We start from the raw sequence: 115343 nt of genomic DNA, 5'->3' as shown, positions 1-115343 counted from the left end.
AAACCCTACCCACTCTAATGCACAGCTTACTGCAAAAGCTATCGAAGGACTTTTTGACGAAAACTTCAAAAAGGAAGATATGAAATTATTATCTGTAGGAACCACTTCACCGGATCAGATCCAGCCTTCTCACGCATCCATGGTACATGGCGAACTGAACATCGGAAAATCTATTGAAATTAATACTTCAACAGGTCTTTGCAACTCAGGAATGAATGCCCTGAATTATGGATTCCTTTCTGTAAAAGCCGGTGTACAGGACAACGCAGTATGCGCAGGTTCTGAAAGAATGTCTGCATGGATGACTGCTGACAAGTTCAATCATGAGGCTGAAAATTTAAAACTACTGGAAGAAAGACCTATCATTGCTTTCAAAAGAGAATTCCTGAGATGGATGCTTTCTGATGGAGCAGGCGCTTTCCTTTTAGAAAATAAACCGAGAGAAAACAGCACTTCCCTAAAAATAGAATTCATTGATTTCTATTCTTATGCCCACGAAATTGAAGCTTGTATGTATGCAGGATGTGATAAGCTGGAAGACGGAAGCCTGAAATCATGGGCAGACTACCCTTCTGACGAATGGTTGAAACAATCTATTTTTGCGATTAAACAGGATACTAAAATCCTTGATAAATACATCCTTGTAAAAGGAGCAGAAAGTTTAAGATCATCTTTTGACAAACATAACCTGGATCCGGAAAAAATTGACCACGTACTGGCTCATATTTCTTCCGGATACTTTAAAGACGGACTTAAAGAAGAATTTGCCAAAAAAGGAATGGATTTCCCCGCAGAAAAATGGTTCTATAATCTTTCTGAAGTTGGAAACATCGGAGCAGGATCTATATTTATCGCCCTTGAAGAACTGATGAATTCCGGAACATTGAAAAAAGGAGAAAAAGTACTTCTTTGTGTTCCTGAAAGTGGAAGATTTGCTTATTCTTGTGCTTTATTAACGGTTTGCTAATGGAAAACAGACTGCCAACATCCGATAAAGATTTTGTAGAAAGTCTTATTCCCCAAAGGTTTCCTTTTGTGATGGTGCATGAATTGTCAGAATATTCGGAAAGCCATCTTTTATCCGGTTTTGAGATAAAGGAAGACAATCTTTTTATCCAGGACGGATTATTCCAGGCTTCAGGACTGATTGAGCATCAGGCGCAGAGCGTTGCCCTTCATACCGGATATAAATATTATCTGCTGGGAAAAGATGCTCCAACCGGATATATCGGAGCCATCAAATCTTTTGAAGCTGAAATACTGCCTAAAGTGGGAGATCAGCTGAAATCTGAAGTAACCATCCTTAATGAAGTAATGGGAGTAACCCTGGTAGATATCATTACGAAACTGAACGGTGAAGTGATTGCAAAATCTCAAATGAAAACCGCTGTAAAATAAACTGGAAATGGAAATAAAGGAAGAAAACATCATCAATATACACAACTTTTTACCGCATCGTGAACCGATGCTCATGGCAGACTATATCCTGGAACTGACCAAAGAAAAAGTAGTGACTTCCTTTGAAATCAAAGAAGATAATATATTTGTTCACAACAATGAGTTTGCGGAAGCCGGCTTGATCGAAAATCTGGCTCAGACCTGCTCTTCTATCCTTGGGCAAAGCTTCTTTGAAAATCCTGAAGCAGATACAAAAGTGATCGGGTTCATTACCAATATCAAGAAGATTGAGGTTTTCGGTCTTCCGAAGGTGAATGACAAAATTATCTCCAGGGCATCACTTATATCACAGTTTGAGAATATCTGCCACATATTTTGTGAAACATTTCATAATGATGAATTGTTAATCAGAGCGGAAATCAACCTGTTTATTCAGGAAGTAAAGTCGTAAAGTCAATTCAACATAGACATAGAAAAGCTGTACGTTTTTGTACAGCTTTTCTCTTTTAAATCAATTTTATATTCTCTAATAGATTGGTGAACATTTGTGCATTCATTTGTTTTATTCGTGTTTAAAATATAGGTTTTGGCTACAGTCAATTAATTTTTCTCTTTTTTTAAGCGAGCTAAAGCCCACTCCTATTGAATTGATTATAAAAACCCTAGATAAAAACTCCATTTTTGTTTATTTACACATTCACTACTTCTTTATAAATCAACTGATAATCAGCTTGATACAACCATTAAGATCTCATCATCAGATGAATTATTTCACGTGAAACATTCACAAAATCCGTGAAACTCTGATCCTTAGAGAGAAACAGTTTTTAACCACAAAAATTTAGTCTATATTTTTTTAATACGGCCTCAGTTTTGAAGTAGTAACTCCTCAAATTTAATATGATTTACATATAATGTATTTTCACTATTTTAGCCACCTGATTAAAAGAATCAAAAAACAGGTGAGCCTTATGTCATCTGGAATCTAAAAATATAAACATTATTTAGATGAAAAAACAAGACCTGCCTCAAGACGAAAGTAACCTGAAATCCGCCAATATGACTGAAGTATTGTATGTGACGGATGAGAACGACAACTACACGACAGCAAACAGCACCGGCTGGGATGCCAAAAAAGCTGCTCTGGATGAATCGATGGAACTTATTTATGAAAGAATTGAGGAAGCAAAACAAAATGTGGCCAATAATACAGCAAGTCCCATTGTTTATTTTATGGAACTGAACAAAATGGATATTGGCGTTCTTGCTTCATATGTAGGAATGTGGCAATGGAGGGTAAAAAGGCATTTTAAACCCAAAGTATTTAAAACACTAAGCGAAAATGCACTGAAAAAATATGCCGATGCGTTCGGAATTTCAGTGGATGAATTAAAAAACTTCAACGGGAAATAAATGAAACAAGGCTAAATATAATGCCTGGTATCATTTGACCAATGAAAAGATACAATCAGCAAATGAAATTAAACTTTGAACACCATCAGACTGCGCATTGCGAAAACGGTGTTGCTTCTAATCTACTGCTTAACAAAGGACTGAAACTAAGCGAACCTATGATCTTCGGGATCGGTTCAGGACTTTTTTTTGTCTATCTCCCTTTTCTGAAGGTGAATTTTGCTCCGGGCTTCAGCTATCGGCCGATGCCGGGTGCTATTTTCAGTAAAGCAGCCAAAAGATTAGGAATTAAAATCAAAAGAGAAAAATTCTCAAATCCTCAGGATGCCCAAAAAGCGCTTGAAAGAAATCTGGAACAAAATATCCCTACCGGACTTCAGGTAGGTGTTTTCAACCTTACTTATTTTCCTGAAGAATACAAATTCCACTTCAATGCCCACAACCTTGTGGTGTACGGAAAAGAAGACGGAAAATTCCTGATCAGTGATCCTGTAATGGATTATACCACTTCCCTTTCTGAAGCAGAATTGGAAAAAGTAAGATACGCAAAAGGGGCACTTCCTCCTAAAGGACACATGTACTACCCTGTTTATGTTCCGGAAAATGTGAATCTTGAAGAGGCCATCAAAAAAGGAATCAAAGATACCTGTAAAAATATGCTGGCGCCTGTACCACTTATTGGGGTAAAAGCCATGAGATGGGTAGCCAGAAGCATCCCGAAATGGGCAGAAAAGAAAGGTACAAAAGTGACCAACCATTATTTGGGACAGCTGATCAGAATGCAGGAAGAAATTGGAACCGGAGGCGGAGGCTTCAGGTTTATCTATGGTGCATTTCTTCAGGAAGCGGCTGTTATTCTTAAAAATGACGAGCTAAAGGAATTATCAAAAGAAATAACCTCTATCGGTGACCTTTGGAGAGATTTTGCCGTTGATATTGCCAGAGTGTATAAAAACAGAAACTCGAAAAGCAATATTTACAATGAACTTTCAAAAACAATGCTGCATATTGCAGACCTGGAAGAAGCTTTCTATAAAAAACTGAGAAAAGCGATCTGATATGGCGGAAAATATGATTGAAATTAAAAACTTATACAAAAAATACAAAAATTCTGATGAGTTTTCTGTAAATGATATTTCTTTGAGCATCAGTAAAAATGAAATCTATGGAATTCTCGGGCCCAACGGAGCCGGGAAAACAACGCTGATTTCCATGCTTTCAGGATTAATCAAACCTACTTCAGGACATTTCACCATTAACGGTTTATCTCCCCAGAAGGATGGGTTCAAAATAAGACAGATTATCGGAATTGTTCCCCAGGAATATGCTTTATATCCTACACTTACCGCCAAAGAAAACCTTATGTTTTTCGGAAGTCTTTATGGTTTAAAGCACAACCAGCTTAAAAAAGCCATTGATGAATCCCTTGAAATCATGGGACTTTCAAAATTTGCCAACAAGCAGGTAGGCCAATTTTCAGGAGGAATGAAACGACGCTGTAACCTCATCGCCGGAACACTTCACAATCCTAAAGTTCTGTTTCTGGATGAACCGACTGTAGGTGTGGATGTTCAGTCCAAAAAAGCAATTATTGATTATCTTTTAGATTTAAATAAACAGGGAACGTGCATTATTTATACTTCCCATCACCTTTCTGAGGCTGAAGAATTCTGTACAAAAATTGCCATCATCGATCATGGAAAAATTCATGCTGTAGGAACCCCTGAAGAACTTGTTTCACAGATTGCCAATGCCGAAAACCTTGAAGACGTTTTCATTTCATTAACCGGAAAAGAATTAAGAGATGTTGTTGTATAAACTGTGGAGAAGTTTTATTAAGGAAATTCTTCTGCTGAAAAGAGACATCGGAGGAATTGTCATCATCTTTGTGATGCCTTTGCTTTTGATTGTCACCATTACCCTTATTCAGGATTCTACCTTTAAAAACCTTGAAGGATCAAAGATTCCTATTATCTTTATTGATCAGGACAAATCTGAAGTTTCAAAAAATATAAAAGCAGAACTGGAAAACAGCAAAACATTCCAGCTGCTGACCAACTTCAATGAAAAATCTGCTCAGGAGGCTGTTTTTTCCGGAGATTATCAGATGGCGATTGTCATTCCTGAAAATTTAACGAAAGATTTAAATTCCAATATTGATTCGAAAGTTCAGACCATTGTAAGTTCATTCGGGCTGGAAGGAGATTCTGCAAAAGTAAAAACAGCAGTTCCCAAAGCCAAAGAAATTCATTTGTACTTTGACCCTGCTACCAATGTGGGCTTCAAAAATTCGGTGATGAATTCTGTCAACAAAATGGTTTTTGAAATTGAAAATAAAAAGATTTACAAAGCCTTCCAGGATCAGCTGGGAACAACGGAAAATCTTGACGAAAATAAAAACCTGATCAGCTTTAAAGAAATCACTCCCAAAAAAGGAGCAATGGATGTCATGCCAAATTCCGTTCAACACAACGTTCCTGCATGGACACTTTTTGCGATCTTCTTTATTGTTGTCCCTTTATCCATCAATCTGGTAAAAGAAAAAAGCCAGGGAACAAGTGTAAGAGCAAGAATAAGCCCTACTCCTTATTTTGTCCATATTTTAGGAAAAACATTTACCTATCTTATCATCTGCCTTATTCAGTTTTTACTGATGATTGCCGTAGGAATTTACCTTTTCCCTTATATGGATCTTCCGGCTTTTGATGTATCCGGAAAAATGTTCCAGCTTCTGACAGTAACACTGTTTGCAGGACTGGCAGCTATTGGATTTGGAGTTTTATTGGGAACTATAGCCGATACACAGGAACAATCTGCTCCATTTGGGGCGACTTCTGTAGTGGTTCTGGCAGCCATTGGCGGAATCTGGGTACCTGTATTTCTGATGCCGGAATTCATGCAGACCGTAGCGAAATTCTCTCCTATGAACTGGGGACTGAATGCTTATTATGATATTATTTTAAGGAACAGCGGAATTGGTGGGATTGCCAAAGAACTGGTTTTCCTCTTCTTATTCTATATTGCCACCGTAGCTATTTCTATTTTTTACGAAAAAAAACAAAATGCAGTCTAAAGAAAATATATTAACCTGTACCGAAGAAGTAAGAGTACGCTTCAATGAAACAGATCCGCTGGGCATTGTCTGGCATGGGCATTATATCGTGTATTTTGAAGACGGAAGAGAAGCTTTCGGTCGTCTGCATGGTCTTACCTATCTTGATATTCAGAATGCAGGATTTGTAACACCGATCGTAAAAAGTACCTGTGAGCATTTTCTTCCTTTAAAGTATGGAGAAACATTCAGAATTGTGACCACTTTTATTAATTCTGTATCTGCCAAACTTATTTACAGATATGAGCTTTTCAATCAGGAAGATCAACTGGTATGCAGCGGAGAAACCATTCAGGTATTCCTCGACAGCAATGGAAGCTTATGCCTGTATAATCCGGAATTTTTTCAAAACTGGAAAGATAAAATGGGATTATCATGAAGAAGGAAATTTATATCACAGATTACAATTGTGTAACTCCGCTGGGCTTCAATGTTGAGTCCAACTGGAACGCTCTTTTGGAAGGAAAATCGGGAGTCGCTTCACATACAATCATAAACAATCAGGAGGCTTTTTATGCTTCTATGATTGATTCTGAAAAACTGAATGAAGAATTCAACAGATTCTTCGCTCAGCATACAACTGATTTCACAAGACTGGAGAAGATGCTTCTTTTAAGCTTACAACCTCTTGTTGAAAAACATACCGTTTCGGAAAATACGGCTTTCATCCTTTCCACAACAAAAGGAAATATCAGTCTGTTAAAAAACCAGCCGGAATTACCGGAAGGTGTTTATTTATCAAAATTAGCAGAAAAAATTGCTTATTTCTTTGGATTTAAAACCAAACCGATCATCGTTTCTAACGCCTGTGTTTCAGGAGTAATGGCAATGTCTGTGGCTAAAAATATGATTCAGGCAGGAAAATATAAAGATGCCTTTGTGATTGCAGGTGATGAGCTTTCTGAATTTGTTATCTCAGGATTCAATTCATTTCAGGCAATAGGATCAGGGCCTTGCCAACCTTATGATAAAAACAGAGACGGAATTAATATTGGTGAAGCAGCCGCCGCAGTTTATATCACTTCAGGTCTTTGCGAGGAACAAAGTGACGAAGCAATCTCACAAAACGAAAAATTCAGGTTTAAAGTCCTTGGAGATTCAGCAGTGAATGATGCCAATCACATTTCCGGACCTTCAAGAACAGGTGACGGTTTATATGCCAGTATCAAAAATGCTATGACTGAAGCGAATATTTCTGCTGAACAGATCGATTTTATTTCTGCCCACGGAACAGCCACTTTATATAACGATGAAATGGAGGCTATTGCCTTCAACAGAATGGATCTCCAACATATTCCGCTCAACAGTATGAAAGGATATTACGGGCACTGCCTGGGAGCGTCAGGGCTTTTGGAAAGTATTATCTCTATGGAAAGTGCTCTTCACAGCATTTTGATTCCTTCAAAGAATTTTAAAGAAACAGGAGTAACTCACCCTTTAAATATCATCAGAGAAAACCAAACTGCAGACATTAAATATATTCTGAAGACCGCTTCTGGTTTTGGAGGATGTAATGCAGCTGTTGTACTGGAAAAATGTTAAACTGAAAGTGATGAAGAAAATAAATACCTGTACCATAGAACATTCAAAAATAACCGTTGACGGAAATCTTATTTTTGAAAGCCCAAGCGAAACCTTTCAGGAATTTGCCAAAGAAGCCTATAAAAGTTTAGACCTCAGCTATCCAAAGTTTCATAAAATGGATCATTTGAGTAAATTGGCCTTTCTTTCCGCTGAAACCATTTTGAAAGATGAAGACCACAGCAGAACAGCCATTGTTTTTGCCAACAGATCGTCCAGTCTGGATACGGATTTCAAATATCAGGAAAGCATCAACGATCAGGATAATTTCTATCCGAGTCCTGCCGTTTTTGTGTATACTTTACCCAACATCTGTGTAGGTGAAATCAGCATTAAACACAAAATGCAGACAGAAAATGCTTTTTTCGTACTGGATGATTTTGATGAAGAATTTTTGAATGATTATTCTGAACAGATTCTTCTATCCGGAAAAGCCGACAAAGTATTGTGCGGCTGGGTGGAATTGTATCAGGAAAATTACAAAGCTTTTGTATATTTGCTCACATTATAATTTAACAATGTACCAATCTGATAATGTACCAATGCTAAAGGCAATAACAACCATTGGTCAACTGGTACATTGATATATTGTTACATTAAAATACTATTTATGGAAAACTTAAAAACAGAATTGAAACACAAAATTATCGAAGTTCTTAACCTTGAAGATGTATCTGTAGAAGAAATCAAAGATACTGACCCACTGTTCGGAGGTGGATTAGGATTAGATTCTATCGACGCTTTGGAACTGATCGTTCTTCTTGATAAAGACTATGGAATAAAATTAGCAGATCCTAAAAAAGGAAAGGAAATTTTCCAATCTATCGATACGATGGCAAAATTCATCGAGGACAACAGAACAAAATAAATTAATATAACAATCTAACAGTGTAACAATGTAGCAATTATTGGTAAATTATTCGATTGATACATTGTTACATTATTGAATACCATGAGTCAAAAAATTGCCATAACGGGAATGGGCATCATTTCCTCCATCGGAAACAATGTGGAGGAAAATTTTATTTCATTGCAAACCGGAAAACATGGAATTTCAGATATTGAAATGTTTGAAACCCGCCACGCCGGAGCCATTAAAACGGGTGAAATAAAATTATCCAATGAAGAGCTTGTACAGAAACTTCATCTTGATGAAGACAACAATGTCACAAGAACTTCCCTATTGGGAATGATTGCTGCTAAAGAAGCTGTAGAAAGTGCAGGAATTTCAGATATCAATGGTTACAGAACCGGACTGATCTCTTCTACCAGTGTAGGAGGAATGGATATCACTGAAAAATACTTCTACTCTTACGAAGACTTCCCTGAAAAGCAAAAGTATATTGACGCACACGATGCCGGAAATTCCTCATTGGCGATTGCCGGTTATCTGGGATTAAAAGGAATGGTTTCTACCATTAGTACAGCCTGCTCATCAGCAGCCAATGCGATTATAATGGGCGCAAAGCTCATCAAAAACGGAGTTTTGGACCGTGTTATTGTAGGGGGAACAGATTCTCTTTCAAAATTTACTTTGAACGGATTCAATACGCTGATGATTCTTACGGATTCCTACAACACTCCTTTTGACAACAACAGAAAAGGGCTGAATCTTGGGGAAGCTGCGGCTTTCTTAGTCCTTGAATCTGAAGAAATGGTCAAAAAAGAAAACAAAAAGGTTCTCGCTTATCTTTCCGGATATGGAAATGCTAATGATGCCCACCATCAGACTGCCTCTTCAGAAAATGGGCAGGGTGCATTTTTAGCGATGCAGCAGGCTCTGAAAATTTCCGGCGTGGAAAAAGAGCATATAGATTATATCAACGTTCACGGAACGGCTACTCCTAATAACGATCTATCTGAGGGAATTGCCATGATAAGAATCTTCGGAGAAAACCAGGTGCCTGAATTCAGCTCCACAAAAGCATTTACAGGACATACTTTGGCCGCAGCAGCAGGAATTGAAGCCGTATTTTCAATTCTAACCATGCAAAACAGTGTGATTTTCCCGAACCTGAATTTTAAAACAAAAATGGAAGAGTTTGACCTTACTCCTGTTACCGAATTGAAAGAGAAAAACATCAATCATGTGCTTTCCAATTCATTTGGATTTGGAGGAAACTGTTCCACCTTAATTTTCTCAAAATCATGAGTGCAGTATACATCAACAGTGCATCCTGTATCTCGGTTCAGGACACTTTAAACGACAATATTCTTCAAAACCTTACTGTTAAAAATTCTTCAAACATCATTAAAGCGATAGAACCCAATTACAAAGAGTTCATTCCGCCTGCGATGATCAGAAGAATGTCTAAAACAGTAAAAATGAGTTCTGTAGCATCTCATCACGCATTAAAGGAAGCTGGAATTGAAAAACCGGATGCCATCATTGTAGGAACCGGAATGGGCTGCTCACAGGATTCTGAAAAGTTCCTGAAAAACGTGATTGACAATCATGAAGAGTTCCTTACGCCTACCTTTTTCATCCAGTCTACCCATAATACGGTAGCAGGACAGATTGCCCTGGGATTACAGTGTCATGCTTACAACTTCACGTATGTAAATACTTCTTCTTCACTGGAGTTTTCGTTACTGGACGCTCAGCTTCAGATCAATGACGGAGAAGCAGAAAATGTTCTGGTAGGTTCTACAGACGAACAGACGGACAGAACCATGGAACTTTACTGCTTAAATAATACGATCAAAAAAGAAACAGATCTTCCTGCAGATTATTTACATACCACTACCAATGGAGTGATCTGGGGTGAAGGTGCCAGCTTTTTTGTAATTGGAAAAGATAAGACCGAAAACTCTTACGCTAAGCTTAAGAATATCCAGATCAGCAACAAGGTTGAATTGAATGAAGTAAAGGATTTTATCCAGAATTTCCTGGTTCAAAACAATCTTTCCACTCATGATATTGATGCGGTTATTTTAGGATTCAGTGGAGATGCACAATCAGATATGTATTATACAAAAGCAATGGAACTGTTTCCTGATTCAGCACAGCTGTATTATAAACATTTGAGTGGAGAATTCAATACAGCAAGTGGTTTTTCAACCTTTATGGCCTGTCATATCCTGAAGGAACAGCAGATTCCGGAAGTAATGATGATCAATTCAGAAAAAAAGGAAAATATAAAGAATATACTTCTTTACAACCATCTGGGAGGTGATGATCACAGTTTGGTATTACTGGAGAAGGCATAATTGTTGAAATTGAAAATTATACAGTCTATTTGTCATTCAGAGCGAAACGCAGTGAAGCGTGGAATCTAAACAAATTAAGTTAAATTAATTGTATTTATCTAGACTCCTATGGAGTGACAATGGCATACAATAAATATTATGCCCATAAAACTCATAATGACCAGTTCAAAATTAAAAAGCAATCAGCAATGAAACATTATCCCTTCATCCTGTTCTATCTTTTCTGTAACGTTTTTATTTATGCGTTCCACGGAAGTATCTGGGTGTATCTGTTTTGTTTTTTTGCTTTTTCTGCAGTAGTTGTCTGGGGTTCTTTTGACATTGAGCTGGGATATTTTGTGAACAGTATTACCCACAAACGTACCAGAATGAAAGAAGTAGCTCTTACTTTTGATGACGGACCTACTGAATTTACCCCAAAGTTTTTAGACCTGCTTAAAGAGCATCAGATAAAAGCAACTTTCTTCTGTATCGGAAAACAGATTGAAAAATACCCTGAAACGTTTCAGAGAATCATTGCAGAGGGACATACCATAGGAAATCATACCTTATCACATTCCAATTCTACAGGATTTTTATCGACTTCAAAAATGATTGAAGAGATTGAAAAGTGTGATGAGATCATGAAAAATGTAGGAAATATCAGCACCAGCCTCTACAGACCACCGTTCGGGGTGACGAATCCCAATATTGCGAAAGCGATCAAAAAAACAAATAAGGTAAGTATCGGTTGGAATGTCCGGTCATTGGACACCATCATTGATGACGAAAAAAAGATCTACAGCAGAGTAACCAAAAGCTTGAAAAAAGGCAGTATTATTCTGCTTCATGACACTTCGGAAAAGACATTTCGCGTGCTGGCCAATTTATTAGTATTTTTGAAGGATAAAAAATATTCAACCTTTACTGTTGATACAGTGATAAATTCAAATAGAAATGATTAAAAATATAGCTTTCGGAGTATTCTTACTGGTTTCAGGATTCTTTTTTGCTCAAAACACGGCAATGTCCGGGGCTGAAGCCAAAGCATTTGTATCGAAAGTTTCTTCTGATACAAAAGGAATTAAAACGTTGCAGAGTGATTTTACCCAGACCAAAAAAATGGATTTTCTGGATAAAAGCATTGTTACTTATGGGAAAATGTCTTTGCAAACACCCAATATGCTGAGCTGGAAATATACAAAACCTTATCAGTACAGCATTGTTTTTAAAAGCAATAAAATCTTCATCAACGATCAGGGGAAAAAATCTTCTGTGGATGCGAAGAGCAAAACCTTTGAAAAAATCAATAAACTTATTGTAGGAAGTTCGAACGGAACCATGTTCAATGATCCTGAGTTCACCGTTACCTACTTTAAGAACGGAAATTACAATGTGGCGAAGTTTATCCCAAAGACTTCTCAGTTGCTGAAATATATTAAACAGATCGAATTGTTTTTCCCTAAAAACCAGTCGACAGTTTCACAGGTCAATATGACGGAGGCTTCCGGAGATACTACGAATATTGTTTTCAAAAATACCAAGATCAATGCTTCAATTCCTGCGTCAGAGTTTACTTTATAGCCTGATTCTGATCCTGGCTGTTTCCTGTAAAACCTATAAGTTAACAGAAGCAAAACCTGCCTCATCTTCTGAAAAGATGGTGGAAAACTTATATTTCTCTTCCGGTGAAGATTATGTTTACAAATGCCAGATGGATATTTATAAAAACCATGTAAGCGGCATTCTGATCATCAAAAGACTGAATGAAACAACACATCGTGTTGCCTTAACTTCTGATTTCGGGAATAAACTGATAGATTTTGAAGTCTCTGATAATGATTTCAAGCTGAATTATGTACTTCCTGACCTGGATAAAAAAATAGTCATCAATTTCCTGAAAAACGACTTTCAACAGCTTCTGAAAAGAAAATATCCGGTCAATGAAAGTTTTGAAAATGAAAATGCTAAAATCTATCTTTCAAAAATCGAAAATAAAAGCTATTATCTGTTTTTCAACAAAGAAAGTAACTTGCTGAGGCAGATTATCTATACGAAAAACAACAAGGAGAAAATCGATTTTACTTTTGATGCAAAAAAACCTATCTTCGCGGACAGCTTAAACCTGCAGCACAAGGACTTTAAGATTAATATAAAGCTATTTCAAATAACCGAGACGGAATAAATTTCACATGAAAAAAATATATTTCTTGCTTTTTGCACTTTTCTCCGCCTTATCTTTTGCCCAGGTCACTTTCAATCCGGGAATCAGAGTAGGTGCCAATATTTCACATATATCTGACGGACCTGCTTATGAGTCCTTTTATTATAATGACAATCAGGGATATCACTATGGTACCAATGCTTATGATATCAAATCAAAAGTGGATTTCTACATAGGTTTCCAGGCCAATATCCGGTTTGCAAAATTCTATGCTCTTCAGCCGGAAATTTATTATACCCGCCAGGGCGCAAGATTTGAAAGCCAGAATCCTGCTGTTTCTTCAAAAACAGCAACACTTTCTTATGTAGGAGGAGCAGTAGTGAATAAATTCTATTTTGAAAAGTTTAATATTCATTTTGGTCCGACCTTGGAACTTCTGACAGATCATAAAAATATCGATTCGCCTATTGAGGCAGATTTGGGACTGTTATTTGGAGCCGGTTATGATATTACAAAAAATATAGGCGTTGAGGCCCGAATTAAAAAAGGTTTTGTGCATATTAACAATGACAATACCAACGTAACATTCCAGGTGGGAATGTATTATACATTTAATCTTAAAAAATAAGATCATGCAAACGATTCTTACAGACTTTTATACTTTAACATCATACGATAAGGCAGAAGACGGAAAGTTTACTGCTCATATTCATCTTAATAAACACCATGATATTTTCAAAGGCCATTTTCCTGGAAATCCGGTAACTCCCGGTGTTTGTATGATGCAAATTATTAAGGAACTGACTGAGGAATTTACAGGTTCAAAGTTATTTCTGAAAACAGCTTCCAATGTAAAGTTCATGGCGATTATCAATCCTTTTGAAACCCCTGATCTGGTACTTCAGCTGGATATTACTGAAAATGAAGAAGATGTTAAAGTAAAAAACACAACTTCTTTTGGCGAGACTATTGCATTGAAATTATCTGTAAGCTATAAAAAAATATCATCATGAAACTAATCTTATCATTCATAGCAGCATTTGTTTTTTTCTTTCAATCTGACCTTGAAACGCTGAGAAACAGCTATGCTAAGGCGAACGAATCCACTACCAATACTGCGAGCTTTATTGAAACTGCGGAAAAACAATCCGGCTCTGATGCTGTAACTGTAGGATACAGGGCCGCAGCAAAGATTATGGAGGCGAAAATTGCCAAAAGCAACAGAAAAGCTCTGGTAAAGACAGGCGCTACAAGTCTTGAAAGCATTATTAAGAGTAATCCTAACAATGCAGAACTTCGTCTGATCAGAATGAGTGTTCAGGAAAATATTCCGAAGATCGTAGGATACCGCGGGAGCCTGAAGGATGATAAAGCTTTCCTGCTGAATAATTACAGCAAACAGAATACAGCTCTGAAGGGCTATATCAAAAGGTTTGCAATGCAATCTAAAACCATGACAGAGGCGGAAAGAGCCACTTTAAAATAAAAAAATGTTGCTTGCTGAAGTACAAAATGCTATTTCTGAAAAGAAGATATGCGTTTTAATCCCTACCTACAATAATGAAAAAACTCTGAAGAGGGTTATTGACGGCGTTCTGGACTACACCGAAAGTATTATTGTGGTTGATGATGGTTCTACAGATTCCACGCCTCAGATTCTTGCTCAATATCCTCAGATCACTATAATTTCCTTACCGGAGAATAAAGGGAAAGGAAACGGCCTAAAAACAGGTTTCAGAGCAGCAAAGAAATCAGGATATGATTACGCCATCACAATAGATTCGGATGGTCAGCATTATCCGGATGATATTCCGGTATTTGTAGAAGCTCTTCTTCAGGAAAAAGAGGAAGTTCTTCTGATCGGAAACAGAAATATGTCTCAGGATGGGATTCCTAAGAAAAGCAGTTTCGGAAACCGTTTTTCCAATTTTTGGTTCTGGTTTGAAACCGGTATTAAGCTGGAAGATACACAGTCCGGCTACAGACTTTATCCTTTGCATAAAATTCCAAAGAAATATTTTACTCCTAAGTTTGAATTTGAAATTGAAATCATTGTAAGAACCGCCTGGCGACATGTTCCGATAAAAAATGTTCCGATCAAAGTTTTGTATGATCCGGCAGAGCGGGTTTCGCATTTCAGACCTTTCAAAGATTTTACAAGAATCAGTATTCTGAATACAATTCTGGTAACGATTACTCTACTTTATATTATTCCGAGAAATTTCGTGAATAATTTCAAAAAAAAAAGCTTTAAAAGATTCATCCAGGAAGATGTCTTAGAAAGTGACGGAAGTAACCGAACAAAAGCATTTTCTATAGCACTGGGCGTTTTTATAGGACTTTCTCCTTTCTGGGGATTCCAGACTCTTCTGGTGATCAGTTTATCTGTACTTTTTAAGCTTAATAAAGTCCTTGCATTTGTAGCTTCCAATGTGAGCCTTCCTCCTTTTATCCCTTTCATTATTGCCGCTTCTCTGTTTCTGGGAGCTCCCTTTGTAAGTGGAAACAGCGATATTCTAAGTCAGGATTTAAATTTCGAACTGATCAAGAACAATCTTCTGCAATATGTGATTGGCAGCTTCATCTTAAGCACAACACTTTCGGCCATTGCAGGAATAACCTCTTTTCTGTTTCTGAATAAGGTAAGCCCGGAAAACAATTAAAAAAGCCCGGAACAAAGTTCCAGGCTCATTATAGCAATAATCTTATTGTATTTATTTCAGAATAAAATCTGTAATGTCTTTCAAAAACTGTTCATCCACTTTTCCTTTTATTTCATAATCTTTTGGAGATGGTTTTCCGGAACCTTCAATAAATAAGTGACTTAATGCAGGATAAAACTTAAATACAACAGTCTTATCATTTTTCAATGTTTCTTTCCAAAGGTTGAAATCTTTCTCGGTTACCTGATAATCTCTTTCCCCTTGCGCAAAAAACATCGGAGCTTTGATTTTTTTAACTTCGTTAAGCTGATTGTAATCCTTCAAATACTTCCAATATGCGGCAGACTGTCCCAAAGGAAGCTCTGATGAAGGAGAATGTAAGTTAAATTGGGATGAGTTTAAAAAAGCAACCTGCTTTTTAATTTCCTGAACAGCTTCAGCTGTAACTTTAGCCGGATCCATCGCATGAAGATATTCATATTGCTCAACAAGAAGATCCTGCAGCGCTCTTGCATTCCCAGCCATAAAAACATATTTTGAAACCTGTGCCTTTTCTGCAATTTTTGGAATCATATACGCTCCCTGGCTATGACCCAGGATAACAATCTCATATCCTTTATAATCAGAACTGTTTTTAAAATAAAGAGCTGCGTTTACAGCATCATTGATGGTTTCTTCTTCTACAGTAGACTTTTCCGTGAATGCTTCAGGGTGGGAATAGGTTCTTTTATCATATCGATAGGAAGCAATTCCGTTGTTTAAAAGATATTCTGCAATGTCTTTAAACGGCTTGTTTTCTCCAATAGTTTCATCTCTGTCATGAGGTCCGGAGCCGTGAACGAAAATAACCAACCTCTTTTTATTGTTGGAAGGTGGAATTAATAATGTTCCGTTCAGCTCAATAGCATCACTTTTTATTTTCAGTGTGGTTTTCTCATCTCTTTTTTCAAATGTTTTGTGAGGAACCAGGAAGAAACCCAGCAATTTATTATTCTCACTGAAAGTAAGCTGAATATCCAGTTTTTCCTTTTCAAATTCAGAATAGTAATAATAGGTGTTTCCTTCGTTATTTACTTCAAGGATCTTTTTCAATCCTCCAATCTGGCCCAGGAGCGGAATCGCTTTGAGCTGTTCCACCGGAATTTGTCCCGCTACGGAAGAATCAAAATAAGAATGTGCTTTTTCTATATTTTGATCAACCAGCAGAGCTTTAATGAAAATATTTCCAATCTCTTTTCTATCCTGAGAAAAAGCTGGCAGAAAATATACGATAAAGAATAAGGTTAAAAGTTTTTTCATAATTAATTATTTAAAAACCACATCAGAAAATGAAAGTGGCGTCATCATGATGGTAACAAATATCGAAATAATAACCAAAGCGAGCTGGGTGATATGATATGTTTTTTCCCTTTCCTCTTCCTTCATTTCAAAGGTAAATTTTATTTTATCAGGTCTTCTGATAATCAACCAGATAAACACAAGAACAGCCAGATTCATCAGTATGGGAAACACAAGAAATATTTTACTCCCATAGCTGTCTTTCATACTTCCGTAACCGTGAATAATGATGGTTTCAGGTATTGAGCTGTACACGGTGCACAAATACACAGAATAACAGATGATAATAACAAAAGGAATACAGAACAGCAGTTTTATATATTTGGGGATCATTTCAGTTTCTTTAAAGTTTTCTTCAGGTATTTTTCTACATTCTTTCTATCCGGAACCGTCGTAATTACTTTAGTCAGCGCTTTTTCAAACTCCATTTTTGCCTTTGAATATTCTTTTTTGCTAAAATAGTATTTTCCGGATTGATAATAGATCAGCCAGAAATCGGGGTTCATAGCCTGATAGGAATGAATAACATCATCCGTCAGCAGTGTATTTTTATTGCCAGCAGCCTCACTGATTTCTTTCCCGTACATTTTAGACAACTCATAGTTTTGAAATTCTTCAGAATCCGCAAATGGATCTCTTGGAATATTTAAACCTGATTTTGAAAGGTCATCAGGCTGCAATCCTTTGTCTGAAAAGATTTTGTTCAGATCATAGCAAACAAATTCTCCCAGCTGATACGGATTGGAAGAAACCCAAACCAGTTTTTTCTGTGGCGAAAATATAACAGCATGGTGAGCTAGCAGCTGATTGAGTGCTTTTTCATTACCGTAACCGATGCTTTCATCTTTTAAACCGGATCTGTTCCTTAAAATGGAAGCCATCTTTTCCGGTGTTATTTTCTTTTCTTCCTGCAAAAGCTCCTGAAGCCTTTCATAACGGTATTCAGAATGGCTTTCCTCAATATGTTTCTGATTTCTTTTGTCATCTTTATAAGCTTCCGACTGAAAATGATTGGTACAAAGAACTCTGCTGGTATTCTGCACGCTATATACACCGAAATTCTTAGGCGAAACTTCAATGATTACCGCATTTTTGTCTGCAGCGCTTCCCACCAGAATAGATTCCGAAACAAATACTTTTCTTTTTTTAGCAATCGCAATGGCTTCTTCTATATTTTTAGCATACTGCAGAATTTCTCTTGTAACAAGGGAAATCGGGGTTTTGGCTGTTAAAGGAATTTTTGATTTCCCCGCATTAATGGTTACTGTAATTCCTTCCTTATTCATTCCTGAAACTACTCCAATCATTCCCGGCCAGCTTACTGACATGTAAGGAATTCCTTCATCTGGCTGAACAAATTCTACCAGCTTGTTTTTTGAAAAATCATCGCCTACATAAAAATCAAAATTTCTTCCGATCAGCAAATCCCCATCTTCGGTGTTTTCGTTCCATACAGCAAGAGAAGTACAACCCACCATGGCCAGATCCTGCATCGCATGTCCTATATCGTGAGCTCCATGCAGATAAAGGCTTCTTAAATATTTGGGAGCAATAAAATCATACTGATCCGAGGAATATTGTGACAAACCATATAATTCTGCCTGATAATCTTCTCTTACATTGAGGTACATTTTTCTGTTATACCATTTTAAAAAGCCCCTTAATATCCTTTGTCTGAATTTTGAAGGGACAAAACTTTCCACTTTTGAAAAGAAAATGCTTTCCTGCTTCTGCATTAGGCTTTGTGTCAATGCTCCATTATTATATCCTAATTGTAAAGGATTTCCTTTAATATAAAGTTCCCAGAGCTGTTGTTTATTTTTGGTAAGATAATTCTGATTATAGCTGAAAGTGCTGTCGTTGATTCTGGTAATTTTTGGAATCTCCAGAGCATATTGTTTTACCTCGGGAATATGCCGGATAGATTTTGATATTCCACAGGATATGAGGAAAAAACAAAGAGTGAGATAAAGAAAGGTTCTTTGAACGGATGTATAAATGGTTTTAGTTTTTTTCACTTTAGTTTTTATTAATCATTTGTGTCAACCGCATGTCTATCGTTTCTTTTCCAATAATCTCGGCACAGGTATTAAAAGCTCCGATCGTAACACCTAAGATGCCATGCATATTCACGGATTGTCCCGTCAGAAAAAGATTGTCAATTTTCGTACGTGGGGAAACCATTGTTTTAAGAGGGTTCTCTGAACTTTTCATGTATCCGTACATATTTCCTTCGAAATTACCAATATAGTCCCTGTAAGACAAGGGAGAAGAAGTATAGAGTGTTTTAATAGCGTGTCTTATGTTAGGAATTTTCTTTTCCAGAGCATCAAGCATTTTTTCAGTCTTTTCAAGCTTAAACCTTTCATAAGCTTCTCCTCTTTCATGCTCATCCGCAACTGTATTGAATGTATTTTCCCATTCTTTAACCTCATCAAAATCCATATAAGAAATCGCGGTAAGACTTTCCGCAAATTCAGGATGATATTTTGAAGGCGTAGATGAAAGCATATAAGTTTCCGGCCACGACTCTTTTTGGTATTGGGATGCATTCCAGACCTGATCTTCCGATGAATAGTGGTATCTGTTGTAATTGAAATTCGGAAGACTGTGAGGTTTTAAAACCAGATAAATACTAAAACACGAAGAAACAGGCTTCCAGCTTAAAACCCTGTTCAGAAAGGATTTTTTCAGTCTTTCCTCGCCTATCAGTTTGATGGTGGAGCGTATTTCTATATTTGATATAAATTGTTTTGCCTCGTATTCTTTTCCTGCTTTCGTTTTTACAGAAGTCAGTGTATTATTTTCATTAAAAACAAATTCTGAAACTTCCGAGTGCTTGTGTACTTCGGCTCCATATTCCCGGAGTTTTCTGATTAAAAGTTTAGAAATCTGACTTCCTCCTTTCACACATTTGTAAGCACTTTGAATGTAAGAATTTACCGTCAGAGCATGTACATAAAAGGGAACATTCTCCGAGTCTCCGGCATATAAAAAGTTGGAACCCAGTAAAACTGACTGCAATTTTTTATTCTGGGTAACAGACTCAATGAATCTTTTAGTATTGAGGTGCAGGATTTCTTCGTTGTAACTGTCCTTTCCTACTACATGATATCTTGGAAACTGGTTGCATACATATTGAATTTCTTCACAGTAGTTTTCAAGGTTTTCTTTTTCTTCGGGGAAATATTTTGAAAGCTGTTCAACAAAATTCTGATAGCCCTGTGCATGAGGATATTCTATTTCATCATCACCGAAACTGATTCTGTCATAGCCATCTTCATCCATCAACTGAAGTTCAAGGTCATCCATGATTTCCAGATAGGAAAAAAACTGATTCAGGTTTTGCCCTTTGGATAAACCTCCCAGATAGTGGACTCCTGTATCGAAAATAAGCTTATTCCTTGAAAAAGTCTGAAGATTTCCGCCATATTGGTTATTTTTCTCGAGAACACATACTTTCAGACCTTCTTTCGCCAAAATAAGAGCCGAAACAAGACCTCCCAATCCACTGCCGATTACAAGTATGTCGTATGCTTTCTTCAAAAGAGAATGTGCTTTTAATAATTAAGAAACAGGGAATTTAAGATATTTAAAGTTTACTTTGGTAAAGTAAGCATAGAAATTTTATGGGTTCTCTTAAATCTCGGTAAATCTTAATGGTTTTTTAGTTTTTATTCGTTTTTCGGGATAAAAATAGAAAAATTAATCAACATCATCCCAAAAATCAAAATAATTAAACCATTGAAGCGGGTATTTTTTCACCATGGTTTCAAGATTCTGAACATAAGACTGTAAAAGTCCCTGTGAATCACGGTTTTTGATATTCTGTGCCACTCTTGCGTACAGATGGTAATGAAGATTATTCTCCTTCATCACATAGACATATACTACGGGAACGCCTAACCTTGAGGCGATCAAAAACGGGCCGGCCGGAAATTTTGCACTTTTACCCAGCAGTTCTGTTTCCAGATATTTGGAACCTTCAAAATAACGGTCTCCGGTAAAGCAGATGAGTTCATTATTAGACAAAGCCTGATTGATCTCAAAGATATGAGACATGTCCTCCTTCACGTAAATAAACTTAATATTACTCTTTTTTACCGCAACACTTTCCAGATATTCCTTGATCACGGTCACTTCCTGATCTGTGGTTACCAGATTGATCTGGCAGTCGAAGTCGATATCTGCAAAAAAGTGTTCTGCAATTTCAAAATTACCGATATGGGCACTGATGAGCACACCTCCTTTTTTAGCAGCTAAAAGATTTCTGAGGTTTTCAATACCGTCAAATTCATAGGTATATTTTTCTCTGAGTCCTGCTGAAATAGCTGTTTTATCAATCAGAACTTTTCCGAAGGTAAAATAGCTTTTAAAGATGGAAGCTTTGGATTTCCAGTATCCATAGTTCAATCTTTTCTGAAAATAATAAAGAATGTATTGATTGCTTTTCTTCTGAAACAGGGAATAATAAGCGGCTACAAAATACAGCACCCCATATGAACTTCTGATCCCGATATTTCTAATACACCAGACAAATATTCTGTATCCGAGTACTGTTCCTTTAGATTTACCTTTCCACTTGTTCATATCTAAAATTTAATATAACAGAGAGCCAATGTAATAATACCTTTTTGAAGTGTCCGTTACCGGATCACTGTGATATTGTTACATTGGCACATTTTATAGAATAAAGATTGACTCAATAACTACACGTTTTTTTCAGCAATCTTATGTTCAATCGTTGTATAGAAATCATCAAATGTCACCATTTTTTTGAAATCTGCTTCTCCTAATTTCACGCCGAAATTGGATTCGATCACGACTACCATGTCGATATAATCTAAGCTGTCTAAGCCCAGTGTATTTTTAAGGTTGGCATCGTTACTGATTTCGTCTCCGTCTACCTCGAATTCGTTTACCAGAAAATCATTAACAATAGCAACAATTTTTTCCCTTTCCATGTTTTTAATCAAATTTTTTAACTATTAGTGCAGAATTGGTTCCCCCAAACCCAAAAGAATTCGACAAAAATACATCAATTTTTTGATTTTTTGTTTTTGCGACTAAATTTATCTTTTGTGCTTCATTATCAGGGTTTTCCAGATTGATATTGGGAGCAACAAAATCGTTCTGCATCATCAGAATGGAGTAGATAACTTCACTTGCACCTGCCATCCAGCACTCGTGTCCGGTCATAGATTTGGTAGAACTTACCGGAACTTCACTGCCGAAAATCTCATAAATGGCTTTCGCTTCGTTCGCATCACCAATTGGAGTAGAAGTTGCGTGAGCATTGATATAATCGATGTCTGAAGCTTTTAATCCTGACTGTTTTAAGGCTCTGTCCATTGCCAAAGCCGGCCCATCTACATTAGGAGTTGAAATATGACCTCCGTTGGAAGAAAAACCATATCCGATAATTTCAGCAATAATCGGAGCGCCTCTTCTTTGGGCAGATTCCAAACTTTCAACAATCAGACTGGCTGCTCCGCCACTTGGAATCAATCCGTCTCTTTCTGCATCGAAAGGTCTTGATGCTTTTGCAGGCTCATCTTCTCTGGCTGAGAACACTCCCAATCCGTCAAAGCTCGCCATGGAATATTTGTTGGTTTCCTGAGCTCCGCCGCAGATAATCATATCCTGGAAACCATTTTTAATCATCATATAAGCCAGCCCTAAAGAATGAGAACCGCTTGCACATGCTGCACTGATGGTAAGATTAATCCCTTTCAGCTTAAAAATCGTTGAAAGGTTCATCGTTACTGTTGAGTTCATTGATTTGAAAATCGCTCCCGATCCCATCAATGTTGTATCTTTCTTTTCCCTTGCAATATCGATAGATTCTACGACTGCCTGGGAAACACTGTCATTTCCGTACAAGATCCCCACTTCATGAGCCTCTAAGAATTCTTCATCCAGATTCGCCTGTTTTAAAGCATCCAGGGTAGCAAGATAAGCATATTCGCTTTCTTCTCCCATACTGATACGCTGGCGTCTGTTTAAAAGATTTTTAAGATCAGGCTTCGGAACTACTCCTGTGAGGCCAGACCTGAAACCAAATTCTTTTCTGTCCTGATCTAAAACAATACCGGATTTTCCTTGATATAGGGATTCCCTGACCTCTTCTAAAGACGTCCCGATGCAGGAATAAATTCCCATTCCGGTAATTACAACCCTATTTTCCATTTGTTTATATTGAATTTAACAATGTATCAGTCTAGTAATGTAACAATCTTTTCATTGATATCAATCAACATTGGTACACCGGTACATTGGTATATTGTTAGATTATTTATGAGTAAATTCCTCCGTTAATATTAATCACTTCACCTGTTATGTAGGAAGATTTTTTAGATGCTAAAAATGCGACAAGATCTGCCACTTCTTCTGCTTCTCCGAATCTGTTGGCAGGAATCATTGCTTTAAGCTCATCTTCATTAAACTCCTGGGTCATATCCGTTTTGATGAAACCCGGCGCAACGGCATTTACCGTAACATTTCTTTTGGCAACTTCCTGAGCAAGAGCCTTTGTAGCTCCTACCAAAGCTCCTTTCGCAGCGGAATAATTCGTCTGGCCGGCTGTTCCTTTTACTCCGGATACAGAAACCATATTGATGATTCTTCCGTATTTGTTACGAAGAAGCTTTTGAATAAAGAAATTGGTCACATTGAAGAAACCATCAAGACTTGTATTGATCACATTATTCCAGTCTTCTTTCTGCATCCACATAAAAAGGCCGTCTCTTGTGATTCCGGCATTATTGACAATCACTTCCACCACTGCATCAGGGTTTTTCTCCTGCCACTCCGTTAAAACAGCTTGTGTTTCTTCGGTGTTTCCTACATCAAATTTAAGAATTTCTCCGGTAGAACCCAATTCTTCCACTTTAGCCAATGTTTCTTTGGCTGCCGTTTCATTTGAAGCGTAGTTGATAAGGATGTGATAGTTTTTCTCTTCTGCCAGTTTTATACAGATTGCCCTCCCGATTCCTCTGGAGCCACCTGTTACAATTGCACATTTCATGCGTTAGTGTTTATATCGTTTTTAGTTTTTTAAGTTGATGCTGGAAGCCTTTTTTAAAAGACAATTGATGGCAACCAGTAGTTACATTCCTTTCAGGTATTTCTTTACTTCCTCCAGATACGGATACATGACCATATCGTCTGAGAAAGCAGGAATAATTTTTCTGATATCATCATACAGTTCTTTTGTAGAGGATGAAACCTTATCCTGGAATCCAAGATATTCCACAGCCTGAATAATGGTAATCGCTTCAATCGCCAATACTTCAAAAGCATTTTCAATGACTTTTCTGCAAATTACCGCAGCGTTTGTTCCCATACTAACGATATCCTGATTATCGTTATTGTTTGGAATACTGTGAACATACATAGAATTTGACAGCATCTGGCTTTCTGCCGTAGTAGAAGTTGCCGTAAACTGTACTCCCTGCATCCCGAAATTGAAACCTAATTTACCTAAATTGACAAAAGGAGGCAAAATTTCATTGATTTTCGCATTCAGAAGGTAGTTTAACTGTCTTTCTGCAAGCATGGTCAGTTTTGTCACCACGATTTTAAGCTTGTCCATTTCCAGAGAAATATAATCTCCATGGAAGTTTCCTCCATGGTAAACATGCTGGTCTTCAACATTGATAATCGGATTATCATTCGCTGAATTAATCTCATTTTCAAGAACTTTCTCTGTATATTCCAATGTATCCAATACCGGACCTAAAATCTGAGGAACACATCGTAAAGAATAATATTCCTGAACTTTTTCCTTGAATACTTTTTCCTGCTCTTCAAAATGAGTATAAAGATGCTCTTCTCTTTTTCTGATCAACTTACTGTCTGCCAGGTGAGCACGCATTCTTTCTGCCACTTTCTGTTGACCGTAGTGTTTCTTAGTTCCATTCAAGGCTTCTGACAAATGATCATCATAAGCCTGTACAATCTCATTGATCGCACAGGAAAGCCTAAGGGAAATATCAGTAAGCTGATTCGCTTTATAAGCATTCACAATACCAATTCCTGACATTACGGAAGTTCCGTTCATTAAAGCAAGTCCTTCACGGATCTCTACTTTGATCGGTTCTAAGCCTTCTGTTTCAAAAACTTCTTTGGTAGATTTTCTTTCTCCATTGTAAAAAACTTCTCCTTCTCCAATCAATACCAAAGCCAGGTGAGCCAGCTGAACAAGGTCTCCGCTTGCTCCTACGCCTCCATGTTCAAAGATCAATGGGGTAATATCTCTGTTGATCAATTCCTGAAGAAGATAAATAACAGACTGGTGCACTCCTGAATTCCCTAAAGATAAGGTATTCAGTCTTGCCAGCATACATGCTTTTACTTCTTCCGCAGGCAAAGGGTTTCCAATTCCTGAAGAATGGCTTCTGATCAAGTTATACTGAAGCTGGTGGGTGTCTTCATCACTGATTTTAAACTGAGCCATGGGCCCAAAACCGGTGTTCACACCATATATTACTTTATTTTTTGAAAACTCTTTTAAAAACTGAAAACTTTTATCCACTCTTGATAAAAGTGATTCATCCAGTTCTATTTTTTCATTCTCAATGATAATTTTTTGAAAGTCTTTCAGTTCTAAAAAGTTATTTATTTTCATCAATTAAAAGTAATAGTTGATAATTTTGTAAAATATTAATTATTTGTCACTAATTTTGCGGCAAAGATAAAAGTTATTATTAAAATAAAAAATCAAAGATGAGCAAAGAATTTGTTGACGTTCTTGTAATCGGAGCCGGACCATCCGGATGCGTGTCTTCTTCATACCTGAAGAACAATAACGTCAGCGTAAAAGTAGTTGAAAAGACAAAATTCCCCAGACTCGTAGTTGGAGAAAGCTTAATTCCAAGGGTAATGGACCACTTTGAGGAGGCCGGACTTTTCCCTGCATTAGACAAAATGGGCTTTGAAAAAAAGCTTGGGGCTCGTTTCCTTCGTGGTGAAGAAGTCTGCATTTTTGATTTCAGCAACAAATTCGGGGAAGGCTGGGACTGGACCTGGCAGGTTCCAAGAGCTGATTTTGATAATACACTTGCTCAGGAAGTCATTAACAAAGGAATTGATCTTGAGTTTGAAACTGAAGTGATAGATATCAAATTTGACGGGACAGATTCTATAACTACGGTAAGAAACAAGGATGGGGAAATAAAAGAGATCCATGCTAAGTTTGTTATCGATTCCAGCGGATACGGAAGAGTACTGCCTCGCCTGCTTGATCTTGAAAAACCTTCAAAACTTTCCCCTCACTCTGCGATTTTCTCTCATGTAAACGATATCAACAGGGAACCGGGAGAAGAAGGAACTTTAATTTCTTTTGACATCATTGAAACTGAAGTATGGCTTTGGGTAATTCCTTTTTCCAACGGAAACACAAGTTTAGGAATTGTAGGGCCTACTGAATATATCGACAAATTGTCTGAAAACGGAGATACAACGGAAGCTTTAAGAAAAGCGATTTCTCTTTCTGAATATTATGTAAAACGTTTTGGAAACGTAGATTTCCTTTTTGAACCTAAACATCTGAAAGATTATTCCTGTTCAGTAAAAAGTTTATTCGGAGACGGATTTGCCTTAACAGGAAATGCCTCTGAATTCCTTGATCCGGTATTTTCTTCCGGAATGGCTTTTGCCACAGAATCCGGAATGCTGGCCGCAAAACTGGCGCTAAGACAATTAAACGGAGAAAAAATCGACTGGCAAAGGGAATACACAGACTACATTTTATACGGAGTGGATGTTTTCACCACCTATGTAAAAGAATGGTATACCGGAAATCTGCAGGAGCTATTCTTCCATCAGCCAGAAAATCCGGATGTAAAGAAAAAGATCTGTGCTGTTTTAGCAGGCTATGTCTGGAATAAAGACAATCCTTTTGTGAGAAAGCACGATACGGTAATTAAAAACCTTGCGAACCTGATCAAGCTGGAGAAACAGGAGCAGCAAAATCAAGCATAACAAAAACGGTCTGAATTTTTTCAGACCGTTTTTGTTTATTTTATAACTTCTTTGATTTCCTTTCCCAATTTTTTTCCGGTAACTTCATAGGCCGCAGCTATTCTTCCGTATTCCCATGCAAATTCTTTATTCATTTGCTTGCCTCCTATTTTATCTGCTTGTAATCTCATCACTACTTTCGAAGGATCATCAGTTTCCACAAACTTCATATCTGCTGTTAATTTTGCTTCCTGAGAACCTATCATTCCGCCATACCAGCCGGCATAAATCCATTTTGCATCAATAATCAGCGTGTATTTTGTCTTTGCATCCTTTTTGAAAACTACTTTTTTGGATTTCCCATTTATGCCTTTAAGGAAATAGTCCAAATATTCAGAATTTTTAAACTGTCCCCACTGATAAATCCAGTTTTTCCATACAGCTTCGCTTTTTTTGGCTGTAATATCCGCTTTCCTGTTTTCCAGATATTGAGCTTCCGTCATGTTCTTCTCCTGATAGACTGCATTATCAAACACCAACTGAACATTCACTTCGTTTTGATCTTTTAAAAAATCAAAATTTCCGGATTCAACATTAATTTGATTTGAGCAAAGGCTACTACTCCAATTGCCATGAACAGCAATAACAATAATTTTCTCATATTTTTAAATTAGTTTTTATTTAAGCGTCCAAAGATATTTACTTTTATTGATAAGTAACCGTAAAAAAACAGCCTGAAAGTTCAGACCGTTTTTGTACAAAATTATTTCAAATTATCTTCTTTTTTTATCTTAGCATCTTCTGCCATCATTTTTGTATGATCTTCTGTCATTTTTGTATGCTCCCTTATCAGTTCTTCATCCTCTTTCATCATTTGATCATGATCAGCTTTCAATTGATTGATGTCAAAATTTTCAGTTGCATGCTTTCTCTCCAATTCATCATGCTTTTTTATAATTTCAGAATGCCTGGAAAGCAGGTCTGCATGCTGCTGCAGAATATTCTTATGCAAAGCTTCAATTTTGTTATGCTCACTGGTAGCAGGTTCATTCTGCAGGTGATGAATACTGGTAAAAGCAGCATGTTCTTTTTCCATTACCGAATGAGCTGTTTCTAATTTGTTATGATCAGATTTCAATTTAGCATGTGCTGCCGAGAGTTCTTTTTCAAGTTCAGTACCTGTTTTTTTACATGATACTAATACAAGGCCTACTGTTAAGCCGACCATCAGAATTAAATTCTTTTTCATTTTTTTATGTTTAATTCTGATAAAATTACTAATTAAGACTCTAAATAACAGATTTTTGTAAAAAAACCATTTTATTTACATCGTAAGAAAAAATCCCGGTAATTTAAACCAGAATAAGTGTAAAATAAAAAGAATAAAATTAATTTTAAAGAAAAGCAAATCAGCGTAAATCAATAAAATTAATCGGTTTTCTGCTGTTTGGATTAAAAACTGCTTTAGAAAGAATATCAAAATCGATAATTTCAATTTTAGGACTTACTCTCAGTTTTGCACGGAAGTGGTCTCTTACTTCATTGACAAACCCTTCATGATCTGCTTCTGTACTCAGTTTAATGATAATCTCATCAAGTCCGATTTCGTTGGCCTGAATCACAATCTGGTAGCATAAGATATTATTAAAATCATTCAAAATATCATTCATGGCAGGAGGATACAATGTTGTTCCCTTATATTTGATCATCTGCTGCTTTCTTCCTACAACAGGTCCTAATCTCATCGTATTTCTTCCGCACTGACATGGTTCATAATGGGCTTTTACAAGATCTCCGGTTTTAAACCTCAACAAAGGAATGGCTTCCACTCCCAAAGTCGTAATGGTAAGTTCTCCGCTTTCTCCTTCTTTCACAGGATTGCCATCGTCATCCAGAATTTCTGTAATAATCAGTTCCGGATGGTGATGTCCTCCGATCTGGAATTCACATTCTGTAAAGGCAGTGCTCATTTCCGTAGAGGCATAGGTGGAAAAGAGTTTGATGTCCCATTTTTCTTTGATTTTCTGTGAAAGAATATTATCTGTAAAATCCTGATTTTTGATACTTTCTCCAATACAAACAGCACCGTAAACACCGGAATTTTTATAATCCAATCCATGTTTTTCCGCATAATCAATCATTTTCAACAGAAAAGAAGGAACAGTGATCAGATATCTGGGTTTGTATCTGAAGATAGAATCCCATTGCAGTTCAGGAATTCCCGGTCCCATTCTTACTACGCTGGCACCCATTTTCCGTAAGCCCAAAAAGTAGGCAAGTCCAGCCATAAATCTTTTATCTATGGTGGTGATCATCTGCACAACATCTCCTTTCTGAATTCCTGCACATGCGAAAGATATCGCTTCATTGTATGCAAGCCTTTCCAGATCACTGTCGGACAATCCGAAAGTCACCGGATCTCCCAATGTTCCGGAAGTGGTGCTGTAATCCACAATTTTATCCGGTGTTATGCAGAAAAAATCATGATTATACTGCTGGAGATCATTCTTTGTGGTGGTAGGAATCTTCTGAAGATCTTCCAAAGTACGAATATCCTCTATAGTAATATTATTTTCTTTGAACAGTTTCTGATAAAACGGCGAATGAGCTTCAAGATAAGCCAAAAGCTCATGAAGTTTTTCTTCCTGAAATATTTTGATTTCCTGAATCCCTGCTTTCTCGATTAACGGATGAAATTCCAATGATTTTAATTTTTTAAAAGGCAAATTTATCTAATTAAAATTAAAAGATTTAAAGATTCAAGTATTAAAAGATGAATTATCTCCTAAACGTAAAAGTTTGTGTATTGGTATTCCCGGCAGTATTGATGGTTGTTACTTTTAAAGTGTGAGAACCCGATCCTTTCGGGCATTTTTCATCAAAAGTGTAGACAAAATTATCTTTTACACGGGTAAACCTCAACCATTTGCCATCCAGTTCGGCACGGAATGAAATAATATCACCCACTTTCGTTGTTCCTTTTAAGAGTAATGAACTGCTATTAACCAATGCTCCTTCTGCCCAGCCTGATGAAACGGATGGAAGATTATTGGCAATCAACAATTTTGCGGTACCCAATCTGTTGAATTTCCCTTCTGCCCAGTCACCATTCCATTTTGCTTTTACAAAATCTTTATCATTTCCGTAATCAAGAACAATAACTGTCTTATCTTTTTCTGTATTGGTTAATTTTCTATCCGGTTTTATTTTCAAAGTATATTCATCCTGAACAGGAATGTATGGACTATGCAAAACAATGGTATTTGAAACAGCATCCGGATCTGTATCCGGTTTTTCATAGGCATTGAAATTTATGGCATCATACATGGCATTTTTACTGAAAGCAATCTCTGTATTTTCTGTGGTAATGGTTTTCGCTTCATTAGCCATTATTGTTTTTCCCGTAGAAGATATTTTATCTGAAGTTTTACTTAACTGAACTTTTGTTGTTAAGCGGCTTGTATTTCCTTTGACGTCTTTCAGAACAATCTCAATGGTATGAACATTTTCATCCTGAAGTTTGATAATCCCACTTAAGTTTGGAAGACTATAATTCTGAAGATGCATTCCTGGTAAATCGGACAGGTGCTGAATTCCCATTTTATCCCTGATGAATTTGGTATAGTCTATACAGCCGTTGATATACTGGGTATCATCATAATGAATTTTATCAATTTTAAAACTATAAATCAGCTTACCGTCCATCAAGAATTCTGTCTGATAAATACCAAGATTAAATCCTTTATTGGCTTTATCTACAGCTTTAATGGCAAAACTTATCTCCGGAGAACTCACCTGAACAAGATTAGCCGTATAAGCATTTCCAGCTTTTTTTACGGCAATACTATTTGCACCGGGTTCATAAGTACTGAAACGTCTGTCATACCAATACAATCCGCTAATAATTGGGGCAATATTATCAGGAATGGCAAAGCCAAAAAGTAACGGATTTAAGCATTCCTCTGTTTTGGTATCTCTTATTTCAAAGTGCAGATGCGGACCCGCCGAACCTCCGGTATTTCCACTCAAAGCAATCTGTTGTCCTTTCTCCACGGGAAACTGTCCGGGCTGAAAAGTAATATCCTGTTCCCACTTTTCGTCTTTATATTGTTTTTCCTTTACGTATTCATCCAGTTTACTGAAGTATTTATTCAGGTGGGCATATACCGTGGTATAGCCGTTGGGATGAGTGATGTACACTGCATTTCCAAATCCGTACCGCTCTACTTTTATTCTGCTCACATAACCTTCTGCGGCTGCAAGAACCGGAAGATTTTCCTGGCTGTTGGTTCTCAGATCCAATCCCATGTGAAAGTGATTGGTCCGCACAGCACCAAAATTGGCAGCAAGCTGCATGGGAATATTTAGTGGGTTTCTGAAATAATTTTGTGGATAATTATTTTGAGCTTGTACAATGCCTGTGTTGATAAAACAAACCAAAAGCATCAGGTAATAAAAGATTTTCATACAGCATTTGGGTTTATACGTCTAATTAAATATACGAATTTTTAAGTTATGCTTATTTTTTTGACCGCAGATTTCACAGATTTTCACAGATGATTATGTTGTAGGTGTTGGCTAGAGCCGGTGGATTTGTTTTTATTATTTAAGGGGGGTTCCTTCGACTATGCTCAGGATAATTGTCCGCTCCTATTGAATAAATTGCATTAAATTTCACATCAAATACAACCCGAAAAATTCACTTATTGACCATTCACCATTCACTTTTTCTCACTTTCTCCATTTATATTTCTGAAATTGAACTTTTTAATAGAAATTACCTAAATAAAACATATATTATAAACCGACAAATTTTAGTAAATTTGCAGACTTAATTAATCAACGATATTGAGATATTTACAATGAGCCAATTTAAAGAATACAAAAACCTCAACCTTATTGACGTAGCAGAGAATGTAGCGGAATTTTGGAAACAAAATAAAACCTTCAATAAGAGTGTTGAGATCCGTCAGGGAAATCCTGAGTTTGTTTTTTACGAAGGTCCGCCTTCAGCAAACGGTATGCCTGGAATTCACCACGTAATGGCAAGAGCATTGAAAGATATTTTCTGCCGTTACCAGACTCAGAACGGAAAGCAGGTTTTCCGTAAAGCAGGCTGGGATACGCATGGTCTTCCTGTAGAACTGGGTGTAGAAAAAGAGTTAGGAATCACGAAAGAAGATATTGGCAAAAAAATCTCTATTGAAGACTATAACAAAGCATGTCGTGAAGCAGTAATGCGTTATACCGATGTATGGAATAACCTTACGGAGAAAATCGGATATTGGGTAGACCTTGATGATCCGTACATCACGTACAAGTCAAAATATATGGAAACCGTTTGGTGGTTGTTGAAGCAGTTGTATAGCAAAGATTTGTTGTACAAAGGCTACACCATCCAGCCTTACTCTCCAAAAGCAGGAACAGGACTTTCTTCTCACGAGCTGAATCAGCCCGGAACCTATCGTGATGTTTCGGACACAACGGTTGTGGCTCAGTTTAAAGTGAAAAAAGACTCTTCAGCATTATTCAATGATGTTGACGGAGATGTTCATATCCTTGCATGGACGACCACGCCATGGACACTTCCATCCAATACAGCTCTTACCGTAGGGAGAGATATTGAATATGTTTTAGTTAAAACTTTCAATCAATATACATTTGAACCTGTAACAGTAGTTTTATCCAGCGTTCTTTTACCTAAAGTTTTCGGTAAAAAATACGCAGAAGGTACAGATGAAGATTTTGCCAACTATACTCCGGAAACGAAAGTAATCCCTTTTAGAATACTAAGAGAATTTACAGGAGAAAAGCTTGTTGATACAAGATATGAGCAATTAGTTCCGTGGTTTACACCTAATGACAACCCTGAGAATGCATTCAGAGTAATCCTGGGAGATTTCGTAACAACTGAGGATGGTACAGGTATCGTTCACACAGCACCTACTTTTGGTGCCGATGATGCGAGAGTTGCTAAAATGGCTCAGCCTGAGGTTCCACCGATGTTGGTAAAAGATGAAAATGATAATCTTGTACCATTGGTAGATTTACAAGGGAAATTCATCAAAGGAGAAAATGTTCCTGAGGTATTCTCCGGAACTTATATCAAAAACGAATATTACGACGAAGGAACTGCTCCTGAGAAATCATGGGATGTAGAACTTGCCATCTTATTGAAAACGGAGAACAAGGCTTTCAAAGTAGAGAAATATGTTCACTCCTATCCACACTGCTGGAGAACAGATAAACCGGTATTGTATTACCCGTTGGATTCATGGTTTGTGAAAATGACTGCTGTAAAAGACAGACTGGTTAATTTAAACAAAGACATCAACTGGAAGCCAAAAGCTACGGGTGAAGGACGTTTTGCCAACTGGCTGGAAAATGTAAACGACTGGAACTTATCCCGTTCAAGATATTGGGGTATTCCATTGCCGATCTGGAGAACAGATGATCTGAAAGAAGAAAAAATCATAGGTTCTGTAGAAGAACTTTATAACGAAATCGAGAAATCAATTGCAGCAGGGCTGATGACTGAAAACCCGTTCAAAGGTTTCATCATCGGAAATATGTCAGAGTCTAACTATGAACTTGTGGATCTTCACAAAAACGTGGTTGACAAAGTGGTATTGGTTTCTGATTCAGGAAAAGCAATGAAGCGTGAAAGCGACCTGATCGACGTTTGGTTCGATTCAGGCTCTATGCCTTATGCCCAGTTGCATTATCCTTTTGAGAATAAAGAATTAATCGACAATAATAAAGCATTCCCGGCTGATTTTATCGCAGAAGGTGTTGACCAGACGCGTGGATGGTTCTATACGCTTCACGCAATCGGAACGGCTGTATTTGATTCAGTTGCTTATAAAAATGTAATGAGTAACGGTCTTGTTCTGGACAAGAACGGACAGAAGATGTCAAAACGTTTAGGAAATGCAGTAGATCCGTTTGAAACACTTGCTGTATACGGACCGGATGCTACGCGTTGGTATATGATCTCCAATGCCAACCCATGGGAAAACCTGAAGTTTGACATTGAAGGAATCGACGAAGTAAGAAGAAAGTTCTTCGGAACCCTTTACAATACCTATTCATTCTTCGCTTTGTATGCGAATGTGGATGGCTTCAACTATTCAGAAAAAGAAGTGGAAAACCGTCCGGAAATCGACAGATGGATCCTTTCTGAGCTTAATCTTCTGATCAAGGAGGTGAAAGCATTCTACGAAGATTATGAGCCGACAAGAGTAGCAAGAGCGATCAGTACTTTTGTGAACGATAACCTGAGTAACTGGTATGTAAGATTATGCAGAAGACGTTTCTGGAAAGGAGACTATTCTGATGACAAAATCTCCGCTTACCAGACTCTATACACCTGTCTTGAAGTAGTAGCAAAATTATCCGCTCCTATTGCTCCGTTCTTTATGGATCAGTTGTATCAGGATTTAAATAAAGTAACAGGTAAGGAAAATTGTGAATCTGTACATCTTACAGACTTCCCGGTGGCTGATGAAAGTTTAATCGATCAGGATCTGGTTGAAAAGACTCATTTGGCACAGAACATTACAAGTATGGTTTTCTCATTGAGAAAGAAAGAAAATGTAAAAGTTCGTCAGCCTTTACAAAAAGTATTGGTTCCTGTACTGGATGCTAAAACAGAAGAGCAGATTCTTGCGGTTGCAGATCTGATCAAGCAGGAGGTGAACGTGAAAGAATTACAGTTAATTAATGCTGAAGAAGCATCCCATTTAATTGTAAAACAGATAAAACCGAACTTCAAAGCACTTGGTCCTAAATTAGGAAAAGATATGAAGATGGTAGGTGCAGAGATTGCTAATCTTAGTGCAGAACAGATTGCCGGTCTTGAAAAAGAAGGAAGAATAGACGTTCAGGGATATGAGATCACTCTTGATGATGTGGAAATCTCTACAAAAGATATCCCGGGATGGACAGTTACTTCTGATGGAAAAACAACTGTGGCATTAGATTTGACGTTAACCGATGAGTTAAAATCTGAAGGGATCGCAAGAGAGTTCATCAACAGAATTCAGAACCTGCGAAAAGATAAAGACTTTGAACTGACAGACAGAATTTCAATCACATTGGAAGAAAGTTCTCCTTTCCTGAATGAGATTAAGAAAAATGAAGAATATATTTCTTCCGAAGTCTTGTCAAATAAAATAGAAATTGTATCTTCACTTTTAAATTTTAACGAAATCGAAATAGATGAGGTTAATTTTAAGATAAATGTTGAAAAAAATTAACATGTAGTTATTATATTTCAAATTCCATTTCATAATTTTATTAAAAAAGAGAAAGAATATGTCAGACGAAAGAGTTAGATACAGCGATGCTGATTTACAGGAATTTAAAGCGATCATTAAAGAAAAAATAGAAAAAGCAGAAAAGGATCTTCAGCTTATCAGAGAAAGTTTTATCAATGACCAGAATAATGGTACTGATGATACGTCTCCTACTTTCAAAGCTTTTGAGGAAGGAGCAGAAACGTTGAGCAAAGAACAGAATTCTATTTTGGCAGGAAGACAGGAAAAATTCGTGCGTGATCTTAAAAATGCTTTGATCAGAATCGAAAATAAAACGTATGGTGTTTGCAGAGTAACAGGAAAGCTGATTCCTAAGGAAAGACTTTTAGCCGTTCCTCACGCTACGCTGAGCATCGAAGCGAAAAACATGCAAAAATAACCGTAAGGTTTGTAAAATAACATTGGGTTTATAACGTATTTACGGATACTTTATAAACCTAATTTTTAATGTATACCCATGAACGAATTATTAATTTTGGGAGTGATCATCGCCGTAGTTGTCATATTTTTCAACAGAGAATGGATTAAAAACAGATTCTTCCCTGATCAGCAGAAGAATTACACTATTGATGACCGGTTCAATTCTGATAAACGCGAACGGGAGAAAGAAATCGACAGACTTTTGAGTAAGATGGGCAAAAACGGAGTGAATGATTTGTCTGAGAAAGACAGAAAAAGGCTGGATGAATTGTCCAAAATGTAAAAAAAATAAGTATAAGAAATGGAATCTATCATAGTACATCCTAAAAATTCTATGGAGCTGAGTGCACTGAAAAGTGTTCTGAAGGAAATGGGGATTAAATTTGAAAAAGCTCATGTTAAGAGCTCATTCAATGGACAGAAAGTAGTCAGGAAAGCAAGCGATAATAAAAATGTAAAGCCGGCATCAAAGCCTTCAAAACCTAAAGGACAGTAATGAAAAAGATCTTAGCAATAACATTTTTAGTGTTGTTCATTGACCAAGCTTCAAAAATTTATATCAAAACTCATTTTGAACTGAATGAGAGTATTCCTGTCATCAATGGTTTCTTTAACAAAACTTTTGTTGAAAATCCTGGAATGGCGTACGGATTTCATTTCGGAGGAATTATCGGAAAATATTTTCTGGTTATCTTAAGAGTATTCCTGATCGGAGGGATGATCTATATGTTCAGAAAATGGCTGAAAGAAGGAGCATCCAATTATCTTTTAGTTCCAATGGCGATTATTTTTGCAGGAGCTATCGGAAATCTTATTGATGGAATGTTCTACGGAATGATCTTCGACAGCGGAACTGTTTATGATGCCAGCACTGACCGATGGATTGGCTATGGCGGCATTTCTAAAATCGTTCCTTTCGGGCACGGATATTCCACCTTTATGAAAGGATGTGTGGTGGATATGCTTCATTTTCCTGTAGTAGACTGGTACGTTCCTGACAGCTGGCCTTTGATCGGAGGAAAACATATTGAGTTCTTCAAATATATTTTCAATGTTGCCGATTCTGCTATTACGGTAGGGGCTGCGTTCTTATTAATATTCAGAAAAAAAGCTTTTCCAAACGGTTTGGAATTTTAAAAGATCTATTTTCAGATGAATAAAATAATCAAAAATATTATTAAATTTTTCCTGCTTCTTATGGTTGCAGGAATTATTTTTGTTGCCTGGGCAAATTACAGTATCAAAAAAGACAGTGCACCATTTTTTTCCAACAATATTGCTGATGTACCGGAATCAAAAACCGGCTTATTACTGGGAACCGGAAAACTTCTGAACAACGGAACCCCAAATGCTTATTTCTACAACAGAATTAAGGCTGCTGCCGATTTATACAAAAGCGGAAAAATACAATACATCATCGTTAGTGGTGACAATAGCACCAAAGATTATAATGAGCCCGAAGATATGCAGCTGGCATTGATGCAGCAAGGAGTTCATCATGATAAAATTATTTTAGACCATGCCGGATTCAGAACACTGGATTCTGTAATAAGAGCAAAAGACATTTTCGGTCAAACGAAACTGGTCATTATCTCCCAGAAATTCCATAATGAAAGAGCTGTTTTTCTGGCCAGAAAAAATGGAATGGATGCCTTTGGATATAACGCAGAGGATGTGAATAAGTATGCGGGCTTAAAAACCAATTTGAGAGAGTATCTGGCAAAAGCTAAAGCCTATTGGGATCTTCTTTTTGGAGTAGAACCGAAATTTGGAGGGGAAAAAATTGTTATTCCTTAATATTTTTCCACGGATTGCGAAGAGCTTTCAGATGATTGGGGAAAGATAGATAGATTATCCGGATTGGTAGATCTTGGCAAAGCCAATGGATATTGTATTTTAAGATGGCTGGGCTTTCTTCGGCTCCGCTCAGAGTTATCCCCCCTATTGAATTTTAAATGACAAGATCTTTTATCTTTTATCTTTTATCTTTTATCTTTTATCTTTTATCTTTTATCTTTTATCTTTTATCTTTTATCTTTTATCTTTTATCTTTTATCTTTCATTATTCCCGGCAAACCTCGTAAATTTGCTGTTCATTAATTTTTAATATAAATTGTAAACAAATGTCAAGAATTCTTACCGGCATTCAAGCCACCGGAACACCTCATCTTGGAAATTTATTAGGGGCCATTATTCCTGCTATCGAACTATCCAAGCAGGAAGGAAATGAATCATTTTTATTTATTGCGAATCTTCACACACTTACCCAGATAAAAGATGCGCAGACTTTAAGACAAAATACCTACGAGATTGCTGCGGCTTGGCTTGCTTGTGGATTAGATACTGAAAAAACATATTTCTACAGACAAAGTGATATCGCTGAAACCTGTGAACTTTCTTGGCATTTATCATGTTTTTTTCCTTATCAAAGATTAACATTAGCTCATTCATTTAAGGATAAAGCAGACAGGCTTCAGGATGTAAATGCAGGTTTGTTTACTTACCCTATTCTGATGGCTGCAGATATTTTATTGTATGATGCTGAAATTGTACCTGTAGGAAAAGATCAGCTTCAGCACCTGGAATTTGCAAGAGATGTAGCTTCAAGATTCAACAACCAGATGGGTGAAATTCTTGTTCTTCCACAATCTGAACTTCAGGAGGACACTAAATATGTTCCCGGGACAGACGGACAGAAAATGTCAAAATCAAGAGGAAATATCATCAACATTTTCTTACCTGAAAAGGAGCTGAAAAAACAGGTGATGAGCATTGAATCAGATTCTAAGTCTTTAGAAGAACCTAAGGATCCTGATACGGACAAAACATTCCAGATTTATCAGCTGATTGCTACGCCTGAACAGACTGAAGAATTAAGAGCAAAATATCTTGCCGGAAACTTCGGATACGGACATGCTAAGAAAGAACTTCTGGATCTTATTCTGGTACGTTTTGAGAAGGAAAGAGAAACGTTCACTTATTATATGAACAATCTCGATGAGCTCGAAGCAAAACTTCAACAGGGAGCAGAGAAAACCAGACCTATAGCGCTGGAAACGCTGAAAAGAGTAAGAACAAGCTTAGGATTTTAATCTGAGTTTTAAACATAAGAAAGCCTTTCGTTTGAAAGGCTTTTTCTATTGATATAAAGTATTATTAATGGACATTATTCTTTGTCAGAATAAAGTAATGCATCTGATCTCCATATTCATAATTAATATCCCAGCCTGGATATTGTTTAATAATGGTTTTGATGATAGACAGCCCTAATCCTGTAGAAGTATGATCTGAACCCTGTTTATAGAAACGGTTAAAGATTCTGGATTTATCTAAAGGTTCAGCACTTCCGCTGTTTTGAAATGTTATCCGGTTATTTTCTACGATAATGTTTAAAATTCCTTCCTGATGGTTATATTTAACTGCATTTTTAAGAAGGTTGGATAAAAGAATATCTGCCAGATCCTGATTAAAATCAGCAACAAATTTTCCTTTCTCAATAATGCTGACCTCTACTTTTTTGAAGGCAATAAAGTCTTCATAATTCTGAACAAGCTGGGTGATCCTTCTGTTAAAATCAACGTCTGAAGTTTTATTAAACTGGCTGTTTTCAATCCTGGAAAGCATGAGTAAGGATTTATTAAGTCCAACCATTCTTCTCAGGTCGTTTTTCACTTCAGTAAGAAAATTGAGATTCTTTTTATCTAAATCATCATTCTGAATCATAAGATCAATTTTATTGATCACGATAGCCAAAGGGGTCTGAAGTTCATGGGAAGCGTTTTCAATAAACTGTTTCTGCTGATAGAAAACCAGTTCATTACGTTCAATCATTTCATTGATTTCTACATTTAATTCTTCAAACTCGGTGATCTTATAGCTCTGTTTTTCCTGGGAAAAAGGAATTCCAAACTGATATTTTTTAAGTTTATCCAATATCTGATAGAACGGTCTCATCGCCTTATTAAGAAGATATCCGTTAACAGCTACGATACTTATCACCAAAAGAATGTAAAGTACTATTAAGGCTGTTGTGAGATCGTATATCAATTCGTCTTCTTCTACCGTTGAAGTCCTGATAACAAGCCGCTGATGCCCTTTGAACTGATCAATAAAGTCGGCTTCCAGAACCCTGTAAGGCTGATCTTTATCATCATATTCCATATAATACATCTTATTGTACAACCTGCTTTTATTCTGATAATCTCCGGCTTTGATCGGATTGATTTTAAATTCATTGAATCCAAATTCATTATTCTTCAAAAGCTGAGGATTAAGATAAACAGCTTTAATAATCTGTATTTTTCTATCTCTTAAGCCATCATCTACATTATCGTGTACTTCATCCAGAATGTAGGCATAAAAAAGACCTGCCCACACTGCTATAATCAGCAGCAGGATCATGATCAGGTACTTTATCGTGTAATATTTTAATGAAGTTTTCATCAGATCAATTTATATCCTATTCCGTACACCGCCTGGAAATCGGCCTCTGCATGTAGGGTTTTCAGCTTTTTACGAAGATTTTTAATCTGGGAATAAATGAAATCCAGACTGTCTGCCTGATCGATATAATCTCCCCAGATGGCTTCCGCCAGTGTTGTTTTCTGTAAGGTCTTCTCCGGATGAATAACAAAATAATACAAAAGGTCATATTCTTTACGGTTAAGAACAAGCTCTTCATCACCTACTTTCACCGTTCTGTTCTCCGGGTCAATGCTGATATTTTTGTAGCGGATGATATTTTCTCCATCCTGATTTTTCCTTCTGATCACAGACCTGATTCTGGCCATGAGCTCCGCAAGGTGGAAAGGTTTTGCAAGATAGTCATCCGCTCCTATTTCCAGCCCGGCCACCTTATCATCTACTGAGTCTTTGGCAGAAAGGATGATCACAGGATCTTTCTTGTGCATTTTTTTGATCTCTTTCAGCAGATCGATTCCGTTTCCATCAGGCAGCATGATATCCAGTAAAATACAGTCGTATTCGTAAGAAATAATTTTCTCCAGTCCGCCACTGTAATTTTCTGCATACTCTACAATGAAGTGTTCTGCCTCCAGAAATTTCTGTACGGTATCTTTCAGTTCGGGTTCATCTTCTACTATTAAAATCTTCATATTCCGGATCTATATGCTCTGCTGCATGGTTTACTTATATCAAATATAGGAAATTATAAGGAGGAAGCCTTAGATAGAGATACACATCTGAAAGTCTACGATAATATCATCAATATAAGGGTGATATGGTAAATTACCGATAAGAAATCTACAAAATGGAAATTCTCTCTGCCTCCTTCCTTCAGGTTCTTTTTCATGAATCATCTAATTTGATTTCACATGCCGGCCGTCTGCATCAAAAACAAGACACAGACCATTCATTAAATGAATTTTATAGGCACTGTATTTTTTTTCAATAGAGTCAATGATGCTGCAAGGATGATTCCTTGTCATAAATGAAACCATATTCTTTCTAATCTGAGCAGAAGAAATCTTTCTTCCGTTGCTGTTTATTACATTCCAGTTGACCATAGTAATTAATATTGAGTGTTTGTATTCGGTTAAATGTTAATCATCGATTTTTTTAAAATTCCCGTTTCGGTCGAATTCAAGCTCCAGTCCATTGGAAAGTTCTGCCTTATAAGACCATCTTTTCTTTTCGATCTTGATGATGTAGGTATTGGGAAAATTCTTTGTGCTGTAATTTCTGATCGATGCAGGGATGAAACCATATGGGATTTTCTGGTGTTTACCATCCACTTCTTTCCAGTTTCCGCTGCTGTCGAACTCCATTTTCATTCCATTAGTCAGATATACTTTGTATTCATCTACTCCATAAATTTCTCTGTCTTCTATTGCAGAGTTTACAGGGATGCCTTTAAAATGAATTGCAAGAAAGTTTTTAGCTGTTTTGGGTAACTGGTTTGCTGTGATTGCTCTGTCTTGTGCGGAAACTAAGCCTCCGATTAATAAAAAAACAATCATTAATACTCCGGTGATTTTCTTTACATTTTTCATACGATTTAATTTTTTCTGTTAGTATTATGGAGCAAATTTCCTAATCAATTTGGGAAAGAATTGGGAAAATGATTTCGGTAAAAAATAAATACGGTAAAGTTTAAATTTGACCACAGATGATTACAGATGTCTGCATTAATTTTTAGAAAATATTTAAAAAGCAAAAAAAAAACCACTAAGATGATCTTAATGGCTTTTACAGTATAGACTTTAATGTCTTTCATTTTTTATAAGTATTCCTTAATCTGCTGAAGATGGGTAATGGCTTTTAAACCTTCCTTCTGTTTATCTTCTTTATAGACATCAAAGAAAATAGCATCCATTCCGAAGTCTGTTGCTCCCATGGCATCTGCAATCCAGTCGTCACCAATCAGGATACTTTCTTCTTTTCTGGCTTCAGAAAGTCCCAGCGAGTATTCAAAAATCCATGGATTAGGCTTTCTCACTCCCACGGCATCTGCACTGGTAATTGTTGTAAAATAAGGAGCGATTCCGGAAAGCGTACATTTTCTTTCCGTCACTTCCTGAAACCCATTGGAAATAATGTGTAATGTATAGTTTTTAGCTTTCAAATATTCCAGAACATCCTCTGCTCCTTCTACCAGTTCGTTATGGCTCACAATATTATCCAGGAAATGTTCTTCAAAATAAAGGGCAAGCTCTTTATTATCTATTCCGAAATGTTTGAATGAATCATAAAAACGGTGTTCTCTCAGATACTCTTTGCCAATAATCCCGTCCCTGATCTTTTCCCACAACTCTTCGTTGATGTCGTGATACACAGAATGAAACTCTTCAAAGTTAATATGATACTTTAAAGTAATTTCCTGTTTTTCAAAAAGATCTTTGATGGTGAGATAGGCATTTCTGCGATGATCCCAGAGTGTATTATCCAGGTCAAAAAAAACGTGCTGCATTTTCATACAGCACAAAGTTAATAATTTTAATTTTTTGTAATAGGATAATTTTTGCTCTTGCTTTTCACAATCTCAAGGCTTTTAGAAAAATTCAGCAAAAAATCAATTGTTTGTTTCTTAGGTTTCAAAGTTTTCACTTTTAAAGAATCATTTTTTTTCATAGGCGAAGTATGTTTTCTTTAAAACGTGAAATTTTCTGAAATATTATTTATCTCGTTAATATTATATTATTTTCGTCCATGATTTTTCTCAGGTTGATCAATGCATATCGTACTCTTCCTAAAGTTGTATTAATACTCATCTCTGTATGATCTGCAATTTCTTTGAAGCTTAAACCATCGAAAAACCTCAGTTTGATTACTTCCTGTTGATTTTGCGGCAAAAACTGCAGCATCCTCAGAAGATCCTCCTGAATCTGATTGGTTACCAGCTGATCTTCAATATTTTCTGACGGTTCTCTGATTAAATCAAAAATAGAATATTCATCAGTTTCAAAAGTAGTTTCCGAAACTTTGATATTCTTTGCTTTTGATCTGAAATGATCGATGATTAAATTGTGAGAAATTCTTTTCGCCCAAAGAATAAATTTACCTTCTTCATTATAGCGTCCTTCTTTTAGCATCACAATGATTTTCATGAATGTATCCTGAAAGATATCATTGGCCAAATCTTCATCATTAATTTTGTAAAAAATGAATGTAAAAAGCTCTCTCTGATGTCGGTGTATGAGGGTTGACAAGGCCGCCTCATCACCTTTCTGGTAAAGGGAAATTAGTAAACTATCCGATTTTGATTTCATAACTCTTCTCAATATAAATATTTGCAGACAGGTATTCCTCCAGATATTTCTTCTGGCCTTTGCTGTATAAACAAAACAGTTCTAGAGTAGAGTCTCTTCTATAGGCGGTACAAATTATTATGATGTAAATATAATAATTTTTTAATAACTGTTAACCTATTATTAAATTTTATAGAGAAAAATCTAAAAAAAATCATTTAAACATATCATGAATGAATACGGTAGGAATATTTAATGTAAAATTAATATTAAGCCCTTTCATCTCTTTTCCGTTCAGACGGGTATCTCCAACAGGAAAAGCATATCCTCCGGTGAGATCCAGCATCCCGAATAAGGTAACTCCTATTTTAGGAGCAATGTATTTATTGGTTCCTTCAACGCCTGCTAAAAAATAATAAGAGTGATAGAAGTCTACATTCTTTTCAAAATTAAGAAGTACATCTGCCTGCAGTTTCGGCATAATAGCAAATTTGGAATCCACAGATCCCATCATGGCAGAACCTCCCAATCTGTAAATTACATCATCATTTTTAAGAAAAAGTAATTTCCCTCCTACTTCACCAAAACTTTGATTCTGGTAAGTATACCCGACACTGATCATTTTATGCATGGTATATTGAGCTTTTACTAATGTACTTAGCAAAAACAGAGACAGGGCGGCAACTACAGTTCTAAAATTCATCATCTTTCTATATTATTAAGGTGTAAAATTAAAAAAAACTGCCTTATCCAAAGATAAAGCAGTTCATTATTATTCTTTAAAGAGAAATTAAATTCCAAAAGCGGCTTTAATTTCCTCTACTTTGTCAAGTTTCTCCCAGGTAAAGAACTCAAGATCTTTTAACGTAATCTCATTCTTATGACCTTTATTAAAAGTTTTATCAGCTACATAATGCTCTTTACCCATGTGCCCGTAAGAAGCTGTTTCCTGATAAATAGGGTTCCTTAATTTTAAGTTCTGCTCAATAGCATAAGGTCTTAAATCGAAAATAGCAGAAACTTTTTTCGCGATTTCCCCATCATGAAGGTCCACTTTTGCAGTTCCGTAAGTATTGATATATAAACCACAAGGCTCAGCTACTCCAATGGCATAAGAAACCTGTACCAGAACTTCATCCGCTACTCCTGCCGCCACCAGGTTTTTAGCAATATGCCTTGTTGCATACGCAGCACTTCTGTCTACTTTAGAAGGATCTTTTCCAGAGAAAGCACCACCACCGTGAGCTCCTTTACCACCGTAAGTATCTACGATGATTTTTCTCCCTGTAAGGCCGGTATCTCCGTGAGGTCCTCCGATTACAAATTTCCCTGTAGGATTGATGTGATATTTGATCTGATCGTTGAATAAAGCTTTGATTTCTTCAGTTTGCTGTGCAACAACTCTTGGAACCAGAATATTTTTAATATCCTCACGAATCTTGTTCAACATTTCTTCTTCCGTACCAAAATCATCGTGCTGAGTAGAAACTACAATAGAATCAATTCTGATAGGCTTATGATCATCAGAATACTCAATCGTTACCTGGCTTTTTGCATCCGGACGAAGATAAGTGATCTCCTTATTTTCTCTTCTGATAGCAGAAAGTTCTCTAAGGATCGTGTGGGCAAGATCCAGTGCAAGCGGCATATAATTAGCCGTTTCATTAGTGGCATACCCGAACATCATTCCCTGGTCTCCGGCGCCCTGTGCATTTGCTTTAGCTTCAAAAGACTCATCATTTACGGCTCTGTCAACACCCTGGTTGATATCTGGCGACTGTTCATGGATTGCAGAAATAACTCCACACGAGTCTCCATTGAACATATATTCTCCTTTTGTATATCCGATACCGTTGATTACTTCTCTGGCAATAGTCTGTACATCAAGGTAAGCATCTGATTTTACTTCTCCTGCCAATACCACCTGTCCGGTAGTTACAAGAGTTTCACATGCTACTTTTGAATCTTTATCATATGCTAAGAAATGGTCGATTAATGCATCGGAAATTTGGTCGGCAATTTTATCCGGATGTCCTTCTGAAACTGATTCAGATGTAAATAAATAAGACATATAATTCTTTTGTTTTTAAAGATTTAAAATAGTGTTTGCGAAAAATATGAATGAAATTGCCCAGAAAAAAGAATACTGTTTTAGCATTTTTTTATAGAGGTTGCAATCAGGTCAAATTTTTCCTCGTAATAAACGTCAGCAAATTTAAGTACTATTTTCCTAATACTCAAAAATTTTGTTTACTAATTACAATTTTATTTAAATTGATGATTTCTATCACTTTAAAGCATTTCGATTACTGAGGCTTAATGCTTACAAATTCTTTCGGACTTTCGTGGTAATTCAGCTTAAGCTCTAAAGAAGTTTTGATAGAATGTGACAATTCATCAATAATCTTTTGCTTAAATGTAGGCTTATAATAAATAATACTGATTTCTCTGTAAGGGAAAGGCTTTTTGAATCTGAAGACATTTTTCTTCTGCTCTTCTGAAAGCTGGCTCAATGCCAGTTCCGGAAGAATACTTATTCCTCCTACTTTATCAACCATGTGTACCAGAGTCTGGATATTGGAAGCCAGGAAATCCAAATTTTTAGGCTTCAGGGTATTTTCTTTCAGGTGGCAGATATTTTCAAACTGATTTCTCAGGCAGTTTCCTTCTTCAAGCAGCCATACTTTCTCCACATTCAGATCTTCCGGAATGATGTAAGAATTCTTTTTATTAGCCTCTGTATTGGAGCTGTAAATCATGAGCTCCTCGTTGAACAGGAAATCCTGATAAAACTCATCAGCCGTATCGTAAGGAGTAGAGATAATTCCCGCATCCAGTTCTCCTGCTTTCAGAGCTTTAATAATATTATCAGTTGTCATTTCTTTTACATTCATCTGAATTTTCGGATTATCTTCAAGGAATTTGAAAATTTCCGTTGGCAGGATGAAAGAAGAAACGGTAGGAATGATTCCCAGATTGATGGTACCTCCTAAAATATTGTTCAAAAGGTTGGCTTTGTTTTTCAGCTCATTGACAGACTCGATAATTACCTTTGCCTGATCAATAATCTGAAGACCTACATCCGTGGTACGGATCGGGTGGGTAGTTCTGTCGAAAACCTTTACATCCAGTTCATCCTCAAATTTCTGTATCATGGCACTTAACGTAGGTTGGGTAATAAAACACGCCTGAGCGGCCTTACCAAAATGTTTATACTTATCTACAGCGATAAGATACTCCAGTTGCTGAATGTTCATTTGATTAATATTATCTATTACAAAGATATAACGTTTTTGCTATTAGCAATTAAAAATTCAAGTAAATTTGATATTCATTACCTTTACACTGGATTTAGGAAAAAGAAACAATTATTCAAATCATCAATTATATGGATTCTAAAAAATTAACCTTAAGTAACGGCGCACCTTATTTTGAACATCAGGATTCACAGACGGTAGGACCAAGAGGCCCGGTATTGCTGCAGGACTTTATTCTTCAGGAGAATCTTGCGCATTTCGTTAGGGAAAGAATTCCTGAAAGGATTGTGCATGCCAAAGGAAGCGGAGCGTACGGAACTTTCACCGTAACGCATGATATCAGCCAGTACACGAAAGCAAAACTGTTTTCAAAAGTAGGAAACTCGTGCAGAATGTTCGCAAGATTTTCCACGGTGGGAGGTGAAAAAGGAAGTGCAGACACCGCAAGGGATCCAAGAGGTTTCGCCTTAAAATTTTATACTGAAGACGGGAACTGGGATCTTGTAGGAAACAATACACCGGTATTCTTTATTAAGGATGCAAAAAAATTCCCGGATTTTATTCATACTCAGAAAAGAGTTCCGAAAACCAATTTAAAAAGCGCCACAATGATGTGGGATTTCTGGAGCTTAAATCCGGAATCGCTTCATCAGGTTCTGATCTTAATGTCAGACAGAGGAACTCCATATGGTTACAGACATATGCATGGTTTCGGATCTCATACGTTTTCCATGATCAATGATAAAAATGAAAGGGTGTGGGTGAAATTTCATTTTAAAACAAAACAGGGTGTCAAAAATTTCACAGATGAAGAAGCTGTAAAAATGGCCGGAGAAAACCCTGATTTTGCTCAGGAAGATCTTTGCAATGCTATTGAAAACGGGGATTTCCCTAAATGGACGATGTACATTCAGGTAATGACAGAAGAACAGGCAAAAGATTTCAGATGGAATCCGTTTGATGTAACCAAAGTATGGTTCCACGATGATTTCCCTCTGATTGAAGTAGGCGAAATGGAGCTTAACGAAATACCTGTTAATTATTTCGCCCATGTGGAACAGTCTACTTTTTCACCTAGCAGCTTAATTAACGGAATTAGCTTCTCACCAGACAAAATGCTGCAGGGAAGATTATTCTCCTATCCTGATGCTCACCGTTACAGAGTGGGAGTTAACGCTCATCAGCTGGAAGTGAACAGATGTCCTTTTGCTGTCAACAATTACCAAAGAGACGGTTTTATGGCAGATTCAAGCCACTATCAGGATAAACCGAATTATCACCCGAACAGTTTTGATGACATCAAGCCGGATTCATCATATAAAAACTACGAATACGAGCTGGACAGTGCCCATGTTGCCAGCTACAACAGAAATGACAATGACAGTGATCACTATACCCAACCGGGGCTTTTGTATTCAAAAGCAATGAATGCTGAGGACAGAGATCATTTGATCAAAAATATTGTAGGCAGCATGAGTGGTATCACAGGGCCGAAAAGAGATGAGATTATCAACCGGCAGTTATGTCACTTTTTCCGCGCCAACATTGAGCTTGGCATGAAAGTGGCTTCTCAACTAAATGTCAATATTGATGCAAATATGATGAATCATTCCAAATAATCATATTGAATGATAAATTAAAAAAAAGGAAAAAAAAATAATATTTTTTCCTTTTTTTTGTAAAAAATTCATAATTTGCAAAGGATGATATTTTAAAGTGGAAAAATGAGTTACGAGAACATATTATTAAAAAAAGAAGATAAATTATCTATCATTACCATAAACAGACCTGAGAGTTTAAATGCTTTAAATGCAAAAACAATTCAGGAAATCAGCACTGCACTGGATGAGCTTAACACTGACACTTCATGCAGAGTCATTATCCTTACCGGAAGTGGAGAAAAATCTTTTGTAGCAGGCGCTGATATCAAGGAATTCAGTGAATTCGGACAGGAAAAAGCTGAAGAACTTGCAAGAAACGGACAAAATACATTGTTCAACAAAATTGAAAACATGTCTAAACCTGTCATTGCAGCCGTAAACGGTTTTGCATTAGGAGGAGGTTTGGAGCTTGCTATGGCATGCCACATCAGATATGCATCGGAAAACGCCAGATTAGGACTTCCTGAAGTAACACTTGGATTGATTCCGGGATATGGAGGAACTCAGAGGCTTCCCAAGCTTGTAGGAAAAGGTATTGCCAACGAAATGATCTTCTCTGCCAAAATGATCCCTGCTCAAAAAGCAAAAGAGATCGGACTGGTGAACGAAGTTTACCCTATTGAAGAATTATTAACCAAAACGAGAGAATTAGCAAACACGATTGCCTACAATTCACCAATGGCAATATCGAAGGCTATAAACGCCGTGAATTTATCTGATACGGAGAAAGGTTTTGAAACTGAAATTAAATATTTCGGAGAACTTTTTGAAATGGAAGATAAGAAAGAAGGAGTTACTGCGTTTCTAGAGAAGAGAAAACCTAACTTCTAAATCTTTCTAAAAGATTTTAATCCAAATTATTTCGAAAAAAAACAATGCTGCGGTATGAATAAGTTTGATAAAGCTTATCTAAAAATGGCTCAGGAATGGGCAAAACTCTCCTACTGTAAGAGAAAACAGGTGGGAGCTCTTATCGTAAAAGATAGGATGATTATTTCAGATGGTTACAACGGGACTCCTTCGGGATTCGAAAACTGCTGTGAAGATGAAGACGGGAAAACACACTGGTACGTATTGCATGCGGAAGCCAACGCTATATTAAAGCTGGCGGCCTCTACCCAATCTGCAAAAGGAGCAACGTTATATTTAACGCTGTCTCCCTGCAAAGAATGCAGCAAGCTGATTCTGCAGGCGGGGATTACGAGACTGGTGTATATTAATGAGTATTCGGATGACGATGGAATATCGTTCCTGAGAAACCATAACATTGAAATAGAACAAATATCGGACTGTGAACTAAAAAAATAAGCACAAATGACTTGGGATGAAAAGATCAAAGATTTTGAAATATTTCTTCGTTTCGAAAGAAATTTTTCAGAAAACACGCTCGACGCCTATGTTCGGGACATTAAAAAATTAAAAGATTACGCAGAAGAGGATCTGGAAAACGTCGGTCCAGACTCCATCGGTTACGAAAACCTGCAGGAATACATTTTCAATCTTTCCAAACAGAAATTCAGTGAGAGATCACAGGCAAGATGGATATCTTCCATCAAAGCTTTCTTCAAATTTCTGCTGGAGGATGAATATCGTGAAGACAATCCTGCGGCGTTACTTGAAGGCCCTAAACTGGGATTATATCTACCTGATACTTTAAGCCTGCCTGATATCAACAAAATTATTGCTGCTATTGAGGTCAATACAGATCTTGGAAAAAGAAACCAATGCATCATAGAGGTACTATATGGATGCGGACTTCGTGTTTCCGAACTGATCGATCTGAAGATATCCAATATCAACTTCAAAGAGCAATATATCAAGGTACACGGAAAAGGAAACAAAACCCGTTTTGTTCCTTTAGCTGATTATACGGCTGATCTGCTTGAAAGTTATATCAAAGAGGTTCGTTCTAAAGGTAAAATCAATAAGAAATATGAAGATACTCTGTTTTTAAACAGCCGCGGGACTTCCATGTCCAGGGTAATTGTATTTCTTATTATTAAAGAACTTACAGATAAAGCAGGGGTTAACAAAAAAATATCTCCACACACATTCAGACACTCATTTGCAACCCATTTATTACAGAATGGAGCAGATTTACGTTATATTCAGGAAATGCTGGGACATTCCAGTATTACAACAACGGAGATCTACACGCACCTGAAAACAGAAGAATTAAGGGATGTTATTTTGAGTTATCACCCGAGAAATATTAATATTGCTCAATGAAACTATTGAAATATTGCCCAAGCTGCGGCAAAGAGTCCTTACACTGGGATGGTGAAAAGAAATGGAGCTGCCCGGAATGTGGTTTTACTTTGTATAATAATGTGGCAGGTGCTGTAGCAGTTGTCATCAGATGTGGAGACCAAATTTATCTTACCAGAAGAAACAGAGATCCTAAAAAAGGAAAACTTGACCTGGCCGGAGGATTTGTTGATCCAAAAGAAAGTGCAGAGGAAACCTGTAAAAGAGAACTTTTTGAAGAACTTCAGCTTGATATCAATATTTCTAACCTGAAATACATTACCAGCCTTCCCAACATTTATCAATATAAGGAAATTGACTATAATACAATCGATCTCTTTTATGAATACAATGTTCCGGAAAAATTTGAGGTAAGTCTTGAACTCTCTGAAATCTCAGAAGCAGTCTGGATTCCTTTACAGGATCTGGATCTTGAAGATATCGCTTTCGATTCTCAGAAGAGATTTTTCGAGAGCTATATAAAGAAATAATTTTTGTAAAATATTCTCCCGTAGATTTTACAGATCAGGCAGATTATTGTTTAAACAATATGCTTGTTTGTAAAATCTGCGGGAGTTTTTTTATGGTGGAAACTAATAGGTTTTAGTCTTCAGCATTTCTTCAAAATACTGAATCAGCAATGCTCTTTCAGCTTCTGAAAGATTGGCTTCTTTATGATAAACAATATAACCGGGCATCGGCATTGTTTTATTCTGAATGGTCTGAATAGACTTAGTCAGCATATTCTCCTTCAAATCCTTATTATAAGTTCCCCAGGTAGAAAAATTAAGGTGTTCCCTGCCTTCATTCACATGGCTTTTTACAGACCATGAAATGGGTGCGATAAAAGCATATTTCGGATAAACCGTTTCATTGGAATGGCAGTCATAACAGGCGTTTTTAAGCAACGCTCTTACTTTTTCCGGTGATTTCCTTGAATCAACAAAGTTAACCGCAGAATCAACGGGTTTATTCACCCTGTCAACAGGGAAAAACTGAATCAGGGCAAACGCCACCAATGTCCAGAATACTATTTTCTTAGCCGTCTTCATCTGCTTACTTAGCTGGAGTTAAAACAGCATTGCCGGATTTAAATTCTTTTTTCTGCACTTGCTTCGTTGCTGCAGGTTCTGCAGACACCGGAGTTTCTGACGGAGATGGAGTGGCAGGTGCCGGAGCTGGCGTTGTTACACTTGGTGATTTCGGACTATCAAGTGTTCTGGTATCTTTCAGATCCCAATCCTCTCTTGTTTCCCATAAGGCTCTGACAATAACTTTTTTATAGAAAATATAAGCATCTTCAGCAAAAATATCATTCGCGAAATCTGCTTCGTCCCAATATTTGTTTCCGTTATTATCCACCAGAATCCTTACAATATATTCTCCAGGTCTGAGTATATCAAACTTTACCTTATCTCCTTTAGTATATTTCTGATAAGCTACCTTGTCAGAATCCATTAACTGAATCCAATAATTTGCTTCCGGCGCATTGGAAACAGAGAACTCAACACTTCCAAACTGATCTACTTTGGCGACATCAAAGTCAAAACGCTTTGATTGGGTGTTTTTGGCATAAAATGAAGATACGGTTTCCTTAGGAACTGTAAGTTCATAGCTTTTGCCCATCACAAAGTCGGATTGAACATGAATCTGGTAAGGATTTGTTTCCGAGATTTTAGCAGTGAACGGTAAAGTTGTTAAACTGTCTCCTTTGGCTCTTAAAGTCCATTTTGAAGGATCAATTTTATCAACAATATAGTTTGATGCAATTTTTAAATCTGCCTTTGGAGCGATAGAGGTTCCGTCGTTATCACTAAAGACATCCATAGCATTCTTCTTATTATATCTGTAAAATAAAGAAACACTGTAGGCACTGTCTTTTTTCGGACCTTTATTATGGGTGAAGATCAGCTTTTCATTTGCTTCCTGCCCCACATTATCCTTTACAGCATCAAACCAGATTCTCACCGAGTCTGATTTCGGATTGTGTGTTATCTTGACATCCTTTAATTTCTCGTTCAGCGACTGTACTTTTACTTCATCAGGATTTCCTTCAAAGGTCATCAGAACTCCTCCGGCTATCTCTTTCATTTCTACATACTTCACCGGTTTTTTGGAAGGGTATACCTTTAAGTTTAATCCTGAAATGGATTTCTCAACATTCACCGGATCTTTCTGGAATCCAACTTTTTCTTTTCCAGGATCATACATTGAATTTCCGTTCTCATCTTCAAAAGCAATAATTTTGTATTTTCCGGGAGTCAGATAATTTAATTCGTAATATCCATCTTCATCTACCTTAGTGATATAGTAAGGCTTTTTCTTGTAATCCATGGTATCTTTTACCTGATACAATCCTACCACTAGCTTATTTTCTGTTGTAGTTCCGGTTTTCTTTTTAGTATCGAGGGCATCCTTTACTTCACCACTTATATACAAATCATCCAATTTGTCTCCTGTGGAAAAAGCAAAATTGAAATACCTTAGTATATTAGATTCGTTATTATCAACAATTGAATTTCCAAAATTGAAATTATAGGTGGTATTGGCCTGAAGGGTATCTGTCCACTGAATCAGAACAAATTTGTTGGCAATATTCGATGGAAGTATTCTCGTTATTCCTTTAATAGGAGGTGAAATAATCAGGTTTTTATTGATATCCTTCAATGTCACATATTCATCAAAATCCAGACGGAGTTCACGAATATCTCTTTTGACATTGATTCTTGTTGTATCAATGTTTGAGCTTAAAAACTTGGGTGCCAGAGTATCTTTAGGCCCTCCGACAGGAGATCCTACTCTTGCACATGAATGTACAAGAAAACAGATAATGAGTAATAAAAGAAACCTTTTCATGAAAATGTTTAGGCAAAAGTAAACATTATTCTCCAAAAACTTCCTGTCCGGAATTCAAAGTATCTTTATTGTCGTGCATAACGGTATGCAGCTTTTCCTTCTGCAAAGGGAAATCTTCGAATAAACCAGACAATGCAAGTGCTGTATATACTTTGTTTGAATATTTATTTCCAATAGCTACAATGGTAACCTTAGATTTTAAAAGATGGGCAAATACCGAGTTGGTGCCATGCCACCATCCGTTGTGATAGGTCAGCTTCTCGCCATTATCGAATATTTTCATTCTGAATCCTAATCCATAATTATTCATTCCTGCTTTTTCATTGCTGTAAGGAGTGAATACCATCTGCATCAGTTCCGGTTTCAGGAAATTTTTCGAAAACATTGCTTTTGAGAAGTTGTATAAATCTCTTGGTGTCGTGTACACATTTTTATCTCCGTAAATCAGATCAAGTCTGTCTAAAGGATACAACTTATTTCCTCCATAATAGAAAGACTGCGAAGCTGTAGGGATATCTTTTTCCTGGAAGATGTACGTGTTATTCATTTTCAATGGTGTGAAAACCATTTCTTTCATCGCCTGAGGGAAAGGAGTTTTAGTCACTTTCTCAATTAATAAAGCCAATAAAGCAAAATTCGTATTGCAATACATGAATCCTGTATCCGTATCTCTTGCCAGATCTGGTTTATACTTGATAATCATATTCAAAACATCTTCATTGGTAATGAAAGGTTTTGACAGTTCTGCCGGAGCAGGTTGTATTTTGGTGATAAAATATTCGTATTTCGGAAGACCGCTTCTTTGATCCAGCAAAGTCTGAACGGTAACATTCGGGTATGGAAACCCCGGAAAAAACTGAGTAAGATGATCAGTTAATTTTATTTTTCCGGCCTCTATCAGCTTCATCATTGCCATTGCCGTTAAAGTTTTTGAAACTGAAGCGACATGCAGTGGTGTATTTTTGTCGATCGGCATCTGGTTTCCTTCTCTTCCGAAACCTCTGTAATTTTCGTAAAGGATTTCATCTCCTTTGGCAACAAGAATTCCGCCGCTAAGATCTCCTCCTTCCCATATTTTTTTATAATACTGGTCTATATAGCTTACGGTAGTCTGCCTGTTCAGAAGCTGTCCGTCACCTTTTGTAAAAATATCACCCAGATCTACATTTCCATAGTTGGGCAGATTGGTTGCATTTTCAGCAGAAACTTCTTTAGCTTCAGCCTTTTTTTTACAGGAAAATATAGATAAAAGAACAGTTAGGATAAGTACAAAATTACGCGTCGTCATGAGATTCAAAAATGAGCGGCAATTTAATAAAACTCAAAATAAATAATAAACAAGAGGTGGATATTATGAATTATTTAACATAAATGAATAGAGAATTAAAAATGCGAAATGACAAAATCGGAAAAGTAAATAAGTAAAAAGCTGAGGAAATAAATTCTCTTCCTCACAATCTAAAGCTTATCCAATGGGAGGACCTGCTTGCCCTATTATTCTTCCGCTAAAAGTAATAAGACTATACAGATTTAAAATTGTAATATCCAAATCATCCTGGTTACAATAATACTCATCAATTGTTCCATATACCGAATACTCTGAAATATTAAATCCTTCTTCAATGTCATTGTAGTAAATTACTCTTCTACCTATCAATCCTACGACCCAGAAACCACCTCCTTCCTGTCCGTACTCTTCTTCGTACCATTTTTCAGGGTTTATTTTGATTAAATCCCAAAAATTTAAAAGATGGCCATTTAAATCTTTTTCTGTTGAATAAATCTTTTCAAAAATTTCTTCAATGGATATTGGAGTCCAGATCATGATTATATAAAAGTTAATAACTCGAAATTAATAAAAAAAGACGGATTCACTTTTTGTAAATCCGCTTTTTGTATTATATTTTTTTCAATTGCTTAACAATGTGAAGCTACAATCTTATCTACAATAAACTGAGCCAGTTTTTCTTTACTTTGATGGGTCCATCCGGCAATGTGGGGTGTGACAATGGCTTTCTCCGATTCAAGAAGATATTTCAGATCTTCATTTTCTGATTCAATGTTCTCGAAAGAAGACTTTTCATATTCCAGTACATCAAGACATGCACCTTTTACTTTTCCGGACTTCAATCCTTCTACTAAACTTTTAGTTTCCACGTTTTTTCCTCTTGCCGTATTGACAAAATAAAAATCGTTTTTCATCTCTGCAATGAAAGTTTCGTCAATAAGATAGCGGGTTTCTGAAGTTAAAGGAATATGCAGGCTTACGACCTCTGCAGACTGTTTCAGTTCTTCCAGTGAAACCTGTGTTGCATATTCATCTGAAAGATCAGGAAGAATATCATGGAAAATCACCCTACATCCGAACCCTGAAAGTCTTTTTGCAGTAGCTTTTCCCATATTTCCATATCCGATAAGCCCGACAGTTTTTCCCAACAGCTCATCTCCTCTGTTTTCTTCACGTTTCCAGATCCCGTTTTTCACTTCCTGGGAAGCAATAAAGAGTCTGTTCAAGATCACCAGAAGCATTCCCACAACGTGTTCTGCCACGGAATCTCTGTTTCCTTCAGGAGAATTGATCAATTGAATTCCCAGTTTTTCTGCAATAGGAATATCAATATTTTCCATTCCGGCCCCTACTCTTGCAATGAACTTCAGATTCTTCCCTTTCTCCAGAAAATTCCGGTCTAATGGAATACGGCTTCTGATGATAATTCCGTCGTAGTTCTCAATTTTATTGCAAACCTCATCATAAGACGATGTAAAATCCTCTTCCAGGATAAAATTCTTAGCCAAAAGCTGTTCAGTGATGAGAGGATGGTTTTTATCTAAAAGAAGTATTTTCATTTTTTATTAATGATTTTAGAGATAGGAACAGATTCCTAAATGATTACAATTTTATTCTACCGCAAAGTTCGCAAATTTCTGAAAAAACAAATGCTTTTAAGCTCGCAAAGGCGTTAGCACTCAGCAAAGTTTAAAAGCATTTTTATTGATAAAGTATATAAGCTTACTTTTTATCTTTCTTAGATTCCTGTGGTTCCTGGAATAGTTTTTTAAGTTCTACAGATTCCAAAGGTTTCATTCTTCCGGAAAGGATTAATGAAAGTTCTTTTCTACGGAATGCCGCTGCAAATCTTTCTTTCTCCTCATCTGTTTCAGGAATCATTTCCGGAATAGGAATCGGACGGTTGAATTCATCTACTGCAACGAAAGTATAAATCCCAGCATTCGTATGAACTTTCTTCTGGTTGATTGGATCATCCAACCATACATCTACATACACTTCCATGGAAGTAGAAAATGCTCTGGAAACTTTAGATTCCAGTACAACTACACCTCCTTCCGGAATAGGGTGATTGAAAGATACGTGGTTTACTGAAGCTGTTACTACTCTTCTTTCACAGTGTCTTGCTGCTGAAATAGACGCACAACGGTCCATTTTTGCTAAAAGCTCACCACCGAAAAGGTTTCTTAAAGAGTTGGTTTCGTTCGGAAGAACGATATTGGTCATAATGGTCAGAGATTCTGACGCTTTTTTTATTTTTGCCATCTAGTCTTAGTGTTGTTTGGGACAGCCGGAGCAGATTGCTTTACTTTTCCGACGGGTTTTACTAATGAATCTTTTTTCAAAGAATCTGTAACGGGTGTTTCCGGAGTATGTACTTTCATCTTCACCGTATCTTTTACGATCCTATGGGTAGAGGTTTGTACTGAAACATTATTGAAAGATTTCTTTCCGAAAAGAAGTTCCTGCTGGGTAAACGCCAGGTATACAATTCCAAGAACCGGGATAATCAGAAGGAAAAGCCAAAGAATTGTTTTTTTGAATTTAAAATCCTTTTCACGATTCACAGAAGCATTTACTTTTTCCCCGTTATTGATATCTGAAAATCTGATTTCTTCCAATCCGTAAAAATCCGGACGTCCGGATTCTATTCTTTTTCCCTTGAAATGGGTATGTCCTTCTTCAATGAAAACGGTTCCAAGGTTTTGAATGTCAAGAACCTGTTCGGCCTGAAGTTTTTTCTTCCAAAAATCAGTCTGAATTTTAAGATCACTTCTTGAAGCTTCCAGAGACATCTGTTTTTGTTCTGCAATAAAAGCAGTAAGGTCTTCAGCCCGGACTTCATAATCTATGGCAAATTCAATCTGACTGGCCGGAGGCAAGATGCTTCCGTTTTCAGAATTGATAATTGCCTTAGAATTTTTCAGTGAAAACACCCCAAAGCCTGGAACTGTGGCAGTTCCAAATTGTTTTAAGTATTCTAAAATATATGCTGAAATATTCATTTGGCAGCAAATTTATAACTTTTTCGGGACTTTTTGTAATATTTAATGGATATAAAAAAGACTGCCGGAACAGTCTTTTGATTATTCTGTATTAAAACAGATATACTGTTATTTAAACTGCTTTTTTTAAGTTTAAAAATGGTAAATCTACTAAAAAGCAAAGACCGATTTGTCAATTACTGAATTTTCCAACTTACTCCAAACATAAAATTTGTTCCTGCCTGAGAAAAATAATAAGGCTGCCCATCATAAACAGATCCGTTATTAACATATTTCTTATTGAACAGGTTATTCACCAACAGCTTCAATGCAATTTCATTATTGGCAATTTTAAACTGGTACTGAGCATTGAAATCTGTAAGAAAATAATCTTTAAGCTGCAGATTGGCATCTTCAGTATTGTCCAGATATTGTTTTCCAACATACTGATTCATTAAAGCAAACTGGAAATTTTTTGTAGGATTGAATTTCAAGCCTAAATTGGCTATAACATTCGGGGAAAAAGAAATCTGGGTATTTCCAAGACTTTTAGGAACATCACCATTCTGAATATTAAAATCCTGGTTTCTGTTCTGACTTAACGTTACATTTCCTGAAACCTCACATTGTTTGGATAATTTTGCCAAAGCACCTACCTCAATACCTCTTCTGTAGCTCTTCCCTGAATTTGTTCTGATAAATGCTCCTACATTATTCAATTCTCCATTTAACACCAGCTGGTTCACATAATACATATAATAAACATTGGCCGTCAATGAAACAATCCCGAACTGTTTTTCAAAACCGGCTTCAATATCGTGAAGCTTTTCTGCTTTTACATCATTATTGGCCATCAGGTCGTCTCTGTTGGGTTCACGATGGGCGTGGGCGTAAGAAAGGAATATTTTACCTCCGTCAATTCTGTAATTTACTCCGGCTTTTGGATTAAAAAACAGCCAGTTTTTACTTAAATCTGCTCCTTCACCATCACCAGCCGTCAGAATCTTTGTGTTGTAATTGATTTTTCTGAGCTGCAAATCACCAAAGAATTCAAAATTATTCAATCTTAATAAAGCTTTTGCAAAACCAGACACCTCATTCTTTACAGAGCGATTTCTGTAATATTCGCTTTCATCAATCTGAGGAAAAAATACTCCTGTTACATTTCCATAGTGTCTTCCGTAATACTGATTGACCACAGCACCAAAGTTCAAATCTAAATTTTCAAACTTTCCGTACAATGTAGAAACCATTCCGTAGAAATCGTTGTTCAGCCATTTTTTTCTGATAAAGTCTGAAGCTTTTATCGTTTCTCCTCCTTCTGTTATATTGGGAAGGTTATATCTTGAAAAAGGATCTCCCTGCTTGTAGTTTTCGTAATATCCTTTTCCTTTTGTATAGTGGAACGTGGTTTCCAGATTCCAGCGGTCGTTGAATTTCTGTTCCCAAAGCAACTGATAATGGTTCTGTCTGTAGTTATCCGTTTCATTATCATAGAAACTTACAATATTCTCCCAGTTGGCATCATAAATGGCTCCTGAAATATTGAATTTAGGATCGGTCTCCCAGGTTTTACGATCAATCCCGTTCCATGCCTGATACGTTTTCTCTTTTCCGCCAAAAGCCATTAAACGTAATTTTGTATTCCCTTCTTCAAATAAAGCAGTGAAATTATAAGAATGTAAGTTGGATGAAGCCCTGTCGATATAGCCGTCAGAATGAATATGAGTATATCTTCCCATCACGGAAAGTCGGTTTTTCCAGAATTTCCCGGAACCTATTTCTGCTGAATATTTATAAGTATTAAATGATCCGTAGCTGTCATCCGTTTTAAAATAAAATTTCTCTTCAGGATCCTTAGAAAGTACGTTAATACTTGCTCCGAAGGCAGAAACCCCGTTATTGGAAGTTCCTACTCCCCTCTGAATGACAATCTGTGAAGCAGAACTTGTCAAATCCGGAACGTTGACAAAAAAGGTTCCCTGGCTTTCAGAGTCGTTGTATGGAACACCGTTCATCATGACATTGATAGCACTTCCTGAAACTCCACGGATTCTGAAACCGGTATATCCTACCCCGTTTCCGGCATCTGACGTCGAAATAATGGAAGTTTGGTTTTTCAAAAGAATAGGAAGATCCTGTCCCAGATTCTTACTGTCCAGATCTTTCTGTACATTGATGATTTCCTTTGCTACCGGAAGCCTTTTGGTAAAGTTGACTGCTTCAATTTCCCTCACCTTTAGGGAATCTTTATTCTGAGCCTGTATAAAAGCCACTGAGCCTACACTAAGCCCTAAAAAAAATAATCCTTTCATTCTATAAATCTTTAACATTTAATGAATAAAAGGGGTTGAGCAATAATGTAACAATTTTATTAATTTAACAGTCTAGCAATTGGTATATTGTTATACTGTTTCATTGGTACATTTTCAATTCCCTAAACAGCATTACCTGTTCCAGGTTCATTGGGTATAATCTCAGCCTGTTAAAGCACCCCTTTATTTCAGCCGCAAAATTACAAAAAATATATGAACTGCGATCGGGTTACGAGATGCGGGCTTTTGAATATCAGATTACGTGGTAAATAAATAGTTACAGAATGGAAAAAACACTATGAAAAATAGGAGTTATCAAATGAATCATTCATCATTCATCATTCATCATTCATCATTCATCATTCATCATTCATCATTCATCATTTATAATTATTTAGTAAGTTTTGTTGTTGGCGTCTATGTAATAGTAATTGGAACCATCTTTTGTCACTTCAAACATCTTACCGAGTTTCCAGCTGAAGTTTCTTTTAATATTGGAATATTCAAACGGAATAATCACTTTATTGTTAACATCAATGATTCCAAATTTATCATTATTGGAAGCAACAATCATTGGATTAGCTACATCATCCCCTTCAAGAATGAACAGATACTGATATTGAGGATAGATCTGATATTGTCTGTAATCTGCGGCATTTACAAATTTTGATTTTTCAATGATTCCGTAAAAACCATTCAGGATATAAGCTTGGAATAACTGTTGTTTATATTCTTCAAATTTACATTTTCCAAAATCGGTATCTTTAAACTGATAGACTCTCTTACCAGACTGATCTATGCGGTAAGAAATCATATTTTTCTCCACCGTAGCATAGTCTTTTGTTCCAAATTTTCTCACTTTTTCATTGGGTGAATTCAGAAGATTACAGTCTTCATAAAAAAATACGGCAATATGATATTCCGGCTGGATAATAAATTTCCCGTTCTGATTGACATACCCGAACTGATCTCCTTTTTTCTTAGGAATCAAAACAGGAAGATCTTTGTTGATCACCATCAGATCAGCATTAGGTTTGCTGGCTGAAGCTGCTTTTTTAGCCGTGGTTTTCGGTCCTTTCTTCGCAGGGATTTTCTTCACAGATCGGGTCTGTGAGAAAACGAAAATCGAAATAAAAACACATAAAACATTCAGGATATTTTTCATATTCTCCATTTGATTACAAAAATACGACCAAAAATAGATATTATAAAATTCATATTTATAAAGAATCTAAATAATTTCATTCTTATAAAATTGTAAAATTTCGTAATTTTGGGAACATTTTGAAATGTTTGATAATTTTAAAAAACTTTTGAAAAAGTGTAGATTATGCTGACTTTATTCGGTTAATGTTGCATCAAAATGCGAGAACTCAAAATGTCATTAATTGTATTTATACACACCGGTAAAGAAAAAGCAGACCTACCTTTAATTTTGAAAGACCTTCTATTATGAGTATTTATAAGGATTACATCAAAGAGATTGAAGAAAGAAAAACCCAGGGGCTTCATCCAAAGCCAATTGATGGTGCTGAATTACTAAGCGAAATCATTGCACAAATTAAAGATTCAGATAATGCTGACCGACCGGACTCTCTTAAATTTTTCATTTATAACACACTACCCGGAACTACGAGTGCAGCGGGAGTAAAAGCAAAATTTTTAAAAGAAATTATTCTGGGTGAATCCGTAGTAGAAGAAATTTCCCCGGCATTTGCCTTTGAATTATTATCTCATATGAAAGGCGGACCTTCTATTGAGGTGCTGCTGGACCTTGCTTTAGGTAATGATGCAGCTATTGCTAAAGAAGCTGCGAACGTTCTTAAAACTCAGGTTTTCCTTTATGAAGCAGATACGAACCGTTTGAAAGAAGCATTCAACAGCGGTAACGAAATTGCAAAAGAAATCCTTGAAAGCTACGCAAAAGCCGAATTCTTCACTAAACTTCCTGAAGTTGCTGAAGAAATTAAAGTAGTTACTTATATTGCTGGTGAAGGAGATATTTCTACAGATTTACTTTCTCCTGGTAATCAGGCTCACTCAAGATCAGACCGTGAACTTCACGGTAAATGTATGATCACTCCTGAAGCTCAGGAAGAAATCAAAGCTTTACAGGCAAAGCATCCTGATGCAAGCGTTATGCTGATCGCTGAAAAAGGAACAATGGGTGTAGGATCATCCAGAATGTCAGGAGTAAACAATGTTGCTCTTTGGACAGGAAAACAGGCAAGCCCATACGTACCATTCGTCAACATTGCTCCCATTGTAGGAGGAACAAACGGTATTTCTCCGATCTTCCTTACCACAGTAGACGTTACCGGAGGTATCGGTATTGACCTTAAAAACTGGGTAAAGAAAGTTGACGAAAACGGGAACCCGGTTCGTAATGAAAACGGTGACATTGTTCTTGAAGAAGCATATTCAGTAGCAACAGGAACTGTTTTAACAATCAATACAAAAGAAAAGAAATTATACAACGGCGACCAGGAACTGATCGACCTTACCAAATCTTTCACTCCGCAAAAGATGGAATTCATCAGAGCAGGAGGATCTTACGCGGTCGTATTTGGTAAAAAACTACAGACATTTGCTGCTCAGGTTTTAGGTATTGAAGCGCCAACAGTTTTTGCTCCGTCAAAAGAAATCTCTCATGAAGGACAAGGACTTACGGCTGTAGAGAAGATTTTCAACAGAAATGCTGTTGGAACTACTCCGGGAAAAGTATTACATGCCGGTTCTGACGTTCGTGTACAGGTTAATATTGTTGGATCTCAGGATACAACAGGTTTGATGACCGCTCAGGAATTAGAATCAATGGCAGCAACTGTGATTTCTCCAATCGTAGATGGTGCTTATCAGTCCGGATGCCACACGGCTTCCGTTTGGGATAAAAAAGCTCAGGCTAACATTCCTAAGCTGATGAAATTCATGAACGAGTTCGGACTGATTACAGCCCGTGACCCGAAAGGTGAATACCACGCCATGACTGACGTTATCCACAAAGTTCTTAACGATATCACTGTAGACGAGTGGGCTATCATTATTGGTGGTGACTCTCACACCAGAATGTCTAAAGGAGTTGCTTTTGGAGCTGACTCAGGAACTGTAGCTCTTGCATTGGCTACCGGTGAAGCATCTATGCCGATCCCTGAATCTGTAAAAGTAACTTTCAAAGGTGAAATGAAGCCTCACATGGATTTCCGTGATGTGGTTCATGCAACGCAGGCTCAGATGTTAAAGCAGTTTGGAGGAGAAAACGTATTCCAGGGTAGAATCATTGAGGTTCATATCGGAACACTTCCTGCTGACCAGGCATTTACCTTTACAGACTGGACTGCCGAAATGAAGGCAAAAGCTTCTATCAACATTTCTGAAGATAAGACTTTGATCGAATCACTGGAAATTGCAAAAGGCAGAATCCAGATCATGATCGACAAGGGTATGGATAATCACAACAAAGTCCTTCAGGGATTAATTGACAAAGCAGATAAGAGAATTGCAGAAATCAGATCAGGTGAAAAACCTGCTTTGACTCCTGATGCAAACGCTAAATATTATGCTGAAGTTGTTGTAGATCTTGATGTAATTGTTGAACCAATGATTGCTGACCCGGATGTAAACAATGACGATGTATCTAAAAGATATACTCACGATACCATCAGAGATCTTTCTTACTATGGAGGTGAGAAAAAAGTAGATCTTGGTTTCGTAGGATCCTGTATGGTTCACAAAGGGGATCTTAAGATTGTTTCTCAAATGCTTAGAAACCTTGAAAAACAACAAGGAAAAGTAGAATTCAATGCTCCTCTTGTAGTGGCTGCTCCTACTTATAACATCATTGATGAATTAAAAGCTGAAGGTGACTGGGAATTACTGGAAAAATATTCCGGTTTTGAATTTGATGACAACGCTCCAAAAGGAGAAGCACGTACAGAGTACAAAAACGTAATGTACCTTGAACGCCCGGGATGTAACCTTTGTATGGGTAATCAGGAAAAAGCAGCTAAAGGAGATACTGTTTTAGCAACTTCTACCCGTCTTTTCCAGGGAAGAGTGGTTGAAGATTCTGAACGTAAAAAAGGAGAATCCCTGCTTGCTTCAACTCCGGTTGTTGTTCTTTCTGCAATTATCGGAAGAATCCCAAGCATTGATGAGTATAAAACTGCTGTTGAGGGAATTGACCTTACTACTTTCGTTCCTTCTATTAAAGAATTAACAAGTACAAGCGCTCACTAAGAGATTGATAATAAGTCGCAAGACTATTGAATAACTATATTATTGGAAGATTTTATCCCTTAAGGATTTAAAATCTTCCAATTTTTTGTTTAGAACGTTTCTATTTTAAGATAATTACGTTTTTTTTTCGATAAAAGCTGGAAAATAAATTCTAATTTTTCTTAAATTGAAAGTTATAAAATCTATTGATTTCAGAATCAAAAATACCCTGTTTATGGATTATAGGAACGTTTTTTGATGCATAGATAAGTGATTTTCTTTTTCAACACAGGGAAAAGAAGCATTAACAGAACAAGAACAAAACTAAAATACGATATGACTTTTGATATTGATATGATCAAAAAGGTGTACGAACGTTACCCTGAAAGAATTGCAGCAGCAAGACAAATTGTGGGAAAACCTCTTACCCTTTCAGAAAAAATCCTTTACACCCACCTTTGGGAAGGAAATGCTACACAAGCGTATGAACGAGGGAACTCTTATGTGGACTTTGCACCGGACAGAGTAGCGATGCAGGATGCTACCGCACAGATGGCACTTTTACAGTTTATGCAGGCAGGAAAAGCTAAAGTGGCTGTTCCTTCTACTGCTCACGCGGATCACCTTATCCAGGCTAAAGTAGGTGCTGATAAAGACTTACAGGAAGGGATCAACAAAAACTCCGAGGTATTCAACTTCTTAAGCTCTGTATGTGATAAATACGGAATCGGATTCTGGAAACCGGGAGCAGGTATTATTCACCAGGTTGTCCTGGAAAACTATGCATTTCCCGGAGGAATGATGATTGGTACCGACTCGCATACGGTAAACGCCGGCGGACTGGGAATGGTTGCTATTGGTGTAGGAGGTGCTGATGCGGTAGACGTAATGGCAGGAATGGCCTGGGAACTTAAAATGCCTAAACTTATCGGAGTAAAATTAACCGGTAAAATGAACGGATGGACTTCTGCAAAAGATGTGATCTTAAAAGTTGCCGGAATTCTTACCGTAAAAGGAGGTACAGGATGTATCGTGGAATATTTCGGTGAAGGTGCAGAATCTCTTTCCGCAACGGGTAAAGGAACGATCTGTAACATGGGTGCTGAAATCGGGGCTACCACTTCTACTTTCGGATATGATGATTCTATGAGAAGATATCTTTCCGCTACAGGAAGACAGGACGTAGTAGATGCCGCTGATAAAATTGCTGAACACTTAACGGGGGATGCTGAAGTATATGCTAACCCTGAACAATATTTCGATCAATTAATAGAAATCAACCTTTCTGAACTGACCCCTCACTTAAACGGACCTTTCACTCCTGACTTAGCAACTCCTGTTGCTGAATTCAGAGCTAAGGCTGAAGCTAATGGATGGCCATTAGAAGTGGAATGGGCGCTTATCGGTTCTTGTACCAACTCTTCTTATGAAGATTTGTCAAGAGCGGCTTCCATTGTAGAAGATGCAGTATCAAAAGGAGTAAAACCTAAGGCTATCCTGGGAATCAATCCAGGTTCTGAACAGGTAAAATTCACAGCAGAAAGAGACGGATTCCTTGATTCTTTCAGAAAATTTGAAAACGCAAGAATCTTTACCAATGCCTGTGGACCATGTATCGGACAATGGGACAGAGAAGGTGCGGAAAAAGGAGAGAAAAACTCTATTATCCACTCTTTCAACAGAAACTTTGCGAAAAGAGCTGATGGTAACCCAAATACCCATGCATTTGTAGCGTCTCCTGAAATGGTTGCTGCTGTAGCGATCTCAGGAAGATTGGATTTCAACCCGATTACGGATACTTTAACGAACGAAGCAGGTGAACAGGTAAAACTTAACGAGCCTAAAGGTTTCGAACTTCCTTCAAAAGGATTTGCTGTAGACGACAACGGATACCAGGCTCCATCAGAGGACGGTTCTAAAGTTGTTGTGAATGTAAGCCCAACCTCAGACAGACTTCAGTTATTGGAAGAATTTCCGGCATGGGACGGTAAAAACATTACAGGAGCAAGAGTATTGATCAAAGCTTTCGGAAAATGTACTACCGACCACATTTCTATGGCTGGACCATGGCTGAAATACAGAGGTCACCTGGATAATATTTCAAACAACATGTTGATTGGAGCGGTGAATGCTTACAACATGGAAACCAATAAAGTTAAAAGTGAATTAACCGGTGAATACGGTGAAGTTCCGGCTGTACAAAGAGCTTATAAAGCGGCAGGTATCCCGACAATCGTTGTAGGAGACCAGAACTATGGTGAAGGTTCTTCAAGAGAGCATGCTGCCATGGAGCCAAGACATTTAGGAGTGAAAGCTGTATTGGTAAAATCATTCGCGAGAATCCATGAAACCAACCTTAAAAAACAAGGAATGCTTGGAATCACTTTCGCTAATGAGGCAGACTATGATAAGATCCTGGAAGATGATGTTGTTAATTTCTTAGATCTTGATCAGTTCGCGCCGGGAAAACAACTTACTTTAGAGTTTATTCATACTGACGGAACTAAAGATATCATCATGGCGAACCACACTTACAACGATCAGCAAATTGATTGGTTTAAGGCGGGTTCTGCTCTGAACCTGATCAAACAACAGGAAAAATAAGATTAATTGTTAGATTAATTAATATAAGACGGCTTCAGTTGAAGCCGTCTTTTTATTTTAAAAGTCTTTAAATTTTCCTTTGCCGAACTTTGTGGTACATTATTCCAAACCTTACAGGTTTTAGAAACCTGTAAGGTTTAGCTCTCATATGATTATTATGATATTCTATCAAGAAGACCTGCTCTATAGCTTTCTCCAATAGGAATCTCATATTCAGGAAGAATCACTTTTTTAGCCCCGATACTTTTCACTTTATCCAGATTGACAATGAAAGATTTATGAATTCTTACAAATTTTTCAGGAAGCTGGTTTTCCATTGATTTAAGAGTATCCAGAACGATATATTCATCATTTTCTGTACGGATATTAACATAATCTTTGATGCTTTCAATATACAGGATTTCATTGAAACTTACGCGATGCCTCTGCCCTGAAGACTTTACAAAGAAATGAGTATTTTCTTCCTGTGGAAAAGAAAAACGCTCCTGAGCCTTTAAAACACTTTTTTGAAATCTTTCAAAAGAAACAGGTTTCAGAAGGTAATCCACGACATTATGCTCATAGCCTTCCAATGCATATTCCGAATAGGCTGTTGTTAAAATATATTTCTGATGGGTTCCTACAATTTTCATAAAATTGATTCCCGTAAGCTCTGGCATCTGAATATCCAGAAAGATAAGATCTGAATCATTTTTCTTAAGGTATTCAAGGGCGTGAATCGGATTTTCTGTAGAAAAAACCAGTTCAAGAAAAGGAATTTTTTCCACATAATGTTCAAGAAGTGAGATGGCCAGCGGCTCATCATCCACGATAATACATTTTAACTTATTCATCCCTTAAATCAATTTTTAAATCTACAATAAATTCCGTTTCCGAATCTTTGATCTCAAGCTGGTGTTTGGGATACAGAATTTCCAGTCTTTTTTTCACATTCTGAATTCCTATTCCTGAAACAGTATCTTTCATTTTCTGTGTTTTAAAATTTAAAAGATAAAAATGCAGAACTTTATGATGATCTGAGATTTTCATTTCAAAACCTTTATCACGAAAATCCCCATGTTTGAAGGCATTTTCCACGAAAGGAACCAGTAGCATCGGAGAAATTTTAAGGTGAGGATGCTGAATATTTTTCTCTATGATCAGCAGTTCCGGATTTCTGATCCTGAGTTTCTCCAGCGCAATAAGACTATCAATATATCCGATTTCTTTATCAAGCGAAATGGAATCTTTTTCAAGGTCTTTCGTGCTGTACCTCAGCAGCTGCCCCAGTTCTTCAATAGCCGGAAGCGCCTTATCCGATTTCTGATAGACAAGCGAGTAGATATTATTTAAAGAATTAAAAATAAAATGAGGATTGATCTGGGTTTTCAGAGCCTGAAGTTCAGCCTGTTTTTTTTCGATCAGAAGCTGCTTTTTATCATTTTCAGCCACTCCATATTTCTCCAGAATCCAAAGAATACCGGCAATGAAAGTAGTCAGAGAGCTGTTGTAAATATTATCGAAAAAATAGTAGAGAAGTCCGGTTTCTTCATCATAATTCCGGAAGCCAAGAGTAGAAGGCAGAATCATTTCTTCCAAAGCGTATCTCATACTGGCAAAACATAATAGGGTCAGCATAAAAACGAAAACGGCAGAATACAGTTTCTCAAGTTTAAAAACTTTTGGGAAAATAAAGAAATAGGATATATAAAATGTGACAATTTTCACAATGAAAAATGTAACCCTCAGAATGTGTACTTCCCGACGATTTGTATCCGGAACAAAAAAATTAGGCGTAATGACAGTTCCTATGAAATTGAACCCCCAGTAAATAATTTGAAGCCAGATAATTTGCTTTTTATTCATATTCAAATATAAATCTCTAAAGGCATAATTCATCAATTGTTTTCGATAAAAACCTGTTTTTTTCCGACGAAACTTTTTTGACATGAATAATTGTCTTCTTCATCTAAATGCTGTTTTCTCATAGAACCTCTTCCGGTACTTTTGTCAGAGAAATGTAATATAAATATCATTCAATCTGTCTTTTATAATATGGAAAAACACATTGTATTTATAGCCACCCTGATTTGTTCTTTTTCAGCAGCACAAACCAAAGACACCGCCAATGTCAACAAAATAGAAGCAGTTACGGTGAACGGTAAAAAAGTTATGGTGGAACGTAAAGTGGACCGTCTTGTTTACAATGTTCAGAACTCTATGCTTTCACAGGGAAGTTCAGGCACTGAAGTTTTGGCTGGTACACCTTTACTGCAGGTAGATGAAAATAAAGGGCTGCTTTCCATTGCCGGAAAAAATGGCGTTGCTGTGATGGTTAATGACCGGATGCTGAATCTTTCCGGATCTGAGCTAATCAATTATCTGAGGAACCTGCGATCCGAAAATATATTGAAAGTTGAAGTAATCACCACTCCTCCTGCCAAATACGAAGCTCAGGGAAACAGCGGGATAATCAATATTGTTCTTAAAAAAAATCAGAATCCCGGATGGAGCGGCTACCTGACCACGAATTATACCCAAAAGACTTATGCAGCATTCAGCACAGTAGCAGGAGTAAACTATCATAATGAAAAAGTGAAAGCATCTATCAAGTTTCAGGGATATGACGGAGATAAAAGATCGGTGGAAAATTATAAAATTACCGGGCAAAGCTCTTCTGTAAGCAGGGATGAAAGACGGGATATGAATGACGGATTGGGACTGAATGTTAATATTGATTATTCTCTTTCTAAAAATTCCAATATCGGACTGGTATATGATATTTCGAAAGGACATTCCAATATGGATATCAATTCAAAACAACATTACTTTACCGGGACCACTCCTACTTTGCAAACAGACACAGATTCAAAGCACCGTTCTTCATTTACTTCACAGATGCTTAATTTATATTTTGATCAGAAATTTGGGGAACATAAGCTCAGCATAGGTGCTAATTATTATGGAAATCTGCCCGATACAGAGGTAAATTTTACCACAAGAAATGTCGCTAACAACTCAACACAGATCGTAAAAAATCTTTCTTCAGTAGATTATAAGATCTATTCTGGGCAGGCAGATTTAACTTTAAATTTCAAAAAAATACAGTTGGAAACCGGAGCAAAATACAGCCAGTTTTCCAATAATTCGGACATCGGATATTTTAATTTTATCAATGGAAATTACACCATAGACCCTGCAAAAAGCAATCTTTTTGATTATAATGAAAAGAATTATGCCGCTTATATCAGCGTCAGTAAAGATCTTGGCGAAAAATGGTCTGTGAAAGCAGGAATCCGTTATGAATATTCACAATCCAGCGGTTTCTCTCCTTCTACACAGGCAAAATCTGAGAATAATTACGGTAAATTCTTCCCTACGGCCTATCTTTCTTATAAAGCCAATCAGGATAATCAGTTCAGCATTAATTATTCCCGAAGAATCAACCGCCCTTATTTCCGGGCTTTGGATCCGTTCCGATGGTATTCCAATCCGAACACGTATTATTCAGGGAACCCAAGCCTGCAGCCCTCTTTTAATCATAATATAGAACTTAACTATATGTTTAAAAGTAAGTTTTCTGCCAATCTTTACTACCAGAGAACAACAAATAACTTTGACCAGATCACATTCCTGACCGGAATTAACCTCATCAGTACGTTTGAGAATTACTATAATCAGGATAATTATGGTATCAATCTGAATTACACAGATACTTTCTTTAAAATCTGGGAAAGCAATATTTCGACTTCGTTCAGTTATAATGAGACTCAGATTACAAGGTTCAATCTGGTTCCTAAAAACGGACAGTCGTTTTATTATTCCCTCAATAATACATTCCAGCTCAATAAGGCTAAAACGTTCATGCTATTTGTCAACTACTGGCATAATCTTCCTTCCCGTGACGGATATACCGCTGTAAGGAACAGAGCAAGCCTTGATGCCGGAATAAAGATGAGCTTTGTGGAAAAAGCACTTCAGGTAAATCTTTCGGTGAGTGATATTTTTAAACAGTCCGGATATAAGGGTGATATGTATTTTACAGATAATACACAGTCATTCAACAACTATTGGGATGCCCGAAGAATGACACTCAGCGTTACCTATAATTTGGGAAACCAGAAAATCAAATCCAATAACAGAGCGGTGAATTTCGAAGAGAAAAACCGTGCACAATAATAATGTAACAGTAATTTAAAAAAATAAACTCATGAAAACCTTTATTTATATTTTTCTTGTATGCCTTTCTACATTGATATCTGCTCAAAAAAAGCCTTCAGATTATTTTAAAAATCCAAAGACGAAGGTTTTGGTGGTAGGCTCCTTTCATTTTGATTATCCAAATCTGGATGCCCATAAAACCAATAAAGAAGATCAGGTAGATGTACTTTCTCCCAAAACAGCAAAAGAAGTCACAGAACTGGTAGAATATATCAAAAGATTTAAGCCGACAAAGATTGCAATTGAGGCCTGGCCGGGCTGGAATGCCAATCAAAAGCTGAAGGAATACAGCGAAGGCAAACACCGTGACAAAAGAGATGAGCGTTATCAGCTTGCTATGAGAATAGCCAGTGAACTCAAAATAACTGAATTATTCAGCATTGACGCAGAATCTATTCTGGATGACCTTGAAAAACATTTTGGGAAAACTGATTCTGCATTTTTTAAAAACCTCAGTAAGGATTATGATTTCAGAAGTGATGACCCGATCTCCCAACAGTTTATTGCCTTCTACAAGAGTTCTGAGCCTAAAAATTTTAAATCTCTTCTGGACACTTTTACTTATATGAATTCCAAAGAAAGCCATCAGTACGGATACGGGGCTTATCTTAGCGGTGACTTTACACTAAGAGAATATGACGGCGCCGATATGCTCGCTCTTTACTGGTACAGCAGAAACCTGAGAATGTTCCGCAATATTCAAAATATTCCTCACAACGGAGAAGACAGAATTCTTGTCATTGCAGGAAATGGACATGCAGCAGTACTTAGACAACTTTTTACCTCTTCCGCAGAATATGAATTCATTGAATTTTCTTCACTGAAATAAATAAAAAGACAGAGATTCAGTCTCTGTCTTTTTTTAATCAAAACTTCAGTCTTTATATTAGAAGCTGAATTCAATTCTTGCAAACAAGAACCTTCCGCCTATACCATACTGGGAAACCTGTCTGGAATAGAAAAACTGGTTATCTGCTGTTAATGAACTTATTGCGGGGCTTTTAGAAGGCAAAATATTAAAGATATTATTACTTCCTACTGTTGCTGAAATATTTTTATTAAAATTATAGCCTACTGATAGGTCTGTTATCACGCGGCGGTTAAGGACGAAATGCTCTGTACTTCCTGTTACACCATCAAAGTTAGCATCCACAACATCTGCATCGGTCACTTTACCAAAGAAAGAATTACGCAGTACGAAAGTAAAGCCGGAAGCTCGCACAGTATTGCCTAATGTAGCTTTTACACGGGGTACAGCTTCTTCAAAATAGATTCTGTTCGGTTCTGAGAAATAATTATTGATCTGACTTACCAATTTAGGAGACGCGTGGATATCCCCGATTCTTTTAGTCTGATTAAAATTGATTCCCAGATTATTCTCCAGGGAAATTCCTGATGAGATTTTTGAGTTCTGGGAAATGGTGATATCAAGGCCTTTTGTCTGAGAATCTACTGCATTGGCAAAAAAGTTGGCAGCGCTGGCTCTTGCAAGATCAAAAGCATCCTGTAGAACGGCCTGATCCGAGCCAGGAGTAAAATTACCATCAGGGCGATAGAAGAGATCGGTCAGTACGACTCTGTCTTTGATCTTGATTAAATAAGCATCCGCTGTGAAAGTAAGGCTTAATGCCGGAATCTTCCAGGTAATTCCTGTACTGTAGGATTGTGAGGTTTCCTGTTTTAATTTTGGAATACCCAATGCCTGTGCAGCCTCAGAATTATTTCTGAAAGTACCCACCTGCGTTGTCTTCCCCTGCTGAATCAGCGTAGAGGTAGAACTGTAATAGATTTGTGCTAATGAGGGCGCTCTGAACCCAGTAGAAACAGCTCCTCTCCAGTTGAGATTGGAAGCCAGTTTTACATTGGTTGCCACCTTATAATTGAATGTAGATCCGAAGTCTGAATAATTCTCATACCGTACAGCTCCTTCCAATAACCATCTATCGGTAATTTCCAGTTCTGCATCAGCATAAGCTGCAATACTGTTTCTGTTTCCGGAAACTGCATTTTCAGGACTGAAGCCGGGGAAAACCTGAGCACCTGCGGGTCTTACACTTCCAAAAAAATCGGTTACTTTTTCATTTTCAGGGGTTTTGGCTGTTACTACCCGGCCATAGATATCGTAGGAAGCATAAGAGTTTTCTTTTCCGGCATTTACTTTATAATTCTCGTGTCGGTATTCACCACCAAACGCAATGTTCAACCCTTTCAGAACATCATATTTCTTAGAGAAATCAAGGTTGACAGTATTTTGTGAGAATTCAGATCCTCCAGCATCAAAGGTTCTTGGAGAACTATCTGTAAGTGATGCATTAAAAGTATTGACAACACCAAAACCGAAAACATTTTTCCCGAATGTGTTACTGAAATCCACATTCCAGCCATCCCATTTTCCTTTAATTCCGGCTGCAAGGGAATAATCATTTACAGTGGCTTCAATCTGAGGCAGATATCCGTTGGGAGTAACTGCATTGATATTCCTTTCATTATTTGGAAGCCTGTAAAATCCTCCTGCATTACCAAGACGGTAACTGTAGCCACCAAATGAATAAACCTTCCAATCCTCATTTACAGGAATTTCAGAATTGAAGAAGAGCTGTCCGGACTGCAGTTTAGACTGCCCTGCTCTCAAACTGAAATCTTTTCTCTCCAATCCTCTGTAATTAAGCTCCTCAGAGGTAAAATCTTTACCCAATATTTTTTGAAGCTCAGAAATGCTGTTTGCCCCGGAAATCTGAGATTGAAAATCAGGTGCAAAATATCCAACCTTAGTTGCATACTGTTTAATGGTATTGATGATTTGCTGAGTATTGGAAGTATTGGTAATGTTTTTATACAAGCCGTCAATATTCACTCCATCCTGTAATGCCCGGTAATTAATGGCATTATAGGCGTTGAAAATATCTCCTTCCCTCACTCCTGCTCTGGAATAAGGATCACGGTATTGGGCGGAACCGGTAACATTAAAAAATCCGGTTTTACCTATTTTAGTGCCATAATTAAGGTCTACAGAAACAGTCTGTCCGTCTACCCCTCCGGAGAAATTATTGGCAACAGGTGAAGCATATCCCCCTAAGAATACCTGTCCGGAAAATCCCAGCCTTTTTTTCAGTCCGAGGTTTAGCACCCCCGCAATGGCATCAGATCCATACTGGGCAGCAGCTCCATCCCTTAAAACTTCTATTTTTTCCAATGCAAAAGCAGGAATAGCATTAAGGTCGGTTCCCACAGAACCTCTTCCCGGCGTAAGGGTAACATTAATCAGTGAAGACTGATACCTTCTTTTTCCGTTGAGTAATACCAAAACCTGATCCGGTCCTAATCCTCTCAACAGTGCCGGATCCACAAAATCAGTTCCGTCATTTACAGTATGTGATGTGGATGAAAATGAGGGTACGATATAGTTTAAAGCCTGGCTGATATTATTCGTCGGGCTCTGTTTTAAAATTTTAGATATATTAATGATGTCCACCGGAACAGGAGTATCGGTCAAAGATCTTCCGGAACCCCTTGATCCAAGGATAACCACATCTTCTATTTTCTTCGATTGTAAAGTGTCCGTCTGTGCGTAATAAAATGAAGAAATAAGCACGATAGAAGGAATAAAAATTCTTTTTTTGAAATTATGCATGTTTGTTGTGTACTTTTTTGTTGATGAAATTTGTTTTTTAAGCAATACAGATCCTGTAGCCCTAAATTGTAAGGTTACCATAGAATTCGAAATGTTTGTATTATTTTTTAGAAATAGAAAAGGCTAGAAACAACAACACATGCGCATGTAGAAATGGCATGAGAACATATCAGAGTAATGAAGGCTCACTTCATGATCTGAAGAATAAAAAATTACTGATGGAATGTGATTTCCCTTGTCTTTAAACATTTGATTTTAACTTTAAAACAAAAATTCAAGATGGGAGTAATGATAGAATGATAAACATTTTTTCCGGAAGATCCGGCTTATCGATTGCAGCACCTTGCTTGTTTTTGCAGGTTGCTATCCCATCTAGAGATTCTTGATAATTACCTGGCAAAGATATAATTATTTCCGAAATAAAAAAAATTTAGCCTAAATTTTCGATTTTCAACATTTTAGCGTAACAAATTATCTTTTTCAGCGTCTAACCGGATAACAGTAAAAACATTATGAAAAAAACAATTTTCGCTTTATCCTTATTAAGTTCTGTTCTTATTTTTTCTCAGGAAAAAAATAAGAAACCTCAGGAAAAGCAAATTGAAGGCGTAGTCATTACCAAAACTAAAAAAGCCGTTGAACAAAAAGCAGACCGTACTATTTTTGACTTTTCTGAGCAGCCTCAGCTGAATAACGGAAACGTTCTGGAAGGAATTAAAAAACTTCCGGGACTTGTATCTACCGATATTGCCGGGATGATGTATCAGGGAAAAATGCTGGAAGTATATCTTAACGGAAGACCTCTGAACATCACTTCCAATGAATTGAACTCCTTCCTTGAAGGAATGCCGGCCAATTCCGTAGAGAGAATTGAAGTGATCACCCAGCCAGGTGCTGAGTTTCCGGCAACTTCCGGAGGTGCCATCATGAATATCATCACCAACAAAAATGCAAATAAATATTTAACCGCTACGTATTCAGGGAATTATTCTTTTACAAATTACGACAAGTATAGAAGCAGAACGACCAACTCCGTTAATTTAAATGCCAGAAATAAATATTTCGGATGGCAGCTGAATGTTGGGCAGAATTACCGTGAAAGTATGCTGAATGGCCAGCAGGATGAGCTTCTAACAAGCCATACCGATAGATACGCACGCGGATATTTTGCAAAATCCGGATTAACTTTTGATCTGGGACAGGACAGGTTATTATTGAACTACGATATTTATCACAATAATAATGACAACTATACTTTAAGTGACGGGCATGGAGATTTACCGTTCAAGAGAAACCCGAAGGATTTACAAGAAGCTTTTTATACTTCTTCTGACGTTGCCCATACCAATAATTTAAGACAGGAAGCAGTTGTAACCTATCAGAAGCGTTTTGCTGACAAATCTCAAAAACTGGATTTCCAGTTTGGATATACAAGATCAGACAGCAAATTTTCTCAGGATAATTACTTTCAGGATGGAACATTTGTAGCTTATCCCAATGAGCCTCTTGATAGCCCTACCAATGGATTAAAGGATATTCTGAATAATAAATCTGTGATGAATATTGCCAACTTCAAAGTAGATTACGCACAGCCGATCAAGCTTCTTGATGGTGGGAAAGTAAGTTTTGGAGGATTATATGAAAGGCAGGATTATGATACAGAAAGTTTTGGACTGACCAATCTGGAATATCAGAGACAGACTGCTTCTACGTATTTGGAGTTCCAGGCTAAACTGAAAAAGTTTGATTTCACGTTGGGATCCCGTGCTGAAAATTATGATATTTCAGGGATAACAAGGTATTTTGATAAAGATACAAAACTGGTGGAAGCTGATTTGATTCCTTTTAATAAGTTTAAGCTGTTCCCGAACGCAAGTGTACAGTATAACATGATGAATCAGGTTTATATTGCCGCGAATTACAACAGAAAAATCAGTCTGCCAAGTATTTCTGCCCTGAACCCGAATAACGTAACATTCTCCGGACCTAGTACAGAAGTAAATGGTAACCCGAATCTACAGCCTACTATTTTTGATAATTATGAATTGAAAATATCAGCTTTTGACTATGCGTTTATCGGGTATAGCGTAAGCTCGGCAAGCAATCAGGTAGCACAGATCATCCGAAAAGACGGAAGGAAACTCTTCAATGAGCAGGTGAATATTTCCAATATGAAAATTCACAATTTCAATGTGGGGCTACCGGTTCCTTTTATGATTTTCAGTAAGCCTTTGAGTGAAATCATGAAATTTAATTTCAATCCGGATAAAATTAACTTCATGTATTTATATGCAGGATATCAGAAGCATGAAATTGATAATCTGAACAATAAAGGGTTCTGGATTTTCAATATCATGACTCAGATTATTTTGCCTAAAGACATCAAACTGACAGCCAATTACAGCTATCTGACTCCAAAGGCAGGATATTTCTACTTTACTGCAGAGAAACCGTTCAACAACTCTTTTGATATTACATTGACGAAGAAGTTTATGAACAACCGTCTGACACTTTCGGTTTTTGCAAACGATATTTTCAACGGACAGGTGATGCAGGTACGTTCTAATCCGCCATCAGGAAATCCGGTGATGATCTACAGCAAATACGACACAAGAAATTTCGGACTTTCCATCAATTATAAAATTCCGACGAGAAATAAATTGGCGAAAGAAGATCCGAATATTTTAAATCAGACCAAAAAAGAAGATACCGGAGGCGTAATGCAGCAGGCACAATAATCCTTCTTTGTAATAAAATAAAAATAGGCGGTAAATAATTACCTCCTATTTTTTTGCAGGTAAGTTTTGGCTAAAGCCAATGGATGGTTTTATAAAATTAAAACGGGCTAAAGCCCGTTCCTATTGATATGTATTACTAATAAAATCGTGTTATTTGTGAAAACATTTGTGACATTAGTATTTACAATTACATCAGAAATCTACCGTCTGAAATCTCCAGTTCAGCGTGTCTACCAATGTCAACTGATTTAAACTTACCGGAAGATCTGTTATGATTTTTAATACCTGAAGCGCCATCATACTGCCTATCATTCCGGGAAGAGCTCCCAAAACGCCAAGACTGTCACAATCCGGTACATCCTCATCGAAAGGCGGTTCCGGGAAAATATCTCTTAAGTTTTTACTTCCGTTATGATTAAACACAGCAACTTGTCCTGAGAACCCTAAGATACTTCCGTAAACCAGAGTTTTATTAAGTTTTACGCAGGTATCATTTACCAGGTATCTCGTTGAAAAATTGTCTGAACCATCAATAATAATATCATATTGAGCAAGGATTTCCTCAGCATTATCATTATTAATTTTTCCTTCAATTCCTATGAATATAACCTGATGATTGAGTTCTTTTACAAAGGTTTCAGCGCTTTTCACTTTGGATAATCCCACTCTGTTTTCGGTATGGACGATCTGCCGGTTCAGATTATGAAGTTCAACCTCATCAAAATCTGCAACACCTAAAGTTCCTACTCCTGCTGCGGCCAGATATTGAATAACAGGACTTCCCAAACCTCCTGCCCCGATGACAAAAACTTTGGATGACCTTATTTTCTTTTGTCCTTCCAATCCAATCTCATCAATAAATATCTGCCGGCTGTACCGGGAAAAATAATCTTCTTTCATAATTATCATTGAACCATTAAGATTCTTTAAGCTTTTAAGAATAGTTAAGTTGAGCTTCGCTTGAAAAAGCTGTCTTAAGAATCTTAGATTTTTCTTAATTCAGCTTCATCTCTTCAAAATCCTTTGGTTTTAAAATTTTAAAATCCACTGTAAACAGAGTCCCAGTCTTTCATTACAGGATCATAGCCTGCTTTTTTGATCATTGTTTTAATCTCTTCCATACTTCGTTCGTCGCTGGTTTCAAACTGTTCTAAAGATTCTTTATCCACTGCATAACCACCAGGATTTGTTTTTGAACCCGCACTCATAGCAGTTGCTCCCAGAGAGACAATATTGTTTCTGAACACTTCATTTTCTCTGGTAGATATGGAAATCTCAAGGTCTTCATTCCAGATTCTGTAAGCACAGATCAGTTGAAGAAGATCTTTATCTTCCATGATAAAATTGGGTTCAATAATTCCTTCAGCAGGTCTGAGCCTAGGAAAGGAGACAGAAAACTTACTTTTCCAGTATTGTTTCTGAAGATAATCAATGTGTAAGGCATTGAAAAAGCTGTCTACTCTCCAATCTTCAAGCCCAAGTAGAACTCCCAGCCCTATTTTATGAATTCCTGCTCTTCCTATCCTGTCGGGAGTTTCCAGACGGAAATGGAAGTTGGATTTTTTACCTTTCGGATGGTACTCCCTGTAAACATCCTGATGATAGGTTTCCTGATAGACCAATACGGAATGCACCCCTTCTTCATGAAGCAGTTTGTATTCATCTTCCATTAAAGGCTGAACTTCGATGGAAATATTGGAAAAATGTGGCTTTAACTTACGTACAGCATTCTGAAAGTAAGGAACTCCCACTATTTTATTGGCTTCACCACTTACCAGCAATACATGACTCACTCCCATTGATTTCAGGACTGATGCTTCAATCATCAGCTCCGTATCGGAAAGGGTTTTTCTTTTCAGATTGTTATCAAGACTAAATCCGCAGTAGGTGCAGATATTCTGGCATTCATTGCTGAGATACAGCGGTGCATAAAGCTGAATGGTTTTTCCAAATCGTTTTTGAGTAAGCATCTGCGTCATTCCTGCCATAAGTTCCAGTTCCTGAGAGGCAGCTGGTGAAAGGAGATTCAGGAAATCGTCCAGAGTTTTATTTTTTTTCTGAAGACTGTATCTTACATCTGCCAGACTTACTTTTTCAAGCTTATTCTTCACCTCATCCCACTGATAGTTTTCAAAAACATCTTTAAAGCTTTTCATAATCCTGATTATTCAAATAAAAACGAAGTCAGCGGACTTGAAGCTTCAGCATGACTTGAAATGGCTCCCAACCCTGACTCAAAAGCTCTTCTTCCGGCAATCACTCCTTCTTTAAAAGCGACAGCCATATTCAACGGATTTCTGGCTACAGCAATGGCAGTATTCACCAAAACGGCGTCAGCCCCCATTTCCATGGCTTTTGCGGCATCTGAAGGTGCCCCGATTCCGGCATCTACCACTACAGGAACGTTGCTCTGGCTGATGATTATTTCAAGAAAATCCTGTGTTTTTAGTCCTTTATTCGTTCCAATAGGCGCTCCCAATGGCATTACCACTGCGGTTCCTGCATCTTCAAGTCTTTTGCACAGAACCGGATCGGCATGAATGTAAGGCATTACAACAAATCCTAATTTCGCCAGTTCTTCAGTGGCATATAAGGTTTCAATGGGGTCCGGCAGTAAATATTTCGGATCGGGATGAATTTCTAGTTTTACCCAGTTGGTTTCCAGTGCTTCTCTGGCTAATTGAGCTGCCAATACGGCTTCTTTGGCAGTTCTGGCTCCGGAAGTATTAGGAAGAAGATGAACATGGGTTTCTTTTAATGAGTCAAGCAGGTCATCTTCATTGGATTGGGCATCAATCCTTTTCAGCGCCATCGTTACCATATTGCTTTCTGATGCGATAACAGACTGCACCATATCTCTCATACTTCCGAATTTTCCTGTCCCTAAAAACAGTCTGGATTCAAAAATTCTTCCTGCTATTTCTAATTTCTGATTGTTCATATCATTACTTTTTTTAATTCGTTAATAATAGCGGGCTGCCTGGTAATAATTCCTGAAACAGCAACGCCATAAATCCCGATTTCCTGTAGCGGTAAAATATCTTCAGGATTAACGCTCCCGATGGCAAATATTTTAGGGATCTCTATTGATTTATCTTTTAACCCGTCAATGATATGCCGGTATCCTTCAAATCCAAGGACAGGACTTAACTTTTCTTTCGTGGTGGTAAATCTCAATGGTCCCAAACCAATATAATCACACGATTCTTTGATTCTCCTGATCACATCTGAAAGGGTATTAGCTGTCCCGCCAATAATTTTGTTTTTTCCAAGAATCAGTCTTGCTTCATCGACAGAACAGTCATCCAATCCTAAATGTACTCCGTCAGCATCTATTTCTTTAGCGATCTGTACATGGTCATTGATGATACAAACCGACTGATATGCTGAGCAAAGCTGTTTTGAAATTTCACAAAGACTGATTAATTCATTTTCAGGCGCATTTTTCCATCGAACCTGTACCCATTTGATTCCATTATCCAAAGCGTTACGGATATGCTTTTCCTGTTCCTGTATTGTATTTCCCTGTGATATGTATTGTAATTTTTCCATGTTTTTATGAATGCGTTCCCAGTAAAGAGGAATTGCTTTTTAAAAATTTTTCGATGTATAATTTTCCATTCCAGCAGGCCGTTTCCATATTTTTCCCCTTCGCAAGTTCTGCTGTAATGGCTGAGGATAAAACACAGCCGGAACCATGCTTTGGAAAATAGGTTGTATTCCTTTCGGCTGGAGCTAAAAGAATCTCTTTTCCGTTTTCAACTAAAATATCTGTGCCCAAATGATCTTCTCTATGTCCTCCTTTGATCAGCAATGCGCATTGATGAGTATCAGGTAACAGATGATTTCCCTTTAAAACACTGTATTCGTTATAATTAGGTGTAATCAAACTGAGTTTATGAACAATTTTTTTTAATTGATGAAGAGTTTCAAGATCAAAAAAATTAAAGTCCGAAGTGCTTTTCAGAATGGGATCCCAAACGATTTTCACTTCAGAATTATTCTTTTGAACTGTTTCTACAATTTTGCTTAAAAAATCTGCATCTTTCACAATTCCAATTTTCACTGCTGAAACGGAATAGTTTTCCATCAGCACCTGAATGGCTTCAATTATTTCATCTATGGGACGCCATTCCAGGCTTAAGCACTTGGAAGCGGTCTGTAATGTTAATGCCGTACACACTCCCAATCCCATTACTTTTGAATGTTCAAAAGTTTTACTATCTGATAATAAGCCTGCTCCACCACTGGGATCAAAGCCTGCAATGCTTATGACATAAGGACGTTCCTGCATTTTCTGAATACTTTTAAAGGTTCTTCACTTTCCCAGATCGCACCCAATAGGGCTGCTCCATCGATATCTGATTCGAAAACTTCATGAATATTATCCTGATTAATTCCTCCAAGGGCTATCAATTTGACATCCGGATTGTTCCGATGTTTTACTTCTTCTTTAATGGTAGAATCCAATCCATATCCTTTTTTGGAGATACTTGGAAAGAATGGACTTATGAAAGCATATTCCCATACTTTATCCAAAGTATTGTAGGTTGTGATATCGTGCACTGAAGTTGAAATTATATTTTCTTCCGCGAAAGTTTTAAATGCTTCTTCTTTCCGGTCGATTTCCCTGAAATGAAACCTTGAGATCTGATATTCCTTTCCAAGATCGTAATGCGTATGCAGTACAAGCTGTGAATGAAAAGCGTCATCAATTTGGGTGATAAATTCAATCATTTCATTTCTGTTTGCTCCTGGTTTACGGATGTGAAGCAGGTCAAGACCTTCCTGAAACATCTGATTAATAAGATCAGTTTCGTTCGGAACAATCAATTCAGGAGTGATAACGAGGATCATATATAAATTTCTTTTCCTTTTTCGATGAATTCCTGTGATTTATCCAGCATCCCTTTTTCTGCAGATTCACGGATTTCCTGAGTGATTTTCATCGAACAGAATTTTGGTCCGCACATGGAACAGAAATGAGCAATTTTTGCTCCTTCTGCCGGAAGGGTTTCATCATGATATGCTCTTGCTGTTTCCGGATCTAATGAAAGATTGAACTGATCTTCCCATCTGAATTCGAACCTTGCTTTACTTAATGCATTGTCTCTGTATTGTGCGCCCGGATGTCCTTTTGCTAAATCTGCCGCGTGGGCTGCCAGTTTATAAGTGATCACCCCAACTTTGACATCATCCTTATTCGGAAGTCCCAAATGTTCTTTTGGAGTTACATAGCAAAGCATCGCACATCCAAACCATCCGATCATTGCTGCTCCGATCCCTGAAGTAATATGATCATAACCCGGTGCAATATCCGTTGTTAAAGGACCTAAAGTATAAAATGGCGCTTCATGGCATTCTTTCAGCTGTTTATCCATATTTTCTTTGATCATATGCATTGGTACATGCCCAGGTCCTTCAATCATTACCTGTACATTATGTTTCCAGGCAATTTTAGTGAGTTCACCTAAAGTTTCCAGTTCTGCAAACTGCGCTGCATCATTGGCATCTGCAATAGATCCCGGACGAAGACCGTCTCCCAGAGAGAAAGCTACGTCGTATTTCTTCATGATTTCACAAATCTCCTCAAAATGGGTATACAGGAAACTTTCTTTATGATGAAATAAGCACCATTTTGCCATAATCGATCCTCCTCTGGATACAATTCCGGTTACTCTGTTGGCTGTCAGATGAATATATCTTAGTAAAACTCCTGCGTGGATGGTAAAATAAGAAACTCCCTGTTCAGCCTGTTCAATCAAAGTATCTCTGAAGATTTCCCATGTAAGATCTTCAGGAACACCTTTTACTTTTTCCAATGCCTGATAGATTGGAACGGTACCAATCGGAACCGGACTATTTCTGATGATCCATTCTCTTGTTTCGTGAATATTTTTACCGGTTGAAAGGTCCATAATGGTATCTGCTCCCCATCGGCAGGCCCATACTGCTTTTTCCACTTCTTCTTCAATACTGGATGAAACGGCACTGTTTCCGATATTCGCATTGATCTTTACCAGGAAATTTCTCCCGATAATCATCGGCTCGCTTTCCGGATGGTTGATGTTATTGGGAATAATAGCTCTTCCGGCAGCAATTTCGTCTCTTACAAATTCCGGGGTGATTTTACTTTTGGGAGTATTGGCTCCAAAACTGTGTCCCGGATGTTGAAAAGCCATTTCTTTAGACACTGATTCCAGCTGTTCTATTCTTTGATTTTCCCGGATCGCCACATATTCCATTTCCGGAGTAATGATTCCCTGTTTGGCATAGTAAAGCTGGGTCAGTTCTTTGCCATCCTTTGCCACTTTGGGTTTATGATCATAAGAAAACCTCAGTTCGTCAAGACGTGGATCCGCCAAACGTGCTTTTCCATATTCAGATGTAATTCCGTCTAAGATATTCACATCATTTCTATCCAGAATCCATTGTTCTCTGATTCTTGGAAGCCCTTTCTGAATGTCAATTACTGCATTTTCATCGGTATAAGGCCCCGAAGTGTCATAAATGGTTACCGGAGCATTATGTTCAAAGCCGCCATTGGTCAATTTTGTGGGGCTAAGCTGTATTTCACGCATGGCTACATTGATAGGATGTAATTTTCCTTCAACATAGATTTTCTTTGAGTTCGGAAATGGCGAACATGTAATGGAGTGAGCCATAAGTATTGGTATTAAATATGAGAATTAACCGCCCTGAGTGGCAGTAATGATTAACACTGAATCGTTATTGTTTAGGATGGTTTCCGCCCAGACAGACAGGGGAATAATGCGATTGTTGACAGCTACAGCAATACCTTTCTTTTTTCCAGGCAGCTCAATAGCCAGTAATGCTTCCAGGTTGGCAGGAAGTACATCAAATGTTTTTCGGGTGTGGTTGATTATAAGTTCCATTCCTAATAAATTAAATATACTTTAGGAATGGCCATTATTGTACAATAGAATGTACAGTAAAAGTCATCTACTTTTCCCTACGCTGGTATGATCCAGATCAGGTTCAAAGGGTAAAGTCTCAGTCTGTTAGTAACAGACACCCCTAAAGTTTGAGACGAAGTTAGACATTTTTTTAGAATGGGCAAAATCTGAAATGATATTAAAGAAAAAGTCCGTCTCAAAATTGAGACGGACTTCACTTTTATTTTAAATAGTCTTTAATAAAAAACCTTCAAGCTTCCATCAGAATTATATTGATTAGTCCAGTTTGATTGACTAAGAAAAAATTCGGAGCTATAAGGTTTAAATTCTTTTGAAATTTTTCTCTGAGGATTATTTTTTGATAATGAAAAGTAGAAATACTCTTCAAAAATACCCAATTTCTTAAATGGATTTTGTGCAGAATCAAAATTATCCAATGTAATTTCATTCGTAATATAAGCATCAATATTATTATGCCTTTCAGTTTTAACTGCCTTTTCTAAATTTCCTGAGGTGTTATAAATAAACTTTTCTACGTAAGTCAAAATATAATCTTGCGGATCAGTTGGATCATATGGAATATTAGGATATTCAGTTAAAATCTCAGTTAACTTTCCTGAAGCATCATATGTATAGGTCAGATACTTATCCATATATGAATTATTAACCTGTGGAATAACTACTTTAATAACTCTACCTTGATTATCAAATTCAAACCTTCTTTCCTTCAACTGAACAGTGAAACCAGGGTCAGAGCTGTAATCTTTCATAATTGCTGTATTTCCTGTGTAGGTTACCGCTGTATAAACAGATTTTGAATAAGCATAAGGAAATCCCGTACCTCCGGAATGTTCCAGCTTTCCTCCTATTTTTTTTACAATTCTTCCCTGAGCATCATATTCGAACATATAATTTTGTTCCGATCCATTAAAGGCAGGTGACAAAACCGGATAATTCCACGATATTTTACTGGTATTTTCAGGAGTCGTCTGTTGTGAATGATCAACTGGTAATTCATCATTGTCTGAACAAGATGTCATAACCAGCAATGTGGCAAATAAAAGTGATTTGAATTTCATGGTATAGTTTTTTATGATGTGCTTATTCTTCACAAGCTTTCCAAACCGCATCATTCTGCGGAACAGGAGCTATAATTTCAATGTTTTCTTTGGTAACGGGATGAATAAATTCCAGCTTTCTGGCGTGAAGATTGATTCCTCCGTCAGAATTGGAACGTGGTGCTCCATATTTCAGATCACCCTTAATCGGAACTCCGGTCTTGGATAGCTGTGCTCTGATCTGATGATGTCTTCCGGTTTCAAGGTCAATTTCCAACAACAAATAATTGTCTAATGTTTTGATCACATGATAAGTCAGGATTGCTTCTTTGGCTCCTTCCGTTGCTTTCGGAAAAACAATGGCTTTATTATTTTTTTCGTTTTTCTTTAAATAATGAATCAGCCTCTGGCTTTGCGGGATCATTTCTTTTCCTACAACGGCCCAATATGTTTTTTTCACTTCCCGGTTTTTCACCATCTGCGTCAAACGGGAAAGCGCTTTGGATGTTTTTGCATAGATCACCAGCCCGGAAGTTGGGCGGTCTATACGATGAACCAAGCCGAGAAAAACATTTCCCGGCTTAGCATCTCTTATTTTTATAAAGTTCTTGATGGATTCTAATAGTGATTCATCGCCGGTCTTATCGCCCTGTACAAGCTGACCCACCTTTTTATTAATCACCAGAAGATGATTGTCTTCATATATAATCTGCTCCTTCATACCTCTTCAGTCTATCTTCTTCTGTTGGATAATGACAGGATAATCCCTGCCAGAAGGCCTACCGTTTTAACAGCTGAAAGTTTTGAGCCTTCCGGAATAAACGCTCCGAATACACAGATAGCCGCTGCAGCATACATGGCATAAACAAAATTCTTATTGGTAAGCAATGGAGCCTGAATAAAAAAGCTTGCTCCAATCAGAACATAAAATACTTTTCTTGAAAGCAAATGATTAATTTCCGGGGAAAATAAATTAAACCATCCCACGGCCAGACAAATCAAAGCTGCAATAGATAATATTCCCTGGATAGATTGTTGGTTCTGCATGGATTAATAACTTTCGTTTTCGTTTGGAAATTCTACATTTTTCACATCTTTCACATATTGAGAAACGGCTCCTGTAATTTCTGTGTAAAGGTCAAGGTATCTTCTTAAGAATTTCGGGCTGAAACCTTTGTTCATTCCCACCATATCATGATACACCAAAACCTGTCCGTCGCAATCTGCACCGGCACCGATTCCGATGGTTGGAATAGAGATGCTTTCAGTTACTTTCTTAGCTAAATCAGCAGGAATTTTTTCCAACACAATAGAAAAACAGCCAAGTTCTTCCAAAAGCTGTGCATCAGCAATCAGTTTTTCAGCTTCTGCTTCTTCTTTGGCTCTTACTTTATATGTTCCAAATTTATAAATGGACTGTGGCGTTAATCCCAAATGTCCCATTACCGGAATTCCGGCATTGATAATTTTTTTGATTGACTTGGAGATTTCTTTTCCACCCTCAATTTTTACGGCATGCGCTCCACCTTCTTTCATCATTCTTACCGCAGATTCCAATGCTTTTTCAGGATTACTCTGATAAGTTCCGAAAGGTAAATCCGCTACCACCAAAGCTCTGTCGGTTCCTCTTACCACACTTTGCGCATGATAGATCATTTGATCCAGCGTAATAGGCAATGTGGTTTCAAAACCAGCCATTACATTCGCTGCAGAGTCTCCAATTAAAATAGCATCTACTCCACCAGCATCTACCATCTTGGCAGTGGTAAAATCATAGGCTGTAAGCATTGTTATTTTCTCCTTGTCGAATTTCATTTTACGCAAGGTTTCAGTCGTAACTTTTTTAATTTCAGAGTGAACAGACATAATTTATCTATTTTTAAAAGTTAAAAAGTCGGCCTTGAGCCGACTTAAGTTTTTGTATGATTTATAAAACTACGTGACCGAGTTTCATGAGTTTGTCGTGATTTAAGATCTTGATATTTCTTCCGTCCACTTCAATCAGACTATCCTGTTTGAATTCCGAGATCAGACGGATGGCACTTTCCGTAGCAGTACCGATAATGTTGGCAATTTCTTCTCTCGTTAAGGAGATTTTAATAAAACCTTCAGGATCTACACCCAACTTCTGTTCAAGAAGCAGCAGAATTTCTGCCAGTCTTTCTCTTACTGTTTTTTGTGCAAGGAAAGTAATGGTGTTGGAAGATTCTCCTAATTCATAAGAAATTTTCTGAAGCATTACGAAGGACAGTTGTGGATCTACTTCCAGAAGATACATAAAGATATCTGCAGGTAAGAAAACACATTCAATATCTGTCATTGCTTCTGCTTTGGCCTGGAAGTTTTCCCCACAAAGCAAAGAACGATAGCCGATGATATCTCCTTCTTTGATAAATCTTAAAATCTGATCTTTCCCGAAAGCTCCTGATTTTGAAAGTTTGGCAGCACCTTTTTCCAGGACAAACACTCCTTTTGGAGTTTCCCCATCCTCAAAAATAGTTTCATGTTTCTGAAAACTCAGTTTCTTTTTGCCATTAATATATTTTTCAAAATCTGCGCTAGAAAGTCTTTCTTTAAATGATTTATCATTAAAAACTCTGGCGAACCTCTCTTCAATTGCTATCTGTTGTTCCTGCGGCATTTTATATGATATTTATCACAAAAATAGAACTTTTTAACGCGATAAACAAAAAAAATTGTTATAATTTTGTAGTTCAATATTTTATGGGGTGAGCGAGAACTGTTTTCATTGTGGTCAAGGTATAGAAAAAGAGAGAATTTTATTTGATGAAAAGACTTTCTGTTGTAATGGATGTAAATCCGTTTACGAAATTCTAAATTTAAATAATTTAAGCAATTTCTATGAGCTTAATAAAGGAGCAGGAATTCGTCCGAATGATGAAAATTCTACTCAGTTTGATTACCTGGACACGCCGGAAATCTTCGAAAAAGTGACTGATTTTTCTGAAGGAAGCACCAGCCTTGTTACCTTTAAAATCCCTGTAATACACTGTTCTTCATGCATCTGGCTACTGGAAAGTCTGCATACGTTAAATAAGCATATCAAATATTCTCAGGTTAACTTCACAAGGAAGACTTTGCAGATTTCATTCAACCATAATGATCTGAAATTGAGCGAACTTGCTAATTTCTTAACCAATCTGGGATACAAACCTGTTATCAGTCTTGAAACTGCTGAAAAAAACGTAGACCACCTTGATAAATCTTTGCTGGTAAAATTTGCTATTGCAGGTTTTGCCTTCGGAAACGGTATGTTTCTCGCCTTTCCCGAATACGTAGGAGGAGAAGATTACTGGATGGAACATTACAAGGGGCTTTTCAGAACACTGATGTTCTTACTGGCATGTCCTGTAGTATTTTATTCGGCTTCAGATTATTACAAATCCGCATGGTACGGATTAAAAAATAAAATCGTCAACATAGATGTTCCTATTGTACTGGGAATTTTTGTTCTTTTCGGGAGAAGTATCTATGAAGTGGTGACGGATTACGGTCCGGGATATTTTGATACCCTTTGCGGTCTTCTTTTCTTCATGCTGATGGGGAAAATTTTTCAGAAAAGAACGTACAGTGCTCTTTCTTATGACCGAGACTACAAATCGTTCTACCCAATTGCCGTAACGAAGGTAGACTTTGAGGGAAAACAGGAAAATATCCTTCTTTCCGCAGTAAAAGTAGGAGACAGAATTTTAGTTAGAAATCAGGAAATCATTCCGGTAGATGCGATTCTTATTAACGGAGAAGGAAATATCGACAACAGCTTTATTACCGGAGAAAGTGAAAGCATCAGTAAACAGCCGGGCGATAAAATCTTTGCCGGAGGTAAGCAGATCGGGTCATCTCTGGAGCTGGAAGTTATTAAAGATGTAGACCAGAGTTACCTTACTCAGCTTTGGAATAAAGAAGCTTTCAAAAAACATGAAACCGGGCTGGATACATTGACAAACAGCATCAGTAAATATTTCACATTCATCATTTTAGGTATTGCTCTGGCTGCTGGAATCTATTGGGCATTTATTGATTTGGAGAAAATGTTTCAGGTTATTTCTGCCATTCTGATCATTGCATGCCCTTGCGCACTTGCACTGTCTGCGCCGTTCACTTTCGGTCACATTATGAGGATTTTAGGCCGAAATAAGTTTTATGTTAAAGATACTTTAACGATTGAAAAAATCGCGAAACTTGATACGATTGTTTTTGACAAAACAGGAACCATTACACACAGAAAGAAATCAAACATCAAATACGAAGGATCTGAGATCAGCGAATTTGACTCTTTGAATATCAAAACTTTATTAAAAAATTCCAACCACCCGCTTTCAAAATCATTGTACGAATTCATAGAGGTGAACGATGAATATTTCCCTGTAGAGAAGTTTGTTGAAATTTCAGGAAAAGGATATGAAGCCAGCGTGAGAGGAAACCTTTATAAAATTGGTTCCGCCCGTTATAACAACCAGGAACCTAAAAATCTTGAAACAGCCGTTTATATCAGTAAAAATGGAGAATACCTGGGTAAATTCATCTTTAAAAACGAGTATCGTCCAAGACTGAAAGAACTTTTCACTAAACTTACCCACTACAAAATATTTATCCTGAGCGGAGACAACTCTTCAGAAGAAAACCAGCTTAAAGAGCTTATTCCGAATTACAAAGGAATGGCCTTTAATCAAAGCCCGGAAGACAAACTGAACTATATCAAATCCCTTCAGGATCAGCACTTAAAAGTGGCAATGCTTGGAGACGGGCTTAATGATGCAGGAGCCTTAAAACAAAGTAATGTAGGAATCGCCATTGCTGATGATACAAACAGTTTTACTCCATCTTCTGATGTCATTATGAACGGAGATAAAGTAGTTACTCTTGACAACTATCTGAATGTTTGCAAGGGTTCCATCACGATTGTGAAAATGACATTTATAATCAGTTTTCTATACAATATTGTCGGTTTAAGTTACGCTGTTACAGGGCATATGCATCCGCTCTTCGCAGCAATCATTATGCCAATCAGTTCGATCACAGTGGTTACCTTTACTACAGTTTCAACCTGGATTTTAGGTCGTAAATATTTCAAAAAACAGGCGTAAAAGCCCTTATTTAGACTGATTTTAAATTAGCTGAAATCAGCATTTCGTGATGAATGTCATTATTTTTCACTAAATTTGAACCCCGAAAATAGGTTAATTTTGTTGTCCAATGGATATTCTATATTTAATGATCCTCTGCAGTGTTTCTTTGGCTGCGATTTTCTTGGTCGTATTTATAGTGTATGCCCGAAAAGGACAGTTTGAAGATGATGAATCTCCGGCTGTCAGAATTCTTTTTGATGACGAAAAAGTAGAAGAAAAAGATGAAACCGGCAACAAAAATAAAGACGAAAAAGAAATAGGAGAAAATAATAAAAATTGAGAAAAATAGTGAATAGTTGATATGGAAACACAGAAGTTTAGTTATGACAATAGTATTGTCCGTGCGTTCCTTTATGCGACCTTAGTTTTCGGTCTCATCGGATTTACGTTCGGGCTTACGGCGGCATTAATGCTTTTCTACCCTGAATTACCTGAATTCTTTTTCGGGACAGATGACACAACCATTAAAAGTTTGGCATCGGGTAATATTGAAGGGTTAATAAACACTCATGGTGCATTTGGTTTTGGTAGAATCAGGATGCTGCACACCAATACCGTAATCTTTGCATTCGTTTGTAACATCGTTTACACGGGTATTTATTACTCATTACAAAGATTATTAAAAACAAGAATGTACAGTGACACCTTGTCTTGGCTACATTTCTGGACCTGGCAGTTTATGATCGTTGCTACGTTCGTTACCTTCTTTATGGGGATTAATACCTCTAAAGAATATGCTGAACACGAGTGGCCGATCGACATATTGATCGCATTCTCATGGATCATTTTTGGTATCAATATGTTCCTGACTATTTCTAAGAGAAGAGTGAGACACCTTTATGTAGCCATCTGGTTCTACATCGGTACCTGGATTGCAGTAGCAATGCTTCACATCTTCAACAACCTTGAAGTACCTTTATCTTTCACGGGCTGGAAATCTTATTCAGCATATGCAGGGGTAAAAGATGCTATTGTACAGTGGTGGTATGGACACAATGCGGTTGCATTCGTATTGACGACTCCGGTTCTTGGTTTAATGTATTACTTCCTTCCGAAGGCTGCAGACAGACCGGTATTCTCTTATAAACTGTCTATTATTCACTTCTGGTCATTAATTTTCGTATATATCTGGGCTGGTCCTCACCACCTTCAGTATACAGCTCTTCCGGCTTGGGCTCAGGCGGTAGGAACAGGTTTCTCTATCATGCTTATTGCACCATCCTGGGGAGGTATGTTAAATGGTCTTCTTACACTAAGAGGAGCATGGGATAAGGTAAGAGAAAATCCTATCCTTAAGTTCTTCGTAGTAGCTGTTACATGTTATGGTATGGCAACGTTTGAAGGACCGCTTTTGGCAACTAAAAACATCAACAAAATTGGTCACTTTACAGACTGGGTTATCGGTCACGTACACTTAGGAGCTCTTGGATGGAATGGTTTCATGGCATTCGGGGTTATCTATTACCTGGTACCAATTATGTGGAGAACAAAACTTTGGTCTGTAAAATTAGCTAACTGGCATTTCTGGTTAGGTACTTTAGGAATTATCTTCTATGCAGTTCCAATGTATATTTCAGGATTTACACAAGGATTAATGTGGAAGCAATTCAACCCGGACGGAACATTATTATGGAAAAACTGGCTGGATACGGTAACTGCAATTATTCCTTACTTCAAAATGAGATTCGTAGGAGGTCTATTCTATATCTCAGGATCTATCCTGATGATTGTAAACGTAATCGCTACAGTAAGAAAAGGATCATTCCAGAAAGAAGTTCCTGCTGAAGCTCCTGCGTTGGCAAACATCAGTAAAAACAGAAAAGAAGGAGAAGGTACTCACCTTTGGCTTGAAAGAACTCCGGTATTATTAGGTATCCTGTCTTTCATCACAATATCTATCGGTAGTTCAATTGAAATTATCCCTACACTATCTCTTAAGAAAAGTGTACCTACGATTTCTGCCGTGAAGCCTTATTCACCGCTGGAACTTGAAGGTAGAGATATCTATATCCGTGAAGGATGTAACGCTTGTCACTCTCAGATGATCAGACCGTTCAGAGATGAGATTACAAGATTCAACGGTAAAAACGGACAATACTCCAAAGCTGGAGAATTCGTATACGACAGACCATTCCTATGGGGTTCTAAGAGAACAGGACCGGATTTACATAGAGAAGGTGGTAAAAACCCAAGTTCTTGGCACTACAAACACATGTATAACCCAAGATCTACTTCTGCTGGTTCTATCATGCCACGTTACCCTTGGTTAATTGCTACTGACTTAGACAGAACTAAGATGGTAGACAAGATGAAGCTGATGAAGAATGTGTTTGATGTACCTTATACTAAGGCTGAAATCGATTCTGCAGACAAATGGGCTAACAACCAATCGGCAAAAATTGTGAAAGATATCTTCTCTGAAGCTAATGACCTTAAGCAGGCTTATGCTAAGAGACCTCAGGGAGAACTAGAGAAAAAAGAAATTGTAGCTCTTATTTCTTATCTTCAGAGATTAGGTACAGATATCAAAACAACTGAAATCAAAACAGCAAGTAATAACTAAAAAACATTAAAAAGTTCATACTATGATTCCTCAGAACTTTAAAGATATATTATCCAATACTGAAAATGCTGGCTTCTACCAGACACTGGCTCTGATTTTCTTTATGCTGTTCTTCATAGCTTTAGTAATCTATGTTTTTAGCAGACCTAAAAAATATTACAAAGAAGAAGAAGAGGCACCTCTTGGGGATGATGAAGATGACGATTTTAATTTAAAAAATTAAACTATTTTTTATGAAACAAAGAACACCTGTTGTTATAAACATCTTAATAATAATCGGACTTTTAATAGTTTTTTATTATTTATTTGTACAGAGCTACGCGTTCCTTTCTTCACCTTACTTCTGGGGAACTGTTGTGATCGCTGGTATCCTGGCTTACATTCATGGAGCTATCGGAGACCTTATTGAGAACAACAAATTCAAGAAATTATCTCCTGAGGAAAAGGCAGCTTATTTAGCTGAAAAGAAAGTTCCTTATTTCAAAAGATTGTACCAAAGTGCATTCAAAAAGCAATCTGCTTCTGAAGAAAAGGATATCCTTATCGACCACGGTTTCGACGGAATCATGGAGCTGGATAACCAATTACCAAAATGGTGGGTAGGTTTATTCTATTTTGGGACCGCTTTTTGTATTGTATATATTGCAGCTTACTCTTTCACAGACTTCGCTCACCCGTTAAGCGAATATGAAAAAGAATATAAAGAGCAGTTAGCAAGTATTGAAGAATATCAGAAATCTCAGCCTCCTGTAACGATTGAAACAGCTAAGTATTCAGCTGATAACATTGCAGAAGGTAAAGAATTATTCAAAACAAACTGTGCATCTTGTCACAAAGAAGACGGTAGTGGAGGTATCGGACCTAACCTTACTGATAACTACTGGATCAACCAGCCTGAGAAAACGTTATTCAAAAACGTATTCCATATGGACTGGAATGGTTCTCCTACTAACCCTGCCATGAGAGCATTCGGTAAAAACGGAGAAGTTTCAGGTGCAGAGATTGAGAAGATTGCAGCGTATGTATATCACATCAACCAGGAACAACCACCAGTGACTCCGGCTCAGGGAGGAGCAGCTCCTCAGGGAACTGAAGCACATTGGGAAAAAGAATAATTTAAAAAATTAGAAAACATATGAAAAAAACATAATTTGTTATTAGATTAAAATAGTAACGAATTATGTTTTTTCTTTTTTAAAACCTATTATATATGTCAGACATAGAAGATATAGAAGTACGCGGCGGACAGGGACAGGTTCTGGACCCTGAGACTTACAGAGATTCTATAGGGACAATGGAGCAATCCGGAAAAAGAAAATGGGTCTTTCCAAGAAAACCTAAAGGAAAGTACACCAACTATAGAAATATTGTAAGTTATTTACTATTAATTATTTATTTTACATTACCGTTCATCAAAATCAATGGTAATCCATTGCTGATGTTTAATGTAATCGACAGGGAGTTTTTCATTTTTGGACAGCCTTTCTATCCACAGGACTTTTTTATCCTTACTTTAGGTGCTATTGCCTCTTTGATCTTTATTATTGTTTTTACGATTGCGTTCGGAAGAATTTTCTGCGGGTGGATCTGCCCTCAGACAATTTTTATGGAATCGATATTCCGTAAAATCGAATACATGATTGAAGGTGACAGAAATAAGCAGATGAAGCTGGACAGGCAGGAGTGGAACAGTGAGAAGATCTGGAAAAGAAGTTTGAAATGGACTATTTATGTCATCATTTCACTCATTATTACCCACTTTATGTTTATGTATATCGTAGGATATGAAGAAGTATTTAAAATTGTTGGGGAAGGGCCATTTGCACATCCTACTAATTTTATTGTAATGATTCTTCTTACCGCAGCATTTTACTTTGTATTTGCGTGGTTCAGAGAGCAGGTTTGTACATTGGTTTGTCCTTACGGAAGACTTCAGGGTGTATTGATCGATAAAGATACTATCAATGTTTTCTATGACTTCAAAAGAGGAGAAAACAGAGCAAAATGGAGAAAGGGCGAAGATCGTAAAGCTGCAGGAAAAGGTGATTGTATCGACTGCCATCAATGTGTTGTGGTATGTCCTACGGGAATTGACATCAGAGACGGACAACAGCTGGAATGTATCAACTGTACCGCATGTATTGATGCCTGCGATGAAGTAATGGAAAAAGTAGGCCTTCCGAAAGGATTGATCCGGTATGCATCTGAAAATGAAATTGAGAAAGAAACTCAGTTCAAGTTTACAGGAAGAATGAAAGGGTTTTCAATATTCCTGTTATTTCTTGTAGGATTCCTGGGATATCTTCTTTACAGCCGTGGCGAGATGGAGGCTAAATTCATCAAACCTGCGGGAAGTACATTCTTTGTGAGAGACGGTAAAATTACCAACACTTATAATTATACCTTCCTTAATAAAACGAACGAGAAAAAAATCGTTACCATCAAAGTAATAGATCCTGCACATGGTGAAATTACGTATAGTGCATCAAGTAAGATTCAGGTAGACAGAGATAAAATTTCCAAAGGAACGATCAACATCAGCTTCCCGGAAAATGATATGAAACTCTCTAAACAAAATATTACTATCGGTGTTTACGATATGAAAGGTAAGCTGATTGATTCATACCAGACTTATTTTGAAGGACCTTTTAAACTGCAATTTTAATTAGAAAAGAATGAAGAACTTTAGTTGGGGACATGGTGTTGTAATTGCACTATTAGCATTTATAGTTTTTATATTATCCATGATGTTTCTTTTCCCGAACGGACAGAAGAATTCTGAAATGGTAACCGATAATTATTACGAAGAAGAATTGAAGTATCAGGATGTGATTGACGCTAAGAAAAAAGCAGATGACCTGCAGGAAAAACCTGTATACAGCCAGGATACCAAAGGCATTACCATCACTTTTCCAAAAGAATATAATAATTCTAATACTACGGTAAAATTTGTTTTAAACAGAACCGACGACCAGAATTTAGACATTAAAAAATCTGTACAGCTTGATGCCAGCCAGTCTTTCACCATTCCTGCACAGGTATTGAAAGTAGGAAACTATACGTTAAGATTAAGCTGGACAAAAGATAAAACAGACTACCGAATGGATTATGACGTGATATGGAAATAGGACTTATTGTATCGGCTATTGCTTTAGGCTTTGCTTCCGGTTTTCACTGTATCGGAATGTGTGGCCCTATTGCTTTATCGATGGGATTAACCAAAAAACAAGCTGCCAATTTCTATCTTCAGAACCTTACCTACCAATTCGGAAGAATTTTCACCTACTCATTATTAGGTGCTCTTCTGGGGATTATCGGGCAGGGATTTGAAATGGCAGGATTTCAGAAATATCTTACAATTACTGCCGGGGTTCTTCTGATCATTATGGCTGTATTTTCATTTGGTGGAAAAGATTTTGCTTCAAAAATTCCTTTCCTATCCAAGTTTCTGTACAGTGTAAAAATGAATTTAGGAAAATTACTTCAGAAAGCAGATTACCGTTCAAGATTCTCTACAGGGCTTCTTAATGGTTTTTTACCATGTGGAATGGTTTATATGGCACTTACCGCCAGCCTTGCAGGCGGAGGAATATGGCAGGGAGCTTTATATATGGCTTTATTTGGATTGGGAACCCTTCCGTTCATGTTCGCTATAGTTCTGGCCGGAAATCTCATGAATCAGGCCTTCAGAGTAAAAGTTTTAAAAGCAGTTCCTGTGATTATGATTATTTTGGGAGGATTATTCATTCTAAGAGGTCTTGAGCTGGGAATACCGTATGTTTCTCCGAAAGCAGAAGCTATGACGATTATGAAAGATCCAAATGGAGCTGTTAACTGTCATTAATCCGTATTTTAAATAAACCATGAAGAAAATTATTGTCTTATTTCTGATAGGCCTTTTCACATTGCAGTCCTGCAGTGTGAATTCTGAAATTGTTTATCACAAAGATGCCGTTTCCACTTCTGTCACCGATATCGATATAAAAGAATTTATGTCGGAAATGATGGCAATGACACCGGATTCCTTAAAGCAGAAAGAATTCGGAGAAATGGATAAGCTTCCGACTACCTGGACAAATATGTATGATCTTGCCAAACAGGAAGGAAAATTGAAAACTGAAAATCCGGATTCGATTCGGATTATGAAAAAGGTCTTCATGAAATCAACAAAGGAAGATCAGAAGCTGGCTGGATTTTCTTTCAAAATGGAGCATTTTACTGCGGAAGATTATCAGGCTCTGAAAAACTTCACGAAAACTGAAAAAATGCCTCTGGATCAGAATATTTACAATAATTGGGACGGAAAGACTTTAACGATTAATACAGATAATTTTAATCTTAAAAGTATTGAAGAGGCTATCAAAACCAAAAGCTCAAAAGAAGAAGCTGAGAAAGTAGCTGGAATGATGATGATGTTTTTCAAAAATATAGGAACTACATTAAAGTTTGAAAATAAAATAAAGTCAATTTCAGGAAAGCATGACTGGGTGAAGCAGATTGATGATCATTCAATAAGAATAGATTATGATCTGAAAGCTATCTACGATAATGATACAAAACTTAAAAACGAAGATAAAAAGATTATCATCGTTACTGAATAAAACAAAGACCACCGGATTATGGTGGTCTTTTTATTGTTACTAAAAATAGATTAATTTAGTTGATCAAATCAAATCTTGCATATTCCGCAACCTTCTTAGGAAGCTTGATTCCTTCCGGTGTCTGGTTATTCTCCAGCAATGCAGCCATAATTCTTGGTAATGCCATTGCAGATCCGTTCAGAGTATGAACCAGCTGAGATTTACCATCTCCTTTGTAACGGCATTTCAATCTGTTGGCCTGGAATGTTTCAAAGTTAGACACTGAACTTACTTCCAGCCACATTTCCTGAGCGGCACTCCAAACTTCAAAGTCATAAGTCATGGCAGATGCAAAACCTGTATCACCTCCACAAAGTCTTAATACTCTGAACGGAAGTTCAAGATCTGTAAGAATTTCTTTGATGTGTTCTACCATTTCTTCCAGCACAGCATAAGAATTTTCTGGTTTCTCAATTCTTACGATCTCTACTTTTTCAAACTGGTGAAGACGGTTCAGACCTCTTACATGAGCTCCGTAGCTTCCCGCTTCTCTTCTGTAGCACTGAGAGAATGCTGTATTCTTAATCGGAAGATCTTTCTCATCAAGTAATACATCGCGGTAAAGGTTTGTTACAGGAACTTCTGCTGTAGGGATCAAATATAATTTATCTTCATTAATATAGTACATCTGTCCTTCTTTATCCGGCAGCTGTCCGGTTCCAAAACCTGAAGCCTCATTCACAACGTGAGGAGGATTCACTTCTGTGTATCCTTTTTCCACATTTTTATCTAAGAAATACTGAACCAAAGCTCTCTGTAATCTTGCTCCTTTACCTAAATAAACAGGAAAACCGGCTCCGGCAATTTTTACTCCTAATTCAAAGTCGATAAGGTTGTATTTTTTTGCCAGTTCCCAGTGAGGGATTGCTCCTTCACCAAGACCTTCTACCGGATGAGACTGGAAAATGATTTCGTTATCATCCGCAGAAGCACCACTCTTTACCAATTCATTTGGAATGTTGGGAAGCTGATACAGAATATTCAGTAAGTCGTTTTCTTTACCTTCTAACTGGGATTTCAATTCTGAGCTCGACTCTTTGTATTGTGCTGTTTTAGACTTTGCAGATTCCGCTTCTTCTTTTTTTCCTTCTTTCATCAAAAGACCGATTTCTTTCGAAATTTTGTTGATTTCGGAAAGCTGGGAATCTAGTTCAAACTGGATTCTTTTTCTTTCGTCATCGGCAGCGATAGCCTCGTCTACCAACTCAAGATTTTTGAATTGTCTTTTCTTAAGACCTTCTAAAACGCGTTCTTTGTTGTCGCGCAAAAAATTGACTTGTAACATTTTATTTAGATGTTAAATATTAGATATTAGCTTATAATCAGCTAACTGTTGTACAAATTTAAAAATTATTTTGTGACCGTGACAGTATTTATCGAAGTTGGTGCATTGGCCTCTTTTGAAAATACCGGAACTCTGTTATACAAAACTTTTGAAACCTGAAATACCGTTGGGGTATTGCGATACTGAATTTCCAAAGTATCAATCACATTATCGCTTGCATTTGTGCTTTTTGTATACGTAATCTTCATTCGGGAATAATAGGAGGTTCCTGTTCCGGGATTATCCGGGCTGATGGAATCCAGTCTCCTTCTTTTGGCTCCTGCCAGATATTCCATATAAAACAATGAATCTGTAGTCATTTTCAATGAAATATTTATCGGAGCAATATCTTTAGTTCCAAAAATATCATTCACAGAATACCCTGTAAAAGATCCTGTTTTCTTACTGTTCAGCAAATCCTGACCAGCACTGTTCCTGATATAGATATTCATTAACTGATCAATCCTCTGCAAAGAATCATCATCACTTTTACAACTGATCAGTGCAAAAACCGCTACAAGTATACACCAAAAATATTTCATCATAAATACAAAGGTAAAATATTAATCTTTAGGCTCCTTCTTTATTTTTCAAAATATTTCTGATACCACAACTCAAAAGTAACCAGCTGCCAGATTTTTACCCAGTCATACTCATGTTCCTGATGATTCCACCACTCATCAATCACCGCAGCATTAAAGAAGTTTCTCTTTTTTAAACTTTCAAGATTTTCAGTAATAAATTCTCTTACTCTTTTTTCGTTTTTAATGAAATAATTGACAGGAAATGAAAATCCTTTTTTGGGCATATTCAAAACTTCCTGAGGAAGATAATTCTCTGCTGTTTTACGCAATAGAGGTTTATTCTGAATTCCATTAAATCTTATGTTTCCAGGAAGTGATGCTACATAGTCTATTAAACTGTTGCTTAAATAGGGATAACGAAATTCTACGCTGTATTTCATCGCACTCAGATCATCCCGGAAAACATGGTGGGAGGATAGTGAATATTTCATGTCATATTCAAAATACCCCACATAGTTTTTTACTTCTGAAAGGTGGTATTTTGAAAGATGTAAATCTATTTTACTATAAATATCCGGGTTTATAAGGCTTTTAACTTCCAACGGTCTCATACTGATCTGGCTCTGCCTGAAAAAATCAAACATATAATCCTGGGAAAAATAGTTTTTTACGCGCTGTGAAAACTTGTCTTTCGTAACGATGAAAGGTCTTATAAAATTAAAATTCCTTATCAGAAGCCATCTGTTCAGCTTCAGTGTATGAGAATAACCGGCAAAAAGTTCATCAGCGCCATTTCCGCTTAATACGACTTTAAAATTCTGATCATGTGCATATTTTGCAGCATTGATTAAGACTTCAAAACTGCTGTAAGGTTCTTCAAAATGCTGGATATTTTCTTTAAGGTCTTCCAGCGCTTCTTCGTCACTCACTTCTTTCACCGCATGCGAAACACCAAAATGTTTAGCAGCTATAGATGCATTCTTCACCTCTTCTTCAGAAAACGGATAAGATATGGTGTATGTATTAATATTGGTATTAAAAGATTTTGATTTTGAAGCAATTAAAGTAGAATCAATACCTCCGCTCATCATTACTGCGACAGGAACATCTGCATATAACTGTTCAGAAATATTCTCAGAAAGTAGTTCATCTATTGTTCTTACAGCTTCTTCCTCTGAAATATTTTTTTGAGACGTTGAAGGCAGCTTCCAGAATTTTTCTTTAGTGATGTTCTGATTGTTTAAATCAACAGTCATGATGGAAGCTGGTTCAAGGGATAAAATATGCTGAAAACAGGTTTGTGGAGCCAATGTTGTCTGAAAAAGAAAATTCGTATAGACTCCGTCCCAGTTGATTTCAGGCTTTACCAGCTCATTCTTCAGCAATGATTTTATTTCTGATGCCCAAACCAATCCCTGTTCGCTTTGATGGTAAAAAAGAGGCTTCATCCCAACTCTATCTCTTGCTAATATAAGTTTCCGACCGGAAAGATCAACAATACAGATGGCAAACATTCCATCTAATTTTGCAAACGTAGAATTTCCCCACTCCTGATAGGCTTTGAGAATAACTTCAGTATCAGAACTGCTATGGAAAGAATATCCCAAAGACTCAAGTTCTTTTCTTAATTTTTTAAAATTATAAATCTCTCCGTTAAATGTAATAATAATCTGCTCATTCTGTGAAAGCATAGGCTGATGGCCTTTTTCGGACAGATCAATAATGGATAATCTACGGAAACCTAACGCAATATCAGAATTTTTCTCTTTTAGAACCGGAAACTGTTCTTTAATTTTTTGTGTGGAATCGTTCCCCGAAAAAGAAGCTCCCTCTCCGATACTATACATCCAGAACCCTTCATCATCCGGTCCGCGGTGTCTGATGGCCTGATTCATTTCCAGAATATTTGTAGAGGAAATACTTTTATGAAATGAATAATAACCGGTGATTCCGCACATAGTAAAAGATTAATAGATATGTAAAAATAGGAAAAATGACATTATTTTAAGGGGAGCTATCAAGTAATTATTTCTTTACAAATTTTTGCTTTAAAAGCTGTATTTCTTCTTTTGTAATCATATAATCTTTCAAAGTAAACGGAGTAGAATTATAAAACTTTCTGAACAACAGAAAAGCAGAAACAAAATAGGACGACGTAGTGGCAACACAAGCGCCTATAATTCCCCATTTTGGTATCGCAATGAAAGAAAATACAACGGTAACCACAAGGCCTACAATTGATTTGACATTAAGAATTTTCAGTTCTCTTATTCCCGAAAAGTAATGCCCAACCATATCACTTACAGCAATAGCAAAAATTCCCGGTGATAAAAGAAGCATTATTTCCTTGGTATCTTTAAATTCTTTCCCGAAAATCAACTCGTAAACCTGAGAGGGTATGATTATGATTCCCAGCACAAAACCTATCATCAGAAAAAAGGTCAGTTTTAAGGATTCTTTGGTTTTCCCTATAGATTCTTCACTGCTTTTACTATTGACTACATCTGAGTATAAAATTACAGCAATACTGCGGGTAATGGTCCAGATGGCTTCTGAGAAAGTAACCCCGATAGAGAATATTCCTACGCTCGCGATGCCTTCAAAATATTCTAGAAAATAAAACGAAAGCCTGTAATTCAAAAACTGAACAAAAGCACTCAGCTGGGTCTTCCAGCCGTATTCAAACATGTTCCTGCCTACCTCTTTACAGAATGATATCTGAGATATATTGCATTTTTTAATGATCTGGAAAAAGCTGGTAAGAAAAAGAAGCGCTAGACATATAATCTGGGCGAGAAAGTATACAGAAACATCTTTCTTTCCGAAAAGATAAACCAATATTCCAATAAATACAATATGTACAAGCTGTTGCAAAACAGTATACATATTGAACCTTTTAATATCCTGTGTTCCAATAAACAAGCTGATATTAGTAGACAAAAGTGAAGAAAAAACGGAAATTCCGATAAGGTACAGGAGATATTCACCCTGAATAGAAGCAATACTGAATAAAAATGGGATTAAAAGACCCGTCAGGAGAGACCACAGATAGGCATACAATAAAACCTTTTCTATTTTAAACCTTGATGCGAAATAAGAAGCACTGCTTCCGGAAAAGATATTGCTGAAAAAACTTACTGCTGCTGCATTGGCCACCACAATAGAAATGGTTCCTTTCCCCTCACTTCCCCACATATTCGTAGAATAGATCACCAGTCCGAAACTCAGGATCAGAATAAAAAAACGTGAGACAAAGGTTTTAATGATAGTAAGCTGCATGATGATTATGGATCAATAGATTTTTTTACAAAATCAACGAAGTTATCTTTTATAAGTTCCCAGTTATATTTTTCTTTAAATTCTTTTCGTGCATTGAGAGTATGGGATCGATACAGCTCCGGATTCCTGATATAATTGATGATAATATCCGAGATTGCTTCTGCATCATGAGGATCAACAAGACTTCCAAACGAAAGCTCTCCCATATGCTCCCTGATCCCTTTCAAATCTGAATAAATCACAGGCTTTCCTGCTCCCATAAAATAAAACAGTTTTATCGGCAGCGAATGATTGTTTTCAAAATTAATTTCCCGAAGATCAAAACAAAGGTCAGCTTCTGCAAACGCTTCTGTAAACTGTTCAAAACCAGTCGGTTTTATAATATCTATATTTTCAAAAGAATAGTTCTTTACTAATGTTCTAAAATACACATCATCACTTTCGTGTATTGCTGCTCCTATGATCAGGATTTTAATATGAAGATCAGGAACTTTTTGACGGAGAAGGTCTACGGCTTTAAAGAAATTTTCAATTCCTTTATCTTTGGAGATCTGACCCGTGTAACATAATGTGATGCTTCCCGGAGTGAGTTTTTTTATACTTTCATTAATATAAACAGAAGCCGGATAATAAGGCAGAATCATTTGTTTTTTAAATCCAAAAAAATAGGCCAAAGGGAATTTCTTGGTGGTTTCACCAAAAATAAAATGCGTACTTAAAAACCCTGCATACAGCTGAATAAGAGTAAATTTCACCGCCTGAAAAATTTTAGCAGGAAAGCGATAATTTTGAAGCATTGACATGGAAGGATACCATTCTGTAACATCATAGATACAGCTTATCCTGTGTTCTTTTACAAACTTCTTTACTGCCACAACAGCCAATGGTTCAGAGCAAATGATACTATCCGGATGAAAAGTATCACAAACTTTACTGAAAGTTTCCATTTTCGTTTTTATACTTTCTTCAAGAACAGCAAAAGATTCTATTTGTATCCCATCGATAAAACCTTTATACTCTGCATATAAGCTGCATATTTTTATTTCATACCCATTATCTCTAAGAGCTTTTGCCTGATGATAAAAAATGCGGTCATCATTATAGCTGTGGGAAGTCGTTAAAAAAAGTACTTTAGGCATTAGTCACTGCTCGAATCTATACAAATATACATTAAAACAAAAAAGTGGAAATATATTTTCCACTTTATGATTATTCTTTTGTATCAGCTTAACAGGGACTATTTTATAGAAGCCGCCCAGCTCTTCTCCAAAGGAAGAAGGAAATGGCTCAAAAAGTCCAGATACGTATTTTTAGAGAAATCAAAAACCTGGATATCACCTGAAAGCTCTCCGTTTCTAAGCTTTGTTTTGAAATCCATTAATTTTAAAGTTTTCACTTCACCATTCTCTACAAAACTTGCTTTCATCCTGTCGAAAAGGCCTAGCTGATATTCTTCGTCAATTTCTCTCATTACCTTCCCTAATGCATCAATGCTGCATCCTGAAGCCATTTCCTTTTCTTCGTCCACACATACGATGATAAACTGGTTCTTTTCAATTTTAAAAGAAGAAGAAAGAGGTTTTCCATGAGCGGCCCATGTTGCAAGGAAATCAAATAGTTTCTCGGTAATGGCTTTTGCTTCTTTTGTTTCGAAAGTTCTTGAAGCCGGATATATAATGACTCTGTAGTCGTTGGTTTCTACAATATTAGATTCTTCGATTTTCATAATGTAAATATTTATTTTTCAAGATATTAAACAATCAATCTTTATTTTACTTACCATTGAATGCTCCTATCATTGTAAAGACAAAATTACGCAATTTTCCCGAGTTTAAGATCATTGTATTTTTTACTCAGTACATAGAGCATCATAATGAAAACCGGAAAGATAAAAGGAAAGAAGAATCTTAAAGCTGCCGACTGCGGAAAGAAAAAGAATTTTATATAAACATTCACCAGGAAAAGAACCGAAATTATTCTCACCCATGCATCTTTAGAGCGCCAGAAGATCATTCCGATCATAATAGCCAGTGATAAAGTGACTTTTTTAAAATAAATGATTTTGATGTAAATAATGCTTAGATAGTCTTTTAAACTAACATTAATGGGATGTGTAGAAATTATAGGCCTCCTGTCAATAAAAGTATCATAAAAGAGATCTTTCCATCCCGGATAATGATAAAGCTTAATGATGGCCAGATACATGACCAGAAGAACTGTTCCCTGCACAATAAAAGAAACATCAATTTTCTTTTCCTGAAAATAACGGAAAAAGAAAACAGTGATAATATAAGTCAGGGTAAATGTAATATAGTCCGGCCGTATAAAGGTAATAGCGAATAGAAGTACGAACATTGCCCATTGGTTCCATTTTTTGAGTAACCCGATCATAAAGATCAGCATAAACTGAAAAATAAACATATCCGGTGTAGAAACCCTCGACATGTAAGTCATTGGTGGCAAAAGCATGGCGGCAATCGTTAATAGTACCGCAAGCCAGTATTTCTTTGGAAACAGGAGTTTCAGAATATAAAATAATAATATTCCTGAAAAAAAGTAAGAAATAAGACTGGTAAATAATACGGCCATCGGCGATGATAATCCAAGCTTATAAAAAAGGGTGATCACAAGAATATACCCTACTTTGATCTGAAAATAGGGTAATTGTTCTGTAAAAGATTGGGTATTTTTTACGAAATACTGCCTGGGAATATCCCATTGCTTTATTCCGATAATGTCTGTATAATGTTCTGCTGGAGCCTCTTTCTTGATTTCCTCATAGGTCAGGATTCGGACTTTATCAGGAGAATTCGGGAACTCGGAAGTATACATACATCCCATATAGCCCGGCATATCCCAGTCATATACTCTGTTCTGATAATTCCAGAATGTAAGAAGAGCAAGTACCGAAATGATAAACAAAAAGGAGAGTTTCCATTCCCGCTTCATACGCCTGTATAAGATTACAATTATAAGTCTTCTGCTTCAGCAAGAAGTTCTACGATATCTTTTACGGCTACCTCAGTATTTTTATTAAAATGTTTTACTCCATCCGTCATCATGGTGTTACAGAAAGGGCATCCTGTAGCAATTACCTTAGGCTCAAAAGATAATGCTTCTTCTGTTCTTTCAATATTGATGTCTTTATTTCCTTTTTCAGGTTCTTTAAACATCTGTGCGCCTCCTGCTCCACAACAAAGACCATTGGTTTTGCAACGCTTCATTTCTACAAGTTCAGCATCCAGCTTTTCAAGAAGCATTCTTGGCGCTTCATATTCGTCGTTGGCACGTCCCAGATAACATGGATCATGGAAGGTAATTTTTTTCCCTCTGAATGCACCTCCTTCAATTTTCAGTCTTCCTTCCTCCATTAAAGTTTTAAGGAACTGAGTATGGTGAACTACTTCAAAGTGTCCTCCCAGGCTGGGATATTCATTCTTCAGGGTATTGAAACAGTGTGGGCAGGCCGTTACAATTTTCTTTACTTCGTAAGCATTCAACACTTCGATATTGGTAAGCGCCATCATCTGGAAAACGAATTCGTTTCCGGCTCTTTTTGCAGGATCTCCGGTACAGCTTTCTTCCTGTCCCAGAACGGCAAATTCAACGCCTATTTTGTTTAATATCTTACAGAATGCTTTTGTAATTTTTTTGGCACGGTCATCAAAACTTCCCGCACATCCAACCCAAAATAAAACTTCAGGGGCTTTTCCTTCGGCAGCATATTCTGCCATTGTTTTTATATTGAAATCCATTCTAAATCAAATTTATCAATATACCAATGTAACAGTTTACCAATGATTGTTACATCGTTACATTATTTACATTGTTACATTAATTTTCGTTTGCCCAGTTCAGACGGTCTGCCTGATTGTACTGCCATGGAGCAGCGTTGTTTTCCACGTTCGTCATCATCAGGTTCAGTTCCTGTGGAGCAGCAGACTGTTCCATCACCAGGAATCTTCTCATTTCAAAAATAATGGAAAGCGGGTCAAGCAATACCGGACAGGCTTCTGTACATGCATTACAAGTGGTACAGGCCCAAAGTTCTTCTTTTGTGATATAATCGTTCAACAGTTTTTTACCGTCATCTACGAATTTTCCGTTTTTATCGATGTTTCTTCCTACTTCTTCCAATCGGTCTCTGGTCTTCATCAGGATCAATCTCGGAGAAAGTTTTTTACCGGTAATATTAGCCGGACAAACAGAAGTACAACGTCCGCATTCTGTACAGGAATAAGCATTCAGCAATTGTACCTGGTTCAGATCAAAAATATCTTCTGCCCCAAATTTGGAAGGAACGTCGGCTTCAGCTCCTTCAGCTGGTGTAGCGTAAGGATCTGCATTAGGGTCTATCATTAATTTGATCTCCTTTGTTACAGATTCAAGATTGTTGAATTTTCCTTTTTTCTCAAGATTTGCATACCATGTACTTGGAAATGCAAGAATAATATGTAAATGCTTTGAATAATAAAGATAATTCATGAAGAAAAGAATCCCTACAAAGTGGAACCACCAGGCAGCTTTCTCTGTGAACATCAAAAATCCGTTATCAAAATTGAAGACTTCCAAAAACGGAACCAATGTCATTTCACTGATCGGGAAACTTCCATGTACTGGTAAAACTCCTCTTGACTGCAAAATAAAATCTGAGGCATTCATTTTAAAGAAAGCCATCATCAGGGCAAATTCGATGATAAGAATCCAGTTGGCATCTTCTTTCGGCCATCCGAAAAGCTCCTTCATTGTTAATCTTTTAACCCCGTAAAAGTTTCTTCTGATGAAAAATATAACTACACCTATTACAACCAGAAGTGCAAGCACTTCTAATGTAGCTGTAAAGAAGCTGTAGAATCCGTGTCCCAAAACCGAGGCCAGAAAACGGTGGGTACCAAACAGTCCATCAACAATTATTTCAATGAGTTCAATATTAATGATGATAAAACCAACATAGACAAAAATGTGTAAAATTCCTGCGATAGGACGTTTTACCATCTTACTCTGTCCCATGGCCACATTAGCCATGATACTCCAGCGTTCAGATTTTCTGTCACTTCTATTGATTTCACGACCTAGCCTGATATTTCTGTAGATCTTCTGCAGGCTTTTGGCAAACAGCCCGAACCCGGCTACTAATAAAATCAGGAAAATAATGTTATCGATGTACTGCATAAGGCGTATTAGTCTTTGTTATTTTTACCGAAAACCGAGAAATTGATATATCTCTTCGGATTCGCTTTCATATCTTCGATTAATGTATTCAGATTGGAAGAAGCTGAATTCAGGTTGTTGTACAGTTGATCGTCCTTCATCAGTTTACCTAAACTTCCTTCTCCTTTATCAATACCACCAATCACCTGATTCAATTTTCCTACTGTAGCATCTAAACTTGCAATAGTAGCATTCAACTGTTTAGTGTCGATACTTTCTGCAAGATGTCCGTATTTATCTAGTGTTACTTTTCCACTCTGCATAGTAAGACTTGCATCATCCAGCACTTTTTGCAGTTTTGGATCATTGTGTCCTACAAGTGTATTTACACTTCCTGCTGTGGATTGTAATGCTCCTACTGTTTTGTTAAGGTTGGCTAATAAAGCTTTTATTTCAGCTCTGTTCTGAGCATCAAAAACCTGATTGGCATTCGCCATTAAAGAGTCTACTCTATGTAAAACCACCTGTAGCTGATCTTTTACCGGACCTACCTGCGAAGAAAGACTTCCCAGCGTTCCCAGCTTGAAAGCACCTTTTAAAGTGTCACCGTCTTTTGCAGTCGGCCCACCATACATAAGGTTTACTCTCATTTCTTTACCAGACATTAATCCCGGCTCAAAGATCTCCAATGATGAGTTTTTTGAAAATTCGAATTTATTGTCGACGGTAACTTTTACGACAAAATTAATTTTTCCATCTTTTGAGGTGATAGGAATAATCTTATCTACCTGTCCGACTTTCAGACCATTAATAGACACTGCCGCAGACTGCGCCAGACCTTCTACATTGTCATATTTTGCGTAAAATATATTGTCGGTAGTAAAAAGGCTTTTCCCTTTCATAAACTGAAACAACACCACAAAGCCTACGATAGCTAGAAGTGCAATCACACCAGCTTTTAATTCTTTACTGAACTTCACTTGCTAATTTTTTTCTAATAAGCAAATATAATACATTTTAAATAAATCTTTTCCCTTATTATTCTGCCATAAATACAAAAAAAGCGACAAAAAAATTTGTCGCTTTTTATATCATTGAAATGAATTTCTTATTGTTGCTGATTTCCCAGCTTGTTCCAGATCTCGATTCTGTAATCTTCGATATCTGCATTGTCCTGAAGGCTCTTCATCCAGGCCTGTCCGAACATTCCAGCATTTCTCTGCGTAAGAGATTCTGTAAACTGCTTAAGATCTCCAGGCTGTTTGTTTACAGTTTCTGATTTTTTGATCAGAACATAAACTCCTGTTCCCCCTTCAACCGGGTTGGATAGTTTACCTTTTGCAACACCGAATGCTGCACCGGCAACTTTAGGTTCCATAGCACCTGCTACCGAAGGATTCAATAGGTTCACCTGAGCAGATTGTTTAGGAGCGGCAAACAATTTAGCAATCTGATCTAAGCTGGAAGCTTTTGCTGCTGCAATTTTATCAGAGATTTGTTTGGCTGCCAATTTATTTTTAACGATAACTTCGATCTGATCTCTTACAGATTCCGGATCTGCAAGACCAGCTTCCTGTTTTCCGTTCAGATACACTACAATTTTATCACCTGTTCCGTCTACTGTAAATAATTCAGTATCTCCTTTTTCTCTTTTCTTATCAAAAGCCCAGGTAAGGATATCAGCATCTTTTTCAGTACCTAAGCCCTGAAGCTGACCTTCAAATCTTTTTGCTGCCTTTGGATTAGAGAACTGGTAGTTTCCTTTTTTAGCAATGTTCACAAAATCGTTGAAAGATTTCCCCTGAACCTGCTGTATGAATTTTCTTGAGTTTTTGTCTGTTTCAGCCTCAGTAGCATCTGAAGGTTTGATTGCTTTCACAAGGTTAGCAACTTTATACCCCATTGATCCTGATTTTTTATCTTCAATATTGATGATATGGTAACCGAATTGTGTTTCTACTACCCCTGTAGCTCCTTTAGGATTGTTTGCAAGATAAGCAAGGAATTCAGGAACGAAAGGTGTTTCCGGTGTTGTCCATCCAAGGCTACCTCCCTGAGCTGCAGAATTCGGATCACTTGAAAGTTTAAGGAATTCTGTAAATTTAGCAGGAGTAGCTTTTACAATAGCTCCGATAGAGTCTGCCAATTTCTTAGCCTGCTCTTTGGTTCTTGTTACCCCTTCACCTGCAGGGCTTCCTTTGAATGCAATAAGGATATGTCTTGATAAAGTAGAATCTGAAGGTCTTTTACCTACCAATTTAGAGACTACATATACATCTTGTTCTTTATAAGGACCAAAAGTCTGACCTACAGCTGCTGTTGTGATCTGATCTTTGATTGTTGGAGGCAATTGTGCAGGATTCAGATACTGAGGATTGAATGGTGCATCAGAATTTGCTGCAACAAACATAGAATCGTTTTTAGTATTCTGGAAGTTTTCAGTTCCTCCACTTGCATCCGTACCTCCTGAATATAATTTTGTAATTTCTTTCAGGGCTGCTGCATCATCTGCTGCACTAGGTTTAGATGGGAAAAATACAATACCAATATTTCTGCTTGGCTCAGCTTTGAACATTACAGGGTGCTTTTTGATGTAATCAGCAAGATCCTGTGTGGTTACATTGATCTTTGTTTTTTGAAGATAAGCTGCGTAATCTACCTTTACAAAGTCGATATCTGCAAGCTGATCTCTCTGCTTCATCAATTCTTCAGCTTCTTTCTTACCTGTAGTAATCCCTGCTGAAATATTGGTAAACACCTGTCTCGCCATTAGTCTGTACTCGATTGTCTTTCTTGTTTTCAACCATTGAGTATATCCCTGAGGATTGGTGTTTTGTAATGTTTCAATTTCTTTTTTAAGCTCTTGAGTTTTAAAGTTACCTTTCTCATCAAAGAACTGCTGATTCTGAGCAAACATCTGATCGTACTGAATTTGATTCCAGAAATAATCATCAGTCATTTCAAAGCCCAGTTTCTCAAACTGTTGTTTGATAAGTTTAGATTGTACAAGTAACTGCCAAGCCTGCTCTTCAAGACCGTTTTTCGGACGACCTTGCTGTTCAGCCTGCTGCTGCAGCACGAAAAGCTGATCATTGAACTCTTCGCGGGTGATTTTCTCACCGTTTACTTTTCCTAAAACATCAGGATTCTTACCAAAAACCTTGTCGATACTATCGGGGTTCACCAGGAACGCCAAAAGCGCTAAGGCTATTACTCCCATTAAAAGCCAAGGCTTACTCCTAATCTGTCCTAAAATTGCCATTTTATAAATTATAGTTTTTTATCAGTTTGCGAAAATACACATTTTTAAGAAATTACAGAAACAGAACTGCTTTATTTTGATTTTTAATGCAAAGATTATCTAAAAAAGGAAATTTTGACCGTATTTTTAAGTAAAAAACAAATGGCATAAGTATTGTGCATTTTTAGAATATTATAATATGCCACACGTTTTCAGAGTATATTATAAAAAATTCCTTTAACGATAAAAAACGAAAATGACAATTTGTCATTCGATTGACTATGACAGAATTTGAAGATATTAGTTTAGAAGAAATGATCAGTGACGGATTTGATATCGTAACTGAAGAAATCAATCTTTCCGACTTCGCAGAGACTGATAAAAATTCCGAACAGAAAATATTCCCTATACTTCCTGTAAGAAATATGGTAATGTTCCCCAACGTGGTAATTCCTATTACAGCAGGGAGAAAGACCTCTATACAGCTTCTTGAGGAGGCACAGAAAAACGGAGATTTTATTGGAATTGTAAGCCAGAAAAATTCGGATCTGGAACAACCATCCGAAAAAGATATATATACTACCGGAACGCTGGCAAAGATTATTAAGATTATTAAGCTTCCCGAAGGCAATATTACAGCTATTACCAAAGGATTTCACAGATTTAAGATTAAAAAAATCATTGATACACGACCTTATTTCAAAGCTGAAATATCAAAATTAAAAGATACCCAGCCTAAAGACCGGGAAGAATATGAAGCATTGCTGGAAAACATCAAGGATCTTGCCTTAAAGATTATTGAACTGGACCCTAATATTCCTAATGCCGCCAACTTTGCGATTAAAAATATTAACAATAATGATGATCTCCTGAATTTCATCTGCACCAATGCTAATTTCTCTTCGATTGCAAAACAAAAGCTGCTTGAAGAGAAAAGTCTTATGACAAGAGCCAACCAGTGCTACGAGCTGATGCATGAGGATTTCAGAAAACTGGAACTGAGAAATCAGATTCATCAGAAAACTTCAAAGGATTTAGATAAGCAACAGAGAGAATATTTCCTGAATCAACAGATCAGAACCATCCAGGAGGAACTGGGCGGCGGACCTGAAAGTGATGTTGAAGATCTTATTGCCAAGGCTAAAACAAAAAAATGGAGCCAGGAAGTAGAAGACCACTTCCAAAAGGAAATCAGCAGACTTCAACGTCAGAATCCCAATTCCCCGGACTATAATGTACAGAGAAACTACCTGGATTTCTTTACAGATCTGCCTTGGGAAACCTATACAAAAGATATCTTTGATATTGCAAAAGCTGAAAAAGTACTTGACAAAGCACACTTCGGACTGGAAGATATCAAGAAAAGAATCCTGGAGCACATGGCTGTTTTAAAATTAAAAAACAACATGAAATCTCCTATCCTGCTATTGGTAGGGCCTCCTGGTGTGGGTAAAACTTCTTTAGGAAAATCTATTGCAGATGCTTTAGGAAGAAAATATGTAAGATTATCATTGGGAGGACTTCATGACGAGAGTGAAATCCGTGGGCACAGAAAAACATATATCGGTGCTATGGCGGGAAGAATTTTACAGTCTATCAAAAAATCCGGTACCTCAAATCCTGTAATTGTTCTTGATGAGATTGATAAAATCGGGCAGGGGCTTCATGGAGACCCAAGCTCTGCACTCTTAGAAGTTCTTGATCCAGAGCAAAATAAATCTTTCTATGACAATTTCCTGGAAATGGGCTATGATCTTTCAAAAGTGATGTTCATTGCAACTGCCAACTCGCTTTCAACGATACAGACTCCTCTTTTAGACAGAACGGAGATTATTCAGATTGCAGGTTATACTTTGGAGGAAAAGATTGAGATTGCCAAAAGACATTTGATCAGGAAACAACAGGAGGAAAATGGTCTGGATGCAAAATCATTCAAACTTGGAAATGCAGAACTTAAACATATTATAGAGGCTCACACTTCAGAAAGTGGAGTGAGAACCCTGGAAAAAAGAATTGCAGCCATTGGAAGATGGGTAGCACTACAGACTGCTTTGTTAAAGGAGTATGATCCAAAAATCTCAGTAGAAAAAGTAGATGAAATTCTTGGGGTTCCAAGACCGAAAAGTTTATCTGAGATCACCGGAGTTCCTGGTGTTGTAACAGGTCTTGCCTGGACAAGTGTAGGAGGCGACATCCTTTATATTGAAAGTATTCTAAGCAATGGCAAAGGAGCGTTAACGATGACCGGAAACCTGGGAACGGTAATGAAAGAATCGGCTACTATTGCTCTTGAATATATTAAAGCTAAGCATGATGAGCTGGGCATTCCTCAGGAAGATATTGAAAAGAAAAACATTCACGTACACGTTCCTGAAGGCGCAACTCCAAAAGACGGACCTTCTGCCGGTATTGCGATGCTGACATCAATGGTTTCCTCATTTAAAAACAAGAAAGTAAAACCTCACCTTGCTATGACAGGAGAAATTACCTTAAGAGGGAAAGTATTACCTGTAGGAGGAATCAAAGAAAAGCTTCTTGCAGCAACAAGAGCAGGAATCAAAGATGTTATTCTTTGTGAGGCCAACAGAAAAGATGTAGAGGAAATCAAAAAAGATTATCTGAAAAATCTGAGAGTACACTACGTCAACAGAATGGAAGAAGTCATTGACATCGCCATTGAAGAATAAAATAACTTACAACATATTAACTTCTCAATAAAGAAACGCGCTCTGATATCCGGAGCGTGTTTTCTTTTTATAAAAAGCGTACAATTTTATCGGCTGGAATAAAATTTGCAACAACAGAAGAAAATCCCGGAGAGTTGAATAAAAAATTTTTCAATTCGGAAGGGTTTTCTTATTTTTATTCCACACCGCATATTTTTAGATTATGAATTTTCTTAGACTTCCTTTCCTTGTCAAGCTTACCCTTGTGGTGGTTTCCATTATTGGACTTGGCTATCTTCTGGCATTGGGACAGAGCATTTTAGCTCCGTTTTTCCTGGCATTCCTCATGGCCATGCTGTTTTTACCGGCTGCCAGTTTTATGGAAAAAAAGTTGAGATTTCCGAGATCTATGTCTACGATGACTTCAGTATTTATTATGCTGATGATTTTAGGCGGCATTATTTATTTCTTTACCAATCAGCTGTCTGACTTCAGTAAGGATCTTCCACACCTCAAGGAACAGTTTACTACAGTTTTTAACAGCCTTCAGCATTGGGTTTCCAGAACATTCAATGTGAAAGTGGATGAACAGGTGGATTATATTAACCAGGGATTAACTAAACTACTGTCTTCTTCGGGAGTCATTTTAGGATTTACATTCGGAATTTTTTCAACGGGCTTCGGCTTCATTATATTTTTCACCCTGTTTTTTATCTTTATTTTAAATTACAGAAGACTTTTAAACAATTTTATCGTTACTGTTTTCAATGAAAGACATAAAGCGAGTGTACAGGAAGCTGTGAATGAAATCAGAATTATGACTAAGAAATACATCTTCGGACTCTTTCTTCAGGTAATTATCGTTTCAGTTTTAACGTCCGCTCTTCTTACCATTCTGGGAGTAAAATATGCTATTCTTTTAGGAGTTTTGACCGGGCTATTAAACGTCATTCCCTATCTCGGAATCTTTATTTCTCTGTTAATTTCCTGCTTTATAGCATTCGCCACTTCTACTCCATCAACATGTATTTATGTTGCCTTGGGCTATATTGCCATACACGCTGTAGACGGAAATATTGTCCTGCCGTTTGTAGTAGGCTCTAAAGTGAAGATCAACGCTTTATTTTCTTTTATTGGAATCCTTTTAGGAGAACATCTTTGGGGAATTGCGGGAATGTTCCTTTGTATTCCGGCAATTGCGATTATCAAAATCATCTGTGAAAGAGTGGATGATCTTAAACCCTGGGGAAGGCTGCTCGGAGAAGAACCTAAGCCCCATAAGAAGAAAAAAAGCTACAAAATTTCCAAGAATATTACTTTGAAGGAAATGGACTAAATAGGAGTAATGGGTAATGGACAATAAGTATTATATTAATTGACATACTCCTTGCTTTAAATAAAAAGACTGCCTTTTTCGAGACAGTCTTTTTTTATTGTATTATTGTCTCGTCCTGAAATAGCGATACACAAAAAAGAATCGTTATGGCAGAAACATTAACATCCACGTACATTAAACGTACACAGAAGGATTACAGTTTAAGTTTAAAACTTCAAATCGTGAAAGAAGTT

General features: G+C 37.1%; 109 protein-coding genes and 2 riboswitches (1 of these 111 running past the window's edge). Of the genes, 49 read left to right on the top strand and 60 right to left on the bottom strand.

Annotation, left to right across the window (positions count from 1 at the left end):
- The 20 genes from darB to ACLI50_RS20285 all read left to right on the top strand — a co-directional run.
- On the top strand, positions 1-967 hold the 3' portion of the coding sequence (gene darB / locus ACLI50_RS20380) for a dialkylresorcinol biosynthesis protein DarB (protein ID WP_110009837.1). The gene continues 173 nt to the left of window position 1, outside the view; 967 of the gene's 1140 nt are visible here — the last part of the coding sequence; the start codon falls outside the window, past its left edge; the stop codon is at positions 965-967.
- Positions 967-1398, top strand: a complete 432-nt coding sequence (locus ACLI50_RS20375) for a hotdog family protein (protein WP_202839862.1) — start codon at positions 967-969, stop codon at positions 1396-1398. Before darB ends, ACLI50_RS20375 begins: the two co-directional genes overlap by 1 nt.
- Positions 1399-1405: 7 nt before the next feature.
- Complete coding sequence (locus ACLI50_RS20370) at positions 1406-1849, top strand: hotdog family protein (protein ID WP_202839863.1); 444 nt, start codon at positions 1406-1408, stop codon at positions 1847-1849.
- Between the two features lie 557 nt (positions 1850-2406).
- Positions 2407-2811, top strand: coding sequence for a flexirubin biosynthesis protein DarG (gene DarG / locus ACLI50_RS20365; protein WP_411414521.1), 405 nt, complete (start codon positions 2407-2409; stop codon positions 2809-2811).
- 62 nt (positions 2812-2873) lie between these two features.
- Positions 2874-3869, top strand: a complete 996-nt coding sequence (gene darH / locus ACLI50_RS20360) for a BtrH-related acyltransferase DarH (RefSeq protein ID WP_202839865.1) — start codon at positions 2874-2876, stop codon at positions 3867-3869.
- A gap of 13 nt (positions 3870-3882) precedes the next feature.
- Positions 3883-4629: an ABC transporter ATP-binding protein gene (locus ACLI50_RS20355; protein WP_238349611.1), complete on the top strand. Its 747-nt coding sequence runs from the start codon at positions 3883-3885 to the stop codon at positions 4627-4629.
- Positions 4616-5884 carry an ABC transporter permease gene (locus tag ACLI50_RS20350; RefSeq protein WP_411414520.1) on the top strand — a complete coding sequence of 423 codons (1269 nt, stop codon included), beginning with the start codon at positions 4616-4618 and terminating at the stop codon, positions 5882-5884. The genes ACLI50_RS20355 and ACLI50_RS20350 overlap by 14 nt, the downstream gene beginning before the upstream one ends.
- The gene (locus ACLI50_RS20345; protein WP_105684190.1) at positions 5874-6302 is read left to right on the top strand and encodes an acyl-CoA thioesterase; all 429 of its coding nucleotides are present in this window, start codon (positions 5874-5876) and stop codon (positions 6300-6302) included. Before ACLI50_RS20350 ends, ACLI50_RS20345 begins: the two co-directional genes overlap by 11 nt.
- Positions 6299-7465, top strand: coding sequence for a beta-ketoacyl synthase N-terminal-like domain-containing protein (locus ACLI50_RS20340; protein ID WP_411414519.1), 1167 nt, complete (start codon positions 6299-6301; stop codon positions 7463-7465). Before ACLI50_RS20345 ends, ACLI50_RS20340 begins: the two co-directional genes overlap by 4 nt.
- Before the next feature lie 10 nt (positions 7466-7475).
- On the top strand, positions 7476-8015 hold the full coding sequence (locus ACLI50_RS20335) for a 3-oxoacyl-ACP synthase (protein WP_120233325.1): 540 nt from the start codon (positions 7476-7478) through the stop codon (positions 8013-8015).
- Positions 8016-8114: 99 nt separating this feature from the next.
- Entirely contained in the window at positions 8115-8372 is a 258-nt protein-coding gene (locus ACLI50_RS20330) for a phosphopantetheine-binding protein (protein ID WP_034692439.1), read from the top strand.
- Between the two features lie 84 nt (positions 8373-8456).
- Positions 8457-9656 (top strand): beta-ketoacyl-[acyl-carrier-protein] synthase family protein, encoded by a 1200-nt coding sequence (locus tag ACLI50_RS20325; RefSeq protein WP_411414518.1) that lies wholly within the window; start codon positions 8457-8459, stop codon positions 9654-9656.
- Entirely contained in the window at positions 9653-10714 is a 1062-nt protein-coding gene (locus ACLI50_RS20320; RefSeq protein ID WP_411414517.1) for a beta-ketoacyl synthase N-terminal-like domain-containing protein, read from the top strand. The genes ACLI50_RS20325 and ACLI50_RS20320 overlap by 4 nt, the downstream gene beginning before the upstream one ends.
- 188 nt (positions 10715-10902) lie before the next feature.
- On the top strand, positions 10903-11658 hold the full coding sequence (locus tag ACLI50_RS20315) for a polysaccharide deacetylase family protein (RefSeq protein WP_411414516.1): 756 nt from the start codon (positions 10903-10905) through the stop codon (positions 11656-11658).
- Complete coding sequence (lolA2, locus tag ACLI50_RS20310) at positions 11651-12277, top strand: flexirubin biosynthesis/transport protein LolA2 (RefSeq protein WP_202839879.1); 627 nt, start codon at positions 11651-11653, stop codon at positions 12275-12277. Before ACLI50_RS20315 ends, lolA2 begins: the two co-directional genes overlap by 8 nt.
- Entirely contained in the window at positions 12243-12878 is a 636-nt protein-coding gene (gene lolB2, locus ACLI50_RS20305) for a flexirubin biosynthesis protein LolB2 (RefSeq protein ID WP_343642829.1), read from the top strand. Before lolA2 ends, lolB2 begins: the two co-directional genes overlap by 35 nt.
- Before the next feature lie 7 nt (positions 12879-12885).
- Entirely contained in the window at positions 12886-13485 is a 600-nt protein-coding gene (locus ACLI50_RS20300) for an outer membrane beta-barrel protein (protein ID WP_114821701.1), read from the top strand.
- A 4-nt stretch (positions 13486-13489) separates the two neighbouring features.
- Positions 13490-13870, top strand: a complete 381-nt coding sequence (locus ACLI50_RS20295) for an ApeI family dehydratase (protein ID WP_411414515.1) — start codon at positions 13490-13492, stop codon at positions 13868-13870.
- Positions 13867-14343 carry a hypothetical protein gene (locus ACLI50_RS20290; RefSeq protein ID WP_110009850.1) on the top strand — a complete coding sequence of 159 codons (477 nt, stop codon included), beginning with the start codon at positions 13867-13869 and terminating at the stop codon, positions 14341-14343. The genes ACLI50_RS20295 and ACLI50_RS20290 overlap by 4 nt, the downstream gene beginning before the upstream one ends.
- A gap of 4 nt (positions 14344-14347) precedes the next feature.
- Positions 14348-15520, top strand: a complete 1173-nt coding sequence (locus ACLI50_RS20285) for a DUF2062 domain-containing protein (RefSeq protein WP_110009851.1) — start codon at positions 14348-14350, stop codon at positions 15518-15520.
- Between the two features lie 51 nt (positions 15521-15571).
- On the opposite strand, the gene ACLI50_RS20280 is transcribed toward ACLI50_RS20285, so the two are convergent.
- The 9 genes from ACLI50_RS20280 to flxA all read right to left on the bottom strand — a co-directional run bounded on the left by ACLI50_RS20280 (position 15572) and on the right by flxA (position 25487).
- Positions 15572-16819, bottom strand: a complete 1248-nt coding sequence (locus ACLI50_RS20280; RefSeq protein ID WP_411414514.1) for an alpha/beta hydrolase — start codon at positions 16817-16819, stop codon at positions 15572-15574.
- A 6-nt stretch (positions 16820-16825) separates the two neighbouring features.
- On the bottom strand, positions 16826-17191 hold the full coding sequence (locus ACLI50_RS20275; protein WP_202839888.1) for a hypothetical protein: 366 nt from the start codon (positions 17189-17191) through the stop codon (positions 16826-16828).
- Complete coding sequence (locus tag ACLI50_RS20270) at positions 17188-18876, bottom strand: C45 family autoproteolytic acyltransferase/hydrolase (protein WP_411414513.1); 1689 nt, start codon at positions 18874-18876, stop codon at positions 17188-17190. The genes ACLI50_RS20275 and ACLI50_RS20270 overlap by 4 nt, the downstream gene beginning before the upstream one ends.
- A 1-nt stretch (position 18877) precedes the next feature.
- On the bottom strand, positions 18878-20404 hold the full coding sequence (locus tag ACLI50_RS20265; RefSeq protein ID WP_411414512.1) for a phytoene desaturase family protein: 1527 nt from the start codon (positions 20402-20404) through the stop codon (positions 18878-18880).
- Between the two features lie 159 nt (positions 20405-20563).
- Positions 20564-21448 (bottom strand): lysophospholipid acyltransferase family protein, encoded by an 885-nt coding sequence (locus ACLI50_RS20260; protein WP_202839893.1) that lies wholly within the window; start codon positions 21446-21448, stop codon positions 20564-20566.
- Between the two features lie 119 nt (positions 21449-21567).
- Positions 21568-21822 (bottom strand): acyl carrier protein, encoded by a 255-nt coding sequence (locus ACLI50_RS20255; protein WP_202839895.1) that lies wholly within the window; start codon positions 21820-21822, stop codon positions 21568-21570.
- 4 nt (positions 21823-21826) lie between these two features.
- Positions 21827-23047, bottom strand: coding sequence for a beta-ketoacyl-[acyl-carrier-protein] synthase family protein (locus ACLI50_RS20250; protein ID WP_202839897.1), 1221 nt, complete (start codon positions 23045-23047; stop codon positions 21827-21829).
- A gap of 106 nt (positions 23048-23153) precedes the next feature.
- Positions 23154-23885, bottom strand: coding sequence for a flexirubin biosynthesis SDR family reductase FlxB (gene flxB / locus ACLI50_RS20245; protein ID WP_202839899.1), 732 nt, complete (start codon positions 23883-23885; stop codon positions 23154-23156).
- Positions 23886-23966: 81 nt separating this feature from the next.
- A complete protein-coding gene (gene flxA / locus ACLI50_RS20240) occupies positions 23967-25487 on the bottom strand; it encodes a flexirubin biosynthesis tyrosine ammonia-lyase FlxA (protein ID WP_202839901.1) in 1521 nt (506 codons plus the stop codon).
- Between the two features lie 98 nt (positions 25488-25585).
- On the opposite strand from flxA, the gene ACLI50_RS20235 reads away from it, so the two are divergent.
- Positions 25586-26842 carry an NAD(P)/FAD-dependent oxidoreductase gene (locus ACLI50_RS20235; RefSeq protein ID WP_411414511.1) on the top strand — a complete coding sequence of 419 codons (1257 nt, stop codon included), beginning with the start codon at positions 25586-25588 and terminating at the stop codon, positions 26840-26842.
- A 35-nt stretch (positions 26843-26877) separates the two neighbouring features.
- Here ACLI50_RS20235 and ACLI50_RS20230 read toward each other — a convergent pair whose 3' ends face one another.
- From ACLI50_RS20230 to ACLI50_RS20215, 4 genes are all read right to left on the bottom strand, one after another.
- The gene (locus tag ACLI50_RS20230) at positions 26878-27372 is read right to left on the bottom strand and encodes a hypothetical protein (RefSeq protein WP_411414510.1); all 495 of its coding nucleotides are present in this window, start codon (positions 27370-27372) and stop codon (positions 26878-26880) included.
- A gap of 212 nt (positions 27373-27584) precedes the next feature.
- Positions 27585-28070, bottom strand: a complete 486-nt coding sequence (locus tag ACLI50_RS20225) for a hypothetical protein (protein WP_411414509.1) — start codon at positions 28068-28070, stop codon at positions 27585-27587.
- Positions 28071-28230: 160 nt separating this feature from the next.
- Positions 28231-29523 (bottom strand): flexirubin biosynthesis putative acyl-CoA ligase FlxY, encoded by a 1293-nt coding sequence (gene flxY / locus ACLI50_RS20220; protein WP_137904767.1) that lies wholly within the window; start codon positions 29521-29523, stop codon positions 28231-28233.
- Positions 29524-29599: 76 nt separating this feature from the next.
- Positions 29600-31288 carry a M23 family metallopeptidase gene (locus ACLI50_RS20215; RefSeq protein ID WP_411414508.1) on the bottom strand — a complete coding sequence of 563 codons (1689 nt, stop codon included), beginning with the start codon at positions 31286-31288 and terminating at the stop codon, positions 29600-29602.
- 395 nt (positions 31289-31683) lie between these two features.
- On the opposite strand from ACLI50_RS20215, the gene ileS reads away from it, so the two are divergent.
- From ileS to trpS, 7 genes are all read left to right on the top strand, one after another.
- Positions 31684-35079 carry an isoleucine--tRNA ligase gene (gene ileS / locus ACLI50_RS20210; RefSeq protein WP_411414507.1) on the top strand — a complete coding sequence of 1132 codons (3396 nt, stop codon included), beginning with the start codon at positions 31684-31686 and terminating at the stop codon, positions 35077-35079.
- Positions 35080-35137: 58 nt separating this feature from the next.
- Complete coding sequence (locus ACLI50_RS20205; protein WP_002983772.1) at positions 35138-35518, top strand: TraR/DksA family transcriptional regulator; 381 nt, start codon at positions 35138-35140, stop codon at positions 35516-35518.
- A gap of 78 nt (positions 35519-35596) precedes the next feature.
- Complete coding sequence (locus tag ACLI50_RS20200; RefSeq protein ID WP_395971889.1) at positions 35597-35842, top strand: DUF6576 domain-containing protein; 246 nt, start codon at positions 35597-35599, stop codon at positions 35840-35842.
- Between the two features lie 18 nt (positions 35843-35860).
- Positions 35861-36055 carry a DUF2683 family protein gene (locus tag ACLI50_RS20195; protein WP_110009866.1) on the top strand — a complete coding sequence of 65 codons (195 nt, stop codon included), beginning with the start codon at positions 35861-35863 and terminating at the stop codon, positions 36053-36055.
- On the top strand, positions 36055-36696 hold the full coding sequence (locus tag ACLI50_RS20190; protein WP_110009867.1) for a lipoprotein signal peptidase: 642 nt from the start codon (positions 36055-36057) through the stop codon (positions 36694-36696). The genes ACLI50_RS20195 and ACLI50_RS20190 overlap by 1 nt, the downstream gene beginning before the upstream one ends.
- 15 nt (positions 36697-36711) lie before the next feature.
- Entirely contained in the window at positions 36712-37356 is a 645-nt protein-coding gene (locus ACLI50_RS20185) for a SanA/YdcF family protein (protein ID WP_411414506.1), read from the top strand.
- Positions 37357-37682: 326 nt separating this feature from the next.
- A complete protein-coding gene (gene trpS, locus ACLI50_RS20180; RefSeq protein WP_343639444.1) occupies positions 37683-38651 on the top strand; it encodes a tryptophan--tRNA ligase in 969 nt (322 codons plus the stop codon).
- A 64-nt stretch (positions 38652-38715) separates the two neighbouring features.
- Here trpS and ACLI50_RS20175 read toward each other — a convergent pair whose 3' ends face one another.
- The 10 genes from ACLI50_RS20175 to ACLI50_RS20130 all read right to left on the bottom strand — a co-directional run bounded on the left by ACLI50_RS20175 (position 38716) and on the right by ACLI50_RS20130 (position 46522).
- Positions 38716-40002, bottom strand: coding sequence for a sensor histidine kinase (locus tag ACLI50_RS20175; RefSeq protein WP_411414505.1), 1287 nt, complete (start codon positions 40000-40002; stop codon positions 38716-38718).
- On the bottom strand, positions 40002-40673 hold the full coding sequence (locus ACLI50_RS20170) for a response regulator transcription factor (RefSeq protein WP_110009870.1): 672 nt from the start codon (positions 40671-40673) through the stop codon (positions 40002-40004). The genes ACLI50_RS20175 and ACLI50_RS20170 overlap by 1 nt, the downstream gene beginning before the upstream one ends.
- Before the next feature lie 204 nt (positions 40674-40877).
- Entirely contained in the window at positions 40878-41084 is a 207-nt protein-coding gene (locus ACLI50_RS20165) for a hypothetical protein (protein WP_330744212.1), read from the bottom strand.
- 36 nt (positions 41085-41120) lie between these two features.
- Complete coding sequence (locus ACLI50_RS20160) at positions 41121-41570, bottom strand: PepSY-like domain-containing protein (protein WP_330744214.1); 450 nt, start codon at positions 41568-41570, stop codon at positions 41121-41123.
- A gap of 227 nt (positions 41571-41797) precedes the next feature.
- The gene (locus tag ACLI50_RS20155; RefSeq protein ID WP_411414504.1) at positions 41798-42493 is read right to left on the bottom strand and encodes a YjjG family noncanonical pyrimidine nucleotidase; all 696 of its coding nucleotides are present in this window, start codon (positions 42491-42493) and stop codon (positions 41798-41800) included.
- 20 nt (positions 42494-42513) lie between these two features.
- Positions 42514-42648, bottom strand: coding sequence for a hypothetical protein (locus ACLI50_RS20150; protein ID WP_262510398.1), 135 nt, complete (start codon positions 42646-42648; stop codon positions 42514-42516).
- 47 nt (positions 42649-42695) lie between these two features.
- Positions 42696-43286 (bottom strand): RNA polymerase sigma factor, encoded by a 591-nt coding sequence (locus ACLI50_RS20145; RefSeq protein ID WP_110009874.1) that lies wholly within the window; start codon positions 43284-43286, stop codon positions 42696-42698.
- A 193-nt stretch (positions 43287-43479) separates the two neighbouring features.
- Positions 43480-43971: a hypothetical protein gene (locus tag ACLI50_RS20140; protein ID WP_411414503.1), complete on the bottom strand. Its 492-nt coding sequence runs from the start codon at positions 43969-43971 to the stop codon at positions 43480-43482.
- An 84-nt stretch (positions 43972-44055) separates the two neighbouring features.
- Complete coding sequence (metK, locus tag ACLI50_RS20135) at positions 44056-45336, bottom strand: methionine adenosyltransferase (RefSeq protein WP_411414502.1); 1281 nt, start codon at positions 45334-45336, stop codon at positions 44056-44058.
- A gap of 235 nt (positions 45337-45571) precedes the next feature.
- A complete protein-coding gene (locus ACLI50_RS20130; protein ID WP_047428937.1) occupies positions 45572-46522 on the bottom strand; it encodes a LysR substrate-binding domain-containing protein in 951 nt (316 codons plus the stop codon).
- 131 nt (positions 46523-46653) lie between these two features.
- Here ACLI50_RS20130 and ACLI50_RS20125 point away from each other — a divergent pair, with 131 nt between their 5' ends.
- The 5 genes from ACLI50_RS20125 (at position 46654) to ACLI50_RS20105 (ending at position 50921) form a co-directional block, all read left to right on the top strand.
- On the top strand, positions 46654-48141 hold the full coding sequence (locus ACLI50_RS20125; RefSeq protein ID WP_343639431.1) for a catalase: 1488 nt from the start codon (positions 46654-46656) through the stop codon (positions 48139-48141).
- Positions 48142-48246: 105 nt separating this feature from the next.
- Complete coding sequence (locus ACLI50_RS20120; RefSeq protein WP_202839930.1) at positions 48247-49014, top strand: enoyl-CoA hydratase/isomerase family protein; 768 nt, start codon at positions 48247-48249, stop codon at positions 49012-49014.
- Between the two features lie 54 nt (positions 49015-49068).
- Positions 49069-49491, top strand: coding sequence for a deoxycytidylate deaminase (locus ACLI50_RS20115; protein WP_007844123.1), 423 nt, complete (start codon positions 49069-49071; stop codon positions 49489-49491).
- A 6-nt stretch (positions 49492-49497) separates the two neighbouring features.
- Positions 49498-50412 carry a site-specific tyrosine recombinase XerD gene (xerD, locus tag ACLI50_RS20110; protein ID WP_110009878.1) on the top strand — a complete coding sequence of 305 codons (915 nt, stop codon included), beginning with the start codon at positions 49498-49500 and terminating at the stop codon, positions 50410-50412.
- Positions 50409-50921 (top strand): NUDIX hydrolase, encoded by a 513-nt coding sequence (locus ACLI50_RS20105; protein ID WP_202839932.1) that lies wholly within the window; start codon positions 50409-50411, stop codon positions 50919-50921. The genes xerD and ACLI50_RS20105 overlap by 4 nt, the downstream gene beginning before the upstream one ends.
- 102 nt (positions 50922-51023) lie before the next feature.
- Here ACLI50_RS20105 and ACLI50_RS20100 read toward each other — a convergent pair whose 3' ends face one another.
- From ACLI50_RS20100 to ACLI50_RS20060, 9 genes are all read right to left on the bottom strand, one after another.
- A complete protein-coding gene (locus ACLI50_RS20100; protein WP_202839934.1) occupies positions 51024-51482 on the bottom strand; it encodes a heme-binding domain-containing protein in 459 nt (152 codons plus the stop codon).
- Positions 51483-51486: 4 nt separating this feature from the next.
- The gene (locus ACLI50_RS20095) at positions 51487-53286 is read right to left on the bottom strand and encodes an Ig-like domain-containing domain (protein WP_411414501.1); all 1800 of its coding nucleotides are present in this window, start codon (positions 53284-53286) and stop codon (positions 51487-51489) included.
- A gap of 25 nt (positions 53287-53311) precedes the next feature.
- Positions 53312-54574: a serine hydrolase domain-containing protein gene (locus ACLI50_RS20090; protein ID WP_343639417.1), complete on the bottom strand. Its 1263-nt coding sequence runs from the start codon at positions 54572-54574 to the stop codon at positions 53312-53314.
- A 177-nt stretch (positions 54575-54751) separates the two neighbouring features.
- Entirely contained in the window at positions 54752-55111 is a 360-nt protein-coding gene (locus ACLI50_RS20085; protein WP_227942625.1) for a hypothetical protein, read from the bottom strand.
- A gap of 92 nt (positions 55112-55203) precedes the next feature.
- A complete protein-coding gene (locus ACLI50_RS20080) occupies positions 55204-56133 on the bottom strand; it encodes a 2-hydroxyacid dehydrogenase (protein WP_411414500.1) in 930 nt (309 codons plus the stop codon).
- Positions 56134-56296: 163 nt separating this feature from the next.
- On the bottom strand, positions 56297-56839 hold the full coding sequence (locus ACLI50_RS20075; RefSeq protein WP_002983813.1) for an acyl-CoA thioesterase: 543 nt from the start codon (positions 56837-56839) through the stop codon (positions 56297-56299).
- Positions 56827-57579 carry a hypothetical protein gene (locus ACLI50_RS20070; protein ID WP_343639411.1) on the bottom strand — a complete coding sequence of 251 codons (753 nt, stop codon included), beginning with the start codon at positions 57577-57579 and terminating at the stop codon, positions 56827-56829. Before ACLI50_RS20070 ends, ACLI50_RS20075 begins: the two co-directional genes overlap by 13 nt.
- A 176-nt stretch (positions 57580-57755) precedes the next feature.
- Positions 57756-59873 (bottom strand): TonB-dependent receptor, encoded by a 2118-nt coding sequence (locus ACLI50_RS20065; RefSeq protein WP_343639409.1) that lies wholly within the window; start codon positions 59871-59873, stop codon positions 57756-57758.
- A 394-nt stretch (positions 59874-60267) separates the two neighbouring features.
- A complete protein-coding gene (locus ACLI50_RS20060) occupies positions 60268-61038 on the bottom strand; it encodes a WG repeat-containing protein (protein ID WP_343639407.1) in 771 nt (256 codons plus the stop codon).
- Positions 61039-61325: 287 nt separating this feature from the next.
- On the opposite strand from ACLI50_RS20060, the gene ACLI50_RS20055 reads away from it, so the two are divergent.
- Together ACLI50_RS20055 and ACLI50_RS20050 are read left to right on the top strand one after the other, a co-directional pair.
- Complete coding sequence (locus tag ACLI50_RS20055) at positions 61326-64109, top strand: bifunctional aconitate hydratase 2/2-methylisocitrate dehydratase (RefSeq protein ID WP_343639405.1); 2784 nt, start codon at positions 61326-61328, stop codon at positions 64107-64109.
- A 315-nt stretch (positions 64110-64424) separates the two neighbouring features.
- Complete coding sequence (locus ACLI50_RS20050) at positions 64425-66692, top strand: aconitate hydratase (RefSeq protein ID WP_110009967.1); 2268 nt, start codon at positions 64425-64427, stop codon at positions 66690-66692.
- Between the two features lie 155 nt (positions 66693-66847).
- On the opposite strand, the gene ACLI50_RS20045 is transcribed toward ACLI50_RS20050, so the two are convergent.
- The 3 genes from ACLI50_RS20045 to ACLI50_RS20035 form a co-directional block, all read right to left on the bottom strand.
- Positions 66848-67525 (bottom strand): LytR/AlgR family response regulator transcription factor, encoded by a 678-nt coding sequence (locus tag ACLI50_RS20045; protein WP_411414499.1) that lies wholly within the window; start codon positions 67523-67525, stop codon positions 66848-66850.
- The gene (locus tag ACLI50_RS20040) at positions 67518-68399 is read right to left on the bottom strand and encodes a sensor histidine kinase (protein WP_411414498.1); all 882 of its coding nucleotides are present in this window, start codon (positions 68397-68399) and stop codon (positions 67518-67520) included. Before ACLI50_RS20040 ends, ACLI50_RS20045 begins: the two co-directional genes overlap by 8 nt.
- Positions 68400-68569: 170 nt before the next feature.
- A complete protein-coding gene (locus ACLI50_RS20035; protein ID WP_411414497.1) occupies positions 68570-68707 on the bottom strand; it encodes a hypothetical protein in 138 nt (45 codons plus the stop codon).
- A gap of 19 nt (positions 68708-68726) precedes the next feature.
- Here ACLI50_RS20035 and ACLI50_RS20030 point away from each other — a divergent pair, with 19 nt between their 5' ends.
- The gene (locus tag ACLI50_RS20030; RefSeq protein WP_343639397.1) at positions 68727-70850 is read left to right on the top strand and encodes a TonB-dependent receptor domain-containing protein; all 2124 of its coding nucleotides are present in this window, start codon (positions 68727-68729) and stop codon (positions 70848-70850) included.
- Between the two features lie 31 nt (positions 70851-70881).
- Entirely contained in the window at positions 70882-71721 is an 840-nt protein-coding gene (locus ACLI50_RS20025) for a DUF5694 domain-containing protein (RefSeq protein ID WP_343639395.1), read from the top strand.
- A gap of 57 nt (positions 71722-71778) precedes the next feature.
- On the opposite strand, the gene ACLI50_RS20020 is transcribed toward ACLI50_RS20025, so the two are convergent.
- Positions 71779-74523, bottom strand: coding sequence for a TonB-dependent receptor plug domain-containing protein (locus tag ACLI50_RS20020; protein ID WP_343639393.1), 2745 nt, complete (start codon positions 74521-74523; stop codon positions 71779-71781).
- Positions 74524-74819: 296 nt separating this feature from the next.
- Positions 74820-74917, bottom strand: a riboswitch (SAM-I-IV-variant riboswitch).
- Positions 74918-75035: 118 nt separating this feature from the next.
- On the opposite strand from ACLI50_RS20020, the gene ACLI50_RS20015 reads away from it, so the two are divergent.
- Positions 75036-77261, top strand: a complete 2226-nt coding sequence (locus ACLI50_RS20015; protein WP_411414496.1) for an outer membrane beta-barrel protein — start codon at positions 75036-75038, stop codon at positions 77259-77261.
- Between the two features lie 192 nt (positions 77262-77453).
- On the opposite strand, the gene ACLI50_RS20010 is transcribed toward ACLI50_RS20015, so the two are convergent.
- From ACLI50_RS20010 to ACLI50_RS19950, 13 genes are all read right to left on the bottom strand, one after another.
- On the bottom strand, positions 77454-78170 hold the full coding sequence (locus tag ACLI50_RS20010; RefSeq protein WP_411414495.1) for a HesA/MoeB/ThiF family protein: 717 nt from the start codon (positions 78168-78170) through the stop codon (positions 77454-77456).
- Between the two features lie 128 nt (positions 78171-78298).
- Positions 78299-79417 carry a 2-iminoacetate synthase ThiH gene (thiH, locus tag ACLI50_RS20005; protein ID WP_411414494.1) on the bottom strand — a complete coding sequence of 373 codons (1119 nt, stop codon included), beginning with the start codon at positions 79415-79417 and terminating at the stop codon, positions 78299-78301.
- 8 nt (positions 79418-79425) lie between these two features.
- Positions 79426-80202 carry a thiazole synthase gene (locus ACLI50_RS20000; RefSeq protein WP_202839961.1) on the bottom strand — a complete coding sequence of 259 codons (777 nt, stop codon included), beginning with the start codon at positions 80200-80202 and terminating at the stop codon, positions 79426-79428.
- Positions 80199-80813, bottom strand: a complete 615-nt coding sequence (locus tag ACLI50_RS19995; RefSeq protein WP_202839963.1) for a thiamine phosphate synthase — start codon at positions 80811-80813, stop codon at positions 80199-80201. Before ACLI50_RS19995 ends, ACLI50_RS20000 begins: the two co-directional genes overlap by 4 nt.
- A gap of 4 nt (positions 80814-80817) precedes the next feature.
- Positions 80818-81555 carry a hydroxymethylpyrimidine/phosphomethylpyrimidine kinase gene (locus tag ACLI50_RS19990; protein WP_202839964.1) on the bottom strand — a complete coding sequence of 246 codons (738 nt, stop codon included), beginning with the start codon at positions 81553-81555 and terminating at the stop codon, positions 80818-80820.
- Positions 81531-82118, bottom strand: a complete 588-nt coding sequence (locus ACLI50_RS19985; protein ID WP_202839966.1) for a thiamine phosphate synthase — start codon at positions 82116-82118, stop codon at positions 81531-81533. Before ACLI50_RS19985 ends, ACLI50_RS19990 begins: the two co-directional genes overlap by 25 nt.
- Positions 82115-83926 carry a phosphomethylpyrimidine synthase ThiC gene (gene thiC, locus ACLI50_RS19980; RefSeq protein ID WP_343639377.1) on the bottom strand — a complete coding sequence of 604 codons (1812 nt, stop codon included), beginning with the start codon at positions 83924-83926 and terminating at the stop codon, positions 82115-82117. The genes ACLI50_RS19985 and thiC overlap by 4 nt, the downstream gene beginning before the upstream one ends.
- 24 nt (positions 83927-83950) lie before the next feature.
- Positions 83951-84157 carry a sulfur carrier protein ThiS gene (gene thiS, locus ACLI50_RS19975; RefSeq protein ID WP_227942644.1) on the bottom strand — a complete coding sequence of 69 codons (207 nt, stop codon included), beginning with the start codon at positions 84155-84157 and terminating at the stop codon, positions 83951-83953.
- A 57-nt stretch (positions 84158-84214) separates the two neighbouring features.
- Positions 84215-84311, bottom strand: a riboswitch (TPP riboswitch).
- A 103-nt stretch (positions 84312-84414) separates the two neighbouring features.
- Positions 84415-85257: a hypothetical protein gene (locus ACLI50_RS19970; protein ID WP_411414493.1), complete on the bottom strand. Its 843-nt coding sequence runs from the start codon at positions 85255-85257 to the stop codon at positions 84415-84417.
- Between the two features lie 22 nt (positions 85258-85279).
- Positions 85280-85957, bottom strand: a complete 678-nt coding sequence (locus tag ACLI50_RS19965; RefSeq protein ID WP_411414492.1) for an RluA family pseudouridine synthase — start codon at positions 85955-85957, stop codon at positions 85280-85282.
- An 11-nt stretch (positions 85958-85968) separates the two neighbouring features.
- Positions 85969-86283 carry a hypothetical protein gene (locus ACLI50_RS19960; RefSeq protein WP_047377337.1) on the bottom strand — a complete coding sequence of 105 codons (315 nt, stop codon included), beginning with the start codon at positions 86281-86283 and terminating at the stop codon, positions 85969-85971.
- Between the two features lie 3 nt (positions 86284-86286).
- Positions 86287-87102: a 3-methyl-2-oxobutanoate hydroxymethyltransferase gene (gene panB / locus ACLI50_RS19955; RefSeq protein ID WP_110009902.1), complete on the bottom strand. Its 816-nt coding sequence runs from the start codon at positions 87100-87102 to the stop codon at positions 86287-86289.
- A gap of 61 nt (positions 87103-87163) precedes the next feature.
- Positions 87164-87877, bottom strand: a complete 714-nt coding sequence (locus ACLI50_RS19950) for a Crp/Fnr family transcriptional regulator (protein ID WP_047424695.1) — start codon at positions 87875-87877, stop codon at positions 87164-87166.
- An 88-nt stretch (positions 87878-87965) separates the two neighbouring features.
- Here ACLI50_RS19950 and ACLI50_RS19945 point away from each other — a divergent pair, with 88 nt between their 5' ends.
- The 9 genes from ACLI50_RS19945 (at position 87966) to ACLI50_RS19905 (ending at position 97550) form a co-directional block, all read left to right on the top strand.
- On the top strand, positions 87966-90344 hold the full coding sequence (locus ACLI50_RS19945) for a heavy metal translocating P-type ATPase (protein ID WP_343639367.1): 2379 nt from the start codon (positions 87966-87968) through the stop codon (positions 90342-90344).
- 109 nt (positions 90345-90453) lie between these two features.
- Positions 90454-90666: a cbb3-type cytochrome oxidase assembly protein CcoS gene (gene ccoS, locus ACLI50_RS19940; RefSeq protein WP_110009904.1), complete on the top strand. Its 213-nt coding sequence runs from the start codon at positions 90454-90456 to the stop codon at positions 90664-90666.
- 21 nt (positions 90667-90687) lie between these two features.
- Complete coding sequence (ccoN, locus tag ACLI50_RS19935) at positions 90688-92949, top strand: cytochrome-c oxidase, cbb3-type subunit I (protein ID WP_076595424.1); 2262 nt, start codon at positions 90688-90690, stop codon at positions 92947-92949.
- Between the two features lie 22 nt (positions 92950-92971).
- Positions 92972-93172: a cbb3-type cytochrome oxidase subunit 3 gene (locus ACLI50_RS19930; RefSeq protein ID WP_002983870.1), complete on the top strand. Its 201-nt coding sequence runs from the start codon at positions 92972-92974 to the stop codon at positions 93170-93172.
- 10 nt (positions 93173-93182) lie between these two features.
- Positions 93183-94064, top strand: a complete 882-nt coding sequence (locus ACLI50_RS19925) for a cbb3-type cytochrome c oxidase N-terminal domain-containing protein (protein WP_062676011.1) — start codon at positions 93183-93185, stop codon at positions 94062-94064.
- 95 nt (positions 94065-94159) lie between these two features.
- Positions 94160-95614, top strand: coding sequence for a cytochrome c oxidase accessory protein CcoG (gene ccoG, locus ACLI50_RS19920; protein WP_411414491.1), 1455 nt, complete (start codon positions 94160-94162; stop codon positions 95612-95614).
- Positions 95615-95624: 10 nt separating this feature from the next.
- Positions 95625-96077 (top strand): FixH family protein, encoded by a 453-nt coding sequence (locus ACLI50_RS19915; protein ID WP_227942648.1) that lies wholly within the window; start codon positions 95625-95627, stop codon positions 96075-96077.
- Entirely contained in the window at positions 96068-96793 is a 726-nt protein-coding gene (locus tag ACLI50_RS19910) for a sulfite exporter TauE/SafE family protein (protein ID WP_227942649.1), read from the top strand. Before ACLI50_RS19915 ends, ACLI50_RS19910 begins: the two co-directional genes overlap by 10 nt.
- A gap of 19 nt (positions 96794-96812) precedes the next feature.
- Positions 96813-97550 (top strand): hypothetical protein, encoded by a 738-nt coding sequence (locus ACLI50_RS19905; protein WP_411414490.1) that lies wholly within the window; start codon positions 96813-96815, stop codon positions 97548-97550.
- 55 nt (positions 97551-97605) lie between these two features.
- On the opposite strand, the gene serS is transcribed toward ACLI50_RS19905, so the two are convergent.
- The 11 genes from serS to ACLI50_RS19850 all read right to left on the bottom strand — a co-directional run bounded on the left by serS (position 97606) and on the right by ACLI50_RS19850 (position 111129).
- Entirely contained in the window at positions 97606-98874 is a 1269-nt protein-coding gene (gene serS, locus ACLI50_RS19900; RefSeq protein WP_110009911.1) for a serine--tRNA ligase, read from the bottom strand.
- Positions 98875-98939: 65 nt separating this feature from the next.
- Positions 98940-99458: a hypothetical protein gene (locus ACLI50_RS19895; protein ID WP_202839994.1), complete on the bottom strand. Its 519-nt coding sequence runs from the start codon at positions 99456-99458 to the stop codon at positions 98940-98942.
- Between the two features lie 38 nt (positions 99459-99496).
- The gene (gene asnB / locus ACLI50_RS19890; protein ID WP_202839996.1) at positions 99497-101395 is read right to left on the bottom strand and encodes an asparagine synthase (glutamine-hydrolyzing); all 1899 of its coding nucleotides are present in this window, start codon (positions 101393-101395) and stop codon (positions 99497-99499) included.
- A 67-nt stretch (positions 101396-101462) separates the two neighbouring features.
- A complete protein-coding gene (locus tag ACLI50_RS19885) occupies positions 101463-102716 on the bottom strand; it encodes an MATE family efflux transporter (protein WP_411414489.1) in 1254 nt (417 codons plus the stop codon).
- Positions 102717-102721: 5 nt separating this feature from the next.
- Positions 102722-103855 (bottom strand): glycosyltransferase, encoded by a 1134-nt coding sequence (locus tag ACLI50_RS19880; RefSeq protein ID WP_202840000.1) that lies wholly within the window; start codon positions 103853-103855, stop codon positions 102722-102724.
- Between the two features lie 98 nt (positions 103856-103953).
- Complete coding sequence (locus tag ACLI50_RS19875) at positions 103954-104442, bottom strand: hypothetical protein (RefSeq protein ID WP_411414488.1); 489 nt, start codon at positions 104440-104442, stop codon at positions 103954-103956.
- Between the two features lie 86 nt (positions 104443-104528).
- Positions 104529-105638: a hypothetical protein gene (locus ACLI50_RS19870; protein WP_411414487.1), complete on the bottom strand. Its 1110-nt coding sequence runs from the start codon at positions 105636-105638 to the stop codon at positions 104529-104531.
- A gap of 47 nt (positions 105639-105685) precedes the next feature.
- Positions 105686-106471 carry a (Fe-S)-binding protein gene (locus tag ACLI50_RS19865; RefSeq protein WP_047428861.1) on the bottom strand — a complete coding sequence of 262 codons (786 nt, stop codon included), beginning with the start codon at positions 106469-106471 and terminating at the stop codon, positions 105686-105688.
- Between the two features lie 79 nt (positions 106472-106550).
- On the bottom strand, positions 106551-107888 hold the full coding sequence (locus ACLI50_RS19860) for a 4Fe-4S dicluster domain-containing protein (protein ID WP_411414486.1): 1338 nt from the start codon (positions 107886-107888) through the stop codon (positions 106551-106553).
- 8 nt (positions 107889-107896) lie between these two features.
- The gene (locus tag ACLI50_RS19855) at positions 107897-108847 is read right to left on the bottom strand and encodes an MlaD family protein (RefSeq protein ID WP_062676024.1); all 951 of its coding nucleotides are present in this window, start codon (positions 108845-108847) and stop codon (positions 107897-107899) included.
- 128 nt (positions 108848-108975) lie between these two features.
- Positions 108976-111129, bottom strand: coding sequence for a SurA N-terminal domain-containing protein (locus ACLI50_RS19850; protein ID WP_411414485.1), 2154 nt, complete (start codon positions 111127-111129; stop codon positions 108976-108978).
- Between the two features lie 260 nt (positions 111130-111389).
- On the opposite strand from ACLI50_RS19850, the gene lon reads away from it, so the two are divergent.
- A complete protein-coding gene (lon, locus tag ACLI50_RS19845; protein ID WP_227942658.1) occupies positions 111390-113795 on the top strand; it encodes an endopeptidase La in 2406 nt (801 codons plus the stop codon).
- Positions 113796-113997: 202 nt separating this feature from the next.
- Complete coding sequence (locus tag ACLI50_RS19840; RefSeq protein ID WP_343639332.1) at positions 113998-115110, top strand: AI-2E family transporter; 1113 nt, start codon at positions 113998-114000, stop codon at positions 115108-115110.
- Positions 115111-115343 lie beyond the last annotated feature (233 nt).

The sequence above is a fragment of the Chryseobacterium cupriresistens genome (genome assembly GCF_046614675.1).
Lineage (GTDB): Bacteria > Bacteroidota > Bacteroidia > Flavobacteriales > Weeksellaceae > Chryseobacterium > Chryseobacterium cupriresistens.
Note: the sequence above shows the minus strand (reverse complement) of the source record. Positions and strands in the feature narration are given on the sequence as shown.

What these genes read in the sequence shown, in the direction of transcription:
- ACLI50_RS20375 (WP_202839862.1), top strand. Translation starts at nt 967, where the DNA reads ATGGAAAACAGACTGCCAACATCCGATAAAGATTTTGTAGAAAGTCTT.
- ACLI50_RS20370 (WP_202839863.1), top strand. Translation starts at nt 1,406, where the DNA reads ATGGAAATAAAGGAAGAAAACATCATCAATATACACAACTTTTTACCG.
- DarG (WP_411414521.1), top strand. Translation starts at nt 2,407, where the DNA reads ATGAAAAAACAAGACCTGCCTCAAGACGAAAGTAACCTGAAATCCGCC.
- darH (WP_202839865.1), top strand. Translation starts at nt 2,874, where the DNA reads ATGAAATTAAACTTTGAACACCATCAGACTGCGCATTGCGAAAACGGT.
- ACLI50_RS20355 (WP_238349611.1), top strand. Translation starts at nt 3,883, where the DNA reads ATGATTGAAATTAAAAACTTATACAAAAAATACAAAAATTCTGATGAG.
- ACLI50_RS20350 (WP_411414520.1), top strand. Translation starts at nt 4,616, where the DNA reads ATGTTGTTGTATAAACTGTGGAGAAGTTTTATTAAGGAAATTCTTCTG.
- ACLI50_RS20345 (WP_105684190.1), top strand. Translation starts at nt 5,874, where the DNA reads ATGCAGTCTAAAGAAAATATATTAACCTGTACCGAAGAAGTAAGAGTA.
- ACLI50_RS20340 (WP_411414519.1), top strand. Translation starts at nt 6,299, where the DNA reads ATGAAGAAGGAAATTTATATCACAGATTACAATTGTGTAACTCCGCTG.
- ACLI50_RS20335 (WP_120233325.1), top strand. Translation starts at nt 7,476, where the DNA reads ATGAAGAAAATAAATACCTGTACCATAGAACATTCAAAAATAACCGTT.
- ACLI50_RS20330 (WP_034692439.1), top strand. Translation starts at nt 8,115, where the DNA reads ATGGAAAACTTAAAAACAGAATTGAAACACAAAATTATCGAAGTTCTT.
- ACLI50_RS20325 (WP_411414518.1), top strand. Translation starts at nt 8,457, where the DNA reads ATGAGTCAAAAAATTGCCATAACGGGAATGGGCATCATTTCCTCCATC.
- ACLI50_RS20320 (WP_411414517.1), top strand. Translation starts at nt 9,653, where the DNA reads ATGAGTGCAGTATACATCAACAGTGCATCCTGTATCTCGGTTCAGGAC.
- ACLI50_RS20315 (WP_411414516.1), top strand. Translation starts at nt 10,903, where the DNA reads ATGAAACATTATCCCTTCATCCTGTTCTATCTTTTCTGTAACGTTTTT.
- lolA2 (WP_202839879.1), top strand. Translation starts at nt 11,651, where the DNA reads ATGATTAAAAATATAGCTTTCGGAGTATTCTTACTGGTTTCAGGATTC.
- lolB2 (WP_343642829.1), top strand. Translation starts at nt 12,243, where the DNA reads ATGCTTCAATTCCTGCGTCAGAGTTTACTTTATAGCCTGATTCTGATC.
- ACLI50_RS20300 (WP_114821701.1), top strand. Translation starts at nt 12,886, where the DNA reads ATGAAAAAAATATATTTCTTGCTTTTTGCACTTTTCTCCGCCTTATCT.
- ACLI50_RS20295 (WP_411414515.1), top strand. Translation starts at nt 13,490, where the DNA reads ATGCAAACGATTCTTACAGACTTTTATACTTTAACATCATACGATAAG.
- ACLI50_RS20290 (WP_110009850.1), top strand. Translation starts at nt 13,867, where the DNA reads ATGAAACTAATCTTATCATTCATAGCAGCATTTGTTTTTTTCTTTCAA.
- ACLI50_RS20285 (WP_110009851.1), top strand. Translation starts at nt 14,348, where the DNA reads ATGTTGCTTGCTGAAGTACAAAATGCTATTTCTGAAAAGAAGATATGC.
- ACLI50_RS20280 (WP_411414514.1), bottom strand. Translation starts at nt 16,819, where the DNA reads ATGAAAAAACTTTTAACCTTATTCTTTATCGTATATTTTCTGCCAGCT.
- ACLI50_RS20275 (WP_202839888.1), bottom strand. Translation starts at nt 17,191, where the DNA reads ATGATCCCCAAATATATAAAACTGCTGTTCTGTATTCCTTTTGTTATT.
- ACLI50_RS20260 (WP_202839893.1), bottom strand. Translation starts at nt 21,448, where the DNA reads ATGAACAAGTGGAAAGGTAAATCTAAAGGAACAGTACTCGGATACAGA.
- ACLI50_RS20255 (WP_202839895.1), bottom strand. Translation starts at nt 21,822, where the DNA reads ATGGAAAGGGAAAAAATTGTTGCTATTGTTAATGATTTTCTGGTAAAC.
- ACLI50_RS20250 (WP_202839897.1), bottom strand. Translation starts at nt 23,047, where the DNA reads ATGGAAAATAGGGTTGTAATTACCGGAATGGGAATTTATTCCTGCATC.
- flxB (WP_202839899.1), bottom strand. Translation starts at nt 23,885, where the DNA reads ATGAAATGTGCAATTGTAACAGGTGGCTCCAGAGGAATCGGGAGGGCA.
- flxA (WP_202839901.1), bottom strand. Translation starts at nt 25,487, where the DNA reads ATGAAAATAAATAACTTTTTAGAACTGAAAGACTTTCAAAAAATTATC.
- ACLI50_RS20235 (WP_411414511.1), top strand. Translation starts at nt 25,586, where the DNA reads ATGAGCAAAGAATTTGTTGACGTTCTTGTAATCGGAGCCGGACCATCC.
- ACLI50_RS20225 (WP_411414509.1), bottom strand. Translation starts at nt 28,070, where the DNA reads ATGAAAAAGAATTTAATTCTGATGGTCGGCTTAACAGTAGGCCTTGTA.
- ACLI50_RS20215 (WP_411414508.1), bottom strand. Translation starts at nt 31,288, where the DNA reads ATGAAAATCTTTTATTACCTGATGCTTTTGGTTTGTTTTATCAACACA.
- ileS (WP_411414507.1), top strand. Translation starts at nt 31,684, where the DNA reads ATGAGCCAATTTAAAGAATACAAAAACCTCAACCTTATTGACGTAGCA.
- ACLI50_RS20205 (WP_002983772.1), top strand. Translation starts at nt 35,138, where the DNA reads ATGTCAGACGAAAGAGTTAGATACAGCGATGCTGATTTACAGGAATTT.
- ACLI50_RS20200 (WP_395971889.1), top strand. Translation starts at nt 35,597, where the DNA reads ATGAACGAATTATTAATTTTGGGAGTGATCATCGCCGTAGTTGTCATA.
- ACLI50_RS20195 (WP_110009866.1), top strand. Translation starts at nt 35,861, where the DNA reads ATGGAATCTATCATAGTACATCCTAAAAATTCTATGGAGCTGAGTGCA.
- ACLI50_RS20190 (WP_110009867.1), top strand. Translation starts at nt 36,055, where the DNA reads ATGAAAAAGATCTTAGCAATAACATTTTTAGTGTTGTTCATTGACCAA.
- ACLI50_RS20185 (WP_411414506.1), top strand. Translation starts at nt 36,712, where the DNA reads ATGAATAAAATAATCAAAAATATTATTAAATTTTTCCTGCTTCTTATG.
- trpS (WP_343639444.1), top strand. Translation starts at nt 37,683, where the DNA reads ATGTCAAGAATTCTTACCGGCATTCAAGCCACCGGAACACCTCATCTT.
- ACLI50_RS20175 (WP_411414505.1), bottom strand. Translation starts at nt 40,002, where the DNA reads ATGAAAACTTCATTAAAATATTACACGATAAAGTACCTGATCATGATC.
- ACLI50_RS20170 (WP_110009870.1), bottom strand. Translation starts at nt 40,673, where the DNA reads ATGAAGATTTTAATAGTAGAAGATGAACCCGAACTGAAAGATACCGTA.
- ACLI50_RS20165 (WP_330744212.1), bottom strand. Translation starts at nt 41,084, where the DNA reads ATGGTCAACTGGAATGTAATAAACAGCAACGGAAGAAAGATTTCTTCT.
- ACLI50_RS20160 (WP_330744214.1), bottom strand. Translation starts at nt 41,570, where the DNA reads ATGAAAAATGTAAAGAAAATCACCGGAGTATTAATGATTGTTTTTTTA.
- ACLI50_RS20155 (WP_411414504.1), bottom strand. Translation starts at nt 42,493, where the DNA reads ATGAAAATGCAGCACGTTTTTTTTGACCTGGATAATACACTCTGGGAT.
- ACLI50_RS20150 (WP_262510398.1), bottom strand. Translation starts at nt 42,648, where the DNA reads ATGAAAAAAAATGATTCTTTAAAAGTGAAAACTTTGAAACCTAAGAAA.
- ACLI50_RS20145 (WP_110009874.1), bottom strand. Translation starts at nt 43,286, where the DNA reads ATGAAATCAAAATCGGATAGTTTACTAATTTCCCTTTACCAGAAAGGT.
- ACLI50_RS20140 (WP_411414503.1), bottom strand. Translation starts at nt 43,971, where the DNA reads ATGATGAATTTTAGAACTGTAGTTGCCGCCCTGTCTCTGTTTTTGCTA.
- metK (WP_411414502.1), bottom strand. Translation starts at nt 45,336, where the DNA reads ATGTCTTATTTATTTACATCTGAATCAGTTTCAGAAGGACATCCGGAT.
- ACLI50_RS20130 (WP_047428937.1), bottom strand. Translation starts at nt 46,522, where the DNA reads ATGAACATTCAGCAACTGGAGTATCTTATCGCTGTAGATAAGTATAAA.
- ACLI50_RS20125 (WP_343639431.1), top strand. Translation starts at nt 46,654, where the DNA reads ATGGATTCTAAAAAATTAACCTTAAGTAACGGCGCACCTTATTTTGAA.
- ACLI50_RS20120 (WP_202839930.1), top strand. Translation starts at nt 48,247, where the DNA reads ATGAGTTACGAGAACATATTATTAAAAAAAGAAGATAAATTATCTATC.
- ACLI50_RS20115 (WP_007844123.1), top strand. Translation starts at nt 49,069, where the DNA reads ATGAATAAGTTTGATAAAGCTTATCTAAAAATGGCTCAGGAATGGGCA.
- xerD (WP_110009878.1), top strand. Translation starts at nt 49,498, where the DNA reads ATGACTTGGGATGAAAAGATCAAAGATTTTGAAATATTTCTTCGTTTC.
- ACLI50_RS20105 (WP_202839932.1), top strand. Translation starts at nt 50,409, where the DNA reads ATGAAACTATTGAAATATTGCCCAAGCTGCGGCAAAGAGTCCTTACAC.
- ACLI50_RS20100 (WP_202839934.1), bottom strand. Translation starts at nt 51,482, where the DNA reads ATGAAGACGGCTAAGAAAATAGTATTCTGGACATTGGTGGCGTTTGCC.
- ACLI50_RS20095 (WP_411414501.1), bottom strand. Translation starts at nt 53,286, where the DNA reads ATGAAAAGGTTTCTTTTATTACTCATTATCTGTTTTCTTGTACATTCA.
- ACLI50_RS20090 (WP_343639417.1), bottom strand. Translation starts at nt 54,574, where the DNA reads ATGACGACGCGTAATTTTGTACTTATCCTAACTGTTCTTTTATCTATA.
- ACLI50_RS20085 (WP_227942625.1), bottom strand. Translation starts at nt 55,111, where the DNA reads ATGATCTGGACTCCAATATCCATTGAAGAAATTTTTGAAAAGATTTAT.
- ACLI50_RS20080 (WP_411414500.1), bottom strand. Translation starts at nt 56,133, where the DNA reads ATGAAAATACTTCTTTTAGATAAAAACCATCCTCTCATCACTGAACAG.
- ACLI50_RS20075 (WP_002983813.1), bottom strand. Translation starts at nt 56,839, where the DNA reads ATGGCAAAAATAAAAAAAGCGTCAGAATCTCTGACCATTATGACCAAT.
- ACLI50_RS20070 (WP_343639411.1), bottom strand. Translation starts at nt 57,579, where the DNA reads ATGAATATTTCAGCATATATTTTAGAATACTTAAAACAATTTGGAACT.
- ACLI50_RS20065 (WP_343639409.1), bottom strand. Translation starts at nt 59,873, where the DNA reads ATGAAAGGATTATTTTTTTTAGGGCTTAGTGTAGGCTCAGTGGCTTTT.
- ACLI50_RS20060 (WP_343639407.1), bottom strand. Translation starts at nt 61,038, where the DNA reads ATGAAAAATATCCTGAATGTTTTATGTGTTTTTATTTCGATTTTCGTT.
- ACLI50_RS20055 (WP_343639405.1), top strand. Translation starts at nt 61,326, where the DNA reads ATGAGTATTTATAAGGATTACATCAAAGAGATTGAAGAAAGAAAAACC.
- ACLI50_RS20050 (WP_110009967.1), top strand. Translation starts at nt 64,425, where the DNA reads ATGACTTTTGATATTGATATGATCAAAAAGGTGTACGAACGTTACCCT.
- ACLI50_RS20045 (WP_411414499.1), bottom strand. Translation starts at nt 67,525, where the DNA reads ATGAATAAGTTAAAATGTATTATCGTGGATGATGAGCCGCTGGCCATC.
- ACLI50_RS20035 (WP_411414497.1), bottom strand. Translation starts at nt 68,707, where the DNA reads ATGATATTTATATTACATTTCTCTGACAAAAGTACCGGAAGAGGTTCT.
- ACLI50_RS20030 (WP_343639397.1), top strand. Translation starts at nt 68,727, where the DNA reads ATGGAAAAACACATTGTATTTATAGCCACCCTGATTTGTTCTTTTTCA.
- ACLI50_RS20025 (WP_343639395.1), top strand. Translation starts at nt 70,882, where the DNA reads ATGAAAACCTTTATTTATATTTTTCTTGTATGCCTTTCTACATTGATA.
- ACLI50_RS20020 (WP_343639393.1), bottom strand. Translation starts at nt 74,523, where the DNA reads ATGCATAATTTCAAAAAAAGAATTTTTATTCCTTCTATCGTGCTTATT.
- ACLI50_RS20015 (WP_411414496.1), top strand. Translation starts at nt 75,036, where the DNA reads ATGAAAAAAACAATTTTCGCTTTATCCTTATTAAGTTCTGTTCTTATT.
- ACLI50_RS20010 (WP_411414495.1), bottom strand. Translation starts at nt 78,170, where the DNA reads ATGATAATTATGAAAGAAGATTATTTTTCCCGGTACAGCCGGCAGATA.
- thiH (WP_411414494.1), bottom strand. Translation starts at nt 79,417, where the DNA reads ATGAAAAGCTTTAAAGATGTTTTTGAAAACTATCAGTGGGATGAGGTG.
- ACLI50_RS20000 (WP_202839961.1), bottom strand. Translation starts at nt 80,202, where the DNA reads ATGAACAATCAGAAATTAGAAATAGCAGGAAGAATTTTTGAATCCAGA.
- ACLI50_RS19995 (WP_202839963.1), bottom strand. Translation starts at nt 80,813, where the DNA reads ATGGAAAAATTACAATACATATCACAGGGAAATACAATACAGGAACAG.
- ACLI50_RS19990 (WP_202839964.1), bottom strand. Translation starts at nt 81,555, where the DNA reads ATGCAGGAACGTCCTTATGTCATAAGCATTGCAGGCTTTGATCCCAGT.
- ACLI50_RS19985 (WP_202839966.1), bottom strand. Translation starts at nt 82,118, where the DNA reads ATGATCCTCGTTATCACTCCTGAATTGATTGTTCCGAACGAAACTGAT.
- thiC (WP_343639377.1), bottom strand. Translation starts at nt 83,926, where the DNA reads ATGGCTCACTCCATTACATGTTCGCCATTTCCGAACTCAAAGAAAATC.
- thiS (WP_227942644.1), bottom strand. Translation starts at nt 84,157, where the DNA reads ATGGAACTTATAATCAACCACACCCGAAAAACATTTGATGTACTTCCT.
- ACLI50_RS19970 (WP_411414493.1), bottom strand. Translation starts at nt 85,257, where the DNA reads ATGAAATTCAAATCACTTTTATTTGCCACATTGCTGGTTATGACATCT.
- ACLI50_RS19965 (WP_411414492.1), bottom strand. Translation starts at nt 85,957, where the DNA reads ATGAAGGAGCAGATTATATATGAAGACAATCATCTTCTGGTGATTAAT.
- ACLI50_RS19960 (WP_047377337.1), bottom strand. Translation starts at nt 86,283, where the DNA reads ATGCAGAACCAACAATCTATCCAGGGAATATTATCTATTGCAGCTTTG.
- panB (WP_110009902.1), bottom strand. Translation starts at nt 87,102, where the DNA reads ATGTCTGTTCACTCTGAAATTAAAAAAGTTACGACTGAAACCTTGCGT.
- ACLI50_RS19950 (WP_047424695.1), bottom strand. Translation starts at nt 87,877, where the DNA reads ATGCCGCAGGAACAACAGATAGCAATTGAAGAGAGGTTCGCCAGAGTT.
- ccoS (WP_110009904.1), top strand. Translation starts at nt 90,454, where the DNA reads ATGGATATTCTATATTTAATGATCCTCTGCAGTGTTTCTTTGGCTGCG.
- ccoN (WP_076595424.1), top strand. Translation starts at nt 90,688, where the DNA reads ATGGAAACACAGAAGTTTAGTTATGACAATAGTATTGTCCGTGCGTTC.
- ACLI50_RS19930 (WP_002983870.1), top strand. Translation starts at nt 92,972, where the DNA reads ATGATTCCTCAGAACTTTAAAGATATATTATCCAATACTGAAAATGCT.
- ACLI50_RS19925 (WP_062676011.1), top strand. Translation starts at nt 93,183, where the DNA reads ATGAAACAAAGAACACCTGTTGTTATAAACATCTTAATAATAATCGGA.
- ccoG (WP_411414491.1), top strand. Translation starts at nt 94,160, where the DNA reads ATGTCAGACATAGAAGATATAGAAGTACGCGGCGGACAGGGACAGGTT.
- ACLI50_RS19915 (WP_227942648.1), top strand. Translation starts at nt 95,625, where the DNA reads ATGAAGAACTTTAGTTGGGGACATGGTGTTGTAATTGCACTATTAGCA.
- ACLI50_RS19910 (WP_227942649.1), top strand. Translation starts at nt 96,068, where the DNA reads ATGGAAATAGGACTTATTGTATCGGCTATTGCTTTAGGCTTTGCTTCC.
- ACLI50_RS19905 (WP_411414490.1), top strand. Translation starts at nt 96,813, where the DNA reads ATGAAGAAAATTATTGTCTTATTTCTGATAGGCCTTTTCACATTGCAG.
- serS (WP_110009911.1), bottom strand. Translation starts at nt 98,874, where the DNA reads ATGTTACAAGTCAATTTTTTGCGCGACAACAAAGAACGCGTTTTAGAA.
- ACLI50_RS19895 (WP_202839994.1), bottom strand. Translation starts at nt 99,458, where the DNA reads ATGATGAAATATTTTTGGTGTATACTTGTAGCGGTTTTTGCACTGATC.
- asnB (WP_202839996.1), bottom strand. Translation starts at nt 101,395, where the DNA reads ATGTGCGGAATCACCGGTTATTATTCATTTCATAAAAGTATTTCCTCT.
- ACLI50_RS19885 (WP_411414489.1), bottom strand. Translation starts at nt 102,716, where the DNA reads ATGCAGCTTACTATCATTAAAACCTTTGTCTCACGTTTTTTTATTCTG.
- ACLI50_RS19880 (WP_202840000.1), bottom strand. Translation starts at nt 103,855, where the DNA reads ATGCCTAAAGTACTTTTTTTAACGACTTCCCACAGCTATAATGATGAC.
- ACLI50_RS19875 (WP_411414488.1), bottom strand. Translation starts at nt 104,442, where the DNA reads ATGAAAATCGAAGAATCTAATATTGTAGAAACCAACGACTACAGAGTC.
- ACLI50_RS19865 (WP_047428861.1), bottom strand. Translation starts at nt 106,471, where the DNA reads ATGGATTTCAATATAAAAACAATGGCAGAATATGCTGCCGAAGGAAAA.
- ACLI50_RS19860 (WP_411414486.1), bottom strand. Translation starts at nt 107,888, where the DNA reads ATGCAGTACATCGATAACATTATTTTCCTGATTTTATTAGTAGCCGGG.
- ACLI50_RS19850 (WP_411414485.1), bottom strand. Translation starts at nt 111,129, where the DNA reads ATGGCAATTTTAGGACAGATTAGGAGTAAGCCTTGGCTTTTAATGGGA.
- lon (WP_227942658.1), top strand. Translation starts at nt 111,390, where the DNA reads ATGACAGAATTTGAAGATATTAGTTTAGAAGAAATGATCAGTGACGGA.
- ACLI50_RS19840 (WP_343639332.1), top strand. Translation starts at nt 113,998, where the DNA reads ATGAATTTTCTTAGACTTCCTTTCCTTGTCAAGCTTACCCTTGTGGTG.